This is a genomic window from Pseudomonas sp. Pso3 (genome assembly GCF_055393275.1).
Map to the genome: position 1 here is coordinate 3,912,501 of NZ_AP043687.1, position 112,967 is coordinate 4,025,467.

The 112,967-nt window shown below is 66.8% G+C and carries 102 protein-coding genes and 1 tRNA gene (2 of these 103 cut by a window edge); 37 read left to right on the forward strand and 66 right to left on the reverse strand.

The annotated features are described in order from the left end of the window. The 10 genes from pdxJ to rpoE all read right to left on the reverse strand — a co-directional run. A protein-coding gene (pdxJ, locus tag ACZ5R1_RS18415; RefSeq protein ID WP_115946800.1) for a pyridoxine 5'-phosphate synthase crosses the window boundary here: on the reverse strand, positions 1-699 show its 5' portion. The gene continues 42 nt to the left of window position 1, outside the view; 699 of the gene's 741 nt are visible here — the first part of the coding sequence; the start codon lies at positions 697-699; the stop codon falls past the left edge of the window. 3 nt (positions 700-702) lie between these two features. Then, complete coding sequence (gene recO / locus ACZ5R1_RS18420; protein ID WP_115946799.1) at positions 703-1,386, reverse strand: DNA repair protein RecO; 684 nt, start codon at positions 1,384-1,386, stop codon at positions 703-705. A 2-nt stretch (positions 1,387-1,388) separates the two neighbouring features. Next, positions 1,389-2,294 (reverse strand): GTPase Era, encoded by a 906-nt coding sequence (era, locus tag ACZ5R1_RS18425; RefSeq protein WP_027598581.1) that lies wholly within the window; start codon positions 2,292-2,294, stop codon positions 1,389-1,391. Then, complete coding sequence (rnc, locus tag ACZ5R1_RS18430) at positions 2,287-2,976, reverse strand: ribonuclease III (RefSeq protein ID WP_007161997.1); 690 nt, start codon at positions 2,974-2,976, stop codon at positions 2,287-2,289. The genes era and rnc overlap by 8 nt, the downstream gene beginning before the upstream one ends. After that, positions 2,973-3,368 (reverse strand): DUF4845 domain-containing protein, encoded by a 396-nt coding sequence (locus tag ACZ5R1_RS18435; protein ID WP_007161996.1) that lies wholly within the window; start codon positions 3,366-3,368, stop codon positions 2,973-2,975. Before ACZ5R1_RS18435 ends, rnc begins: the two co-directional genes overlap by 4 nt. Then, positions 3,365-4,219 (reverse strand): signal peptidase I, encoded by an 855-nt coding sequence (gene lepB, locus ACZ5R1_RS18440; protein ID WP_027603058.1) that lies wholly within the window; start codon positions 4,217-4,219, stop codon positions 3,365-3,367. The genes ACZ5R1_RS18435 and lepB overlap by 4 nt, the downstream gene beginning before the upstream one ends. Positions 4,220-4,224: 5 nt before the next feature. Then, positions 4,225-6,024, reverse strand: a complete 1,800-nt coding sequence (lepA, locus tag ACZ5R1_RS18445; RefSeq protein ID WP_027598578.1) for a translation elongation factor 4 — start codon at positions 6,022-6,024, stop codon at positions 4,225-4,227. 147 nt (positions 6,025-6,171) lie between these two features. After that, positions 6,172-7,596 (reverse strand): DegQ family serine endoprotease, encoded by a 1,425-nt coding sequence (locus ACZ5R1_RS18450; RefSeq protein ID WP_115946798.1) that lies wholly within the window; start codon positions 7,594-7,596, stop codon positions 6,172-6,174. 220 nt (positions 7,597-7,816) lie between these two features. Next, entirely contained in the window at positions 7,817-8,344 is a 528-nt protein-coding gene (locus tag ACZ5R1_RS18455; protein WP_115946797.1) for a sigma-E factor negative regulatory protein, read from the reverse strand. Positions 8,345-8,377: 33 nt separating this feature from the next. Continuing rightward, entirely contained in the window at positions 8,378-8,959 is a 582-nt protein-coding gene (gene rpoE, locus ACZ5R1_RS18460; protein WP_026083736.1) for an RNA polymerase sigma factor RpoE/AlgU, read from the reverse strand. Between the two features lie 329 nt (positions 8,960-9,288). Here rpoE and nadB point away from each other — a divergent pair, with 329 nt between their 5' ends. Further along, positions 9,289-10,911, forward strand: a complete 1,623-nt coding sequence (gene nadB, locus ACZ5R1_RS18465; RefSeq protein ID WP_267399541.1) for an L-aspartate oxidase — start codon at positions 9,289-9,291, stop codon at positions 10,909-10,911. Here nadB and ACZ5R1_RS18470 read toward each other — a convergent pair. Beyond that, positions 10,868-11,320 (reverse strand): protein YgfX, encoded by a 453-nt coding sequence (locus tag ACZ5R1_RS18470; RefSeq protein WP_115946795.1) that lies wholly within the window; start codon positions 11,318-11,320, stop codon positions 10,868-10,870. The genes nadB and ACZ5R1_RS18470 overlap by 44 nt on opposite strands. Then, positions 11,304-11,561, reverse strand: a complete 258-nt coding sequence (locus tag ACZ5R1_RS18475) for an FAD assembly factor SdhE (protein ID WP_027603054.1) — start codon at positions 11,559-11,561, stop codon at positions 11,304-11,306. The genes ACZ5R1_RS18470 and ACZ5R1_RS18475 overlap by 17 nt, the downstream gene beginning before the upstream one ends. Positions 11,562-11,683: 122 nt before the next feature. Here ACZ5R1_RS18475 and ygfZ point away from each other — a divergent pair, with 122 nt between their 5' ends. Next, positions 11,684-12,601 carry a CAF17-like 4Fe-4S cluster assembly/insertion protein YgfZ gene (gene ygfZ / locus ACZ5R1_RS18480; RefSeq protein ID WP_115946794.1) on the forward strand — a complete coding sequence of 306 codons (918 nt, stop codon included), beginning with the start codon at positions 11,684-11,686 and terminating at the stop codon, positions 12,599-12,601. A gap of 41 nt (positions 12,602-12,642) precedes the next feature. Beyond that, positions 12,643-13,473 (forward strand): HDOD domain-containing protein, encoded by an 831-nt coding sequence (locus tag ACZ5R1_RS18485; RefSeq protein WP_027598573.1) that lies wholly within the window; start codon positions 12,643-12,645, stop codon positions 13,471-13,473. Between the two features lie 2 nt (positions 13,474-13,475). Here ACZ5R1_RS18485 and ACZ5R1_RS18490 read toward each other — a convergent pair whose 3' ends face one another. Together ACZ5R1_RS18490 and ACZ5R1_RS18495 are read right to left on the reverse strand one after the other, a co-directional pair. Continuing rightward, positions 13,476-14,879 (reverse strand): sensor histidine kinase, encoded by a 1,404-nt coding sequence (locus tag ACZ5R1_RS18490; RefSeq protein ID WP_007161985.1) that lies wholly within the window; start codon positions 14,877-14,879, stop codon positions 13,476-13,478. Further along, positions 14,872-15,543, reverse strand: coding sequence for a response regulator (locus ACZ5R1_RS18495; protein WP_007161984.1), 672 nt, complete (start codon positions 15,541-15,543; stop codon positions 14,872-14,874). Before ACZ5R1_RS18495 ends, ACZ5R1_RS18490 begins: the two co-directional genes overlap by 8 nt. Before the next feature lie 330 nt (positions 15,544-15,873). Between ACZ5R1_RS18495 and ACZ5R1_RS18500 the strand changes: the two genes are divergently transcribed. From ACZ5R1_RS18500 to ACZ5R1_RS18510, 3 genes are read left to right on the forward strand one after another with little or no spacing between them, the layout of a single operon-like run. After that, positions 15,874-16,854 (forward strand): Bug family tripartite tricarboxylate transporter substrate binding protein, encoded by a 981-nt coding sequence (locus ACZ5R1_RS18500; RefSeq protein ID WP_007161983.1) that lies wholly within the window; start codon positions 15,874-15,876, stop codon positions 16,852-16,854. A gap of 48 nt (positions 16,855-16,902) precedes the next feature. Beyond that, positions 16,903-17,361 (forward strand): tripartite tricarboxylate transporter TctB family protein, encoded by a 459-nt coding sequence (locus tag ACZ5R1_RS18505; RefSeq protein WP_007161982.1) that lies wholly within the window; start codon positions 16,903-16,905, stop codon positions 17,359-17,361. Between the two features lies 1 nt (position 17,362). Further along, positions 17,363-18,871 carry a tripartite tricarboxylate transporter permease gene (locus ACZ5R1_RS18510; RefSeq protein WP_027598571.1) on the forward strand — a complete coding sequence of 503 codons (1,509 nt, stop codon included), beginning with the start codon at positions 17,363-17,365 and terminating at the stop codon, positions 18,869-18,871. Between the two features lie 55 nt (positions 18,872-18,926). Here the strand turns inward: ACZ5R1_RS18510 and ACZ5R1_RS18515 are convergent, their stop codons facing one another. The 7 genes from ACZ5R1_RS18515 to ppc form a co-directional block, all read right to left on the reverse strand. Beyond that, positions 18,927-19,709 (reverse strand): class I SAM-dependent methyltransferase, encoded by a 783-nt coding sequence (locus ACZ5R1_RS18515; RefSeq protein ID WP_007161980.1) that lies wholly within the window; start codon positions 19,707-19,709, stop codon positions 18,927-18,929. Between the two features lie 31 nt (positions 19,710-19,740). After that, the gene (locus ACZ5R1_RS18520; protein ID WP_007161979.1) at positions 19,741-20,442 is read right to left on the reverse strand and encodes an extensin-like domain-containing protein; all 702 of its coding nucleotides are present in this window, start codon (positions 20,440-20,442) and stop codon (positions 19,741-19,743) included. Between the two features lie 108 nt (positions 20,443-20,550). After that, entirely contained in the window at positions 20,551-21,408 is an 858-nt protein-coding gene (locus ACZ5R1_RS18525) for a DUF72 domain-containing protein (RefSeq protein ID WP_007161978.1), read from the reverse strand. Beyond that, the gene (locus ACZ5R1_RS18530) at positions 21,408-21,767 is read right to left on the reverse strand and encodes a hypothetical protein (RefSeq protein WP_007161977.1); all 360 of its coding nucleotides are present in this window, start codon (positions 21,765-21,767) and stop codon (positions 21,408-21,410) included. Before ACZ5R1_RS18530 ends, ACZ5R1_RS18525 begins: the two co-directional genes overlap by 1 nt. A gap of 137 nt (positions 21,768-21,904) precedes the next feature. Next, positions 21,905-22,588 (reverse strand): tRNA (adenosine(37)-N6)-threonylcarbamoyltransferase complex dimerization subunit type 1 TsaB, encoded by a 684-nt coding sequence (gene tsaB / locus ACZ5R1_RS18535; protein ID WP_115946793.1) that lies wholly within the window; start codon positions 22,586-22,588, stop codon positions 21,905-21,907. Between the two features lie 137 nt (positions 22,589-22,725). Continuing rightward, positions 22,726-23,373 carry an adenylate kinase gene (gene adk, locus ACZ5R1_RS18540; RefSeq protein WP_007161975.1) on the reverse strand — a complete coding sequence of 216 codons (648 nt, stop codon included), beginning with the start codon at positions 23,371-23,373 and terminating at the stop codon, positions 22,726-22,728. A gap of 190 nt (positions 23,374-23,563) precedes the next feature. After that, entirely contained in the window at positions 23,564-26,200 is a 2,637-nt protein-coding gene (ppc, locus tag ACZ5R1_RS18545; protein ID WP_115946792.1) for a phosphoenolpyruvate carboxylase, read from the reverse strand. A 163-nt stretch (positions 26,201-26,363) separates the two neighbouring features. On the opposite strand from ppc, the gene ACZ5R1_RS18550 reads away from it, so the two are divergent. The 3 genes from ACZ5R1_RS18550 (at position 26,364) to lptF (ending at position 28,217) form a co-directional block, all read left to right on the forward strand. Beyond that, complete coding sequence (locus tag ACZ5R1_RS18550; protein ID WP_007161973.1) at positions 26,364-26,699, forward strand: hypothetical protein; 336 nt, start codon at positions 26,364-26,366, stop codon at positions 26,697-26,699. 267 nt (positions 26,700-26,966) lie between these two features. Further along, the gene (locus tag ACZ5R1_RS18555; RefSeq protein ID WP_007161972.1) at positions 26,967-27,398 is read left to right on the forward strand and encodes a DUF4398 domain-containing protein; all 432 of its coding nucleotides are present in this window, start codon (positions 26,967-26,969) and stop codon (positions 27,396-27,398) included. A 45-nt stretch (positions 27,399-27,443) separates the two neighbouring features. Then, positions 27,444-28,217, forward strand: a complete 774-nt coding sequence (lptF, locus tag ACZ5R1_RS18560; RefSeq protein WP_007161971.1) for a lipotoxin F family OmpA-related lipoprotein LptF — start codon at positions 27,444-27,446, stop codon at positions 28,215-28,217. A 59-nt stretch (positions 28,218-28,276) separates the two neighbouring features. On the opposite strand, the gene ACZ5R1_RS18565 is transcribed toward lptF, so the two are convergent. The 5 genes from ACZ5R1_RS18565 to msbA form a co-directional block, all read right to left on the reverse strand. After that, a complete protein-coding gene (locus ACZ5R1_RS18565; RefSeq protein WP_115946791.1) occupies positions 28,277-29,767 on the reverse strand; it encodes a helicase HerA-like domain-containing protein in 1,491 nt (496 codons plus the stop codon). A gap of 49 nt (positions 29,768-29,816) precedes the next feature. Next, complete coding sequence (hldE, locus tag ACZ5R1_RS18570) at positions 29,817-31,244, reverse strand: bifunctional D-glycero-beta-D-manno-heptose-7-phosphate kinase/D-glycero-beta-D-manno-heptose 1-phosphate adenylyltransferase HldE (RefSeq protein ID WP_027598567.1); 1,428 nt, start codon at positions 31,242-31,244, stop codon at positions 29,817-29,819. 90 nt (positions 31,245-31,334) lie between these two features. Continuing rightward, a complete protein-coding gene (locus ACZ5R1_RS18575; RefSeq protein WP_464712640.1) occupies positions 31,335-32,750 on the reverse strand; it encodes a PIG-L deacetylase family protein in 1,416 nt (471 codons plus the stop codon). A gap of 1 nt (position 32,751) precedes the next feature. Further along, entirely contained in the window at positions 32,752-33,648 is an 897-nt protein-coding gene (locus ACZ5R1_RS18580; RefSeq protein WP_115946789.1) for a GNAT family N-acetyltransferase, read from the reverse strand. Continuing rightward, a complete protein-coding gene (gene msbA, locus ACZ5R1_RS18585) occupies positions 33,642-35,453 on the reverse strand; it encodes a lipid A export permease/ATP-binding protein MsbA (protein ID WP_042136879.1) in 1,812 nt (603 codons plus the stop codon). The genes ACZ5R1_RS18580 and msbA overlap by 7 nt, the downstream gene beginning before the upstream one ends. 103 nt (positions 35,454-35,556) lie before the next feature. Between msbA and ACZ5R1_RS18590 the strand changes: the two genes are divergently transcribed. Further along, a complete protein-coding gene (locus ACZ5R1_RS18590; RefSeq protein WP_115946788.1) occupies positions 35,557-36,153 on the forward strand; it encodes a serine acetyltransferase in 597 nt (198 codons plus the stop codon). Here ACZ5R1_RS18590 and ACZ5R1_RS18595 read toward each other — a convergent pair. Next, positions 36,128-36,967, reverse strand: coding sequence for a glycosyltransferase family protein (locus tag ACZ5R1_RS18595; protein ID WP_464712641.1), 840 nt, complete (start codon positions 36,965-36,967; stop codon positions 36,128-36,130). The two genes, ACZ5R1_RS18590 and ACZ5R1_RS18595, sit on opposite strands and share 26 nt — an antisense overlap. A 22-nt stretch (positions 36,968-36,989) precedes the next feature. Beyond that, the gene (locus ACZ5R1_RS18600) at positions 36,990-38,039 is read right to left on the reverse strand and encodes a hypothetical protein (protein WP_027598561.1); all 1,050 of its coding nucleotides are present in this window, start codon (positions 38,037-38,039) and stop codon (positions 36,990-36,992) included. A 117-nt stretch (positions 38,040-38,156) separates the two neighbouring features. Here ACZ5R1_RS18600 and ACZ5R1_RS18605 point away from each other — a divergent pair, with 117 nt between their 5' ends. Next, on the forward strand, positions 38,157-38,798 hold the full coding sequence (locus ACZ5R1_RS18605; RefSeq protein WP_027603044.1) for a lipopolysaccharide kinase InaA family protein: 642 nt from the start codon (positions 38,157-38,159) through the stop codon (positions 38,796-38,798). Positions 38,799-38,958: 160 nt separating this feature from the next. Here ACZ5R1_RS18605 and ACZ5R1_RS18610 read toward each other — a convergent pair whose 3' ends face one another. The 13 genes from ACZ5R1_RS18610 to glnE all read right to left on the reverse strand — a co-directional run bounded on the left by ACZ5R1_RS18610 (position 38,959) and on the right by glnE (position 54,893). After that, entirely contained in the window at positions 38,959-40,137 is a 1,179-nt protein-coding gene (locus ACZ5R1_RS18610) for an O-antigen ligase family protein (RefSeq protein ID WP_464712642.1), read from the reverse strand. Then, entirely contained in the window at positions 40,131-40,892 is a 762-nt protein-coding gene (locus ACZ5R1_RS18615; RefSeq protein ID WP_115946785.1) for a glycosyltransferase family 2 protein, read from the reverse strand. Before ACZ5R1_RS18615 ends, ACZ5R1_RS18610 begins: the two co-directional genes overlap by 7 nt. A 50-nt stretch (positions 40,893-40,942) precedes the next feature. Beyond that, entirely contained in the window at positions 40,943-41,902 is a 960-nt protein-coding gene (locus tag ACZ5R1_RS18620; protein ID WP_115946784.1) for a glycosyltransferase family protein, read from the reverse strand. Beyond that, entirely contained in the window at positions 41,899-43,032 is a 1,134-nt protein-coding gene (locus tag ACZ5R1_RS18625; protein ID WP_027598556.1) for a glycosyltransferase, read from the reverse strand. The genes ACZ5R1_RS18620 and ACZ5R1_RS18625 overlap by 4 nt, the downstream gene beginning before the upstream one ends. Beyond that, positions 43,029-44,771: a carbamoyltransferase family protein gene (locus ACZ5R1_RS18630; protein WP_027598555.1), complete on the reverse strand. Its 1,743-nt coding sequence runs from the start codon at positions 44,769-44,771 to the stop codon at positions 43,029-43,031. The genes ACZ5R1_RS18625 and ACZ5R1_RS18630 overlap by 4 nt, the downstream gene beginning before the upstream one ends. Before the next feature lie 186 nt (positions 44,772-44,957). Then, positions 44,958-46,379: a lipopolysaccharide kinase InaA family protein gene (locus tag ACZ5R1_RS18635; RefSeq protein WP_115946783.1), complete on the reverse strand. Its 1,422-nt coding sequence runs from the start codon at positions 46,377-46,379 to the stop codon at positions 44,958-44,960. Then, positions 46,376-47,131, reverse strand: a complete 756-nt coding sequence (locus ACZ5R1_RS18640; RefSeq protein ID WP_115946782.1) for a lipopolysaccharide kinase InaA family protein — start codon at positions 47,129-47,131, stop codon at positions 46,376-46,378. Before ACZ5R1_RS18640 ends, ACZ5R1_RS18635 begins: the two co-directional genes overlap by 4 nt. Next, entirely contained in the window at positions 47,128-47,859 is a 732-nt protein-coding gene (locus tag ACZ5R1_RS18645; protein ID WP_027598552.1) for a lipopolysaccharide kinase InaA family protein, read from the reverse strand. Before ACZ5R1_RS18645 ends, ACZ5R1_RS18640 begins: the two co-directional genes overlap by 4 nt. After that, positions 47,859-48,665, reverse strand: a complete 807-nt coding sequence (gene rfaP / locus ACZ5R1_RS18650) for a lipopolysaccharide core heptose(I) kinase RfaP (RefSeq protein WP_115946781.1) — start codon at positions 48,663-48,665, stop codon at positions 47,859-47,861. The genes ACZ5R1_RS18645 and rfaP overlap by 1 nt, the downstream gene beginning before the upstream one ends. Beyond that, positions 48,662-49,780: a glycosyltransferase family 4 protein gene (locus tag ACZ5R1_RS18655; RefSeq protein WP_044342183.1), complete on the reverse strand. Its 1,119-nt coding sequence runs from the start codon at positions 49,778-49,780 to the stop codon at positions 48,662-48,664. The genes rfaP and ACZ5R1_RS18655 overlap by 4 nt, the downstream gene beginning before the upstream one ends. Next, positions 49,777-50,784: a lipopolysaccharide heptosyltransferase I gene (gene waaC / locus ACZ5R1_RS18660; RefSeq protein ID WP_007161951.1), complete on the reverse strand. Its 1,008-nt coding sequence runs from the start codon at positions 50,782-50,784 to the stop codon at positions 49,777-49,779. Before waaC ends, ACZ5R1_RS18655 begins: the two co-directional genes overlap by 4 nt. Next, a complete protein-coding gene (gene waaF / locus ACZ5R1_RS18665; RefSeq protein WP_027598549.1) occupies positions 50,785-51,819 on the reverse strand; it encodes a lipopolysaccharide heptosyltransferase II in 1,035 nt (344 codons plus the stop codon). 113 nt (positions 51,820-51,932) lie between these two features. Then, positions 51,933-54,893 (reverse strand): bifunctional [glutamate--ammonia ligase]-adenylyl-L-tyrosine phosphorylase/[glutamate--ammonia-ligase] adenylyltransferase, encoded by a 2,961-nt coding sequence (gene glnE, locus ACZ5R1_RS18670; protein WP_115946780.1) that lies wholly within the window; start codon positions 54,891-54,893, stop codon positions 51,933-51,935. Positions 54,894-55,222: 329 nt separating this feature from the next. Between glnE and aceE the strand changes: the two genes are divergently transcribed. The 4 genes from aceE (at position 55,223) to msrA (ending at position 63,507) form a co-directional block, all read left to right on the forward strand. Next, a complete protein-coding gene (gene aceE, locus ACZ5R1_RS18675) occupies positions 55,223-57,865 on the forward strand; it encodes a pyruvate dehydrogenase (acetyl-transferring), homodimeric type (RefSeq protein WP_027598547.1) in 2,643 nt (880 codons plus the stop codon). A 28-nt stretch (positions 57,866-57,893) separates the two neighbouring features. After that, positions 57,894-59,879: a dihydrolipoyllysine-residue acetyltransferase gene (gene aceF / locus ACZ5R1_RS18680; protein WP_115946779.1), complete on the forward strand. Its 1,986-nt coding sequence runs from the start codon at positions 57,894-57,896 to the stop codon at positions 59,877-59,879. 281 nt (positions 59,880-60,160) lie between these two features. After that, positions 60,161-62,767 (forward strand): putative bifunctional diguanylate cyclase/phosphodiesterase, encoded by a 2,607-nt coding sequence (locus ACZ5R1_RS18685; protein ID WP_115946778.1) that lies wholly within the window; start codon positions 60,161-60,163, stop codon positions 62,765-62,767. A gap of 80 nt (positions 62,768-62,847) precedes the next feature. After that, positions 62,848-63,507 (forward strand): peptide-methionine (S)-S-oxide reductase MsrA, encoded by a 660-nt coding sequence (msrA, locus tag ACZ5R1_RS18690; RefSeq protein WP_007161945.1) that lies wholly within the window; start codon positions 62,848-62,850, stop codon positions 63,505-63,507. A gap of 124 nt (positions 63,508-63,631) precedes the next feature. On the opposite strand, the gene ACZ5R1_RS18695 is transcribed toward msrA, so the two are convergent. After that, positions 63,632-64,468 (reverse strand): 23S rRNA (adenine(2030)-N(6))-methyltransferase RlmJ, encoded by an 837-nt coding sequence (locus tag ACZ5R1_RS18695; RefSeq protein ID WP_074585022.1) that lies wholly within the window; start codon positions 64,466-64,468, stop codon positions 63,632-63,634. Between the two features lie 129 nt (positions 64,469-64,597). Between ACZ5R1_RS18695 and ACZ5R1_RS18700 the strand changes: the two genes are divergently transcribed. The 3 genes from ACZ5R1_RS18700 (at position 64,598) to selO (ending at position 71,271) form a co-directional block, all read left to right on the forward strand. Next, positions 64,598-66,337: a potassium/proton antiporter gene (locus tag ACZ5R1_RS18700; RefSeq protein WP_027598543.1), complete on the forward strand. Its 1,740-nt coding sequence runs from the start codon at positions 64,598-64,600 to the stop codon at positions 66,335-66,337. Positions 66,338-66,435: 98 nt separating this feature from the next. Then, positions 66,436-69,780: a mechanosensitive channel MscK gene (mscK, locus tag ACZ5R1_RS18705; RefSeq protein ID WP_115946777.1), complete on the forward strand. Its 3,345-nt coding sequence runs from the start codon at positions 66,436-66,438 to the stop codon at positions 69,778-69,780. Positions 69,781-69,810: 30 nt separating this feature from the next. Next, complete coding sequence (selO, locus tag ACZ5R1_RS18710) at positions 69,811-71,271, forward strand: protein adenylyltransferase SelO (RefSeq protein WP_115946776.1); 1,461 nt, start codon at positions 69,811-69,813, stop codon at positions 71,269-71,271. A 202-nt stretch (positions 71,272-71,473) separates the two neighbouring features. On the opposite strand, the gene pncB is transcribed toward selO, so the two are convergent. The 10 genes from pncB to ACZ5R1_RS18760 form a co-directional block, all read right to left on the reverse strand. Next, the gene (gene pncB / locus ACZ5R1_RS18715; RefSeq protein ID WP_115946775.1) at positions 71,474-72,676 is read right to left on the reverse strand and encodes a nicotinate phosphoribosyltransferase; all 1,203 of its coding nucleotides are present in this window, start codon (positions 72,674-72,676) and stop codon (positions 71,474-71,476) included. Positions 72,677-72,759: 83 nt separating this feature from the next. Further along, positions 72,760-72,978: a hypothetical protein gene (locus ACZ5R1_RS18720; RefSeq protein WP_027598539.1), complete on the reverse strand. Its 219-nt coding sequence runs from the start codon at positions 72,976-72,978 to the stop codon at positions 72,760-72,762. Next, positions 72,975-73,673, reverse strand: a complete 699-nt coding sequence (locus ACZ5R1_RS18725) for a lipopolysaccharide kinase InaA family protein (RefSeq protein ID WP_027598538.1) — start codon at positions 73,671-73,673, stop codon at positions 72,975-72,977. Before ACZ5R1_RS18725 ends, ACZ5R1_RS18720 begins: the two co-directional genes overlap by 4 nt. Before the next feature lie 28 nt (positions 73,674-73,701). After that, on the reverse strand, positions 73,702-74,388 hold the full coding sequence (locus ACZ5R1_RS18730; RefSeq protein ID WP_007161937.1) for a class I SAM-dependent methyltransferase: 687 nt from the start codon (positions 74,386-74,388) through the stop codon (positions 73,702-73,704). Between the two features lie 91 nt (positions 74,389-74,479). Further along, a complete protein-coding gene (locus ACZ5R1_RS18735; protein ID WP_027598536.1) occupies positions 74,480-75,769 on the reverse strand; it encodes a sensor histidine kinase in 1,290 nt (429 codons plus the stop codon). A 2-nt stretch (positions 75,770-75,771) separates the two neighbouring features. Next, entirely contained in the window at positions 75,772-76,446 is a 675-nt protein-coding gene (locus tag ACZ5R1_RS18740) for a response regulator transcription factor (RefSeq protein WP_007161935.1), read from the reverse strand. A gap of 197 nt (positions 76,447-76,643) precedes the next feature. Further along, a complete protein-coding gene (gene groL, locus ACZ5R1_RS18745) occupies positions 76,644-78,284 on the reverse strand; it encodes a chaperonin GroEL (RefSeq protein ID WP_027598535.1) in 1,641 nt (546 codons plus the stop codon). 39 nt (positions 78,285-78,323) lie between these two features. Then, positions 78,324-78,617 carry a co-chaperone GroES gene (locus tag ACZ5R1_RS18750; RefSeq protein ID WP_007161933.1) on the reverse strand — a complete coding sequence of 98 codons (294 nt, stop codon included), beginning with the start codon at positions 78,615-78,617 and terminating at the stop codon, positions 78,324-78,326. 189 nt (positions 78,618-78,806) lie between these two features. Next, entirely contained in the window at positions 78,807-79,274 is a 468-nt protein-coding gene (locus tag ACZ5R1_RS18755) for an FxsA family protein (RefSeq protein WP_027598534.1), read from the reverse strand. Between the two features lie 151 nt (positions 79,275-79,425). Then, positions 79,426-80,433: a DUF481 domain-containing protein gene (locus ACZ5R1_RS18760; RefSeq protein WP_115946774.1), complete on the reverse strand. Its 1,008-nt coding sequence runs from the start codon at positions 80,431-80,433 to the stop codon at positions 79,426-79,428. A gap of 240 nt (positions 80,434-80,673) precedes the next feature. Here ACZ5R1_RS18760 and ACZ5R1_RS18765 point away from each other — a divergent pair, with 240 nt between their 5' ends. Beyond that, complete coding sequence (locus ACZ5R1_RS18765; protein ID WP_007161930.1) at positions 80,674-81,012, forward strand: MGMT family protein; 339 nt, start codon at positions 80,674-80,676, stop codon at positions 81,010-81,012. 28 nt (positions 81,013-81,040) lie between these two features. Then, the gene (locus tag ACZ5R1_RS18770; protein WP_042136920.1) at positions 81,041-82,762 is read left to right on the forward strand and encodes an AmpG family muropeptide MFS transporter; all 1,722 of its coding nucleotides are present in this window, start codon (positions 81,041-81,043) and stop codon (positions 82,760-82,762) included. Between the two features lie 33 nt (positions 82,763-82,795). Here ACZ5R1_RS18770 and ACZ5R1_RS18775 read toward each other — a convergent pair whose 3' ends face one another. Both ACZ5R1_RS18775 and ACZ5R1_RS18780 read right to left on the reverse strand, forming a co-directional pair. After that, on the reverse strand, positions 82,796-83,668 hold the full coding sequence (locus ACZ5R1_RS18775; RefSeq protein WP_027598531.1) for a mechanosensitive ion channel family protein: 873 nt from the start codon (positions 83,666-83,668) through the stop codon (positions 82,796-82,798). A 98-nt stretch (positions 83,669-83,766) separates the two neighbouring features. Next, entirely contained in the window at positions 83,767-84,246 is a 480-nt protein-coding gene (locus tag ACZ5R1_RS18780) for a YajQ family cyclic di-GMP-binding protein (RefSeq protein WP_017640080.1), read from the reverse strand. Positions 84,247-84,369: 123 nt separating this feature from the next. Between ACZ5R1_RS18780 and ACZ5R1_RS18785 the strand changes: the two genes are divergently transcribed. Genes ACZ5R1_RS18785 through ACZ5R1_RS18800 form a run of 4 tightly spaced genes read left to right on the forward strand, consistent with a single transcriptional unit; the run spans position 84,370 to position 88,992 of the window. Then, complete coding sequence (locus ACZ5R1_RS18785; protein ID WP_108582542.1) at positions 84,370-85,284, forward strand: putative 2-dehydropantoate 2-reductase; 915 nt, start codon at positions 84,370-84,372, stop codon at positions 85,282-85,284. Positions 85,285-85,327: 43 nt separating this feature from the next. Then, positions 85,328-87,349 (forward strand): sensor histidine kinase, encoded by a 2,022-nt coding sequence (locus tag ACZ5R1_RS18790; RefSeq protein ID WP_027598529.1) that lies wholly within the window; start codon positions 85,328-85,330, stop codon positions 87,347-87,349. Positions 87,350-87,370: 21 nt separating this feature from the next. Continuing rightward, positions 87,371-87,931: a cob(I)yrinic acid a,c-diamide adenosyltransferase gene (locus tag ACZ5R1_RS18795; RefSeq protein ID WP_115946773.1), complete on the forward strand. Its 561-nt coding sequence runs from the start codon at positions 87,371-87,373 to the stop codon at positions 87,929-87,931. Then, on the forward strand, positions 87,928-88,992 hold the full coding sequence (locus ACZ5R1_RS18800; RefSeq protein WP_044342167.1) for a hypothetical protein: 1,065 nt from the start codon (positions 87,928-87,930) through the stop codon (positions 88,990-88,992). The genes ACZ5R1_RS18795 and ACZ5R1_RS18800 overlap by 4 nt, the downstream gene beginning before the upstream one ends. Here ACZ5R1_RS18800 and ACZ5R1_RS18805 read toward each other — a convergent pair. From ACZ5R1_RS18805 to ACZ5R1_RS18815, 3 genes are all read right to left on the reverse strand, one after another. Next, positions 88,973-89,827 (reverse strand): ATPase, encoded by an 855-nt coding sequence (locus ACZ5R1_RS18805; RefSeq protein ID WP_044342166.1) that lies wholly within the window; start codon positions 89,825-89,827, stop codon positions 88,973-88,975. The two genes, ACZ5R1_RS18800 and ACZ5R1_RS18805, sit on opposite strands and share 20 nt — an antisense overlap. Positions 89,828-89,999: 172 nt before the next feature. Next, positions 90,000-90,944 carry an NAD-dependent epimerase/dehydratase family protein gene (locus ACZ5R1_RS18810; RefSeq protein ID WP_115946772.1) on the reverse strand — a complete coding sequence of 315 codons (945 nt, stop codon included), beginning with the start codon at positions 90,942-90,944 and terminating at the stop codon, positions 90,000-90,002. 81 nt (positions 90,945-91,025) lie between these two features. Next, complete coding sequence (locus ACZ5R1_RS18815; protein WP_027603021.1) at positions 91,026-91,913, reverse strand: LysR family transcriptional regulator ArgP; 888 nt, start codon at positions 91,911-91,913, stop codon at positions 91,026-91,028. A 99-nt stretch (positions 91,914-92,012) separates the two neighbouring features. On the opposite strand from ACZ5R1_RS18815, the gene ACZ5R1_RS18820 reads away from it, so the two are divergent. Both ACZ5R1_RS18820 and ACZ5R1_RS18825 read left to right on the forward strand, forming a co-directional pair. Next, entirely contained in the window at positions 92,013-92,612 is a 600-nt protein-coding gene (locus ACZ5R1_RS18820; RefSeq protein ID WP_464712643.1) for a LysE/ArgO family amino acid transporter, read from the forward strand. A 62-nt stretch (positions 92,613-92,674) separates the two neighbouring features. Then, positions 92,675-93,640 carry a methyl-accepting chemotaxis protein gene (locus ACZ5R1_RS18825; protein ID WP_115946771.1) on the forward strand — a complete coding sequence of 322 codons (966 nt, stop codon included), beginning with the start codon at positions 92,675-92,677 and terminating at the stop codon, positions 93,638-93,640. Between the two features lie 9 nt (positions 93,641-93,649). Here the strand turns inward: ACZ5R1_RS18825 and ACZ5R1_RS18830 are convergent, their stop codons facing one another. Then, entirely contained in the window at positions 93,650-94,264 is a 615-nt protein-coding gene (locus ACZ5R1_RS18830) for a pseudouridine synthase (RefSeq protein ID WP_027598522.1), read from the reverse strand. Between the two features lie 63 nt (positions 94,265-94,327). Between ACZ5R1_RS18830 and ACZ5R1_RS18835 the strand changes: the two genes are divergently transcribed. Continuing rightward, on the forward strand, positions 94,328-95,359 hold the full coding sequence (locus tag ACZ5R1_RS18835) for an MBL fold metallo-hydrolase (protein ID WP_144956046.1): 1,032 nt from the start codon (positions 94,328-94,330) through the stop codon (positions 95,357-95,359). Between the two features lie 2 nt (positions 95,360-95,361). On the opposite strand, the gene ACZ5R1_RS18840 is transcribed toward ACZ5R1_RS18835, so the two are convergent. The 4 genes from ACZ5R1_RS18840 to ACZ5R1_RS18855 all read right to left on the reverse strand — a co-directional run bounded on the left by ACZ5R1_RS18840 (position 95,362) and on the right by ACZ5R1_RS18855 (position 98,070). Then, on the reverse strand, positions 95,362-95,823 hold the full coding sequence (locus tag ACZ5R1_RS18840) for a hypothetical protein (protein WP_027598520.1): 462 nt from the start codon (positions 95,821-95,823) through the stop codon (positions 95,362-95,364). Further along, positions 95,820-96,449: a SatD family protein gene (locus ACZ5R1_RS18845; RefSeq protein ID WP_037007319.1), complete on the reverse strand. Its 630-nt coding sequence runs from the start codon at positions 96,447-96,449 to the stop codon at positions 95,820-95,822. Before ACZ5R1_RS18845 ends, ACZ5R1_RS18840 begins: the two co-directional genes overlap by 4 nt. Positions 96,450-96,660: 211 nt before the next feature. Next, positions 96,661-96,996, reverse strand: coding sequence for a protealysin inhibitor emfourin (locus ACZ5R1_RS18850; protein WP_007161915.1), 336 nt, complete (start codon positions 96,994-96,996; stop codon positions 96,661-96,663). Positions 96,997-97,008: 12 nt separating this feature from the next. Then, positions 97,009-98,070 (reverse strand): M4 family metallopeptidase, encoded by a 1,062-nt coding sequence (locus ACZ5R1_RS18855; RefSeq protein ID WP_115946769.1) that lies wholly within the window; start codon positions 98,068-98,070, stop codon positions 97,009-97,011. Between the two features lie 134 nt (positions 98,071-98,204). Between ACZ5R1_RS18855 and ACZ5R1_RS18860 the strand changes: the two genes are divergently transcribed. Beyond that, positions 98,205-98,278: transfer RNA gene (locus tag ACZ5R1_RS18860), tRNA-Gly, on the forward strand. A 92-nt stretch (positions 98,279-98,370) separates the two neighbouring features. On the opposite strand, the gene ACZ5R1_RS18865 is transcribed toward ACZ5R1_RS18860, so the two are convergent. Next, entirely contained in the window at positions 98,371-100,548 is a 2,178-nt protein-coding gene (locus tag ACZ5R1_RS18865; RefSeq protein WP_115946725.1) for a hybrid sensor histidine kinase/response regulator, read from the reverse strand. A 248-nt stretch (positions 100,549-100,796) separates the two neighbouring features. Here ACZ5R1_RS18865 and cycA point away from each other — a divergent pair, with 248 nt between their 5' ends. Further along, positions 100,797-102,179 (forward strand): D-serine/D-alanine/glycine transporter, encoded by a 1,383-nt coding sequence (gene cycA / locus ACZ5R1_RS18870; RefSeq protein ID WP_027598516.1) that lies wholly within the window; start codon positions 100,797-100,799, stop codon positions 102,177-102,179. A gap of 15 nt (positions 102,180-102,194) precedes the next feature. On the opposite strand, the gene ACZ5R1_RS18875 is transcribed toward cycA, so the two are convergent. From ACZ5R1_RS18875 to ACZ5R1_RS18885, 3 genes are all read right to left on the reverse strand, one after another. Then, positions 102,195-103,466, reverse strand: a complete 1,272-nt coding sequence (locus tag ACZ5R1_RS18875) for a Y-family DNA polymerase (protein WP_042136810.1) — start codon at positions 103,464-103,466, stop codon at positions 102,195-102,197. After that, entirely contained in the window at positions 103,459-103,890 is a 432-nt protein-coding gene (locus ACZ5R1_RS18880; protein WP_027598514.1) for a LexA family protein, read from the reverse strand. Before ACZ5R1_RS18880 ends, ACZ5R1_RS18875 begins: the two co-directional genes overlap by 8 nt. A gap of 96 nt (positions 103,891-103,986) precedes the next feature. Further along, positions 103,987-106,005 (reverse strand): methyl-accepting chemotaxis protein, encoded by a 2,019-nt coding sequence (locus ACZ5R1_RS18885; protein ID WP_115946724.1) that lies wholly within the window; start codon positions 106,003-106,005, stop codon positions 103,987-103,989. Between the two features lie 175 nt (positions 106,006-106,180). Here ACZ5R1_RS18885 and ACZ5R1_RS18890 point away from each other — a divergent pair, with 175 nt between their 5' ends. The 8 genes from ACZ5R1_RS18890 to ACZ5R1_RS18925 form a co-directional block, all read left to right on the forward strand. Beyond that, positions 106,181-107,644 (forward strand): N-acyl-D-amino-acid deacylase family protein, encoded by a 1,464-nt coding sequence (locus tag ACZ5R1_RS18890; protein WP_115946723.1) that lies wholly within the window; start codon positions 106,181-106,183, stop codon positions 107,642-107,644. 265 nt (positions 107,645-107,909) lie between these two features. Next, positions 107,910-108,689, forward strand: coding sequence for a transporter substrate-binding domain-containing protein (locus tag ACZ5R1_RS18895; protein ID WP_223855486.1), 780 nt, complete (start codon positions 107,910-107,912; stop codon positions 108,687-108,689). Between the two features lie 48 nt (positions 108,690-108,737). Next, positions 108,738-109,400, forward strand: a complete 663-nt coding sequence (locus ACZ5R1_RS18900) for an amino acid ABC transporter permease (RefSeq protein WP_027598510.1) — start codon at positions 108,738-108,740, stop codon at positions 109,398-109,400. A 10-nt stretch (positions 109,401-109,410) separates the two neighbouring features. Next, complete coding sequence (locus ACZ5R1_RS18905; RefSeq protein ID WP_027598509.1) at positions 109,411-110,073, forward strand: amino acid ABC transporter permease; 663 nt, start codon at positions 109,411-109,413, stop codon at positions 110,071-110,073. After that, entirely contained in the window at positions 110,070-110,846 is a 777-nt protein-coding gene (locus ACZ5R1_RS18910) for an amino acid ABC transporter ATP-binding protein (protein ID WP_115946722.1), read from the forward strand. The genes ACZ5R1_RS18905 and ACZ5R1_RS18910 overlap by 4 nt, the downstream gene beginning before the upstream one ends. A 28-nt stretch (positions 110,847-110,874) precedes the next feature. After that, positions 110,875-111,261, forward strand: coding sequence for a RidA family protein (locus ACZ5R1_RS18915; protein WP_027603007.1), 387 nt, complete (start codon positions 110,875-110,877; stop codon positions 111,259-111,261). A 14-nt stretch (positions 111,262-111,275) separates the two neighbouring features. Continuing rightward, a complete protein-coding gene (locus ACZ5R1_RS18920; protein ID WP_044342118.1) occupies positions 111,276-112,049 on the forward strand; it encodes an IclR family transcriptional regulator in 774 nt (257 codons plus the stop codon). After that, on the forward strand, positions 112,046-112,967 hold the 5' portion of the coding sequence (locus ACZ5R1_RS18925; protein ID WP_115946721.1) for an amino acid deaminase. It continues 287 nt past the right edge of the window; 922 of the gene's 1,209 nt are visible here — the first part of the coding sequence; it begins with the start codon at positions 112,046-112,048; its stop codon lies off the right edge, out of view. Before ACZ5R1_RS18920 ends, ACZ5R1_RS18925 begins: the two co-directional genes overlap by 4 nt.

The window sequence follows — 112,967 nt, forward strand, 5'->3', positions numbered from 1 at the left end:
TTTGACCGCCTGCTTGAAGCCGACGAAGACCGCATGGGCCACGATGGCATGGCCGATGTTCAGCTCGTTGATACCCGGCAGCGCCGCGATGGGCTGGACATTATGGTAGTGCAGGCCATGACCGGCATTGACCACCAGCCCGAGGCCGGTGGCGAATTCCACCGCCCTGGCCAGGCGCTGCAGCTCATGGGCCTGCGCTTCCTGGGTCTCGGCTTCGGCATAGCGACCGGTGTGCAACTCGATCACCGGAGCACCGCTGTCCTTGGCCGCCTGAATCTGCTGCAGATCGGGATCTATAAAGAGGGACACTTCCGAAGCGGGCAGTGCGGCGATGGCGTCACGGATGCGCTGCACCTGACCCAGCACATCCAGGCCACCTTCGGTGGTCAGCTCTTCCCGGCGCTCGGGCACCAGGCAGACGTGCTCGGGCCGGATCTCCTGGGCAAAGGCCAGCATCTCGGGGGTCAGGGCGACTTCGAGATTCATGCGGGTCTGCAGGAGGTCGCGCAGCAGGCGGACATCCCGCTCCTGGATATGGCGACGGTCCTCGCGCAGGTGCAGAGTGATGCCATCCGCCCCTGCCTCCTCGGCATCCAGCGCCGCCTTGACCGGATCGGGATAGCGGGTACCCCGGGCCTGGCGCAGGGTGGCGACATGATCGATGTTGACGCCCAACAGAACACGACTGAACTCTTTCATGGCTTATTCACTTGGCTTGGCGAACAATTCGCGACTCATCAGGGGTTTGCTGCCCAGGTGCGGCGCCAGGGCCTGGCGCATCAGGCGCTTGGCAGCGCGGACTACGGTGGGATCGTCCCACTCGCCACGCTCCAGTGCCAGGATTTCCGCGCCGGCCAGACAGCCCGGGCGAACTTCGTCGACGGCTTCGAAGCCTTGGTCCGGAATGAAGCGATAGAGGCACTGGGCGTCGATGGCCTGGCCATCCAGCGCCAGCGACAGCGAGAAGCCGTAGCCCAGCAGGTCGAGCAGGCGCCATTCGAAGGTACGCAGCAGGGGCTCGACCGGTCGCCCCTGGGCGAGGGCCGCCAGGGTCAGACCATAGAGTTCGAAAAGCGCGGGATAGGGATCTTCGGCGGGCAGTAGCCGGACCAGCAGCTCATTCAGATAAAAGCCGCTGAACAGCGCCTGCCCCTGGAGCAGATAGGGTGGCGCCAGGGCCGCCACCTTTTGCAGATTCTTCAGCTCCCCTCGCCCACTGAGCTGAGCCTCGAGGGGAATGAAGGGCCTGGCCAGACTTCCGGAGCGGGAGCGGGCCGCGCGCAACACCGTACGGACCCGGCCGAAGGCGCCGAACACATCCACCAGCGCACTGCTTTCCCGATAGGGACGCGCATGCAGGACGAACAGCGGCTCGGACGCCTGCATCGCTAGAGGTCGGAATAACCCAGAGAGCGCAGGGCGCGCTCGTCATCGGACCAGCCGCCTTTGACCTTGACCCAGAGATTGAGCATGACCTTGGCGTCGAACAGGGTTTCCATGTCCTGGCGGGCTTCCTGGCCGATGCGCTTGATGCGCTCGCCGGCCTGGCCGATGAGAATCTTCTTCTGGCCATCGCGCTCGACCAGGATCAGGCCGTGGATGTGCAGCACCCCGTTGTCGTACTTGAATTCCTCGATCTCGACAGCGACCTGGTAGGGCAATTCCGCCCCCAGCTGACGCATGATCTTTTCGCGGATCAGCTCGGCCGCGAGGAAACGACTGGATCGGTCGGTGATCTGGTCTTCGGGGAAGAAGTGCTCGCCCTCAGGCAGGCGCTCGGCCACCAGCTCTTCGAGGGCGTCGAGATTGTGGCCGTGCTGGGCGGAGATCGGAATGAGCGTGGCTTCCGGCAATTGCTCCTGCAGCCATTGCAGGTGCGGCAGCATGTCGGCCTTGTCTTCCAGACGATCCAGCTTGTTGACGGCGAGCAGCACCGGGCACTTCACGAAGCGGACCCGCTCCAGCACCATCTGGTCTTCGTCGGTCCAGCGGGTACGATCGACCACGAACACCACGACGTCCACATCGCGCAGGGCGGTGACGGCCGTCTTGTTCATGAAGCGGTTGAGCGCCTTCTGGTTTTCCTTGTGCAGACCGGGGGTATCCACATAGATGGTCTGCACCTCACCCTCGGTCTTGATGCCGAGCATGTTGTGCCGGGTGGTCTGCGGCTTGCGCGAGGTAATGGCCAGCTTCTGCCCGAGGATATGGTTGAGTAGCGTGGACTTGCCGACGTTGGGACGGCCGACGATGGCGACGTAGCCGCACCGCGATGCCTTCAGCTCATCATTCATGACCATTCTCCACGCCCAGGGCGATCAAGGCCGCCGAGGCGGCTATCTGTTCGGCGATACGGCGACTGGCGCCCTGCCCCGTCGTCTTTTCGTTGAGCATGGCGATCTCGCATTCGACAAAGAAGACCCGGCAATGGGGCTCTCCCTCGATGGCGACCACCTCGTAGCGCGGCAGGTCGCACGCCCGCGCCTGGAGAAACTCCTGCAGGCGGGTTTTGGGATCCTTGTTGGTATCCACCGGCGTCAGCTCGCGCAGTTGCGGGCCGAGCCAGGCCATGACCCGATCCTTGGCCGCATCCATGCCGGCATCCAGATAGATGCCGCCGATCAGGGCTTCCATGGCATCGGCAAGAATGGATTCGCGACGGAAGCCGCCGCTCTTCAGCTCACCGGACCCCAGGCGCAGGTAGTCACCCAGCTCGAAGCTGCGCGCCAGCAAGGCCAGGGTCTCGCCTTTCACCAGCTTGGCGCGCAGGCGGGACAGCTGGCCTTCGCGGGCCTGGGGGAAATGATCGTAGAGGGCTTCGCCGATGATGAAGTTGAGGATGGCGTCGCCGAGGAATTCGAGGCGTTCGTTGTTGCGACCGGCAAAGCTGCGGTGCGTGAGGGCGAGCAGCATCAGGTCCGGGTCCTTGAAGGTATAACCCAGCCGACGCTCGAGGCGATCTAGAGATAATGTCACGGGAGATTTATACGGAAATCACGATTGAAACGAACGACCAGATCGATGTTGCGGATCAGGTGTTCACGTTTTTCATAGTCGAGGTGGATCTGCAGGTGGTTGCCGTCGGCTTCGACGCGCATGGCCTTTTGCAGATCGAGATCACGGATGTCGTTCACCTGCATACCCTTCCCCACGTAGCTGTAGACGTCGGACACGCTGCGAATCTGGTTATCGGGGTTGTCGCCGATGGATTCGATGACCTTGGTCAGAGCATTGTAGTCCAGGTAATGCGGCACGAGCTTCATGGCCGTACTGGCCAGGAAGGCGATGACGCAGAGTGCGAGCAGACCACCGAGAAACGACAGCCCCTGCTGACGCGACGGACGACCGGACACTCTGCGTTCATTCATCTGATGATACCTACGCGAGACAGGGTGGGCATGCTCTGCAGCTTGGGCTCCGGCCAGCTCAGCCAGACGGCGAAGGCCTTGCCGACGATGTTGCGGTCGGGAACCATGCCGAGCAGGTCACGGGGAATGTTGGGATCGTCCCAGTAGCGACTGTCGTTGGAGTTGTCGCGGTTGTCACCCATCATGAAGTAGTGACCGGCCGGCACCTTCCATTCGTGGTCGGGCTCCATGCGGTAGCGGGTCATCTCTTCGCGGATCAGGTGCTCGGCCTTGCCGAGCTGCTCCTTGAACAGCTTGACGCTGCCCAGCGAACCCGGCTCGTCACCCACCAGTTCCTCGCTGACGCGCTGGCCGTTGATGTACAGCTGCTTGTCGCTGGTATAGCGGATGGTATCGCCCGGCACCCCGATGACGCGCTTGATGTAGTTGACGCTGGGATCGCTGGGATAGCGGAACACCATGACGTCGCCACGCTGCGGATCACCGATCGGGATGACCTTGAGGTCGATCACCGGCAGGCGGATGCCGTAGGCGAATTTGTTCACCAGGATGAAGTCGCCCACTTCCAGGGTCGGCTTCATGGAGCCCGAAGGAATCTGGAACGGCTCCACCAGGAAGGATCTCAGGATCAGCACGATGGCCAGGACGGGAAAGAACGACTTCCCGTACTCGACCAGGGCCGGTTCCTTGTTCAACTGCTCCAGTACCGCGGGATCAGGCTCGCTGACCTGCTGCCCGTAGGTCTGGATCGCCTTGCGACGACGCGGTGCGAGCACCAGCAGATCGATGAGTGCCAGGGCGCCGCAGACGGCGACCGCGAGAACCAGCAACAGAGGGAAGTTCCAGGACATGGGCTTCAGCTATCCACCTTGAGCACGGCCAGGAAGGCCTCTTGAGGAATCTCTACGCTACCAACCTGCTTCATGCGCTTCTTGCCCGCCTTCTGCTTTTCCAGCAGCTTGCGCTTACGGGACACGTCACCGCCGTAGCACTTGGCCAGAACGTTCTTGCGCAGCGCCTTGACCGTGGTCCGGGCCACGATCTGACCGCCGATGGCCGCCTGGATCGCCACGTCGAACATCTGCCGCGGGATCAGCTCCTTCATCTTCTCGGTCAGGGCGCGACCCTTGTAGTGCGCCTTGTCGCGATGGACGATCAGCGCCAGGGCATCGACCTTCTCGCCGTTGATGAGGACGTCGAGCTTGACCAGGCTGGCGGCTTCGAAGCGATCGAAGCTGTAGTCCAGCGACGCATAGCCACGGCTCACCGACTTGAGGCGGTCGAAGAAGTCCAGGACCACCTCGTTCATCGGCAGGTCGTAGCTGACCTGTACCTGGCTGCTGAGGAACTGCATGTCGCGCTGGACGCCACGCTTCTCGATGCACAGGGTGATGACGTTGCCCAGGTGCTCCTGGGGTACCAGGATGTTGGCGCGCACGATGGGCTCGCGCATCTCGGCGACGGAGGCCAAGTCCGGCAGCTTGGACGGGTTGTCGACATAGATGATGCTGCCATCCTTGAGCACCACCTCGAACACCACGGTCGGCGCGGTGGTGATGAGGTCGAGATCGTATTCGCGCTCCAGGCGCTCCTGGATGATCTCCATGTGCAGCATGCCGAGGAAGCCGATGCGGAAGCCGAAGCCGAGGGCCTCGGAGCTTTCCGGCTCGTATTGCAGGGCCGCATCGTTGAGGGTCAGCTTCTGCAGGGCTTCACGGAAGTCCTCGAAGTCGTCGGAACTGACCGGGAAGAGACCGGCGTAGACCTGCGGCTTGACCCGCTGGAAGCCCGGCAGCACGGCCACGTCCGGGGTGGCGCTGAGGGTCAGGGTGTCGCCGACCGGGGCGCCGAGGATTTCCTTGATGCCGGCGATGATGAAGCCCACTTCGCCCGCCTTGAGATCGACCGTCTCGGTGTGCTTGGGCGAGAAGACGCCGACGCTGTCGACCTGGTGCACCTTGCCGGTGGACTTGACCAGGATCTTGTCGCCCTTCTTGACCCGCCCGTGCTTGACGCGCACCAGCGAGACGACGCCCAGGTAGTTGTCGAACCAGGAATCGATGATCAGCGCCTGCAGAGGCGCGTCGATCTCGCCCTCGGGCGGCGGAATGACCTTGACCAGTTGCTCGAGGACATCGGGTACGCCCATGCCGCTCTTGGCACTGCAGGGCACGGCGTCGGTGGCGTCGATGCCGATGATGTGCTCGATCTCGGCCTTGACCTTGTCCGGCTCGGCCTGGGGCAGGTCCATCTTGTTCAGCACCGGCATGACCTCGAGGCCCTGCTCGATGGCGGTGTAGCAGTTGGCGACCGACTGGGCTTCCACGCCCTGCCCCGCATCCACCACCAGCAGCGCGCCTTCGCAGGCGGCCAGCGAACGGCTGACTTCATAGGTGAAGTCGACGTGGCCGGGGGTGTCGATGAAGTTGAGCTGGTAGGTCTTGCCGTCCTGGGCCTTGTAGTACAGCGTGACGCTGTGGGCCTTGATGGTGATGCCGCGCTCGCGCTCGAGATCCATGGAATCCAGGACCTGGGCCTCCATTTCTCGGTCGCTCAAACCACCACAGATCTGGATGAACCGATCCGCAAGCGTCGACTTGCCGTGATCGATGTGGGCGATGATGGAGAAATTGCGGATATGGCTCAGATCACTCACGAATCAGCACTCGAATAGCCAGCAGCGGAACATCCGCCGGGAAAATAGCGGGGGAGTTTACCTGAATGCGGCAAACAAGGGGACTCGCGCCGTTCGAGCGGACAAAAAGAAGGGGCAGTCGCCTGCCCCTCGCTTCGTCCCCTGCCTTTACTTGCCCGGCAGTTTGAAGGTGATGAAGCTGGCGCGACCCTCACGCACCACGCGCATCGAAATGGAGCGCCCTGCCGGCAGTGCCGAGGTGATTTTCTCGAAGGCGGCGGCGGATTCGATGGGCTGATTGTTGAGGTGGGTGATGACGTCGCCCGGACGCAGGCCGATGGCCGCGGCAGGACCGTCGCCACTGAGCTTGTTGATGACCACGCCGCCCTGGATGTCCAGGGTCTTCTTCTGCTCGGCGGTCAGGTTGGCCACGGCGATGCCCAGGCGATTGCTGGCCCGATCGGACCCGCGCTCGCCGCCGGAAGCGGCCTGGTCGTCCTTGGGCATGTCGCCCACGGTAACGCTCAGGTTTTGCCGCTTGCCTTCACGGATGATCTCCATGTCGGCCTTGGCACCCGGCTTGAGATTGCCGATCAGGTGCGGCAGGTCGGCGGATTCCTCGATCTTCTGGCCATTGACCGAGAGGATGACGTCGCCGACCTTGATGCCGCTCTTGGCTGCAGGACCGTCGTCCAGGGTCTGGGCGACCAGGGCACCGGCCGGACGATCCAGGCCGAAGGATTCGGCGAGATCCTTGTCCACTTCCTGGATGACCACGCCCAGCCAGCCGCGGCTCACCTTGCCATCGGTCTTCAGCTGATTGGCCACGTTCATGGCGACGTCGATCGGAATGGCGAAGGACAGTCCCATGAAGCCACCGGAGCGGGTGAATATCTGCGAGTTGATCCCGACCACCTCACCCTTGAGGTTGAACAGCGGACCGCCGGAGTTGCCCGGGTTGATGGCCACGTCGGTCTGGATGAAGGGCACATAGCTTTCGTTGGGCAGGCTGCGACCCTTGGCGCTGACGATACCGGCGGTGACCGAGTGATCGAAGCCGAAGGGCGAACCGATGGCCAGGACCCATTCACCGACCTTGAGCTGATCGGAATTGCCCAGCTTGAGGGTGGGCAGGTCCTTGGCGTCGATTTTCAACAGGGCGACGTCGGTACGGGGATCCGCGCCGATCAGCTTGGCGGTGTAATCACTGCGGTCGGACAGCCGTACCAGGATCTCGTCGGCATCGGCGACCACATGGTTGTTGGTCAGAATGTAGCCATCGGGCGAGATGATGAAGCCCGAGCCCAGGGACTGGGCCTGCTCCTGCTTGCCACGGGGACCGCGCGGCATCTGCGGGATGCTGCGCTCGAAGAATTCACGGATGCCCGGCGGCAGGCCTTCCAGATCGGGCATGTTCATGGCGCCGGCGCCACGACCTTCGGGAATTTTCTGGCGGGTGCTGATGTTGACGACCGCTGGAGATGCCGCCTCGACCAGGCCGGTGAAATCCGGCAGATCGGCCCGAGCCATGGCCGTCAGTCCCATCAGCCAGAGCCCCATCAGGGCGGCCGTGTAATGCTTTAGATTGCGCATGCGCGTGCAGCTCCACTCTATCCAATGACTTGAACACATCGCTGGCGACCTGCCTGCTCCGCAACGGCGGCACAGTCAGAGACGACTGGCAGCAGAAATAGCACGGCCTTGCTGAACGATAGCTTTCGAAGCATTTTGCGCCCCATCCGGACATCCGGCAGGCAAAAAAAACGGCGCCCGGAACAGAGTCCGGACGCCGTTTCGAGGTGAAGCCAGCGAATCAACGCTGGGCAGGGGCTTCCTGCTTTTCACCTGCCATCGGCTTGTCAGCCTTGGCTTCGGCATTCGCCTTGCTGCTTTCTTCGCTGAAGCTGGCCAGCACGGCCGGGCTACGCGCGGGTTGCGGCACGGTCAGCTGGCTCGGCGCCTGCTGGGCCAGACCCTGGGTGGAGACGTCGGACTGGTTGTACATCCGCACGCCTGCCAGTACGGCGAAGGTCACGGACGCGGCGACCGCGACACGACCCAGGCTCGACCAGCCACTCTTGCGCGCCTGGGCAACGACGGGCGCTGCCGGGGCTGCGACGGCCTCATCACGCTCCAGCGTGGTGGTGACGCCTTTGGCGATATCCAGATTCGGCAGCATGGGCTCACCGCGAATCACGGCGCTGACCATGGCGTAGCGCGACCAGGTGGCGCGCAATTCCGGGTCCTTGCTGACCTCGGCGATGACACGCCGGGTTTCGAATTCGTCCGCTTCGTTATCCATAACAGCGGACAGGGATTCCAGCAGGGCTTCACGACTCATACGTATTACCTCTCTAAAAGCTGTCGCCGCTGTCTATGCATCACGCAGCAGGGGCTGCAATGCTTTGTCTATCGCTTCCCGAGCTCGGAAAATCCGAGACCGGACCGTTCCCACCGGACATTGCATGACGTTCGCAATGTCCTCGTAGCTGAGGCCTTCGAACTCACGAAGGGTCAGCGCGGTGCGCAGATCTTCCGGGAGCTGCTGGATGGTCCGATGCACGGTGGCCTCGATCTCATCCCGCAAAAGGGACCGCTCTGGGGACTCGATATCCTTTAGAGCATGGTCGCCTTCATAAAATTCCGCATCTTCGGCACTGACGTCGCTGTCCGGTGGACGACGACCCCGGGCAACCAGATGGTTCTTTGCCGTGTTGATGGCGATGCGATAGAGCCAGGTGTAGAAAGCACTATCGCCACGGAAGTTCCCGAGCGCACGATAGGCTTTGATGAAAGCCTCCTGAGCGACGTCCTGGGCTTCCTGGGTATCGTGGACGAAACGCACGATCAGACCGAGAATCTTGTGCTGATACTTGAGCACCAGCAGATCGAAGGCACGCTTGTCGCCGCGCTGTACGCGCTCGACCAGTTGTTGATCCTGCTCCTGGGTGGGCAGGGCTTGCTTGCTGTCCTTGGCTTGCAGCTCGGTATCGTCCTTGCTTTCACTATCGACGCGCGCTGCTAGACTGGGCTGTTGCACGAAAGTTCTCCCCTCCACAGCAGTTGATGAGCGAGCACTAAGATGGCTGCTGATCGCTCCTGGGTGTCACTGAATTAGCTTTGGCAGATGGCCCATTCTCGTCTTGGCATTCCGGCCGCACGGATGAGCAATTATCTGTACATAGACCCCGCCTGACGCCCGCGAGTTCCCTGCCGATCCATCCGATGGCTATGCCGTCAGCCGCCTTGTTCCTATACTCGCCGTCCCGGTGAGAAGGAAACGTCATGGCGCGTCATCTGGAATTCGATGTCCTGGTAATCGGCAGTGGCGCCGCGGGCCTGACGCTCGCGCTTAATCTACCGGCGACGCTGTCCATCGCGGTCTTGAGCAAGGGCGAACTGGCGCATGGTTCGACCTACTGGGCCCAGGGCGGCGTCGCCGCGGTGCTGGACGAAGGCGACACCGTCGAGGCGCACGTGCAGGATACCCTAATCGCGGGCGCCGGGCTGTGTGACGAAGGCGCCGTGCGCTTCACCGTCGAACACAGTCGCGAGGCCATGCAGTGGCTGATCGACCAGGGCGTGCCCTTCACCCGCGAGCAGGACGCCGGCAAGGGCGGCCTGGGCTTTCACCTGACCCGCGAAGGCGGCCACAGCCACCGGCGCATCATCCACGCGGCCGATGCCACCGGCATGGCCATCTTCGACACCCTGCTGCGCACCGCCGAAGGCCGGCCCAACATCCAGTTGCTCAGTCAGCGGGTGGCGGTGGATCTGATCACCACGGAAAAGCTCGGCCGGCCGGGCGCGCGCTGCCTGGGCGCCTATGTGCTCGACCGGACCAGCGGCCAGGTCGATACCCTGCACGCGCGCTTCACGGTGCTGGCCACCGGCGGCGCCAGCAAGGCCTACCTCTATAGCACCAATCAGGACAGCGCCAGCGGCGACGGCATCGCCATGGCCTGGCGCGCCGGCTGTTCGGTCGCCAACCTGGAATTCAACCAGTTCCACCCCACCTGCCTCTATCATCCCCATGCGCGCAGCTTTCTGATCACCGAAGCCCTGCGTGGCGAAGGCGCCGTCCTGCGCCTGCCGGATGGCGAACGCTTCATGCCGCGCTTCGACCCCCGCGCCGATCTCGCCCCACGCGACGTGGTGGCGCGCGCCATCGACCACGAGATGAAGCGCCTGGGCATCGATTGCGTCTTTCTCGACATCAGCCACAAGCCGGCGGACTTCGTGCAGGAGCACTTTCCCACGGTCTATCGCCGCTGCCTGGAACTGGGCATCGACATCACCCGGGATCCGATCCCGGTGGTGCCGGCCGCGCACTACACCTGCGGCGGGGTGCGCGTCGACCAGCACGGGCGCGCGGACCTCGGCGGCCTCTATGCCATTGGCGAAACCAGCTGCACCGGTCTGCACGGCGCCAATCGCATGGCCAGCAATTCGCTGCTGGAGTGCTTCGTCTATGCCCGCTCGGCGGCGCTGGACATCCAGGCGCAAGCAGCCGAGATCGGCATGCCGCGGGACCTGCCCGACTGGGACGCCAGCCAGGTGACGGACTCGGACGAAGACGTGGTGATCGCCCACAACTGGGACGAGTTGCGGCGCTTCATGTGGGACTATGTGGGCATCGTGCGCACCACCAAGCGGCTGGTGCGCGCCCGCCATCGCATTCGCCTGCTGATGGACGAGATCGACGAGTTCTACAGCAACTACAAGGTCAGTCGCGACCTGATCGAATTGCGCAACCTGGCGCAGGTGGCGGAGCTGATCATCGAAAGCGCCCTCGCCCGCCAGGAGAGTCGCGGTCTGCACTTCACCCTGGACTATCCACAACTGGCCAGCAGCGCCCGGGACACTATTCTGGCGCCGCGAACCGGCGCGGAGCGAAGCGAAGTCTGACTCTCAGGCGGCGGTGGGCGTCCGCGGCGAGGCTGTCGCGGGCGATGCAGAGACTGCGGGTACGTCTCGCCGCTGGCAGTCGATAGCGCAGGACCACCAGCCGCGGCAGGGCCAGGCTGTCCGGGCGCAGCTGGATGGCCTGCCAGCCGGTCGCCGGCGACCACAGCTGCCAGCCTTCTGCGCCATGGCGCAAACCGCGCGGCACCTCTGGACAGCGCTGCTGGAGCTGGCGCTGGCGCACCCGGTGCCAGGACCAGAGCGCCAGCAGCGTCAGGAGTGGCTTGAGCGTCCAGGGAATGGCCGCAAGCCAGGGACAGATCCCCGCGGCGAACGCGGCCAGGGCATGCAGTCGCAGGAGGCCGGCGGAGGCGCTCCAGCGACATTCGAAGGGCTCAAGCCGGCTGGACACGGTCCAGGATCATGCGCACGATGATCTGCAGATCGGCGTCTTCCGGCTCACCGCGCTGCATGAACCAGTGGAACATGTCCTGATCCTCGCACTCGAGCAGCTTGCGGTAGCGTGCCTGGTCTTCCGCGCCCAGGGAGGAATAGACCTCCTTGACGAAGGGCACCAGCAATACATCCAGTTCCAGCATGCCGCGGCGGCTGTGCCAGTACAATCTGTTGAGTTCGGTAGCTTCGGTACTCATGAGGACTCCTGCGACAATCGGCGCAGTATAAGCCCGAAGCGCCCCGCCGCGCAGTGCGCCTGACATTCCCCCCGGGCGAGCCTATGATGAGCGGCTTCACTCGACAGGGAGCTGCAGCCGCAATGGCCGACTTGCCGTATTTCTGCCGCTTGACCCACGAAGGCGTCCTGGCCATCCACGGGGTCGATGCGACCAAGTTTCTCCAGGGGCAGGTCACCTGCAACCTCAATTATCTCGCTGACGACCAGGCCGGCCTGGGAGGGCGCTGCACGCCCAAGGGACGGCTGGTCTCCAGCTTCCGCATCATCAAGCAGGCCGACGGCTATCTGCTGGCGATGGCCGCGGAGCTGGTCGAGCCGCTGCTGACCGATCTGAAGAAATATGCGGTCTTCTCCAAGTCGGTGCTGACCGACGAAAGCGCGCAATGGCAACGGCTGGGACTTTCGGCCGCCGGCTTCGCCAGCGCCTATCCCGACGTGGCGCTGGGCGAGCAGGCCAATGCCGTGGCGCCGCTCGAAGGCGGCTTCGCCCTGCGGTTGGAGGATAGTCGGGTAGAGACCTGGCGCGCGGCCGACGCAGCGGCGCCGGCGCTGCCGGAGGTGGCACTCGACGAATGGCTGCTGGCCCAGGTGCGGGCTGGCGTGGGCCAGGTGTTCGGCGCGACCCGCGAGCTGTTCGTCCCGCAGATGATCAATCTGCAGGCGCTGGATGGCGTGAGCTTTCGCAAGGGTTGCTACACCGGCCAGGAGATCGTCGCGCGCATGCAGTACCTGGGCAAGCTCAAGCGGCGCCTCTATCGCCTCGCCAGCAGCGAGCAGCCCCCTGCCGTGGGTACCGAGCTGTTCTCGCCGGTGCATGGCAGCAGCGTGGGCGAGGTGGTGCTGGCCGCGGCCAGCCCGGAGGGTTGCGAATTCCTGGCGGTGCTGCAGGGCGATGCTGCCGAGGACGGACGTGTCTCGGTGGGCAGCTCGGACGGGCCAAACTGCCGTTTACTCGATTTGCCCTACTCACTCGATAGCGATCGTGAAATAAAGCGCTGAAGGTTGGGATCGCCTTTATCCGCTCCTCACACAGGTACGTCATGACTCCTCTTGCCGAAAAAGTTGTCCAGGATCTTCTCCACGCGATAGACACCGATCGCGTGGTGCTGCCCACCCTCCCCGAGGTGGCACTGAAGGTCAGAGAAGCGGCCGAAGACCCCAACGTGGGTGTCGCCGAGCTGAGCCGGGTGATCGCCATGGACGCCGCCCTGACGGCGCGCCTGATCAAGGTGGTCAACAGCCCGCTCCTGCGCACCAGCAAGGAGATCACCGACCTGCAGATGGCGGTCGGGCGCCTGGGTATCAACTACACGGCGAATCTGGCCACGGGCCTGGCCATGCAGCAGATGTTCCAGGCCACCAGCGACGCCGTGGATCGCAAGATGCGCGAGGTCTGGAGCCAGGGTACCGAGATCGCCGCCATCAGCCATGCGCTGTGCAAGAAGTACACGCGGCTGATGGCCGACCGCGCCCTGCTCGCCGGCCTGGTGCACCAGATCGGCGTGCTGCCGATCCTCACCTATGCCGAAGAACAGGAAGACCTGCTGGCCAACGCCATCACCCTCGACCAGGTGACGGCGCGCATTCATCCGCAGATCGGCGAACGCATTCTCAAGGTTTGGGATTTCCCGGCCGACATCGCCTGCGTACCGCGGGAATATCTGGCGCTGGAGCGGCAGCCCGCGGCGGCCGACTATGCCGATATCGTGCAGGTCGCGACCCAGCTGCACGCGCAGCGCCAGGGTCAGCAGGAGATCGCGGTCCAGACGCTGCCCGCCGGTATCCGCCTGGGGCTGAACAACCAGCCGGATCCGGCCCAGGATCAGTCCTTCTGGGACGCGGTGGAACAGTCGCGCACCCTGCTCGGCTGAGCCTAGGCTTCCTCGGCGGGAAATTCGACCCGCACCCGCAGTCCGCCGAGCGCGCCGTCCAGCAACTGGATGCGCGCCCGGTGGGCGGCGCAGATCTCACCGACGATGGCCAGTCCCAGACCGGCACCCCCGGATTGCGGATCCAGACGCTGAAAGCGCTCGAAGACCTTGGCCCGCGCATTGGCCGGAATGCCGGGACCGTCATCCTCGACTTCCAGAACCGCCGGGGCTAGCACCCGCACCACGATGTTGCCACCTGACTGGCTATGGGCCAGGGCGTTTTCCACCAGATTGCAGAGCAGCTCGTTGAGCAGTGTCGGCTCGCCGATCACCGGCGCCTTGGCGAAGGGCTCAAAGGCCAGGGCGACGCCCTTGGCATGGGCCAGGGGTGCCAGCGCCATGGCCAGTTCCCTGGCCAGGTCGCTGAGCTCCAGGCGTTCGGCGCCGCCTTCGGCGATGGCCTGGGCGCCGCTCTCGATCCGCGCCAGGGACAGCAGCTGATTGGCCAGGCGCGCCAGGCGATCGGTGCTGGCGCGGGTCTCCTCCAGGGTGGCGTACCAGGCCTGGGGCTCGCGTTCGCGCAGGCCCAGTTCGACCCGCGCCTTGATCGCCGCCAGCGGGGTGCGCAATTCGTGGGCGGCATTGGCGATGAAGTCCGCCTGACGCTCGAACAGCCGCCGCAGGCGCAGGGTGAAGCCCTCCAGGGCATGCACCAGCGGCAGCAGCTCCTGGGGCGCCCGCACCTCGGGCAGCGGCCGCAAGTCGTCCACGCCCCGCTCTTCCACCGCCTGGCGCAGGCGCTCCAGGGGGCGCAGGGCGGCGCCGACCGCCATCCACACCAGCAGGATGGCGCCCAGCCCCATCAGTCCGAGGCGGATCAGGGTGTCGGTGAGCAGGCTGCGGGCCACCTCCTCGCGGGCTTCGGCGGTCTCGGCGACGCGGATCTCGGCCATGCCGGTGAGATCCGGCTGGCTGACCGGCTGGGCCAGGCTGACCACCCGTACGTCCTTGCCGCGATAGGTGCTGTTGTAGAAGCGCGCCAGGGCCGGATAGTCGCGGGTCAGCGGAGCGTCCGCTGGCGGTGGTGGAATCTCTTCGTAGCCGGAGATCAGCCGGCCGCGGGTATCCAGCACCTGGTAGAAGATGCGCCCGACGTTGTCGTAGGCGAAATTGTCCAGGGCGATGTAGGGCACGTCGGCGCGCAGGGTGCCATTGGTGGCCGACAGGCCGGCGGCGATGGTGCGGGCCGAGGCCAGCAGCGTCCGGTCATAGGCCACGTCGGCCAGCCGCCGGCCATTGAGATAGGCGGCCAGGCTGCTGACTGCCAGGATCACCGCCAAGAGCACGACCAGTCGCAGCAGCAGTCGCCCACGCAGACTGCCAGCCGCCTTCGCCACTTCAGCCATGCTGCTCTTCCAGCAGATAGCCCAGGCCGCGGAAGGTGACGATGCGCACGGCGCCGGCTTCCAGCTTCTTGCGCAGGCGGTGGACGTAGATCTCGATGGCCTCGGGACTGGCTTCCTCGTCCAGGCCGAAGACCTGGGCGGCCAGTTGCTCCTTGCTCATGACCCGTCCGGGGCGGGCGATGAGCGCGGCCAGCACGGCGTGCTCGCGCGAGGTGAGCGACAGCGCCTCCTCGCCCAGGGTGAAGCGCGAGGTGTTGAGGTCATAGATCAGCGGGCCGCAGCGCTGCTGGCGATCGCCGCCCAGCACGCTGCGGCGCAGCAGGGCCTTGACCCGGGCTTCCAGTTCGGTGAGTTCGAAGGGCTTGGCCAGGTAGTCGTCGGCACCGAGGTTGAGCCCCTGCACCCGATCCTTGACCTCGCCGCGGGCGGTGAGCATCAGCACCGGCAGGCGATCGCCGCGCTCGCGCAGGCGCGCCAGCACCTCGAAGCCATCCATGCGCGGCAGGCCGACGTCGAGGATGGCCAGGGCATAGCTTTCGCTCTGCAGGGCCAGGTCGGCGGCCACGCCATCGTTTAGCAGATCGACGTTGAGTCCGGCATTCTTGAGCGCCTGAGCGACGCTTTCGGCCAGTGGCGGATGATCTTCGACCAATAGGATGCGCACGCTGACAGCTCCCGCTCAAAAAATCCGAGTTTACCGGATACCGGCCGGCTGGCCTGCAGCCGGAACCCCACTATCGCCGCCTTTCACATCTGAAAGGCTGTTGAAAGCTTGGCGGTCTAGAGTGAAAGGTAGCGGTCCCAGAACCGCATGATGCTTGCCCAAGCGCCACCCCTGGTTGGCCAACAACAATAACAAGCGGAACGACATCCATGCTCGCCCTCGCGCAGCTCCACGTGCTCCCGTATCTCTTCTCCGAACGATCGCCGCCCTGGCGAGCCTGAGCCGTGTCCGCCTGTCAGCTTCTGAAATAACAACAAAAGGAAGACGTCGATGAGCACCACCTTGCGCACCCTCACCCTGACCCTGGCCGCCTCCGTGCTGCTGTCCGCCCAGGCCATGGCCGAACCCAAGCGTCCCGAATGCATCGCCCCGGCCTCCCCGGGTGGCGGCTTCGACCTGACCTGCAAGCTGGCCCAGAGCGGCCTGGTGGAAGCCAAGCTGCTGGACAAGCCCATGCGCGTGACCTACATGCCCGGCGGCGTGGGCGCGGTGGCCTACAACACCGTGGTGGCCCAGCGGCCGGCGGACGGCGACACCATCGTCGCCTTCTCCAGCGGTTCGCTGCTGAACCTGGCGCAAGGCAAGTTCGGTCGCTTCGACGAAAAGGCCGTGCGCTGGCTGGCGGCGGTGGGGGCCAGCTATGGCGCCATCGCGGTCAAGGCCGATTCGCCCTACAAGACCCTGGGTGACCTGGTCGAGGCGCTGAAGAAGGACCCGAGCAAGGTGGTGATCGGCTCCGGCGGTACCGTGGGCAGCCAGGACTGGATGCAGACCGCGCTGATCGCCAAGGCCGCCGGCATCAATCCCAAGGACCTGCGCTACGTGGCCCTGGAAGGCGGCGGCGAGATCGCCACCGCGCTGCTGGGTGGCCACATCCAGGTCGGCAGCACCGACATCTCCGACTCCATGCCCCATGTCGAGGCCGGCAACATGCGCCTGCTGGCGGTCTTCGCCGAGCAGCGCTTCGACGAACCGGCGATGAAGGACATCCCCACCGCGCGCGAGCAGGGCTACGACATCGTCTGGCCGGTGGTCCGCGGCTTCTATGTGGGCCCGAAGGTCACCGACGAGCAGTACAACTGGTGGAAGACCAGCTTCGACAAGCTGCTGGCCTCCGACGACTTCGCCAAGCTGCGTGATCAGCGCGAACTCTTCCCCTTCGCCATGACCGGCTCCGAGCTGGACGCCTATGTGCAGAAGGAAGTCGCGCGCTACCGCGGCATGGCCAAGGAATTCGGCCTGATCCAGTAACGAGCCCCCGCCCCTGGCGCCCTTCCGGGCGCCTTCGAGGATGTCGACATGATCTTCCAACGCGCCTTCATGGCGGTCTGGCTGGTGGCCGGACTCGTCATGCTGTTCATCGCCCGGGATTACCAGGCGCCCTTTTCCTACGAGCCGGTCGGTCCGCGGGCCTATCCGATGCTGATGTTCGGGCTGATGAGCCTGGGCCTGGCCTATCTGATCATCCGCCCCACGCCGATCGGCGATGGCGAAGACCAGAAACCGCTGGACGCCTCCTCGCTGCGCAAGGTAGTGGCCTGCTGCGCCATCCTGCTGGGCTATGCCCTGACCTTCCAGCCGCTGGGCTTTCCGCTGAGCGCCTTCATCACCGCCACCCTCTGCGGTCTGCTCTATGGCGGTCGCCTGATGCCCTGCGCCCTGGTCAGCCTGCTGCTCGCCATCGGCCTCTATGTGCTGTTCGATCGGGTGATGGAAGTCCCCCTACCCCTTGGCGTGCTGGAATTCCTGGAGGGCTGACATGGATACCTTGAATTTTCTGATGCAGGGCTTCGGCGTCGCCATGACGCCGACCAACCTGATCGTGGCCCTCATCGGCACCCTGATCGGCACCGTGGTCGGCCTGCTGCCGGGTCTCGGGCCGATCAACGGCATCGCTCTGCTGATCCCGGTGGCCTTCGCCCTGGGTCTGCCGCCGGAGACTTCGCTGATCCTGCTGGCAGCGGTCTATCTGGGCTGCGAATACGGCGGGCGGATCTCCTCGATCCTGCTAAACATCCCCGGCGAAGCCGCGACCATGATGACCTGCCTGGACGGCTATCCGCTGGCCCGCCAGGGCATGGCGGGCGTGGCCCTGTCGCTGTCGGCCTGGAGCTCCTTCATCGGCGCCTTCATCGCCACCTGCGGCATGGTGCTGTTCTCGCCGCTGCTGGCGAAATGGGCAATCGCCTTCGGTCCGGCGGAATACTTCGCGCTGATGGCCCTGGCCATCCTCAGCCTCTCCGGCATGGCCGCCGAGAAGCCGGTCAAGACCCTGGTCGCCGCCCTCTTCGGCCTGGCCATCGCCTCCGTGGGCATCGATGCCAACAGCGGCGTCTACCGCTTCACCTTCGACAACGTGCACCTGGCCGACGGCATCGACTTCGTGATCCTGGTGCTGGGTCTGTTCTCGGTGAGCGAACTGCTCCTGCTGCTGGAGCAGACCCATCATGGCCAGGTCGCGGTCAAGGCCACCGGGCGCATGCTGTTCAACGTGCGCGAAGCGCGCAGCGTGTTCATGGTCAACCTGCGCAGCTCGGTGAGCGGCTTCATCATCGGCGTGCTGCCGGGTGCCGGCGCGACCCTGGCCAGTGCCCTGGCCTACACCACCGAGAAGCGCATGGCCGGTGCCGATGGCAAGTTCGGCAAGGGTGACCTGCGCGGCCTGGCAGCGCCGGAAACCGCCATCGGCGCGGCGGTGTGCGGCAACATGATTCCCATGCTGACCCTGGGCATCCCCGGCTCGGGCACCACCGCGGTGATGATCGGCGCCCTGACCCTCTACAACATCACCCCCGGCCCGCTGCTGTTCCAGAACGAGCCGAATCTGGTGTGGGGTCTGATCGCCTCGCTGTTCATCGCCAACGTGATGCTGCTGATCCTCAACGTGCCCATGGTGAAGATGTTCACCAAGATCCTCGAGGTGCCTAACTGGTCGCTGGCCCCGGCCATCGCCATCATCACCGGCATCGGCGTCTATGCGGTGCACGCCACCACCTTCGACCTGGTGCTGATGGTCTGCGTGGGCATCTTCGGCTACATCATGCGCAAGCTGGACTTCCCGCTGTCGCCGCTGCTGCTGGGCTTCATCCTCGGCGAGCTGATGGAAACCAGCCTGAGACGCGCACTGTCGATCTCCAACGGCGACATGGGCATCCTCTGGCAGAGCGGCATCAGCCAGGCCATCTGGATCGTCTGCATCCTGATGGTGGCCCTGCCCTTCTACCGTGCCTGGCGCAAGCGTCGCGCGCCCAAGCCCGCGACCGTCTGAGGTCGGCGACACCCGCGCCCGCGGCCGGAGTCCTTCCGCCCGCGGGCTTTTTCATTCAAGAAGTTTTGAAGCTCTTCTTCGGATAGATATCGTAGCGGCTGGACTTGCCCTCCAGCACATAGCCGGGCTTGGCGCCTTCGATGGCCGGCGCCTTGCGCGGGCGCTTGACCACCACCCGGTGACTGGCGCGGGCCAGGGCCGCGGCCAGCAGCGCCGGGGCGTCCAGGTCGTCGCCCACCAGCGGCCGGAACAGGCGCATCTCCTTCTTCACCAAGGCGCTCTTGTCGCGGTGCGGGAACATGGGATCCAGGTAGATTACTTCGGGCGCCTCGCCCTCTCCGCGCTGCAGGTAGGCGGTGGAGTCGGCCTGCACCAGGGTCATCAGGGCGACTATGCCAGCCGCCTCGTGATCCCGTGCGGCGCGGGCAAGGCCGTCTTCGAGCAGGGCAGCGATCAGCGGCTGGCGCTCGACCAGCGTCACCGCACAGCCCAGTGTGGCCAGCACGAAGGCGTCACGCCCCAGACCCGCGGTGGCATCGAGGATGCGCGGACGCACGCCCGGGCCGATCCCCACCGCCTTGGCGATCATCTGGCCCGCGCCGCCGCCGAACTTGCGCCGGTGCGCCGCCGCGCCCTCGACGAAATCCACCCGCACCGGACCCGGCGCCTCCGGGCCGCGCTGCACCAGTTGCAGGCCCTGGGCGCCCACCTGCACGGCGAATTCCTCAGTGGTGGCGCTGCCCAGGGGCAGGCCCAGGCGCGCGGCCCAGGCCGCGGCGGCCTCGGTGAAGGCGGGTTCCAGGGCTTCGACGATAAGCGCGGGGTGGGCGGTGGACATGAGCGACTCGCAGGCGAAAAGACCCGTCATTCTACCGGCAGACGCGAAAGCCACCCATGTCGACATGGAAATGATCGCGGTGCGCCGCGTTGTAGTCCGGTCCCAGGGTGGTATTGAAGGACCGGCAGGCCCCGTCGCGCACCAGCCGCAGGAAGCGCTGGGCCTGGGGATCGCCGGTCCAGTCCCGCGCCACGCTGATGCGCCGCCCATCGGCCAGGCGCAACCCGGCGATGTCCAGGGCATTGGCGGTGGCGTGCTGACTGCGCCGGCCACTGGCGCGGCCATAGATATTGCGGCAGGCGAAGCTGCCATAGTGCTCCACCTCGGCCACCCGCTGGCCATAGACGGCTTCGGCCGCCGGCTGCAGCGCCTGTCGCTCGAACAGCGCGAAGCTCACCGCCAGGGGACAGCTGGCGACAAAGCTGCCGCTGAGTCTCACCCCTTCACCGCGCTGGATGCGCACGGCCCGCTCCAGCGGACAGTCGGCCGACCCCGCATTGCCGCGCAATTCCCGATAGTTGAGCGCCGAGGTGGCCAGGGACGCCGCGCAATAGTCGGCATCAGCCTGCAGACGCCAGAGCTTGAGGCGAGTGACGGCATTGGTGGGGGCCTGGATATCCAGCGGCGCCCAGGGATTGTAGGCCGGCGGGATACGCAGCCAGCCCTGGTCGAAGGCGGTATGCAGACCGCCATAGAGCAGGATGACGAGACCGAGCAGGTGTCTGGCTTTCATGCGGCGCGCCGAAGGAGATTCGCGAGGCGGTAGACCTCATCTGACCGGAGCGAGCCGCGGGAATGCCGGCGAAAACGTCGCCAAACGTATCGCGACAACCGGCGTGGGCTAGAGCAGACCGAGTTGTTCGGTGTCGGCGGTGCTCAGCTCGGGCAATGCCGGCAGACCGGGCAGGCGTTCGCGCAGCTGGGCATGGAATCTCAGGGCCAGCTCGGGCGCCTGGCGGTTGTCCGGGGTGTGCAGGAAGACATAGGGCACCTTGCCCGCCTCGATCCAGTCGGCCACCCGCGTGACCCACTTGGCCAGGTAGTAGTCGTTGGCGGCCAACTCCAGGCGGCCGATGAAGCGCACCTGGGGATGCTCGCTGAACGCCAGGGCGCGAGCCGGAACCCGCGGTTTCTTGGCTTGGGCCAGGCGCACGGCCGGCTCACTCGGATCGGCGCTGAACAGCGCGGCCGAATCCAGGCCGACGCGCTCCACGCCCAGGTCCATGAGCAGCCGGTTCAGGGCCCGCTCGGACTCGCCCTTGTCGAAAAAGGCCAGGTGCCGGACCTCCACCGCCAGGGCGCAACGCGGCGCCATGGCCGAGAGAAAGACCTGCAGTTCCTTGAGCCGATCGGGCCCGAAGCCCGCTGGCAGTTGCAGCCACAGGGGGCTGGCCCGTTCACCCAGGGGCGCCAGCAATTCGAGAAAGGTACGGGCGCTGGCGAGTTGCACCCGCAGATCCTCGGCATGGCTGATGTCGCGGGGAAACTTGGCGCAGAAGCGAAAGCCGGTCGGCATCAATTCGGCCCAGCGGCGGATGGTGTCCGCCGCGGGCCAGGCGTAGAAGGTGGTGTTGCCTTCCACGGCGTTGAACACCTGGGCGTAACGCGGCAGGAAATCACCCGGACGCAAGCCGTGGTAGAGGCTCTCGCGCCAGGCGTTGTCGTTCCAGGAGGGGCAACCGAGAAAGTACGGCAGCATCAGGCGTAGAGGTCGAGGCCCACGACGCTGGAGGAGCCGTCCGGCTCGGCGCCGAAGGCGGCGGTGCTGCCATAGCTGGCCAGGGCCTGCTGGGCACGGGCAGTGAGCTGACTGGCGAAGCGCCCTTCGCGCTCGCTGAGCACCAGGCCGTTACCGTTACCATTGTCGGCATCGGTCGCCGCAGCCGCTTCCACACGGCGGAGGGGTGCGACGTCGGGCCGGGGATTGCCTGCGGCCTCCCGGGCGATGGCATTCTGGCGGGCGTCCTCATCCTTCGCCACCTCGCGTACGGGCGTGACCGCGCGCGAGGAACGATTCAGGGGATAAGCAGAGGAGGCATAGCCGCTGTCAATGCGCATGGCAGGTCCCGAACGGATGGCACTACTCTAAGTAGGGTCGAAAGCTATGACAATCAAGGGCCGGACGCCCGTCGCGACCGGCGGACGAGCGGCATCTACAGCTTGGACGTCAGACTATTACGCGTGGTTTCCTGCCGTCAGACCGACTGCTTGGGAGTGGCGACCCGATCACGCAGATAAACGGGTTGCGCCGCTTCGGACTCGGCCGACACGGCTTCGCCGCGCTGCCAGGCGGTGGCCGCCAGAACCGCCAGGTCCCGGGCATGGGGCAACAGAGTGGCATCCTGCTCGATCAGCGGCACGGCCATGCGGCAGACATAGCCCCAGCCGGTGCCGGCACCGAACCAGTCGCCGGTGGCGGCGGCCGGCAGGGCAATGGCCTCGGGCGCCAGCACGGCTTCCGCCCCCGCGAGCACCATGGCCGCGCCGTCGAGGCGATAGCAGCCCCAGTAGACCTCGTCCATGCGCGCGTCGATGGCCGCAGCCACCTGGGTCACGCCGCGCTCGCGCCAGGCGCGCTGGGCGATGATCGCCAGATTCGACACCGGCAGTACCGGTCGGTCCAGGCCGAAGGCCAGGCCCTGCACCACGCCGATAGCGATGCGCACGCCGGTGAAGGCGCCCGGACCACGCCCGAAGGCGATGGCGTCCACCTGCGCCAGACTCAGACCGGTCTCGGCCAGCAGCTCCTGCACCATGGGCAGGACCCGCTGGGCATGCAGGCGCGGCGCGATCTCGTAGCGATGGATGATCTCGTCGCCCAGGTGCAAGGCGACCGAGCAGGCTTCGGTGGCGGTGTCGAGGGCGAGCAGGATGGACATGGGGCAGATCCGCAACTGGGAAAAGGGCTGCGCATTCTAGAGGAAGACGGGTCGCGAGGGGACCCGCCCATCGGTCGTGACGCCAGGACGGCGCCTTGACCGGACCGCCTGCAGGCACAGGCGGCCGTGACCGGCGCTTAGTTCAGCGCCTGCAGCACCTTGGCGGTGATGGCATCCACCGAACCCACGCCCTCGATGCGGCTGCACTTCGGCGTGCCCTGGGCGGCGCCCAGCTTCTGGTAGAAGTCCACCAGCGGCTTGGTCTGGGAATGATAGAGGTCCAGACGCTTGCGAATGGTAGCTTCGCGGTCGTCTTCGCGCTGTACCAGCGGCTCGCCGGTCAGGTCGTCGGTGTCGGCGACCTTCGGCGGATTGTGTTCGATGTGATAGACGCGACCCGAACCCGGGTGCACGCGGCGACCGGACAGGCGCTGGACGATTTCTTCGTCATCCACGGCGATTTCCAGCACGTGGTCGATCTTAACGCCGGCGGCTTCGAGGGCCTCGGCCTGGGGAATGGTGCGCGGGAAGCCGTCGAACAGGAAACCCTTGGCGCAATCGGCGTCGAGGATACGCTCGCTGATCAGGGCGATGATGATCTCGTCGGAGACCAGGCCACCGTTGTCCATGATGTCCTTGACCTGCAGGCCCAGGGGCGTGCCGGCCTTGACCGCGGCCCGCAGCATGTCGCCGGTGGAAACCTGCGGAATGCCGAATTTCTCAGTGATGAACCGGGCCTGAGTACCTTTGCCGGCACCGGGCGCTCCCAGCAGGATTACGCGCATCTGTAGCTCCTTAGAATGGTCTCGGACTGGCAGCCCGCGCAGGGCGCTGTCGCGATGATTGTTGTCGACGACACGAGACGGCCAAAGGGACCAACCATACACAGCGCCCCCTGGCCGCACAAGTTACCAAGCGTCGCAGGTGCCGGGCCCGTCCAGACGACCCCGGGCGCCGGCAAAAGCGACAGTCTGTTCAACCGGTATTGCGCAGTCCTGCGGCGATCCCGGCCACGCTTACCAGCAGGGCCTGATCGAGCGCCGCCGGCTGGCTTTCGCCGGCCGCCCGCGCCCGGGCCAGCAGCTCGATCTGCAGGAGGTGCAGCGGATCGAGATAGGTGTTGCGCACGGCGATGAACACCAGGGTTTCCGGATGGTGTTCGAGCAACTCGCCCTGCCCGGTCAGGCGCAACACCGCCACGCCCGCCTGGCGCAGCCGCTCGCGCAGCTGGCTGCCGAGCACCTGCAGGTCGGCTTCCACCAGGCGCTGGTCGTAGAGCCGCGCCAGTTCGGCCTCCGCCTTGGCCAGCACCATCTCCAGCATGTCGATGCGGGTCTGGAAGAACGGCCAGCGCTCGCGCATCTCGCGCAGCAGCGGCGACTCGCCCCGGCGCTCGGCTTCTTCCAGAGCCCTTTCCCAGCCGAGCCAGGCCGGCAGCATCAGCCGCGTCTGGGTCCAGGCGAAGATCCAGGGGATGGCCCTGAGGCTTTCCACGCCGCCTTCGCGGCGCTTGGCCGGGCGACTGCCCAGGGGCAGCCGGCCCAGCTCCTGCTCGGGGGTGGCCTGGCGGAAATAGCTGACGAAGTGCGGGTCTTCGCGCACCACGCCGCGATAGGCCTGCAAGCTGTCCTGGGCCAGGCGATCCATCTGCTCGCGCCAGGCCGGCTCCGGCGCGGGCGGCGGCAACAGGGTGGCTTCCAGCACGGCGCCCAGGTAGAGCGCCAGATTCTGCTCGGCGATGGCCGGCTGGCCGAACTTGAAGCGGATCATCTCGCCCTGTTCGGTGGTGCGGAAGCGCCCGGCCACCGAGCCCGGGGGTTGCGAGAGGATGGCCGCGTGGGCCGGGCCACCGCCCCGCCCCACGGTGCCACCGCGGCCATGGAACAGCAGCAGCTCCACGCCCCGACTGGCGCAGATGTCCACCAGGGCTTCCTGGGCACGGTACTGGGCCCAGGCCGCCGCCAGGGTGCCGGCGTCCTTGGCCGAATCGGAATAGCCGATCATGACCTCCTGGGGACCGGCCAGGCGCGCGCGGTAGTCGGGCAGATCGAGCAGGCTGGCGATGGCGCTGCCGGCATGATCCAGGTCGTCGAGGGTCTCGAACAGCGGCACCACCCGCATCGGCTGGCGTACCCCGCACTCGCGCAGCAGCAGCTGCACGGCGAGGACATCTGACGCCGCGCCGGCCATGGAGATGACATAGGAGCCCAGGGCATCGGGCGGCGAGGCGGCAATCACGCGGCAGGTGGCGAGCACCTCCTGGGTATCGGCCTCCAGCTGGGCGTCCAGCGGCAGCAGGGGACGCCGGCTGCCGAGCTCGCCACGCAGGAATTCCAGGCGCTGCGCCTCGCTCCAGGCGGCGTAGTCGCCCAGGTCGAGATAGCGGCAGATATCGGCCAGGGCCGCGGCATGGCGCGCGGCGTCCTGGCGGATGTCCAGGCGCACCAGATAGAGACCGAAGGTACGGGCCCGGCGCAGGGTATCGAGCAGGGAGCCATCGGCGATGACCCCCAGGCCGCAGTGCTGCAGGGAGTCGTAGCACAGCTGCAGCGGGGCGATCAGCTCGGCGTTGTCGCTGAGGATATGACGGGCGCCGGCATGGGGATCGGTGATGGCATGGGCCGCCCAGCTGCGGGTGATCTGCAACCGCTCGCGCAGCACCTTGAGCACCTTGCGATAGGGTTCCGGGTGATCGCCGGCCTGTTCGCGCAGGGCCGGACTCGCCGCCTGCATGGACAGCTCCGCGGCCAGCCGGTCGACATCGCGCAGGTAGAGATCGGCGGCCATCCAGCGCGCCAGCAGCAGCACCTCGCGGGTGATGGCGGCGGTGACGTTGGGATTGCCATCGCGATCGCCGCCCATCCAGGAGGAAAAGCGTACCGGCGCCGCGGTCAGCGGCAGGCGCTGGCCGGTGCGTTCCTGCAGGCAGTCGTCCAACTTGCGCAGCAGGCTGGGGATCGCCTGCCACAGCGAATTCTCGATCACCGCGAAGCCCCACTTGGCTTCGTCCACCGGCGTCGGCCGCTGGCGGCGGATCTCCTCGGTGTGCCAGGCCTCGGCGATCAGCCGACGCAGCCGTGCCTCGATGGCGGCCACCTCGGCGGAGGTCAGGTCGCGATGATCGAGGGCCGCCAGCTGCGCGCTGATCTCGTCGTATTTCTGGATCAGGGTCCGCCGCGAGACCTCGGTGGGGTGGGCGGTCAGCACCAGATCGATGTCCAGCGCCGCCACCCGCTCGGCCAGCTCGCTACCCGCGTGACCGGCCGCGCCCAGGCGCTCCAGCAATTCCGGCAGTACCTGCTGCTCGAAGGGCGGCGGCTCGTCTTCGGTGCGGCGTCTGACCCGGTGATATTCCTCGGCGATGTTGGCGAGGTTGAGAAAGTGACTGAAGGCCCGCGCCACCGGCAGCAGTTCGTCTTCGGCCAGGGTATCCAGGGTGTCGCCCAGTTGGCGGGCACCCTCCGCGGAGCCGCCACGGGCGGCCTTGGCGCCCTTGCGGATCCGCTCGATCTTGTCGAGAAAGGCCGCGCCATGCTGGTCGGCAATGGTCTGCCCCAGGAGCTCACCCAGCAAACGCACCTGCTCGCGCAGGCGAACATCGATTTCCACCATCTCGTGCTCCTCGAAAGTACCGGTTCGGACCTCACGGCAACCGCTGCGGTCTAGCGCAGAGGACAGCACCCCGCTGTCACGGTTGCAAGCCCCGGCTGTTGCAGGGTGCCCAGCCGCGCTCGACCTGAATATCCGACCTTTGCCTAAGCCACGGGAGATGCCCATGAAGATTCGCGAACTCGCTCACCAATGGGAGCAGCAGGCCACCACCTCCAGCACCACCCGCCGCTACCACCTCGACCTGGAGCTGGAGACCGCGGCCCGTCTCGAGGCCCTCTGCGAACTCTATCCCCAGCGCACGCCCGAGGCCCTGCTCGGCGAATTGCTGGCGGCCGCCTTCGAAGAGCTGGAGGCCAGCTTTCCCTATGTGCAGGGCGAGGACGTGGTGGCCACCGACGAGCTTGGCGATCCCCTCTACGCCGATGCCGGCACCACCCCGCGCTTTCTCGAATTGGCGCGAAAGCACCTGCATCGCCTGCAGTCCGAAACGCCCGACTAGCCGCCGACCTGCACCTTTACCTACAGCGCTACCGCTCTGCCAAGGGCCTCCGCGCCCTGGCGAAATTCGATAGCCAGTGAACATTTTTGTCGGATGAGCGGTCACACAGTCAGACCGCAGCGCTGGACGAGGGCTGGTTGTCAGCACCCGCCTCGGGCCTCTCAGGGCCGCGCCGGGCTTGTTTCCACATGCGGCTTTACATGACCAGGCGCCCGCCCTGCCCGTGCCGGCGGCGCGCTTTTCGGATCAACAACGGAGCTTGAATCCATGAAGAGTGCCACTGCCCAAAAGTCCCTTTCCAAAGCCTGCACCCTGAAACTGGCAGCCCTTGCCCTGGGCAGCTCGCTGTTGCTGGCCGGTTGCGCCGGCAATCCGCCGACCGCGCAGATGGCCGTGACCCAGTCCGCCGTCAACGAGGCCGTGAGCTCCGGTGGCAACCAGTTCGCGCCCATCGAGACCAAGTCGGCCCAGGACAAGTGGACCCAGGCCCAGACCGCTCTCTCCAACGAGAAGTACGACGAAGCCAAGCAACTGGCCGAGCAGGCCGAGTGGGATGCCCGCCTGGCCACCCGCAAGACCCAGGCCGCCAAGGCCGATGCCGCGCTCAAGGATGCCCAGAACAGCATCCAGCAGATCCGTGAGGAAGGTCAGATCAACCTGCAGCTCCAGCAGAACCTGCAGAAGAAGGTCCAGCAGTAAGCGACCGCCCCTTTCCTCCCTTCACGAATTAAAAGGACGACCATCATGCGTAAACACATTCTGATCCCTGCCGTGTCGCTGCTCAGCCTGGCCCTGGCCGCGTGCTCCACGCCGCCCAACCCCAACCTGGAAAAGGCCAAGTCCGACTACTCCGCCCTGGAATCCCAGCCGCAGGCCGCCCAGCTGGCCGCCCTGGAGACCAAGGACGCCGGTACCTGGCTGCAGAAGACCGAGAAGGCCTACAAGGACGGTGAAAACGAGAAGACCGTCGACCAGCTGGCCTACCTGACCAACCAGCGCATCCAGACGGCCATGCAGACCATCAAGCTGCGCATGACCGAAGCCCAGATGCAGGGCGTCGATGCCGAGCGCACCCAGGCTCGCCTGGACGCCCGTACCGCCCAGCTCAAGCAACTGCAGGATGCCCTGCAGGCCAAGCAGACCGAGCGCGGCACCGTGGTGACCTTCGGCAACGTGCTGTTCGACTTCAACAAGGCCGAACTCAAGCCCCAGGGCTATGCCAACGCCCAGAAGCTGGCCGATTACCTGAAGCAGAATCCCGAGCGCAAGGTGATCGTCGAGGGCTACACCGACAGCGTCGGCAGCGACTCCTACAACCAGCAGCTGTCCGAGCGTCGCGCCCAGGCCATCCAGACCGCCCTGGTCAGCGCTGGCGTCGAGCCGAGCCGCATCCAGGCCCGTGGCTATGGCAAGAACTTCCCGGTGGCCAGCAACAGCAACGCCTCCGACCGCGCCCTGAACCGTCGCGTGGAAGTGACCATCTCCAACGACGCCAACCCCGTCGCCCCGCGCATGTAACGACTGCGTGAAGCTAGAAGACCCCGCCCAGGCGGGGTCTTTTTTTGCCGGCGGATCGGCTAGCGGCGCTTGCCACCCAGCAGGGAGCCGAGCAGTCCCCGTACCAGCTGCCGCCCGAGCTGATTGGCCGCCTGGCGCGCCGCGCTTCTGAGCGCATTGCCCGCGAGCTCGCCCACCAGATCGCCGAGGGCACCACCCTGCCCGCTCTGGGTCTTTTCCGCTACCGGCGCCTGCGCCGGGACCCGCTCGGCCTGACGATCCCGCAGGATCTCGTAGGCCGATTCGCGATCCACCGCCCGGTCATAGCGACCCGCCTGGGGCGACTGACGGATCAGCGTCTGGCGCTCGGCTTCGCTGAGCGGGCCGACCCGGGATTGCGGCGGGGCGATGGCCACGCGCTGGACCATCGCCGGCGTACCCTTGTCTTCCAGGCTGCCCACCAGGGCCTCGCCAATGCCCAGCTCGGTCAGCACCTCCAGGCTGTCGAAGGCCGGATTGGGGCGGAAGCCGTCGGCCACCGCGCGCAGCGCCTTCTGCTCCCGGGCGGTAAAGGCGCGCAGGCCGTGCTGGATGCGCAAGCCGAGCTGGGCCAGGATGGTATCCGGCAGATCGGCGGGGGACTGGGTGACGAAATAGACGCCGACGCCCTTGGAACGGATCAGCCGCACCACCTGCTCCAGGCGCTCGCGCAGGGCCTTGGGGGTGTCGCCAAACAGCAGGTGGGCCTCGTCGAAGAACAGCGCCAGCACCGGCTTATCGGCATCGCCGCGCTCGGGCAACTGCTCGAACAGCTCGGCCAGCAGCCAGATCAGAAAGGTGGCGTAGACCTTGGGCGCTTCGTGCACCAGGCGGCTGGCGTCGAGCAGGTGGATGCGTCCACGGCCGTCGGGCTCGGGGCGCAGCACGTCTTCCAGTTGCAGGGCCGGCTCGCCGAAGAAGGCCTCGGCGCCCTGCTGCTCCAGGGTCGCCAGCCTGCGCAGCAGCGCCTGGGCCGAGGCGCCAGTGAACAGGGCACGGTCCTCGCCCAGGGCGTCGGGCTGTTCGCGCAGGTGATTGAGGACCGCCTTGAGGTCCTTGAGGTCGAGCAGCAGCAGGCCTTCGCGATCGGCCACCTTGAAGGCGGCGTGCAAGGCGGCCTGCTGGCTGTCGGTCAGCTCCAACAGATTGCCCAGCAGCAGCGGGCCCATCTCGCTCAGGGTGGTGCGCAGCGGATGACCGCTCCGGCCATCGACGTCCCAGAGGGTGACCGGATAGGCCTGGGACTGGTGCGGCAGACCCTGGGCGGCGATGCGCTCGGCCAGCTTGCCCTGGGGTGCGCCGGCCGCGCCGAGGCCGCAGAGATCGCCCTTGATGTCGGCGGCGAAGACCGAGACGCCGGCATCGCTGAAGGCTTCGGCGAGGCGCTGCAGGGTCACGGTCTTGCCGGTGCCCGTGGCGCCGGCGATCAGGCCGTGGCGGTTGGCCAGCTTGAGTGGATGGCCGAGCGGTTGACCAGCGCTCTGGTCATTGGAAACGGCAGTACCCAGGATCAGCAGGGGCGTCGAGGACATGGCGCAGCTCCGTAGCAGTTCTGCGCCAGCTTAACCCGAGCGTCCGGGCTCAGGTACGGTTGCGAATGCGCTCGACGATGGCGGTGGTGGAGCTGTTCTCCACCAGACCGAGGATGCGCACCTCGCCGCCGTAGCCCTGCACGATCTGGGCGCCGACCACCTCGTCCACGCTCTTGTAGTCGCCGCCCTTGACCAGCACGTCCGGGCGCACCTGTTCCAGCAGGCGCTCCGGGGTGTTCTCGCTGAAGGGGATGACCCAGTCCACCGCGCCGAGGCCGGCCAGCACCGCCATGCGCCGGTCGACGCTGTTGATCGGTCGACCGGGGCCTTTCAGCCGGGTCACCGAGGCATCGTCGTTGACCGCCACGATCAGGCGATCACCCTGGGCGCGCGCCTGCTCCAGATAGGTCACGTGGCCGGCGTGGAGGATGTCGAAGCAGCCGTTGGTGAAGACGATCTTCTCGCCATGGGCGCGAGCGTCCTCGATGGCCAGCTGCAATTGTTCGAGGGACAGGACGCCGCGCTCGGAGCCTTCCGAACGCTGCACCGCGCGACGCAGCTCGGGGGCGCTGATGGCGGCGGTGCCCAGCTTGCCGACCACGATACCGGCAGCCAGATTGGCCAGCCCCACGGCCTGCGGCAGGTCTTCACCGGCGGCCAGGGCGGCGGCCAGGGTGGAGATCACGGTGTCGCCGGCGCCGGTGACGTCGAACACCTCGCGGGCCCGGGCCGGCAGGTGCAGGGCCGGCTGGGCGGGACGCAGCAGGGTCATGCCGTGCTCGCCACGGGTCACCAGCAGGGCGCCCAGCTCCAGGCGCGCCATCAGCTCGTTGCCCTTGGCGACCAGCTCGGCATCGTCGGCGCAGACACCGACGATGGCTTCGAATTCGGACAGATTCGGCGTGATCAGGCTGGCGCCACGATAGATGGAGAAATCCTTGCCCTTGGGATCGGCCAGCACCGGGATGTTGCGGGCCTTGGCCAGCTGGATCAGCGCCTGGTGGTTCTTCAGCGCGCCCTTGCCGTAGTCGGACAGCACCAGCACCTTGACCCCGGCCAGCATGGCGGCGGTGTCCGAGGCCAGCGCCTGGGGATCGGTGTCGAAGGGCTCTTCGAAGTCGACGCGGATCAGCTGCTGGTGGCGACTCATGATGCGCAGCTTGACGATGGTCGGCTGCTGGGCGATGCGCTGGAAGCGCACCTGCACATGGGCGGCTCTCAGGCTGTCGGTGAGGGCATCGGCGGCTTCGTCCTGACCGGTGACGCCGACCAGATAGGCCGGCGCGCCCAGGGCGGCGATGTTGAGGGCGACGTTGGCCGCGCCACCGGGACGATCCTCGTGCTGGTCGACGCGGACCACGGGCACCGGCGCCTCGGGGGAGATCCGCGAGGTGGTGCCGTGCCAGTAGCGGTCGAGCATCACGTCGCCAACCACCAGGACCGGCGCGAGATCGAAGCGAGGCATGGTCAGCTTCATAGGGACAGGCTCCAAAGCGCGAAAATGGCGGCGATCATAGCATAGGGGCCAAGGCGCCCCGGAAGCGCCTGCCGGCGGGAGAGGCCGGGGTCAGAGCTCGTCGCGGCGGCTTAGCCAGAACAGCTCGTGACGCCGCACGGCCTTGCGGAAGAATTCGTCTTCCCCGGTGCGCGGCCAGCGGCGACCGGCCAGCAGCCACTGGATGGCCCGGCGCAGGCGCTTCTTGGCCGGCAGCGGCACCAGCAGGTCGTGCTGCATCCCCAGGGCCATGGCCTTGTCCAGCCGCCGTTCGGGGGTCAGCAGCGGACTCCAGGGCACCAGGGGGGCCGGCGTCTCGATGGCGGGTGGCAGGGCGATGCCGCCCTCGGCCGGCCCCATGGGCCAGCGGTCGTTGTCGTGCAGGTGATTGGCGTAGAGCAATTCGAGCTCGGGCTGCCACTGGCTGAGGGTCAGGGCCTCGCGCAGGGCCTGGGTGCTGGCCACGTGATCGGCATGGGGATCGATCTGCGGATGCGGCAGCACCACCACCTCGGGGCGGAAGTGCTCCAGCAGGGCCACCAGATCGGCCACCAGGTTGCGCCAGGTGGGGGCGCCGTCGACATCGCCGGGCAGTTGCAGGGGGTTGTGGCGACGGGCACTGCGCACATCGCCTTCGCCGGATTCGCGGGAGCCGAAGGCGTCTTCCGGCGCCTGGCGCATGGCCGGCAGCTGCAGGCAGTAGTAGCCCAGCTGCACGCAACGCTCTGTTGGTACCCCACCCCACAGCGGGGTGACCAGGCTGTCCCAGGTGCGCAGGCGCCCCTTGAGCCGGGCCGCCGCCTGGCGATCGAGGCCCAGGCGCTGGTAGTGCGCGGCCTCGATTTCGCCCTGGGTCAGGGTGACGATGCTGGCTTCCCGCGCCTGGCTGTAGAGGCCGAAGGCGGCCAGCTCGGCGTCGTCGGCGTGGGGCGCGATGACCATCACTCTCTTGCTGCGGAGGTCCGGCTGGGCGAAGACGTGCAGGCGCAACTCGCCCTGCAGCCGACAGAAGCGCGTCCAGAGGTGCAATTCGCCGCGCCGCAGGGCCTCGGCATAGCCGCTGAGATTGACATAGCGCCGCCCGGCCACGCCGCGCTCGAAGTCCTGGCGATCCGCGTCGTCACCTGCGCGCAGACGTACTTGGGGATCCAGTAATCGGCCCAGCCAACCGGCCTTGAGGCGGCATTCCAGGAACAGCGTCAGCTCGCCCGGCGGCAATTCCACCGCGGCCAGGCGACCGTGCCGCAGATGCAGGCCCAGCACCAGGGTGTCGGCAGGGAACTGGTAGCTGTAGTTGTCGCGCGGCGAATAGAAGAGGTGATCGGCGAACCAGGCCTCGTGGCCGAGCCACACCAGCAGCGCCAGCAGCGGCGCGCTCCACCAGGGCCCCAGCGCCAGGCAGCCGAGCAGCACGACGGCGATGATGGCCAGGACCAGCCGCTTGTGGCGGCGGTGACGTTTGAGCAGGGCTTGTTTGCGGGCGGTCATCTCAGCTCTCGAAGACGGTGACGCGGTGGCACCAGCGGTCCTTGTAGTCGCGATCGGCGCGGCCGAAGGAATAACGCAACGTCTTGCCCAGGGCGCGGGCGTCCTGCCAGGCGGCCTGGGTGTTCAGATAGGTGAGGACGCTGCCCGGACTCAGGTCGCTGGCCGCGGGATCGACGCCGCCGTTGACGTACTCGACGCTGATCCAGTCGGGCGCTTCCACCCGATAGAGCACCTGGATCGCCACCGGGCGCTCGCCGAGCATGAGCAGCGAACCGGTCATGAATTCCCGCAGCAGGGCGAACACCTCGGCCAGCCGGGTCTTGCCCGGTACCTCGAAGCCCCAGCGCGCCTCGAACAGCTCGGCATAGATCCGTGCCTGCTCGGCGCTGTCCAGCTCGGCCATGGGGACCGCGCGGCCACCGGCGTCTTCGAACAGCCGCTGCTCGCGTCTCTGGTTGTAGCGGAATTTCTTCGACCAGGCTTCCGGCTCGCGGAGCATGGCCAGCTCTTCGCTCTGCCGGCGCAGACCGGCGAAACGCTCGTCGCACAGCGGCGACAGATAGCGGGCGCGCTGGCGCAGGGGCGCCAGCGCGCCAGGGGCGGCCGGCAGGATGATCTCGGCGTTGCCCAGGTCGAACAGGGCACGCTGGCGGCGCTTCTTCAGCACCGCGCGCGACAGCGCCAGCTCGCGCCCCCAGCAGGGTACCGCCGCCTGCAGGCCATCAGCGCCGGGCCAGCCCAGGTAGCGCACCGGGATGCCGGCCAGCTCGGCCAGGCGGGCGATGACCTCGGGGTGGGTGGCGACGCTGCCGCCATGACGCTGCCAGGCAGCGGCGTAGTCGGCGGCGGAAATCGTGGTCCAGCCGCGCTCGCGCCAGAAGCGGAATCTGTTCAGCATTCGATCGTCGGCGCCGGCGGCGCGACCTCCTCGAACTGCTTGGCATGCAGCCGCGCATAGTAGCCGTTCAGCGCCAGGAGCTCGCCATGGCTGCCACGCTCGACGATGCGGCCATTATCCATCACCAGGATCAGGTCGGCCTTCTCGATGGTGGAGAGGCGGTGGGCGATCACCAGGGTGGTACGGCCCTGCATGACGCGATCCAGTGCGGCCTGGATGTGACGCTCGGACTCGGTGTCCAGCGCCGAGGTGGCTTCGTCGAGGATCAGCAGCGGCGCGTTCTTCAGCAGGGCCCGGGCGATGGCCAGGCGCTGGCGCTGGCCGCCGGAGAGCAGCACGCCGTTCTCGCCGACCTGGGTGTCGTATTTCTGCGGCAGACGCTCGATGAATTCGTCGGCATAGGCCGCCTCGGCCGCCGCCCTGACCTGCTCCATGGGCGCCCCGGCCAGATCGCCATAGGCGATGTTGTTGGTGACGCTGTCGTTGAACAGGGTGACGTGCTGGGTGACCAGGGCGATGTGCCGGCGCAGGTTGGTCAGGCGATAGTCCTGGATCTCCAGGCCATCGAGGAGGATCTCGCCCTCTTCGTGCTGGTAGAAGCGCGGGATGAGATTGGCCAGGGTCGACTTGCCGCTGCCCGAGCGACCCACCAGGGCCACCATCTGGCCGGGCTCGGCGACGAAGTCGATGCCTTCCAGCACCGCCTTCTCGGTACCCGGATAGCGGAAGGTCAGGTTGCGCACCTCCAGGCGACCCTGGACGCGCTCGCGCTCTTCGCGGCCTTCGTCGCGCTCGGCGGGTTCGTCGAGTTGCTCGAAGATGCTTTCCGCGCCGGCCACGCCGCGCTGGATGGTGGAGCTGACCTCGGAGAGCTGGCGGATCGGCTTGGGCAAGAGGCCGGCCATGGTGATGTAGGCTACCAGGTCACCGGCGGAAGCTTCGCCGCGCAGCCAGAGCACCAGGAACATCAGCACCGCCATGGCCGAGTAGATGACCAGCTGCAGCATGGGCGTATAGACCGCGCCGGTCTTGGTCATGGTCAGCTGCTTGTCGGTGTTGGCCGTGCTGGAATCGAGGAAGCGCTGCTGCTCGTAGCGCTCGCCACCGAAGCTGCGCACCACCCGATAGCCCTGGATGGCTTCGGAGGTGATGTGGGTGACGTCGCCCATGGCCGACTGGATCTTGCTGCTCTGCTTGCGGAACTTGCGACTGGCGCTGGTCACCATCAGGGCGATCAGCGGCAGGATGGCCACCATCACCAGGGTCAGTTTCCAGTTCATCCACAGCAGGGAAGCGAACAGGAAGACCACGGTCATGCCTTCGCGGATCACCACCTTGATCGCCTCGGTAGCGGCGCCGGTCACCATGGTGACGTTGAAGGTGATGCGCGAGATCAGATGACCCGAGTTGTTGGCGTCGAAGTAGCGATTGGGCAGCCGCAGCATGTGGTTGAACAGCGCCACCCGCAGGTCGTGCACCAGGCCGAGGGAGACCCGCGCCAGGAAGTAGTTGCCGAGAAAGGAACCGACGCCCTGCCAGGCGGCGATCAGGATGATCATCAGCGGCACCGCCTGCACCAGGTGCAGGCCACCGACGATGGGCCAGCCCGGAAACATGGAGGCATTGGGGTTGTTCAGGCCATCGACGAAGTACTTGAGGATGCCCGCCAGCATCGGCTGGGTGGAGGCGAAAATCAGGAAGCCGACGATACTCAGGGCGAACATGCCGATGTAGGGCCGCACGTAGCCGAGCAGGCGGAAATAGATCTTCAGACTGGAGGTCTGCGCAGGGGAGTCTTGGCTCATGGTCTCGTCGTGACGCAAAAGCGCCATGTTAACACGCACCCGCCGCCGACCCAGCGGCGGGATTTTCCGCTAGGCTTGCCCTCCCCTGCTGCGGAACCCTGACATGCAACCGCTGATCGCCACCTATGCCGAACTCAAGGACTACTGGCGCCTGGAGGTGCTGGATGCGCCGGGCAAGCCCTTGCGCCTCAAGCGCCTGTTCCGGCGCGTAGCGGCCGGAGAGAGTGCGAGCTTTCTGTTCTGGTATCGCCTGGCGCAATTTCTCTACTGCCGCCCGCGCGGCCTGCTCAACTATCGCAAGCTGGCCGAGCGCATCAATCGCCGGCTGATCCGTCGGCACAATATCGAGATCCTGCTGGGCGCGCGCATCGGCCCCGGGTTGCGCCTGCCCCATCGCATGGGCATCTGCGTGTCGAATCTGGCGGTGATCGGGCGCAACGTGATGATCCGCCAGCACACCACCATCGGCATCAAGAGCGACGATCCGGCGCGACTGGTCGGCATCTTCATCGGCGACAACGTCAGCCTCGGTGCCCACGTCTGCATCGTCGGCGACCACCTGACCATCGGCGACAACGTGGTGGTCGGCGCCGGCGCCCTGGTGATGCGCGACATCCCCGCCGACAGCCTCTACTACAGCCGCCACGAGGCGGTGATCCGCCCGCTGCCGGGCGCTACGCCCGGGGATGCCGCCCGCTGAGGACGGTCCGCAGCATCTGCGGCAGGACGCCATACAGATACAGCCGGTTGCCCAAGAGCTGCCGCCCCAGATAGCGCAGCACCTTGCCGCGCGAGGCGCCCTTGTAGTGCAGGCGCAGCAGCAGGGCGACATAGAATTTCTCGATGTCGCGAAAGCGCCGCTGGGCCGGGGTCTCGGCTTCCAGTTCGGACAGCGAATGGTCGAGGATGCCCGCGCAAAGCAATTCGACCGGCTCTTCCCGCGCCAGCGCCTGCACCCGCAGGAAAAAGGAGACATCGACGCCATAGAGGGCGAAGCGCTCGTCGAAGACATCGCCGTGGCGGGCCGCGATACGCGCGGCCAGGCCCTGCGTCAGGCACAGCCCCGAACTGATGGTCACGGTGGCCTGGGGATCCAGGGGGCCCTCCGCGGTCACCACCGCCTTGTATTGATGGGGATAGCGGATGGCGCCCGCCCCCAGCACCAGGGGCACCAGCAACTCGGCCTGCTGCCCGAGCGCCTGCAGAAAGCGTGCGTCCACCACGGTGTCCTGGTCGAAGATCACCAGGCGCTCGGCGCCCAGCCGCAAGGCCTGGTTGTAGACCCGGCTCAGCGGCGGATTGCCGAGGTCCTCGCTGATGAGCACCTCCGTCCAGCCCGGCGCGGCGAGCAGCGTCTGGCGATCCGCCTGAGCCAGGGGCTGGGGCCCGTTGTTCCAGACCAGCAGGACGCTGTCGGCCGGCAGGCTGGCGGAGGGCTGGGCCAGCAGGCTGTCGAGGGTGGCCGACTCCCCAGGGCGCAAGCCATAGAGGACGACGAGAAAGAGCGTTTGCATGGGCTTTCCTGAGGATGGCGGCCTAGCCGCGCACCCGCTTGCGCAGGTAGTCGAGGGCCGCGCTGGCTTCGTCGGCCAGGTGCGGACGCGGCAGGTCGTTGGGCCAGATGCCTTCGGCGAAGGCCTGGCGATCCCCGCCGCCGAGGCGCTCGCTCAGCGCCCGCTCCCACCAGACGTGGCGGCAGGCGCGGGCATAGCTGTCCTGGGGCGCCAGGCAGCCGTAGAGCAGCTTGCGCCCCAGACTCGCGCGCTGCTTGTCCAGTCCGGCCAGTTGCCACTTCACCCGCAGGCGGGTCCAGACATCGGGCAGCGGCTTGGTCAGGGGCACCTCCTGCCAGTGCCGCTGCAGCTCCGGGGAATAGTCTTCGCCGTAGCGCTCGAAGAAGTGCGCCAGCATGAAGTGCAGAAAGCGCTTTTCCGCGTAGTAGTGGCGCACGGGACCGCGCGCCGCGCTGATGGCCAGATCCGCCAGGCTGAACGACAGGGCGATCTGCTCCAGGGTATGGACCTCCTCGTCGTGGCCATGCCAGTCGTCGATCAGGGCGATGGCCCGCTCGACCCGCGGCAGATGGCTGCGTGCCAGACCGCAGACGCCGCTGTTATAGAGCCGGGTCTCTTCCGCCGGCTCCTGGCCACGCGCGGCCAGGGCGGCGGCGAACCGGGCGAATTCCGGACGGGTACGGGCCTTGCGCCACGGCCACTCCTCGATGTCCATCAGCCCGCGCTGCTCATCGATGCCGTCGAACAGCGCGGCCAGCGGCGTCTGGACCACGGTGTCGCTGTCGAGGAACAGGGTCTTGTCGGCGGCGGGCAGCGCCCAGGCGATGGCGCAGGCCTTGCTGCGGTGCAGATAGCCGTGCTGCCCCTGCCAGGCCTTGAGCGTCGCCCCCTCGATGGCCAGCACTTCCACCGGCCAGCCGCGATAGTCCTGCGGCCGATCGGTCAGGATACGGAGGGCGATGTCCTGGCCCTGGCGCCAGTGCAGGGCGCTGAGCAGGCTGAATTTCAGCTCCTGCCGATAGGCCTGAGCACCGCCGTAGACGAAATACAGGAGTTGGCGTGTTGGGCGCATGTAAAGCTGCCGGCAAAAATCTGATTCTAGCAGCAAGCGGCCGGATAGGTCGTAAGGGTCACTTCACAGCCTGCCACCTTCGGGTAACATGCACGCCCTGACGTTGACGGGTCCTGCATGAAGCCTCTCGAACATTCGCGCTATCTCGAACTGCGCGACGCCGCCCAGGTAGTGGAAGCCGACCACCATGGCGACAAGGTCCTGCGCCTCACCGATGGCAGCTATCTCAAGCTGTTTCGCCGCAAGCGGCTGTTGACCTCGGCGGCGCTGTTTCCCTACGCCCAGCGTTTTGCCGACAACGCCCGCCAACTGGCCGAGCGCGGCATCCCCTGCCCGCAGGTTCTGGAGGTCTATCGCGCCGCCTCGCTGCAGCGCGACCTGGTGCACTACAGTCCGCTGCCGGGCGCCACCCTGCGTCAACTGCGTACCTCGAGCGAGGCCGCGACCCTGCGGCCGGCGCTGGGTCGCTTCATCGCCGAATTGCACGACAGTGGTGTCTATTTCCGTTCGCTGCACCTGGGCAACGTGGTGCTGACGCCGGAAGGCGAACTGGGGCTGATCGATATCGCCGACCTGCGCTGCCATGCGCGGCGTCTGCCGCTGCGCCTGCGGGTGCGCAACTTCCACCACCTGCTGCGCTATACCGAGGATCGCGACTGGCTGTTCGAACCCGGTCGCGAACCCTTCCTCAGGGCCTATGCCGAAGCCTGCCGCCAGCCCCTGGACTGGCGCGAGCTCGACCGGCAACTCCAGGACTAGTGCGGTGTTTCAGAAATTACCTGCACAATTTCGGCGGCGCTTTTTTGGCCTTGGCGGCGTTGCCGCTCCTCGCCATAGCCCTGCTATGACTCGTCGCGGCGCCTAGCCCATACCAAAAAAATCACTCGCCGATTCTTGCGCGAACTTCTGAAACACCACACTAGACCGGCACCGCCTGTCCCAGCGCCAGCTTGCGCCGGCGCTGCACCTCGGCGCCGGCGATCATCGCCGCGGGCAACAGCACCAGCGGCCACAACTCGTCCGGATTGCCGATCAGCTTGGCGCCATCGAAATTGAGCATCAGCAGGGCCACGGCCAGATAGAGTCCCCAGGGATCGCGCTGGCGCAGGGCCGCGCCCAGGCTGGCCAGCATCAGCACGCCAAAGATCAGCAGCGACACCAGGCCGGTGTAGATGCCGAAGGACACGAAGATGTTGTGCGGGTGCTGGATGGCCTCGGTGCCGTGCAGCAGGTCGTGACTCTGATAGCCCAGACCGCAGCCCAGCCACCAGCCGCAGGACTCCCAGTCCTTGATCATGAAGTGGAACAGCTCGATGCGCCCGGAGTCCGCGCGGCCCCAAAAGGCGACGAACCAGGCTTCGGTGTGCACCACCTGGATCACCCCGGCGATCAGGGCACTGACCAGGACCACCAGCGCCAGGGTGCGCAGCGGAAAGCGCGGAAAGGCGAAGAGCACGCCGAGGGCGGCGAGGAAGCCGATGCCGACCAGGCCGGTGCGGGTCTGCAGGGCGAAGGAGATGCCGACGATGGTGACCACCACGGCCGCCAGCAACTCGATCCAGCGCCGCTCGCGGATCCAGGTGGGCGCCGCCAGGCCGCCCAGGCAGACCATCCAGATGCTCACATAGATGGGATTGGAGATGCGTCCCGGCAGGTGGATGACCCGCTGGCCGACGGCATAGTGGCCGGTGAGCCAGAACACCAGGCTGGAGCCCACGGCATAGGCGCAGACCACCCAGAAGGCCAGGCGCACGAAGCCGGGCCGGCGAAAGAAGTCGCCATCCACCAGGCAGGCCACGCTCAGCACGAACAGCAGCACATAGAGGATGTGCTTGAAGAACTGCCCCTCCTCGGCCCGCACCCCCGGCACGATGAACCAGGCGAGAAACACCAGCCAGAGCAGCAGCAGCGGCGAGCGCCAGTCGATCAGCCGCGGGCGCAGCACGAAGAGGATCAGTGCCGGCAGGGCGATCGCCGCATAGTAGTAGCTGTTGATCCACTTCGCCGTGGGGATGCACAGGTAGGCGGCCATGAACACCAGCACCGCCAGGGTGAAATAGCGACTCTGCTGCAGGCGATTGAGCAAGGGTGTCACCACAACAGGGCTCCCAGGAGTGCACCGACCAGGAAGGCCAGTGCCAGTTTGATGCGTTCCATCCGCCGGCGCTTCCGCTTGTCGTTGCGGTCCTTGTCGCTGACCACGTGCTGGCCGAAGCCGGTGTGCAGCACGGCATCGTTTTCCAGGATCAGCGCGTGGCGCTGGGCGTCGGCATAGCGCCGGGACAGTTCCTTCTCGCCGCTCAGGTCGCCATAGGGCGCGTGCAGCAGGTAGTCGGCGCGCCGGCGCAGACCGGGATTGAAGGAAAAGCCCTGCCATTCGGGCTTGTGCGAGCCGACCTCATGAAAGGCGATGCCGGCATGCACCTGGCGCGGCTTGAGATAGACGTAGGGGCTGTGGATCGCCAGGTCATGGGCATGGCTGCGCAGCCAGACCTGCAGCGCCTGGGGATCGGCCTCCAGCAGCGCCTGGGAATCCTCGATGAAGCCCGGGCGATAGAAGGCCCAGTCGTCTTCGCAGTGAAAGATCCAGCTTGTCTCGACCCGGGCATAGGCGGCGTCGACGCTGCGCATCTGGCCGAGCTTGGGGTTGTTGACGATGAACTCGGTGTGCTCGCGCCAGTGCGCCGGGATGCAGTCGCGTACCGCTTCGTCGCCGGAGTCCTCGGTGATGAAGACCTGGCGGATGGGCGCGGTGTTGAATTCGTCGAAGGTCGCCAGCGTCTGCCTGAGCAGGTCGAAGCGCCCGCAGCTGGTGACGACCACAGAGATGTCGCTGTCGGCGGAAAACTGCACGTTCTACCCTTTCTGCCAGTTGAGTCGAAAGCCGGACCTTGCGCGGCGCATCAGCGTCCCAGCCAGCCCAGCAGGCGGCGCAGGAACCCCGGTGCGACGGCCGGTCGCAGCGCTGGGGTTATAGCCGAAACGATGCGCTCACCCAAGTGGCCGAAGGCGAAAGAGTGACGCGCCAGGGCCTCTCCCGCCCTGGCGATGGCCGCGGCGTGCGCCGGATCGCTTCGCAGCCGGGCGAGTTTCTCGCGCAATTCCTCCAGCGAGCGATAGAGCACCACGTTGACGCCATCCTCGAAGCCCAGCGCCCGGTTCTCTTCTTCGCCCTGGTCATAGGTGAAGAGCACGCAGCCGCAGGCCATGGCCTCGAAGTTCTTGATCATGTATTCGCCCATCCCGACATCGGCGCCGACAAAGAAGCGGATGCGGTTGAGCGTCTGCAGGTATTCGTCGCCCGAGCGGGTCTTGGTGATCAGCAGCGGCTCGACCCTGGCCAGGTCTTCCAGCAGCTGCTTGCGGCCGCTGTAGGCCACGCTGCCCAGGCTGCCGACGAAGCCCAGTTCGATATCGCGCTCGACACCCAGGTCGCGCAGGCGACTGTCGTCGTAGCCCTTGGGCACGAAGTGGGCGTCGATCCCCTCCTCCTGCAGCCGCCGCGCCACCCCGGCGCCGGAGACCAGCACCCGGACGTGGGGCATGGCCCGGTAGTAGCGGCTGAATTTGCCGGTGTACTTGCAGGGGATGAAATTCTGGTAGGCGTCGTGTTCCAGCTCCACCAGATTGGGCAGGCTGCGAATGAAGGAGATCTGCTTGAGCTGCTTCTTGAACCTCAGAAACAGCAGGATGCGGTCGTATTGCTCGGGCTGGGGCACGGCGCGGCGGAAATAGCCGCGCAGATCGGCCTGTTCCTCGTCGCTCAGCCAGCGCAGGTCGCAGTCGCAATGGGCGGCGATGCTGGCATAGAAGTGGTCCAGCAGGATGCGTTGCTCCTTCTGGACCAGGAACAGGACTTTCACGGCGCCGGGGCCTTGAAGGCGGCGACCATCGGCAGCCGCCAGAAGTCGCGGCGCACGGCCTCGTCGGAGAAGCGTTCGGCCAGGCGCTCGCGCATGTGCTGCACGCAGGCGCGTCTCTGGCTCGGCGCCAGGCGGCCCAGATGCTGCAGACCCTGGCCCAGGGCCTCGGCGTCGCCCAGGGGAAAGAGAAAGCCCACGCCTTCGACGATCTCCCGGGCGCCGCCGCAGGAGGTGGCGATCAGGGGCACGCCGGCGGCCATGGCTTCCAGCAGGACCATGCCGAAGGGCTCGTGGTCGGAACTCAGGGCGAAGACGTCGAAGGCCTTGAAATAGCGCCGGGCGCCTTCCACCTGGCCAAGGAACAGCACCCGGTCGGCGATGGCCAGTTCGCGGGCCAGATCCTTGAGGTCTTCTTCCAGGCGACCCTTGCCGAGAATCGCCAGCAGGGCGTTGGCCGGCAGATTCGGCAGGGCGGCGGCGAAGCCGCGCAGCAGCGTGGCCTGATCCTTGTCCGGATGCAGGCGACCGACGTTGCCGACGATCCAGGCGTCATGGGGCAGCTTGAGCTCGGCGCGGGCCTGGTCGGCCGGCAGGAGTTCGCGCTCCACCGCCTCGACGTCCAGGCGGTTGTAGAGGGTCTCGATGCGCTCGGCGGGCCAGTCCTTGAGGCGCAGGCGCAATTCGTCGCGCACCGCGTCGGAGACGCCCAGCAGGGTCAGCCGCTTGCTCATCAGCTTGGCGAACAGCCGCCGGCCGAGCCGGTCGTAGTCGCCAAAGGCATGGTGCACGCCGATCACCGGCAGATTGGTGGCGAGGCAGGCGATCCAGATCGGCTTGAAGCGATGGGCGATGACGAAGCGGATGCCCCGCGAACGGACGATCTCACGCAGCGCCTGGATGGCGCCGAGCTTGAGTCCGCGCACGTCCCGGGAAGAGTACTCCAGGAACAGCACCTCGTCGCTGCCGCAGCCGGCCGCCACCTCGGCGTCGGCGGTGCCGGTGAGAAAGACCGTGGTGACGCGATAGCCGCTGCCCGCGAAGAGGCTGGCGGTCTGGCGGGCGCAGTCGAGGAAGGGACCGTCGTAGCCGTGACAGAACTGCAGCACCCGCGGTTCGGCGGAACGCGTCATACGCCAGCCCCCTCCTTGACCACCAGGATGTCTTCCATGATCAGATACTGCAGATCCGAGCCGAAAAACATGTTCAGGGCGTCGGTGGGCGAGCAGACCATGGGTTCACCGCGGCGGTTGAGCGAGGTGTTGAGGGACACGCCGTTGCCGGTGAGCTTTTCCAGCTCGACCATGAGGTCGTACCAGCGCGGATTGTGCCGGCGCTCCAGTACTTGGGCGCGGGAGGTGCCGTCTTCGTGGACCACCTCGGGTACCCGGCTCTTCCACTCTTCGTTGACCTCGAAGGTAAAGGTCATGAAGGGCGAGGGATGGTCGACCTTGAGCATCTGCGGTGCCACGGTGTCGAGCATGGACGGGCAGAATGGCCGCCAGCGCTCGCGGAACTTGATCTGGGCATTGATGCGATCGGCCACGCCCGGCACGCTGGGGCAGCCGATGATGGAGCGACCGCCCAGGGCGCGCGGACCGAATTCCAGGCGACCCTGGAACCAGGCCACCGGATTGCCGGCCACCATGATCTCGGCGATGCGCCGGGGCATGTCGTCGATCCGCTCCCACTTGGGTGCGTTGGGATGGCGGGCGCAGGCGGCGATGACGTCTTCGTTGCTGTAGCCGGGGCCGAGATAGACGTGCTCCATCTTCTCCACCGGCACGCCGCGGGCATGGGAGACGTAGGCGGCAGCGCCGACGGCGGTGCCGGCATCGCCCGAGGCCGGCTGGACGAACAGCTCCTTGACCTCGGGACGGGCGATGATCTTCTGGTTTAGCTTGACGTTGAGCGCGCAGCCGCCGGCAAAGGCAATCTTGCCGGTCTGGCGGATGATGTCGCCCAGGTAGTAGTCCATCATCTCCAGCGCCAGCTTCTCGAACAGCGCCTGCATGCTGGCGGCATAGTGGATGTAGGGATCGTCGGCGATATCGCCTTCGCGCTTGGGCCCCAGCCACTCGATCAGCTTGGGCGAGAAGTAGTAGCCCTTGCCCTTTTCCTTGTAGCGGCGGAAACCGATGACGTTGGCGTAGTCGGTGTTGATGATCAGCTCGCCGTTCTCGAATTTCGCCAGGCGCGAGAAATCGTACTTGCTGGCATCGCCATAGGGCGCCATGCCCATGACCTTGAATTCGCCGTCGAGCATCTCGAAGCCGAGGAATTCGGTGAGGGCGCCATAGAGGCCACCCAGGGAGTCCGGATCGTAGAACTCCTTGATCTTGTGGATCTTGCCGTTCTCGCCGTAGCCGAAGAAGGTGGTGGCGTATTCGCCCTTGCCATCGATGCCGAGGATCGCGGTCTTTTCGCTGAAGCCCGAGCAGTGATAGGCACTGGAGGCGTGGGCCAGGTGGTGCTCGACGGCTTCCAGCTTGACCTTCTTGAGGTCGAAGCCGAGCTGCACCAGGCACCACTCGATGCGCTTCTGGTAGCGGTGATAGCGGCGATTGCCGAACAGGATGGCGTCCAGGGCGCGATCCGGCGCGTAGGCATAGCGCTTGGCGTAGTGCCAGCGGGCTTCGCCGAAGAGGCTGATGGGCGCATAGGGAATGGCCACCACGTCGACGTCGGCGGGGGTGATCCCGGCCTGTTCCAGGCAGAACTTGGCCGACTCGTAGGGCATGCGATTCTTGGCATGCTTGTCGCGTACGAAGCGTTCTTCTTCCACCGCGGCGATCAGCTTGCCGTCGATATAGAGCGCGGCGGAGGGATCGTGGCTGAGGGCGCCGGACAGGCCAAGGACGGTCAGGGACACAGGTAAAGCCTCTGTACAGGGCGAAGCCAGGGGAGTTCGCCGGGGTTTCGCGAGGCCGCTGCAGGCCCGCCTCGCCTCAAAAACGGCGAATTATAGCCGTTCAGGCAGGCCACGGGTAATGGCCGCACGCCGGAGCGGGGCTTAGCGCACGGCGATTCAGCCCCGGTACAGATGGCGGCGCTTCGCTCAAGCCGGCGGCAGGCGCTCGTCGAGCAACCGGTGCAGGGCGCTGTCGGTCGGCCAGTTGCGCAGCAAGCGGGCACGGTCGCGGGCATAGGCACTGGCATAGGCGCTGTCGCTGCCGTGGGCCTGCAGGGCGTCGAGGTCGATCACCAGCCAGCGGCTGTCGTGCCAGATCAGGTTGGTGCCCTTGAAGTCGCCATGACCGAGGCGCTCGCGGCGCAGGGCCTCGACCAGCGCCAGCAGGGCGTCCAGCTCGGCCGCGGGCGGGGCGGAATCCACATAGGGGGCAAAACGCTCCAGCAGATTGGGCCCGTCGACGAAGGGCGTGACCAGATAGGCGCGACCGCGCAGGCCGAGGAAGCGCCGCTCGCGCACGGCCAGGGGCTCGGGGGTGGGAATGCCGAGGAACCGCAGGCGATGGCCTTCGCGCCAGCTGTGCCAGGCCCGGCTCGGTCGCCAGAAGCGCGTTAGCCAGTGGCCGAAGCCCTTGATGTTGTATCTCTTGAGCACCAGGTCCTGGCCCTGCCACTGCAGCCGGGCCACGGTGGCGGCGCCGCCGTCCTTGAAGGTCGGCAGGCCGGCCAGGGCGGCATCGGGATCGGCCAGCAGGCCTTCCAGACGACTCAGCCAGGTACGGCGCACGGCGATCAGGCCGAAGGCGCTGCGGGTGACGGCGAACAGGGTGCACTCCCGACCGCTCTTCTTCAGGTAGTCGGCCAGGCGCCAGCGGCGGATCTCGGCGGTGCGCGCCAGCAGGGCGTCGAGGCGCAGGGCGTGCTCGGCATTGACCAGCAGGTAGTGGATCAGCAGTTCTTCCAGCTGGGCATCCAGGGCGGCCGGCAACTGGGCGAAGAACACCGCCAGATTCTCCTGCACCCGCGCCTGGGACAGCGGCTGGCCGACGCTCTCGGCCTGGATGTCCGCCGCGTCTATGACCAGGGCGGCGCCGTCCTTGACCAGCAGATTGTCCAGGTGCAGATCGGCTTGCCAGAGGCCCTGGGCATGCAGCCGCGCCAGGGTGGCGAGGGCGGCGCCAAGCAAGTCGTTCTGCGCCGGCGACAGGGGTGGCTCGGCGGCCACCTGCTGCCAGAGCTGCTCGACGCTGGGCGCCGCCTCGATGAAGTCGAACAGCAGCCAGGCGCCCTGCCCGCCTGCCTCGCCGCTGTCCAGCAGCGCGGGAGTCGGCGCCGCGGCGGCCGCCAGCAGGCGACAGCCCTCGCACTCGCGGGCGAATTGCCGGCTCGCGCGCTCGCCGACCAGCAGCTTGGCCAGCACCCGCCGGCCCTGCCAGCGGGCTTCGCCGACATAGCGCTGACCGGGCAGCACCCTGAGCAGCGACAGCACTTCCAGTTCGCCACCGGGCAGTTCGATGCGCAGCGGCAGGGCTGGCGCGCGGCCGGCCCTGGCCAATTGCTCCAGGGTCATGCCTTGCGCTCCTTGTGGCGGCGACGCCCGGCCAGACGCTGGCTCCAGTCCCGCACGGCGGCGCTGTCCAGCGGCTGGTCCAGATAGCTCGCCAGCAGGCGGGCGATGTCCGGTTCACTCCATTGCGGCGCGCGGCGCAGCAGGGGTTCGAGATCGCGCAGGCGATCGCGCCGGCCGAACAGCAGCGGCCGGGTCTTTTCCAGATCGATCAGCCGCGCGACCAGGCCTTCGCCCTGGCGCTGCAGGAACAGATGCTTGGGATAGAAGCAGCCGTGCACCTGGCCGGCGCCGTGCAGCTGCCGGGCCAGTTCACCGACGGCGACCAGCACCGCCTGGCGCTCGTCCGGCGCCAGGTGCGGCCAGACCCGCAGCCAGCTGTCCAGATCGCGCCAGTCATCCAGCGCCCGGGTCAGCAGGATGGCGCGCCAGCCCTGGTCGTCGCGGCGCTCGCCGTAGTACGCCAGCTCCAGCGCCGGGATGCCGAGCTCGGCGTAGTGGCGGATGTTGCGACTCTCGCGGGCAAAGGTCGGCTCGCCCAGCGGGCGGGCCAGGGTCCGGGTCAGGTAGTCGCGCTGGCGCTTGAGGTAGTAGCCATGACCGGCGACGTCCAGGCGAAACACCTGGCTGAAGCCGCCGCGCCCCTGGTTGGGTTCATCCACCGCGGGCAGCTCCAGCGCCCACAGCGCCGCGAAGCTGTCCAGACCCTGGCCGGCCAGCACGGCCCGATCCTCGGCCGCCCATACCTCGTTCATTCCCGCCCCTTGAAATAGTCCAGCACCTCGCGGATGCGCCCCTTGTCGTTGTCGCTGAGGCGCGCGCGACCGCGGTATTGCAGATAGAACCTGAGGCGCTGGGTGCGCGACAGCTGGTACTTGGCCACCTTGTCCAGGCAGGCCAGGTCCTTGACGATGCGCCAGCGCAGCCAGTGGCCGACCCAGAAGGCGCCGGCCGGGCAATCGATGAAATAGAGCACGCCCTGGCCATCCACCAGCAGGTTGCGCCACTTGAGATCGTTGTGGACGAAATGGTGGTCGTGCAGGGTACGGGTGGCCGCGGCCAGCTGGCGGCTGACGTTGTCGACCCAGACCCGGTCGCGCAGGCGTGGATCCTCGCGCCGGGCCAGTTCGGCGAGATCCAGGGTGTCGGGAATCTCGCGGGTGATCATGGCGCCGCGGGTGAACCCCCGGGGCGAACGCTCCATCCCCCAGGCCACCACCGGCGCGGTGGCGATGCCCCACTTGGCGAAGCGCTTGAGATTCTGCCACTCGGCCTTGACCCGCGGCCGCCCGACATAGCGCCGTAGCCCCTTGCCGGCGCCGTGGTAGCGCTTGACGTAGTAGCGGATGCCGTCGCGCTCGATGCGCACCACTTCCGACAGCGGATCGCTGGTCAGGCGTTCGCCGGTCAGGGCGAACACCGCGTCCAGCGTCGCGAACTCGGGCAGGTGGGCGACGCTGGAATCGATGCGCCAGTCAGCCATCAGAGCCGGTCCCCGTAGCGTTCCTTGCGCTCCAGCAAGGCGGCGGCCTTGCGTTCCAGCCGCGCCAGCAGCGGGGCCTCGTCGCGCAGGATCTCGCGCAGCGGGCGCTGGAAGTAGCCGCGCAGGAAGCGCAGGAAGTCGCGCCGCGTCAGGCCGATGCCCAGGGCGGAGAAATACAGTCCGGCCAGGTCCTTGTCGCGCCAGCGCCGGGGCACCTGGGCGCGGCACTGGGCGCGGTGCAGGTCGATCAGCCAGAGTCGCAGATTGGCCACGGTGACCGGCTGGGCGGTGTCGAGCAGGAAATGGCAGATGTAGCAGTCGCGATGATTGACGCCGGCCCGGTGCATGGTGCCGGTCATGCGCGCCACCTCGGCGATCAGCGCCCGCTTGAGCGCCGGCTCGGGGGGCTGGCGGACCCAGTCGAGACTGAAGTCTTCGAGACTGACAGTGGGCGCCAGCTCCTCGGTGATGATGAAGGAGTGCTGGGTCGCCGGATTGACGCCGCGCTCGCCAAAGGCCACGGCGGTCATGGTCGGCACGCCGACCTGGTGCAGCCGCTCGATGGCCTGCCATTCCTGGCGCGCGCCCAGCACCGGCTGCTTGGCCTGCAGCAGATTCTTGGCGATCTCGCCCCAGCCGATGCCGCGGTGGATCTTGACGAAGTAGCCGCGCCCGGCCACCTCGGTGCGCAGGGTGCGGCGGCCGTCCAGTTCGCGATAGACCTGGCCCTGCAGGGCCTCCACGGCGACGAAGGGATCCTGGCCGGCCCAGAAGCTGGCGAAGGGCTCACGCAATTCCAGGGTCATGCCACCCCCAGGATGACATCGGCGGCGCGCTCGGGCAGTGAATAGAGGTCGGCGCTGTCGGCGAAGGCCAGGCCGTTGCGACCCTGCACCGCGCGGCGCTCGGGATCGGCCAGCAATTCGGCCAGCATCCGGTCCAGGATCTCCTGGGCGAAGGGCGACGGCACCACCTCGCCGGCGCGGGCCTCGTCGATGTAGTGGGCATAGCCGCAGACGTCGGTGACCAGCACCGGCAGCCCGGCGACCAGCGCCTCCAGGAGCACGGTACCGGTGTTCTCGTTATAGGCCGGATGGATCAGCAGATCGGCGCCGAGCAGGAAGCGCGGGATGTCGCTACGCCCCTTGAGGATCTGGACGCGATCGCTCACGCCCAGGGCCTTGGCCTGCAGCAGGAAGGGCTTGGGATCGTCCTGGCCGATGGCGAACAGCCGGGTGCGCTTGCGCAACTCCCTGGGCAGGGAGGCCAGGGCGCGCAGACTGCGATCCAGACCCTTGGTCTTGAAGCCGGAACCGATCTGCACCAGCAGCAGCTCGCCCTCCTCCAGCCCGAATTCGCGCCGGAAGTCGGCGCGGATCTCGGCGGCATTGGCCGGCGCGCGACGGTCGGCGGCGATGCCCGGCGGCAAGAGGTGGAAGCGCGGCGCCGGCGTGCCGTAGTGCTTGACGAACAGCGGCTGCTGCACCTCGGAGATCATCAGGATCTCGGTGGAGGACTCGGGCGCGAACACCGCCCGCTCGTATTCGGCGAAGTGGCGATAGCGACCCCACTGGCGATAGAGCGGGTTGCGCAGGGTCTGGGCCTTGTCCTCGAAACAGGGATCGGCGGCGTAATAGACGTCCAGTCCCGGCATCTTGTTGAAGCCGATCACCCGGTCGACCGGATCGCGGGCGAGGTCGGCCTGCAGCCAGGCGTGGAATTTCTCGTTGCGTCGGTGATTGAACAGGGCGCTGACCCGGGCCACCCGCACATCGAAGCCCTCCGGTACCGGGCCTTCCCAGATCAGGGTGTAGACGCGAATGGCATGGCCGCGGCGCTGGCACTCCTGGGCGATGCGCAGGAAGTCCCGCTGCAGGCCGCCAAAGGGAAAGTACTTGTAGAGCACGAAAGCCAGGGTCATGCGGGGAGGTCTTCCAACAGCAGGGTTTCCAGTTCCAGTTCGACCCGCTCCGGGGTCAGGGCGGCCAGACTCGCGGCCGGCTGATCGCGCGGCTCGTCGGTGCCATCCAGGCCCACGGCGCTCAGGTGCACCTGGGAGCGGCCATAGGCGCCGACCTTCTTCGGACTGGTCGGGCCATAGAGCGAAACGGTGGGCACGTCCAGGGCGGCCGCCAGGTGGCCAAGACCGGTATCCACCGCCACGCAGGCCCGGGCGCCGGCCAGCACCTTGGCCACCCCGGCGAGATTCAGGCGCGGCAGCACCTGGACGCCATCCAGGCCGTCGGCGATGCGTTCGGCCCGGGCGTGCTCCGCCTCGTTGCCCCACAGCAGCCGCACCGGCCAGTCCAGCCGGCTCATGCGTTCGGCCAGTTCGCGCCAGTGGGCCTCGGGCCAGTGCTTGCTGACCCAGGTGGTGCCATGCAGGAAGACCACATAGGGCGTCTCGTTGGGCCCGGCCAGGCGTTGCCGATCCAGGCCGTAGTCACCCACGCCGGCCGGCAGCGGATAGTCCAGCGCCTGGGCGAACAGCTGGCGGATCCGCTCCAGGGCATGCTGCCCCTTGGCCACGTGATAGCGTTCGTCATAGAAGCGGCTGGCCAGGGGCTCGCGCGCGGAATTTCGGTCGAGACCGGCCACCGGCGCCTCGGCATAGCGGGTCAGCCAGGCGCTCTTGAGCAGGCCCTGGGCATCGATCACCCGGTCATAGCGCTGCTCGCGCACCCGACTCTTGAATTCGCCCCATTCGCCACTGGCCCAGGCGGAAAAGGGCTGCTTGCGCCAGCGCCGCAGGGCCACCGGGATCACCTGGCTCACCGCCGGGTGCCAGGCAGGGATCTCGGCGAAGCCTTCCTCCACCACCCAGTCGAAGCAGATGCCGGGGATGGCCCGGGCCGCATCGGTCAGCGCCGGCAGGGTATGGATGACATCGCCGAGCGACGAGGTCTTGACCAGCAGCACGCGCATCTAGCCCACCTCGACCGGATCGGCGACCAGACGGCCGAGGGCGTCCTGCACCAGGCTCGGCTGCAAGAGGCGCAGGCAGTCGTAGTGACCGAAGCGACAGGTGCGGTCGAAGCAGGGACTGCACTCCAGCCCCAGGCGCACCACCTCGACCTGACTGGCCAGCGGCGGCGTGAAGCCCGGCGAGGTGGAGCCATAGACGGCCACCAGCGGGCGATCCAGGGCGGCGGCCACATGCATCAGCCCGGAATCATTGCTGACCACAGCGCTCGCACAGGAGAGCAGGTCGATGGCCTCGGCCAGGGAGGTGCGCCCGGCGAGGTTGCAGACATCTTCTTCGAAGCCGGGAGTGACCCATTCGCGGATCTCTTCACCGCCCGGGGCATCCTTCTGCGAGCCGAACAGCCAGACCTGCCAGCCCTGGCGCAGCCGGGCATCGGCCACGGCGGCATAGTGCTCGGCCGGCCAGCGCTTGGCCTCGCCGAACTCGGCGCCCGGACAGAGCGCCAGCACCGGCCGGTCCAGACTCAGGCCGAAGCGTTCCAGGGCGGCGTCGCGGCTGGCCGGGTCGATGGCCAGGCGCGGTTCGGGATAGGGTTTGGGCAACTCGGCACCGGGCGCATGGGCCAGCGCCATGAAGCGCTCGATCATCAGCGGATAGCGGGCCTTGTCCAGGGTGCGGATGTCGTTGAGCAGGCCGAATCTCATCTCGCCGCGCCAACCGGTGCGCTTTGGGATGCCGGCGAAATAGGGTACCAGCGCCGACTTTAGCGAGTTGGGCAGGAGGATCGCCTGGTCATAGCGACCGCGCAGCTGCTGGCCGATGCGCCGGCGGGTGGCCAACTCGAAGGCGCCATGGCCGAGGGGAAAGCTCAGGGCTTCGCGCACCTCGGGCATGCGCTCGAGCAGCGGGCGACTCCACTCAGGGGCGAGTACGTCGATCTGGCAGTCGGGGTGCTGGCGCTTGAGGCAGACGAAGAGGGTCTGCGCCATCACCATGTCGCCGACCCAACTGGGTCCGATGATCAGAATATTCATGCTGGAAGGCGATCGGCACCTAGCGGGTGGCCGACTCCCACTCCCTCAGGCCCGGCCTGATCGAAAGCTCGCGCACGGACATCGACATCTTGCCTCTCCTTACTGATGACGGCCTAAAAGGTGGCCGGATTGCCGGACGGCGTGTCCAGCCCCAGGCCGTGCCAGATACGGCGTACTTCGTCGCGCTCAGCGAGAAAGCCGTCGGCCGGCACCTTGCCCGGCTGCTTCTGCAGCACCAGGCGGTGCAGCGCGGCGCGGTAGGCCTTGTAGGCTTCGCGCAGGGCAATGGCGTCCGTGGCCGGTACCAGACCAGCCGCTTCGAGGGATTCCAGGATGCGGATGTTGTCGGGAAAACGCAGCAATTCGGGATGCTGCCACGACCAGGCCAGAACGGCATATTGGACCATAAATTCGATATCGACGATACCGCCGGCATCCTGCTTGAGGTCGAACAGCTGCTCCGGCCGGCGTGCGTTCGGCCCCAGTCCGCCGGCGGTCAGCGCGGTGCCGAGGTTGTCGAGCATCTTGTCGCGCATGCCGGCCACGTCGGCCTGCAGGGTCGCCAGCTCCCGTTGCCGACCGAGGATGCGCGCCCGCACCGCGTCGAAGCGCTCGCCCAGCCGCGGGCAACCCGCCACCACCCGCGCCCGCACCAGGGCCTGGTGTTCCCAGGTCCAGGCCTCGCTCTGCTGGTAGCGCTCGAAGGCCTCCAGCGAACTCACCAGCAGCCCCGCCGCGCCGGACGGCCGCAGGCGCATGTCGACCTCGTAGAGGGTGCCCACCGGGGTGGTGGTGGTGAGCAGGTGGATGATCCGCTGACCTAGGCGATTGAAGAACTGGGCGCCATCCATGGGCTTGGCGCCATCGGTCTCGGCCAGGGGATCGGCGTCGTGGATGAACACCAGGTCGAGATCCGAACCGTGGCCGAGTTCGATGCCCCCGACCTTGCCATAGCCGACGATGACGAAATCCGGCTGGCAGGGCGAGCCGTCGCGCCGCTGCGGCGTGCCATGGCGCTGCACCAGCTGGCGCCAGGCCAGGCCGAACACCTCTTCGAGGATCACCTCGGCCAGCCAGGTGAGATAGTCGCTGACCTTCATCAGCGGCAGGCTGCCGGCGATCTCCGCCGCCGCCACCCGCAGGCTGTGGGCGCGCTTGAAGTGGCGCAGCACGTCCATCTGCTGCTCCAGGTCCTCTTCGGGCAGGCGCATCAGGCGCTCGCGCAACTCGGCGGCCAGTTCCGGCTTCTGCGGCGGATGATAGAGCCGCCCCTCGTTGAGCAATTCGTCGAGCAGCGCCGGATAGCGGGCGATCTGCTCGGCCACCCAGGCACTGGCGCCGCAGAGTTCCAGCAGCCGCGCCAGGGCCGGCGGATTCTCGCTGAGCAGGACCAGGTAGGCCGAGCGGCGCGCCACCGCCTCCACCAGCGGCAGCACCCGCTCCAACGCCCGATCGGGTTGCTCGTCGGCGCTGACCGCATCCAGCAGCCGCGGCATGAAGGCATCCAGGCGTTCGCGACCGGCGCGCTGCATGGCGCGCACCTGACCACTGGCGCGCAGACTGGCCAGCAATTCCAGCGCCTGCTCCGGCGCCTGGAAGCCCGCCTCGCGCAGTCGCGCCTGGGACTCCTCGGGGTCGAGCAGGTCCTCCCACAGCGGCAGCCAGCTGTCTTCCAGTTCGGCGCTCTGGGTCTCCTCCTCGGGATCGGCGATGGTCTGCTGGAAGTGCCAGTCGATGCGGCTGCGCCAGGCGTCGAGCGCGGCGCTGAATTCATCCCAGTCGGCATGGCCCATGAGAAAGGCCACCCGCGCCCGGCCCTGGGGATCCACCGGCAGGGTCTGGGTCTGCTGGTCGGCGATGGCCTGCAGCCCGTGCTCCACATAGCGCAGGAAGCAATAGCCCTCGCGCAACTCGGCTTCGGCCGCGGCCGGCAGATAGTCGCGCTCGCGCAGACTGGTCAGCACCCTGAGCAGCGGTCGCTGCTGCAGCGCCGGATCGCGTCCGCCGTGGATCAGCTGATAGGCCTGCGCGATGAATTCCACTTCGCGGATGCCACCCGCGCCCAGCTTGACGTTGTCGGTCATGCCGCGCCGGCGCACCTCCTGGCGGATCAGCTGCTTCATGCTGCGCAGGGCTTCGATGGCGGAGAAATCCAGATAGCGCCGATAGACGAAGGGCCGCAGCAGGGTCAGCAGTTCGGCGCCGCTGGCCTGGTCGCCACCGACCACCCGCGCCTTGATCATGGCGTAGCGTTCCCAGTCGCGCCCCTGGTCCTGATAATAGAGCTCCATGGCGGCAAAGCTCAGCACCAGGGCACCGGCGCTGCCATAGGGCCGCAGGCGCATGTCGACGCGAAAGACGAAGCCGTCCACGGTGACGGCGTCCAGCGCCTTGATCAGGCGCTGCCCGAGGCGGGTGAAGAATTCCTGGTTGTCCTGTTCACGTCGCGCGCCGCGGGTCTCCCCGGCTTCGCCATAGGCGAAGATCAGGTCGATATCGGACGACAGGTTCAACTCGCCCGCGCCCAGCTTGCCCATGCCCAGCACCACCAGCTGCTGCGGCTGGCCGCTGTGGCGTCCGGTCGGCACGCCGAACTGGCTGCACTGCTGGGCGTACAGCCAGGCGCAGGCCTGGTCGATGCAGGCATCGGCCAGGTCGCTGAGGTCGCGACAGGTCTCCACCAGATCGGCGCGGCGGGTCAGGTCGCGCCAGACGATGCGCACCTGCTGCAGCATGCGGAAGCGCCGCAGCCGCCGTCCCAGTTCGGCTTCGTCCGGGCAGTCGGCCAGGGCGTCGCGCAGGCGCTGCGCCATGGCCCCCGGCGCCAGCGACAGCGCAAGGTCGCCGCTGTCGACCAGCGCCAGGCAAGGCTCGGGCAACCGGCAGAATTGCTCGACGACGAAGTCACTGAGGGCAGCCACCCGTCGCCAGTCGGCGCGTTGCGCCGCGGACCAGTTCGCCTGGCGGGCCGCCGCCGCGGGCAGCGTGGCAAGGGCATCGGCCAGACGCCGGTCGGCGAGCTCGGCACATGCGACGAGAGTCGGAGGCAGATCGGGACGAAGGAGGGGTATCATGGGCAGTCCTGCGCAGGGACGGTCGAATCCCGCCACCCTGCCGCGAACCCCCTGCCAGGGACATTCCGACGGACCACCTGGTCCGAGCGGGAACCGTTTTCACGTCCGCGGTTCGGAGTTCGCGAGCCCTTGAGCAGCGCGTTCGACAAACGTCGAATTGTTTTTTATCGCATTACAGCTCGGAGCTGAAACGGATTTGAATTTGTAGTAAAACTACACGCCGATCGGAACCGTCCGGTCATAAATCCAAGAATTTTCGCTGCCCCCAAGAGGCCGGCGGCGACCCTGAGGCGACCGATTTTGGAAGCCTTTCCGCCCTGGAGCAAGCCATGCAAGATCTCGATCCCGTCGAAACCCAGGAATGGCTGGACGCCCTGGAGTCCGTCCTCGACCACGAAGGCGAGGAGCGCGTTCATTATCTGATGACCCGCATGGGCGAACTGGCTACCCGCAGTGGTACCCAGCTGCCCTACTCCATCAATACCCCCTATCGCAACACCATTCCAGTGACCAAGGAAGCCCATATGCCGGGCGACCTGTTCATGGAGCGACGCATCCGCTCGCTGGTTCGCTGGAACGCCCTGGCGATGGTCATGCGCGCCAACCTCAAGGATCCGGATCTGGGTGGCCACATCTCCACCTTCGCCTCCAGCGCCACCCTCTATGACATCGGCTTCAACTATTTCTGGAAGGCGCCCAACGAAGAGCACGGCGGCGACCTGATCTACTATCAGGGCCATGCCTCCCCCGGCGTCTACGCCCGTGCCTTCCTGGAAGGCCGCCTGTCCGAAGACCAGATGAACAACTTCCGCCAGGAAGTGGACGGCAAGGGGCTGTCGAGCTACCCGCACCCGCACCTGATGCCCGACTTCTGGCAGTTCCCGACCGTCTCCATGGGTCTGGGTCCGATCACCGCCATCTACCAGGCCCGCTTCATGAAGTACCTGGAGAACCGCGGCTACATCCCCGCCGGCAAGCAGAAGGTCTGGTGCTTCATCGGCGACGGCGAGTGCGACGAGCCGGAAACCCTGGGCGCCATCTCCCTGGCCGGCCGCGAGAACCTCGACAACCTGATCTTCGTCATCAACTGCAACCTGCAGCGCCTCGACGGCCCGGTCCGCGGCAACGGCAAGATCGTCCAGGAACTGGAAGGCATCTTCCGCGGCGCCGACTGGAACGTCACCAAGGTCCTCTGGGGCCGCATGTGGGATCCGCTGTTCGCCCGCGACACCGAAGGCCGCATGCAGCAGCGCATGGACGCCGTGGTCGATGGCGAATACCAGAACTACAAGGCGAAAGACGGTGCCTATGTGCGCAAGCACTTCTTCGGCGCCAATCCCGAGCTGCTGAAGATGGTCGAGGACCTATCCGACGACGAGATCTGGAAGCTCAACCGTGGCGGTCACGACCCCTACAAGGTCTATGCGGCCTACCACCAGGCGGTCAACCACAAGGGCCAGCCCACCGTCATCCTGGCCAAGACCATCAAGGGCTACGGCACCGGTGCGGGCGAAGCCAAGAACACCGCGCACAACACCAAGAAGGTCGATGTGGAGTCGCTGAAGAAATTCCGCGATCGCTTCGACATCCCGCTGAACGACTCCCAGCTCAGCGAGCTGCCCTTCTATCGTCCGGCCGACGACAGCGCCGAGATGAAGTACCTGATGAGTCGTCGCGAATCCCTGGGCGGTCACCTGCCTCAGCGTCGCGCCCGCAGCATCAGCATCCCCACGCCGCCCCTGGACACCCTGAAGGCGGTACTGGACGGCTCCGGCGATCGCGAGATCTCCACCACCATGGCCTTCGGCCGCATCCTGTCGCAACTGGTCAAGGACAAGGATCTGGGCAAGCGCATCGTGCCCATCCTCGCCGACGAGGCCCGTACCTTCGGCATGGAAGGCATGTTCCGCCAGCTGGGCATCTACTCGCCCCACGGCCAGCTCTATGAGCCGGTCGACCGCGACCAGGTGATGTACTACCGCGAGGAGAAGGACGGCCAGATCCTCCAGGAAGGCCTCAACGAGGCCGGCGCCATGTCCTCCTTCATCGCTGCCGGTACCGCCTACAGCAACTACAACCAGCCCATGCTGCCGGTCTACATCTTCTATTCGATGTTCGGCTTCCAGCGCATCGGCGACCTGGCCTGGGCGGCGGGCGATGCCCAGACCCGCGGCTTCCTGCTGGGCGGCACCTCCGGCCGCACCACCCTGAACGGTGAAGGCCTGCAGCACGAGGACGGTCACAGCCACATCCTGGCCGGCACCATCCCCAACTGCCGCAGCTACGATCCCACCTATGCCTACGAGCTGGCGGTGATCATGCGCGAAGGCATCCATCAGATGATGGAACTGCAGCAGAGCGTCTTCTACTACATCACCGTGATGAACGAGAACTACCAGCAGCCGGCCATGCCCGCAGGTGTCGAGGACGGCATCATCAAGGGCATGTACCTGCTGGAAGAAGAGAAGGGCGACTTCAAGCACCGCGTCCAGCTGCTCGGCTCGGGCACCATCCTCAACGAGGTCCGCGCTGCCGCGAGCCTGCTGCGCGAGATGGGCGTCGGCGCCGACATCTGGAGCGTCACCAGCTTCAACGAACTGCGCCGTGAAGGCCTGGCCGTGGATCGCTGGAACCGCCTGCACCCGCTGGAAGAGCGCCGCCTGACCTATGTCGAGCAGTGCCTGGGCGAGCGCCAGGGTCCGGTCATCGCCTCCACCGACTACATGAAGCTGTTCGCCGACCAGATTCGCCAGTGGGTCCCCACCGAATTCCAGGTGCTGGGTACCGACGGCTTCGGTCGCAGCGACAGCCGCAAGAAGCTGCGTGATCACTTCGAGGTCGACCGCCGCTGGGTCGCCGTCGCCGCTCTGCAGGCGCTGGCCAACCAAGGCAAGCTGGAACGCAAGGTCGTGGCCGATGCCATCACCAAGTTCGGCATCGACACCGAGAAGCGCAATCCCCTGGATTGCTGATGCGGCACACGGATAAGAGGAAACAACTGTGAGCGAGACCATCCGCGTACCCGACATCGGCAGTGGCGACGGCGAAGTCATCGAGCTGCTGGTAAAGGTCGGCGATACCGTCGAGGCCGAACAGAGCCTGGTGGTGCTGGAGTCCGACAAGGCCAGCATGGAGATCCCGGCCCCCAAGGCCGGCAAGATCGCCGCCCTGCACATCAAGGTCGGCGACACCCTCAAGACCGGTGACCTGCTGATCGACCTGGAAGGCGAGGACGCCGCCACCGGCAGCGAACCCGCCGCCGAACCCAAGGCCGAGTCCAAGCAGACCCAGGTCGAGGAAAGCGAAACCCCGACGCCGGCCGGCGACGAGGACGCCTCGGCGTCCGCCGGCGAAGGCGAAGCCCAGGAGATCCATGTCCCGGACATCGGCTCCAGCGGCAAGGCCAGCATCATCGAGGTGGCGGTCAAGCCCGGCGACACCATCGCCGCCGAGCAGACGCTGATCACCCTGGAGTCCGACAAGGCCAGCATGGAAATCCCCTCCCCCGCCGCCGGCGTGGTGGAGAGCGTTTCCGTCAAGGTCGGCGACGAAGTGGGCACCGGCGATCTGATCCTGGTGCTCAAGGGCGCCGCCAATGCCAAGCCGAGCAAGAGCGTCGAGTCCAAGGCCGGCGACAAGCCCGCCAAGGAAGCCGCCGAGCCCGAGCTGCACGAGGAAGCCGCCGCCGAGCCGGCCGGTGAATCGGTCGAGGAGATCAAGGTCCCCGACATCGGCTCCACCGGCAGTGCCAACGTCATCGAGGTGCTGGTCAAGGCCGGTGACCAGGTCAAGGCCGAGCAGTCGCTGATCGTGCTGGAGTCCGACAAGGCCAGCATGGAAATCCCGGCGCCCAAGGCGGGCGTGGTGGAAAGCGTTGCCATCAAGGTCAACGACCAGGCCAAGACCGGCGATCTGATCCTGACCCTGAAGGTGGCCGGTGCCGCGCCCAAGCAGGCGGCCAAGCCGGCTGCCGGCAACACCGCCAGCGCGCCGGCTGCCGAGAAGAAGGCCGAGGCGCCGGCCAAGGCCGCCGCTCCCGCCAGCGCCCCTGCCGCCGGCAAGGGCAAGAAGGTCCATGCCGGCCCGGCCGTGCGCATGGTCGCCCGCGAGTTCGGTGTCGATCTGGGCGAGGTCACCCCGACCGGCCCCAAGGGTCGCATCCTCAAGGAAGACGTCCAGGCCTACGTCAAGGATCAGCTGCAGAAGAGCAAGGCGGCTCCGGCCGCGGCTTCCGGCGCCACCGGTGGTGCCGGCATCCCGCCGATCCCCACCGTGGACTTCAGCAAGTTCGGCGAGATCGAAGAGGTGCCGATGACGCGCCTCATGCAGGTCGGTGCCAACAACCTGCATCGCAGCTGGCTGAACGTGCCCCACGTGACCCAGTTCGACCAGTCCGACGTGACCGATCTGGAGGCCTTCCGGGTCAGCCAGAAAGCCGTGGCGGAAAAGGCCGGCGTCAAGCTGACCATCCTGCCGTTCCTGCTCAAGGCCTGCGCCCATGTGCTTAAGGAACTGCCGGACTTCAATGCCTCCCTGGCCCCCAGCGGCAAGGCGGTGATCCGCAAGAAGTACGTGCACATCGGCTTCGCCGTGGACACCCCGGACGGCCTGCTAGTCCCGGTCATCCGCAACGTCGACCAGAAGAGCCTGCTGCAACTCGCCGCCGAAGCCGCCCAGCTGGCGGAAAAGGCGCGGACCAAGAAGCTCAGCGGCGACGACATGCAGGGCGCCTGCTTCACCATCTCCAGCCTGGGTCACATCGGCGGTACCGGCTTCACGCCGATCGTCAATGCCCCGGAAGTGGCGATCCTCGGCGTGTCCAAGGCCAGCATGCAGCCGGTCTGGGACGGCAAGGCCTTCCAGCCGCGCCTGATGCTGCCGCTGTCGCTGTCCTACGATCACCGCGTGATCAACGGGGCGGCCGCCGCGCGCTTCACCAAGCGTCTGGGCGATCTGCTGGCGGAAATCCGCGGTCTGCTGCTGTAAACCGCCACAGGACGGTAACGGAAGGCCGTTACCGTCCCCTGGTGTAGTTCAGAAACCCCGCTCACGCGGGGTTTTTGCTGTCAGATCAACCGAAAGATCCAGGAAAAAGGTAGGATGAGCGCCCCGAGCGCCGCCCCTTGCATGCGCCGGGCCCTATCGGGCAACCTGACAGCCATCCCAGCGTGCTGGCGAGGCGGAAAGGAAAAAGGATTAATGATTTGTCTGTCCTTTCCGATAAACCTAGGACATCTTTCCGTCTTCACAAGGACGCGGACCCTCGCATGAGTATTCACTCCGATGCTGCCGATGCCGCGGTAGCCGATCAGGCGGGCGCGCTCAGCGCTCCTGCCCGATTGGGCTTGCTGCGTTTCGAGCGTCTGAATGAAGCCTCCTGGGCGATGCTCTATCTCGATTCCCGCTGCGAAGCCAGCCTCGGCCTGCCCGCCCAGGCGCTGTGCTCGCTCATCGATGCCCCCTATGCCAGCCTGATGGAGCCCAGCGTCCGTCATCGGCTGCACGAAGACATCCAGCTGCAACTGGCCGAACACGGCAGCTATCAGGTGCGCTACCTGTTCCACTCCCCCACGGCGCCCTGCCAGGTCGTCGAGGTCGGCGAGAGTCTGCAGCGCCATGGTCGCCCGCTGCTGCGCGGCTATCTGCTGCGGGTGATGAACGACGACGCCCTGGCCGGCGAATGGGAAGCCCATAATGTGGCCCTGCGCTCGACCCTGGCCCTCCTGCAGGACAGCCAGGATCACAGCCAGCAACGCCTGGCGATGGCCCAGGCGCGGCAGACCCTGTTGCTCGAATTGTCCCGCCTAGCCCTGCGCCAGGCGCCGGTGGACGACGACCTGGTGCAGCTGCTGCGCGCCCAGGGCCCGGCCGCCTTTGCCGTGGACGAACTCAGCCTGTGGCGCTACGAGGGCAATGGCCTCGTCACCCTGTGCAAGGAAGAACGCCTGCCGACCCTGTGCAGCGACCACCGGCGCCGGTTGCGCGAGCAGGGCGTGATCGAAGACGCCAGCCAGGTGCTGCACCCGTCCCACAGCGGAGGCGGAACGGCGCTGGACGTGGCACTGCTGCACGACGGTCAACTGACCGGTTTGCTCTGCCTGCGACGGGACCGAGTGGCCACCTGGGAAGCCGAGGACGTCACCTTCGCTCGCAGCCTGGCGGAATGCCTGGCCGCCCTGCTCCAGCAACCGCAGCGCCCGTCCAAGCTCGCCCACCCCCTGACCCGGGTGATGGAAGCCAGCAACGATGCCTTCCTGCTGCTGGATGCCAGCGGTTGCCTGGAGCACGCCACCGACAGCTTCGCGCGGATCACCGGCTATCCCATCGGCAAGCTCCAGGGGCTTCACGTCGAATCCCTGCCCGCCCTGGAAAACTGGGGCGAGCTGCTCTACGAAGCCTGGCAACGCCTGGCGCACCAGGACAGCTGGCAGGGCGAACTGCGCTGCTATCGCCGGGACGGCGAGAGCTACTGGGGCCAGCTGTCGCTCTCCAAGATCAAGCAGCCCAATGGCGACCTGCAGGGCTATCTGGGCATCTTCCAGGACACCAGCAAGACCCGCTTCGCCCAGCAGCACAACGACGAATTGGTGTTTCGCGACAGCCTCACCGGGCTGGCCAATCGCAGCCACTTCATCGCCCGCCTGGAAGCCCGCCTGGAGCAGTCCAATCCCAACCGCGAACACTCGCTGCTGCTGGTGGACGTCGACAACTTCAAGAGGGTCAACGACAGCCTGGGGCATCGTATCGGCGACCAGCTGCTGGTGGGTCTGGCCCGGCGCCTGCGCAGCGCCCTGGGCACGGGCGCGCTGATCGCCCGCATCGCCAGCAACGAATTCGCCGTGCTACTCGAAGGCATGGACGCGGTCGCCGCCGACAGCCTGGCCCGCGACACCCTGGTGGCCCTGGATCCGCCGCTCTATGTGGAAGGCCACCCGACTCTGATCAGCTGCTCGATCGGCCTGACCACCGCGCGACCGCACGAGACCGATCCGCAGACCCTGATCAAGCACGCCGGCCTCGCCCTGCACCGAGCCAAGGCCACTGGCGGCCATCAGGTCCAGGTGTTCACCGAGGCGCTGATCGCCGAGGCCAGCAACAAGCTGTTCGTGCAGAACAACCTGCGCCGGGCCCTGGAGCAGAACGAACTGCTGGTGCACTACCAGCCCAAGGTCTGCCTGAAACGCGCCAAGTTGCTGGGACTGGAGGCCCTGATCCGCTGGCAGCACCCGGAAAAGGGCATGATCCGCCCGGATCAGTTCATCAGCATCGCCGAGGAAACCGGGCTCATCGTGCCCATCGGCAAATGGATCATCCGCGAGGTTTGCCGCCAGCTGCACCGCCTCGACGCCGCCGGCTTCGACGATCTGCAGATCGCCATCAACCTGTCGCCCAAGCAGTTCACCGATCCCGACCTGGTGCAGTCCTTCGTCACCATCCTCGACGAGGAGGGCATCGCGCCCAAGCGGCTGGAGCTGGAACTGACCGAAAGCCTCCTGCTGGATGCCACCGACGCCACCCGCAACACCCTCGAAGCCCTCAAGCACCTGGGCATGAGCCTGGCGATGGACGACTTCGGCACCGGTTATTCGTCGCTCAGCTACTTGAAAAAATTCCCCATCGACGTCATCAAGATCGACAGGAGTTTCATCAAGGACATCCCGGACAACCAGGACGACATGGAAATCACCTCCGCGGTGATCGCCATGGCCCACAACCTGCGGCTGCAGGTGGTTGCCGAGGGCATCGAGACGACCGAACAGCTGGCTTTCCTGCGCCACCATCGCTGCGATATCGGCCAGGGCTATCTGTTCGACAAGCCCATCCCGGCCGACCAGCTCGACGCCGCCCTGGCGCGTTACCTGCCGACGCGCTGACCCGCCGCGCGGACTGACCCCGCTGCCGCGATTTTGCGTACACTGAGCCTTTCGCCTGGCCCTTTCCCACGAGGTATCCCATGGTCCTGCGTTCCGAAATCCTGACCAAGAAGACCCATCTGCCCGCCGCCGAGCAGGCACTGCCCGGCCGCGAGACGGCCATGGCCGTACCCGCGGCCCACTATGTCAACGGCAATCCGTTGCAAGGCCCCTTCCCCGCCGGCCTGCAGAGTCTGGTGGTGGGCATGGGCTGCTTCTGGGGCGTCGAGCGGCGCTTTTGGCAACAACCCGGCGTCTGGACCACCGCGGCCGGCTATGCCGGCGGCCATACCCCCAACCCCACCTACGAAGAGGTCTGCTCCGGCCTGACCGGTCATACCGAGGTGGTGCTGGTGGTGTTCGATCCGGCCCAGACCTCGCTGGAGGCGCTGCTGAAGATCTTCTGGGAAGCCCACGATCCGACCCAGGGCATGCGCCAGGGCAACGACGTCGGCACCCAGTATCGCTCGGCCCTGTATTACGCCGACGACAGCCAGCGGGAAGCCTTCGAAGCCAGCCAGGCCGCCTTCCAGGCGCAACTGGCCGAAGCCGGCTATGGCGAGATCACCACCGAGATCGCTCCGCTGCCGCCCTTCTACTACGCCGAAGCCTATCACCAGCAATACCTGGCGAAGAATCCCAACGGCTACTGCGGCCTGGCCGGTACCGGTGTCTGCCTGCCGCCCAGCCTCGCGGTCTGATCCCGAGCCGCTGCGGCGGCTTTCTTTGTTGGGCTGCGGCGGTAGCGCCGCCTCAACCCAACCTGCGCCAGGCTCTTCCCGTAGGTTGGGTTGAGCCCAGCGAAGCCTAACGGTCCCGGCCTCGCTATTCCGCGATCAGCCAGTCCAGTCGCCAGCTGCCTTCACCCTGGGCCAGGTGCTCGGCCAGCCAGGGCAGCAACTCGCGCAATTCTTCCTCCAGCCCCCACGGCGGATTGACGATGGCCAACCCCGAGCCGTTGAGCCGGGAGGGATCGTCCGCCGCGCGGATCAGCAACTCGACATTGAGCAACTTGGGCGCGCCGCTGGCCTGCAGCCCGGCATGGAAGCGCCTCAACTGGCGGCGATCCTTGATCGGATACCAGAGCGCGATCACCGTCTGGCGCATGCGGCCGACGGCCTCAGCGACCGCCTTGGCGCAGCGCTCCAGCTCGTCGGTCTTCTCGAAGGGCGGATCGATCAGCAGCAGGGCCCGGCGTTCCGGCACCGGCAGCAGCGCCCTGGGCAGCAGCCAGCCATCCTTCTGGTGCACCGCCACCCGGCGATCTCCAGCCATGTTTTCCTTGAGCAGACGACCGTCCTCGGGGTGGAGCTCATTGAGCAGCAGTCGATCCTGAGGGCGCAGCGCCTGGCGCATCAATTCGGGCGAACCCGGGTAGTAGCGCAGCGCGCCATCGGGATTGAGCGCCGCCACCGCTTCGCGATAGCCGACAAAGGCCGCCGGCGCGGATTCCAGGGCCCACAGACGTCCGATGCCTTCGCGCCATTCGTCGGTACGGCTGGCCTGGTCGCCGGCCAGGTCATAGCGACCCACGCCGGAATGGCTGTCCAGATAGACGAAGGGCGTCTCCTTGCGCGCCAGCAGCGCGGCCAGGCGCAACAGGGTGGCGTGCTTGAAGACATCGGCGTGATTGCCGGCGTGGAAGGCGTGTCGGTAATTCATGGGATACTCCAGCGTCAGCCCTACAGTGTACCGCCTTCCTCGGGCACCCGCGGCGTCGCGCTTTGACACCCCGGCCACCCAGCGGGTTAAATCCCCTGGTTCTTCAATTCTTTACCCCAGGAGTCACGCTTGGACGCTGTCACCATCAACAGCTTGTTCTTGATCGGTGCGGTGCTGATCGGCCTGTCGATTCTGGTCAGCTCGATTTCCTCGCGGGTCGGCATCCCGATCCTGGTGATCTTCCTGGTGGTCGGCATGTTCGCCGGCGTCGACGGCCCCGGTCACATCGCCTTCGACAACTATCCGATGGCCTACCTGGTGGGCAACCTGGCGCTGGCAGTGATCCTGCTCGACGGCGGCATGCGCACCCGGGTGTCGAGCTTCCGCGTGGCGCTCTGGCCGGCACTGTCGCTGGCCACCGTGGGGGTGATGATCACCACCGGCCTGACCGGGGTCGCCGCCGCCTGGCTGTTCGACCTCAGCCTGCTGCAGGGCCTACTGATCGGCGCCATCGTCGGCTCCACCGATGCCGCCGCGGTGTTTTCCCTGCTCGGTGGCCGCGGTCTCAACGAACGGGTCACCGCGACCCTGGAAATCGAATCCGGCAGCAACGACCCCATGGCGGTGTTTCTCACCGTCACCCTGATCGAGATGCTCGCCAGCGGCCAGAGCGGCTTCAGCTGGAGTCTGCTGGGCCATTTCGTCAGCGAATTCGCCATCGGCGGGGTGATCGGCCTCGGCGGTGGCTGGCTGCTGCTGCAACTGATCAACCGCATCCACCTCGCCGACGGCCTCTACCCGCTGCTGGCCATCAGCGGTGGCCTGCTGATCTTCGCCCTGACCAACGCCGCCCATGGCAGCGGCATTCTCGCCGTCTACCTGGCCGGTCTGCTGATGGGTAATCTGCCGATCCGCAGCCGCCACGGCATGCTGCACATGCTCGATGGCATGGCCTGGCTGGCGCAGATCGGCATGTTCCTGGTGCTGGGCCTGCTGGTGGAGCCACACAACCTGCTGCCCATCGCCCTGCCCGCCCTGGGCCTGGCGCTGTGGATGATCCTGGTCGCCCGCCCGCTGTCGGTGGCCATCGGCCTGCTGCCCTTCCGCGCCTTCCATGACCGCGAAAAGGCCTTTATCGCCTGGGTCGGGCTGCGCGGCGCAGTCCCCATCATCCTGGCGGTGTTCCCGATGATGGCCGGGCTGCCCCAGGCCCAGCTGTTCTTCAACGTGGCCTTCTTCATCGTGCTGGTGTCGCTGCTGGTGCAGGGCTCCAGTCTGCCGCTGGCGGCCAAGCTGCTCAAGGTGACGGTGCCGCCGGAACCGGCGCCCTTCTCCCGCGCCGGGCTGCAGGTCCATCCGACCAGCGAGTGGGAGCTGTTCATCTATCGTCTGGGCGCCGAGAAGTGGTGCATCGGCGCCGCCCTGCGCGAGCTGAAGATGCCCGAGGGCACCCGTATCGCCGCGCTGTTCCGCGGCGAGACCCTGCTCCACCCCTCCGGCAGTACCACCCTGGAAGCCGGTGACATCCTCTGCGTGGTCGGCCACGAACACGACCTGCCGGCCCTGGGTCGGCTGTTCAGCCAGGCCCCGCAGCAGACCCAGAGATTCTTCGGCGACTTCGTCCTCGAAGCCGACGCCGAACTCAGCGCCGTGGCTGCGCTCTACGGCCTGCAACTGGGCGAGGTGGACGGCAACCAGCGCCTCGGCAGCTTCATCACCCACGAGATCGGCGGGGAACCCATCGTTGGCGACCTGGTGGAATGGAACGGCCTGGTGTGGATCGTCGCGGCCATCGAGAACAAGCGCGTGCGCAAGGTCGGCGTGAAGTTTCCCGAAGGGCGCAACAGCGGGCCGGCGCTCTTTCTTTAACGATGGATGAACAGGGTTCGCGGCTTGAGGGGTGCTGCCTTGCACCCCAGGCAGCCTGGCTTTAACCTCGCGCCTTTCCACTGCCCGACGCCTGCCGCATGCACCGCCTGTCCGCTCTGCTTCGCGCCGCCACACTCTGCGGCTGCCTGTTCACCCTTCCCGCCGTCGCTCAGGATTCCGGGCCGCCGGATGCCCAGCAGGTGCAGCAGAATCTGAACGGCCTGGCCGATCGCAAGCTGCCCGCCCCCGAGCAGAGCGCCGCCCAGGACAGCCTGCAGCAGACCCTCAAGCTGCTCGACCAGCGCGACCAGTACGTCAAGCAGCTGGCCGATCTGCGCCAGCAACTGGCCCAGGCGCCGCAGCAGACCAAGGACGCCCAGCGGCAACTGGCGCGGCTGCGCGCCGAACCGATCAAGCCGGCCGAACAGCGCTATGCCGGCGCCACACCCCAGGCCCTGGAGCAGCGCCTGAGCGAGACCAGCCTGGCGCTCAACAGCGTGCAGGACGACCTCAATGCGGCCAACAGTCTGGTGATCAACGCCCAGACCCGCCCCGAGCGCGCCCAGGTGGACATCGCCAATCTGCAGACGCGCCTGCAGCAGATCGCCGATCTGCTCAAGGCCGGACGCGAGAACGCCAAGCCCCTCACCGCCGAGCGGCGCGGGCAGTTGCTGGCGGAACAGGCGGCCGCCAATGCGCAGATCCAGCTGCTGCGCCAGGAACTGGCCGGCAACAGTGTGCTGCAGGATCTGGGCGCCATCCGCCGCGAACTCTTCACCGAGCAGGTCAAGCGCTACGAGCAGGAGACCCTGGACCTGCAGACGCTGATCAGCGGCAAGCGCCGCCAGCAATCGGAAAAGACCCTGGCCGAAGCCTCGCGCGAATCGGAAAAGACCGCCGGGGACGATGTGCTGTCCCAGGAGACCGGGCTCAATCTGCAACTGTCCGACTACCTGCTGCGCGCCACCGATCGCCTCAACGACCTCAATCGCCGCAATCTCGAGTCGCGCCAGCAGCTGGATCAGCTCAAGCAGACCACCGAGAACATGGAACAGCAGATCGGCGTGCTCAAGGGCAGCGTGCTGCTGTCCAAGCTGCTCTATCAGCAGCGGGCGGCGCTGCCCTCCGTCAAGGTCAACAAGGACCTCACCGACGACATCGCCGATCTGCGCCTCTATCAGTTCGAACTCAATCAGCAGCGCGCCCAGATCGCCAATCCGGAAGGCTATGTCGACAATCTGCTGGCCCAGCAGCCGCCGGAAAAGGCCACCCCGCAGCTGCGTCAGCAACTGCTCGACCTGCTCAAGACCCGCAGCGAATTGCAGGAGCGTCTCAACACCGAGCTCAATGCCCTGCTCAGCGAATCCATCGATCTGCAGCTCAACCAGAACCAGCTGCGCAGCACCATCACCAGCCTGCGCGGCACCCTCGACGAGCAGATGTTCTGGATTCCCAGCAACAAGCCGCTGGACTGGAACTGGGTCAAGACCGCGCCCCGCAAGCTGCTGCAGCAACTGCGCGACGTGCCCTGGGGCTCAAGCCTGCACGAACTCTATGTCGGTCTGGCCGAGCGGCCGCTGCTGCTGCTGCCGCTGGTACTGGCTTTCGCCACCCTGATCTGGCAACGCCCGCGCATCCATGGGCGGGTCAACAAGCTCAACCAGGACATCGGCCACTATCAGCGCGACAGCCAGCTGCACACGCCCCAGGCCATCCTGCTCACCATCCTGCTGGGCCTGCCGGCGAGTCTGGTGCTCTGGCTGGGCGGCGTGGCCCTGGAGGGTGACGAACGCGGGGTCAACGCCGCCATCGGCGCGGCGCTGCTGGAGATCGCCGCCGGCTGGCTGGTGTTCTACACGGTGTATCGCCTGCTGGCCTCCGGCGGCGTGGCCGAGACCCACTTCCGCTGGGCGCGGCCCCAGGCGCAGTCGCTGCGCCGGCTGGTCAGACGGGTGGGTCTGCTGGCCCTGGCGCTGATGGCGGTGGTGGCCATCGCCGAGCGCCAGCTCGCCGGCCTGGCCGACGACGTCCTCGGCATCCTCATCGTCCTGGTCGCCTATGCCAGCCTGGCCTGGATGCTCGGTCGCTCCCTGCTCAATGCCACCGCCCGCGAGCGCCTGCCGTTCTTCCGCCTGCTGCTCGGCCTGATGATCACCGCCATTCCGGCCGTGCTGTTCTTCGCCGTGCTCTTTGGCTACTACTACACCGCGCTCAAGCTCACCGATCGCCTGGTGGACACCCTCTATGTGCTGATGGCCTGGATCATCCTCGAAGCCACCCTGGCCCGCGGCCTGAGCGTGGCTGCGCGGCGCCTGGCCTACCAGCGCGCCATCCAGAAGCGCCAGGCGCAGCAGGAAGACGCCGAGGGCGTCGAGGTGGTGCAGGAGCCGACCCTGGACATGGAACAGGTCAACCAGCAGTCCTCGCGCCTGCTGCGCCTGACCCTGCTGCTGGCCTTCCTCGGCGTGCTCTACCTGGTCTGGGCCGATGTGGTGGCGGTGTTCTCCTACCTGGACAACGTCACCCTCTACCAGTACACCAGCGGTACCGGCGCCGCCGCCACCCAGGTACCCCTGACGCTGCGGGTGTTCATCATCGCCCTGGTGATCGCCGGTCTCACCGTCGCCCTGGCGCGCAACCTGCCGGGCCTGCTGGAGGTGCTGGTGCTGTCGCGGCTGAATCTGGCCCAGGGCAGCGCCTACGCCACCACCACCCTGCTCTCCTACGTCATCGTCGGCTTCGGCACCGTGACCACCCTGGCGACCCTGGGGGTGAGCTGGGACAAGCTGCAGTGGCTGGCCACCGCCCTCTCGGTCGGTCTGGGTTTCGGCTTGCAGGAGATCTTCGGTAACTTCATCTCCGGCCTGATCATCCTCTTCGAGCGCCCGGTGCGCGTCGGTGACCTCATCACCATCGGCAACGTGACCGGTACGGTGAACAAGATCCGCATCCGCGCCACCCATATCACCGACGCCGACCGCAAGTCGGTGGTGGTGCCGAACAAGACCTTCGTCACCAGCCAGCTGATCAACTGGACGCTGACCGACACCGTCACCCGTATCGTGCTGACCTTCGGCGTCAATCGCGGCAGCGACCTGGCCCAGGCGCAGCAGCTGATCATGCAGGCGGTCAAGGAGAATGCGCGGGTGCTCCACGACCCCGAACCCTCGCTGTTCGTCACCCACTACGGCGCCACCACCCTGGATCACGAACTGCGCATCTATGTCCGGGAACTGGGCGATCGCAGCGCCGCCACCGATGAGCTGATCCGCCGGGTCGACCAGCTGCTGCGCGACGCCGGCATCAACCTGCTGTCCACGCCGCAGATGGAGATCACCCTGAAGAATCGACACGGAGCGGAGAAACAACTGGGCAAAAAGCCTCTCCTACCTGAAGGGGATGCCCAGCAGGAGGCCGAGGATCCCAAGCCACCCAAGGCCTGACGGCCCCTGCGCGGATAGTTCGGGAGACCCATGAAACAGCTGCTCGACCTGACCTTCGACAACAGATTCGCCCGCCTGGGCGATGACTTCTCCACCCGTATCGACCCCCGGCCGCTGGACGATCCGCGGCTGGTGGTCGCTTCGTCCGCCGCCCTGGCCCTGCTGGACCTGGATCCGGCGGTGGCCGAGACGCCCGAGTTCACCCAGGTGTTCGCCGGGGCCCAGCTCTGGGACAGCGCCGAGCCCCGGGCAATGGTCTATTCCGGCCATCAGTTCGGTTCCTACAACCCCCGCCTCGGCGATGGCCGCGGCCTGCTGCTGGGCGAGGTGGTCAACGACCGCGGCGAGCACTGGGATCTGCACCTCAAGGGTGCCGGCCTCACGCCCTTCTCGCGCATGGGCGACGGCCGCGCCGTGCTGCGCTCCTCGATCCGCGAATTCCTCGCCTCCGAGGCCCTGCACGCCCTGGGCATCCCGACCACCCGCGCCCTGTGCGTGATCGGCTCCAGCACCCAGGTGGTGCGCGAGCGGCTGGAAACCGGCGCCACCCTGTTGCGCATGGCCCCCAGCCATGTGCGCTTCGGCCACTTCGAATACTTCTACTACACCCGCCAGCACTCGCTGCTGGAGCAACTGGGCGAACACGTCCTGGCCGCGCACTTCCCCGACCTGCTTGGCACCGCGGAACCCTGGGCGGCGCTGTTTCGCGAGGTGGTCGAACGCAACGCCCGGCTGATCGCCTACTGGCAGGCCTATGGCTTCTGCCACGGGGTGATGAACACCGACAACTTCTCGATCCTGGGTCTCACCTTCGACTTCGGCCCCTTCGCCTTTCTCGACGACTTCGACGCCCAGTTCATCTGCAACCACTCCGATCACACGGGGCGCTACTCCTACAGCAACCAGGTGACCATCGCCCACTGGAACCTGGCGGCCCTGGCCCAGGCCCTGACGCCCAAGGTGGCGGTCGAGACGCTGCAGGAGAGCATCGCGCTCTTCCTGCCGCTGTATCAGGCGCACTACCTCGACCTGATGCGCCGGCGTCTGGGTCTGCAGGAAGCGCACGACGAAGACCAGGAACTGGTCGAACGCCTGCTGGCCCTGATGCAGCAGGGCGGTGTGGACTATCACCTGTTCTTCCGCCAGCTGGGCGAAGACGAACCCGCCGCGGCGCTGGCCCGGGTGCGCGAGGACTTCATCGACCTGCGCGGCTTCGACGACTGGAGCCAGGCCTATCGCGCCCGCCTGGACGCCGAAGGCGGCGCGGCGGCCGAGCGCACCACCCGCATGAACGCGGTCAATCCGCTGTATGTGCTGCGCAACTACCTGGCCCAGCAGGCGATCGAGCAGGCCGAAGCGGGCGACTACAGCGAGGTGCGCCTGCTACACGAGGTGCTGTCACGCCCCTTCGAAGCCCAGCCGGGACGCGAACGCTTTGCCCAGCGGCCGCCGGACTGGGGCAAGCACCTGGAGATCAGCTGCTCGTCCTGAGAGCCTGCTTATAACCTGCTGCGCGTCGGCCAAACTGCGTTGAAAAGGCTCTGGAAGGCCAGCCCCGTCGGAATGCTCATTTACCACTCGTAAGCTCGCGCGCGAGCCCGGTCCGCTTCCTCAAGCCTTTTTGCGGGGCCGCCCAGGCCTTGTTTGTCTCTAGCTCGCGAGATTATAAAAAGGCTCTGAGAGCTAACCGTATCTAGGCGCCGTTGACCTGGAAGACGTGCCTTAGATAGTGCAGGAAGTCCGGCTCGCCGCCCTGGGCCTTGCCCGGGGCGTCGGAGATCTTCGCCACCGGCTGGCCGTTGCAGCGACTCATCTTGAGCACCATGTTCATCGGCTGCACTCCCGGGATGTCGCAGGTGAAATGGGTGCCGATGCCAAAGCTCACGTTGATCCGCTCGCGCAGGGCCCGGAACAGGGCGAGGGCCTTTTCCAGATTGAGCGAATCGGAAAACACCAGGGTCTTGGTCAGGGGGTCGATGCCCAGCTGCTGATAGTGGGCGATGGCCTTTTCCGCCCACTGCAGGGGATCGCCGCTGTCATGGCGCAGGCCGTCGAACAGCTTGGCGAAGTAGAGATCGAAATCGCGCAGGAAGGCCTCCATGGTGATGGTGTCGGTCAGGGCGATGCCGAGTTGTCCGCGATACTCCCGTACCCAGCAGTCGAGGGCGGCGATCTGGCTGTCGATCAGCCGCGGACCCAGTTGCTGGTGCGCCATCAGCCACTCGTGGGCCATGGTACCCAGGGGCGCGACGCCCAGCTTCCAGGCCAGGTGGACGTTACTGGTGCCGACGAAGCGACCGGGGAAGTCGTCCCTGAGGCTGCGCACCACCATCTCCTGCACGCCATAGGAGAAGCGCCGCCGGGTGCCGAAGTCGGCCATCTTGAATTCGGCCAGCTCGTCGGCGCCCGCCTCCCGGGCCAGCCAGTCGAACTTGCGATAGAGCTGATCCCGGGCCACCTGCAGCGGCAGGTCGGCATGGCGCTGGCGATTGCGCACCTCGCTGATCAGCGCCAGGATCGGCACCTCGAACAGGATCAGGTGCAGCCAGGGGCCTTTCAGGGTCAGGGTGAAGCGCCCCTCCTCCTCACCGAGGAACACATAGGAGGGATTGAAACGGAACAGTCGCAGGAAGCGGATAAAGTCGGGGGTAATGAAGGGGATGCGCTCGAGAAAGGCCAGCTGGTTGTCGCTGATGGCGACATCGGCCAGGGCATCGATCTCGGCCTGGATGGCCGCGTGGTAGGGACGCAGGTCTTCGTCGTTGCGACAGCGAAAGGCCCACTCGACTTCCGCATTGGGATAGTTGTGCAGGACGGCCTGCATCATGGTGAGCTTGTAGAAGTCGGTGTCCAGCAGGCTCTGCACGGCCTGCTCGGAAAAACTATCGGCCATCATTGGCGGGGGCTCGGCAGCTAGAAGTCAGACGACAGGATGCCCAACTTGCCGAGGAAGCGAAAGGCGCTTGACCGCCCGGGGGCCTAGCGGTTGTGGGTCTGGGTCATGCCGAAGAGAAACAGCAGCAGGTCCTGGCTACCGGTGCTGGAGGTGGTCAGGCTGCGGGCGACCGGTGTCTGGCAGTAGTCCAGACCCTCGCTGCCCACCACTGCAGCTGCCGGCCGTAGCCAGCTCGCATAGGCCAGGGTGGTGACCCCGCAGAAAGCCGCGATCAGCAAACCTCGAGTAATTTGTGAAGTCATGGCTCCAACCCTCTGATCTTCCGTCCCAACGCCTGTTGGTAAACGTAGAGGAGAGTTCGCCATTGCGCAGCATTCCACGACGAATGGCGGCGCAATTGCAGCATATCCCGACGAGCGGCCGTGTCTATGCCGAGGCGCTGGCGACATTTCTCCAGATCGAGCAGGGCCACCGAGAATTCCTTGCCCTGGGGACCGGCTCGTTCGGCGACGAAGATGTGCTTGGGATAGAGGCAACCGTGCTGCCAGCGATGCCGGTGCATGCGCGCCAGCACCTCACCGAGGGTGGCCAGGAACCGCTCGTGCTCGGCCTCGCTGAGCGCCTTGCCACCGCCTTCGGCATACCAGTGATCGAGGTCCTGGTAGCCTTCCAGGGCCGCGCTCACCAGCAGGGCGCGCCAGCCGCCCTGGGCATGCTGGGCAGCGCAGAACAGCAATTCGGGAACCTGGATGCCCAGATCGCGAAAGGCGATCAGCGCATCGCGCTCGCGCAGGGCGGTGGGACGCCCCAGGGGGTGACGCAGGCTGCGATAGAGGTGGCCGACCTGGCGCTTGACGTAGGCCAGGGTACCGTCAGGGAGTTGCAGGCGCTGGACACCGCTTTCGCCACCACGGCGGACGTTGGGCGCTTCCACCCAGTCGCCCGCGGTATTCCACCAGCGATCGAAACGCTCTTCGCCTTGCGTCACGGCTCCCATCGGCTGCCTCTCTTATTCTGAAATAGCTTCAATTGGCCTTGCGCAGGACGTAGACCCGCCACATGGCATAGCCCGGCAGGAAGTCCAGGGCCCGGTCGACGACGAAGCCGGCCTGGGCGACTTCCGCCTCGAACTGGCTGCGCTCGACGATGAATCTGTTCTGATAACCGCCGCGGTCGCGGCCCTGAGCCTTGCGACGACGTTCCAGTGCCTGACGCCGCCAGGCCTTGAAGTTGCCGTCCACCCACAGCGACAGGATGACGCTGTCGCGGGTCACCCGGTGGAACTCCTGCAGCAGGGCCAGACGGTCCGCCGATTCGCCCACGTGGTGAAACAAACGCATACAGAAGATGCAATCTACAGAATTGTCGGACAGGTCGATAGCGAAAGCCGACGTCTGTAGCGTCTTCACCCGGGCCACGACGTCCGCGGGCTGCTGTTCACGGGCGGTGGCCAGCATGTTTTCCGAGTAGTCGGCACCGATGATCAGGCGATTGCGCTTCTCCGCCAGCAGCGGCCAGAAACGGCCGGCGCCACTGGGCAGATCCAGCACCAGATTGGGTTGGCCGGCGATGCTCAGGGCCTGCCGGGCGAGCTGCTGGTCGCGCCAGTTGGACAGGCGCCGGGCCAGGCCGTCCTGATGCTTCAGAAAATACTGGCGGGCGTGGTCGGCGTCGTACTTTTGCGAAAAGGGCAGGTCGATGGGCGCTTTCACGGAGGCGGCTCCTGAGGGAGTGGAGAAGTGCCGCCACCCTACCCAGGCCGCTGTCAAACCGCGGTCAAGGCGTTGTGAAAATTCTGTAACCTCAGTCCGCTAGGCTGTCGCTGCCCAGCGCTATCTCGAAGCGACAGCCACCCGCCGCGCTGTCACCCAGGGTCACGGTCCAGCCTTGCAGCTGGCAGATCCTGCGGACCAGCGACAGCCCCAGCCCGAGGCCTTCGCCACGCCCCTCGGCGCCCCGCACGAAGGGCTGGAACATCGCCTCGCGCTGCTCCTCGGGAATGCCAACGCCGCTGTCTTCCACCACGAAGCCGTCCGCTCCGACCTGCAGGCCGATATAGCCCCGCTCGGTATAGTGCAGCGCATTGCGCAGCAGATTGCTCATCACCGAGCGCAGGAAGGGCTCGTGCCAGAGCGCCTGGTCGGCCTCCGGCGCCACGCTCAGCCGCCACTGCAGGCCCTTGGCTTCCACCGCCGCCTGCCATTCCTGCGTCTGGCGCCGCGCCACCTGGGCCAGGGTGGCACGCGGCGCCTGGGTGTCGTTGTCGCCCTGGTTGCGCGCCAGGGCGAGAAAGGTCTGCACCAGCTCCTGCATCTCCCGCGCCGCGCGGGTCATGCGCTCCAGCGGCCCCTTCGCCCGGGCTGGCAGGTCCGGCGTGGCCTCGAGCAATTCGCAGGAGGAATTGATCACCATCAGCGGGGTGCGCAACTCGTGGCTGACATCGCTGGTGAACAGGCGCTCCCGCGCCAGGGCGGCGCGCAGGCGATTCAGGGCGTCGTCGAAGGCGCCGGCCAACTCGCCGACCTCGTCCTTGGCATAGTCCGGCGCCAGGGGCGGCGTCACATCGAGCAATTGATCACGCCGGCGCACCTGACGCGCCAGCCGCACCACCGGGGCGATCACCCGCCGCGACAGCGCCCAGCCCAGCAGCCAGGCCAGGGCCACGCTGATCAGGAAGCCGACCAGCACCACCTTGTAGAGCAGCCGTTCGCGCGCCTCGAAGTCGCTCTGGTTCTGCAGCAGGACGAAGTGATTGCCTTCCAGCTCGGCCACATAGGCATAGAAGTACTGCTGGTCCTCCTCCACCTCGCTGAAGCCGGCCGGCAACTCGCGCAGGTGGGCAGGCAACTGCGCCACCTCGGCGAGGGGCACGAAATACAGGCGCATGTCGGGATCCAGCACCGGCTGACCACCGCGTTTCATGTCGCGCTGCACCATGCGCTCCAGTTCGTTGCGCAGGTCGGTGGAGATCAGCCGCTCTTCCACGGTGTGCACCACCGCGACGATGCCCAGGGAAAACACCCCGCCGACCAGGAAGGTCATCAGCACGAAGGCGATGACGATCCGCCGTGACAGGCTCAGGTGGTATTCCATGGCTACTCCTGCTCGACCAGTTTGTAGCCCACTCCGTGAATGGTGCGCAGCAGCGGCTGCTCGAAGGGCTTGTCGATCACCTGGCGCAACTGGTGGACGTGGCTGCGCAGGCTGTCGCTGTCGGGGTAGTCCTCGCCCCATACCGCCTCTTCCAGCACCTCGCGCCGCACCACGTGGGGCGACTTCTGCATCAGCAGGGCGAGGATCTTGAGGCCGATGGGATTGAGCTTGAGCGGCTTGCCGGCGCGACTGACCTCCAGGGTGTCCAGGTCATAGCTGAGATCGGCGACCTGCAGCTGGCGGCGTCCGCCGCCCTTGGCCCGGCGCATCACCGCCTCGACGCGAGCGGCCAGTTCGGACAGGGCGAAGGGCTTGACCAGATAGTCGTCGGCGCCGGAGCGAAAGCCTTCCAGGCGATCATCGAGCTGATCGCGAGCGGTGAGCATGATCACCGGGGTGTCGCGGCGGGCATCCTGGCGCAACCGCTGGCAGAGGGTGTAGCCATCGATGCCGGGCAGCATGATGTCGAGGATCAGCAGATCATAGTGCTCGGTCGCGGCCAGGTGCAGGCCGGACAAGCCATCCTGGGCGCAATCCACGCTGTAGCCCTTGAGGCTGAGGTAATCCAGCAGGTTGCTGAGGATGTCCTTGTTGTCTTCTACCACCAGGATACGCATGTCGCTGACCTCATTGCCCGAGTCCGCTGCGGGCCTCGTTGTCGTCTGTTCGGCACAGAGCCTAACCGGCCCCGGCGACCGCGACCAGCGCGGCGGCGGCGCGCTGGGTGGGAGCATCGAGGATCACCGGCCATAAAAAACCCCGGTGTCCGCGAGGAGCACCGGGGTTCGGCTCGGCCCTAGGGCCGGAGCGGTTCTTACATCATGCCGCCCATGCCACCCATGCCGCCCATGTCGGGCATGGCCGGGGCTGCGTCGTCTTTCGGCAGCTCAGCCACGATGGCTTCGGTGGTGATCAGCAGACCGGCGATGGAGGAAGCGGCCTGCAGCGCGCTGCGGGTCACCTTGGCCGGGTCGATGATGCCGAATTCCAGCATGTCGCCGTATTCGCCGGTAGCGGCGTTGTAGCCATAGTTGCCGCTGCCCTGCTTGACCTTGTCCAGCACGACGGAGGCTTCGTCACCGGCGTTGGTCACGATCTGGCGCAGGGGCGCTTCGACGGCGCGACGCAGGATGTTGATACCGGCGTTCTGCTCTTCGTTGATGCCTTTCAGGTCTTTCAGAGCTTCCAGGGCACGCACCAGGGCGACACCGCCGCCAGGCACCACGCCTTCTTCCACCGCAGCACGGGTCGCGTGCAGGGCGTCTTCAACGCGGGCCTTCTTCTCTTTCATCTCGACTTCGGTGGCAGCGCCAACCTTGATCACGGCAACACCGCCGGCCAGCTTGGCCAGACGCTCTTGCAGCTTCTCCTTGTCGTAGTCGGAAGAGGTTTCTTCGACCTGGGCACGGATCTGCTTGATACGGGCCTGGATGTCGGCTTCGACGCCAGCGCCGTCGATGACGGTGGTGTTTTCCTTGTTCAGGACCACACGCTTGGCTTGACCCAGGTGCTCCAGGGTGGTGCTTTCCAGGCTCAGGCCGACTTCTTCGGAGATGACGGTACCGCCGGTCAGGATGGCGATGTCCTGCAGCATGGCCTTGCGACGATCACCGAAGCCGGGCGCCTTGACGGCAGCGACCTTGACGATACCGCGCATGTTGTTGACCACCAGGGTGGCCAGGGCTTCGCCTTCGACGTCTTCGGCGACGATCAGCAGCGGGCGACCGGCCTTGGCGACGGATTCCAGCACCGGCAGCAGTTCGCGGATGTTGGAGATCTTCTTGTCGACCAGCAGCAGCAGCGGGCTGTCCAGCTCGGCGGACATGGTGTCGGGCTTGTTGATGAAGTAGGGCGACAGGTAGCCACGGTCGAACTGCATGCCTTCGACGACGGACAGTTCGTTTTCCAGGCCCGAGCCTTCTTCGACGGTGATGACGCCTTCTTTACCGACCTTCTCCATGGCTTCGGCGATGATGTTGCCGATGCTGTCGTCGGAGTTGGCGGAGATGGTGCCTACCTGGGCGATGGCCTTGCTGTCGGCGCAGGGCTTGGACAGGTTCTTCAGCTCGGCGACGACGGCCGCGGTGGCCTTGTCGATGCCGCGCTTCAGATCCATCGGGTTCAGGCCGGCGGCCACGGACTTCAGGCCTTCGGTGACGATGGCCTGAGCCAGCACGGTGGCGGTGGTGGTGCCGTCACCGGCAGCGTCGTTGGCCTTGGAGGCCACGTCTTTCACCAGCTGGGCGCCGATGTTCTCGATCTTGTCCTTGAGCTCGATTTCCTTGGCGACGGAAACGCCGTCCTTGGTGATCAGAGGAGCACCGAAGCTACGCTCCAGCACCACGTTGCGGCCTTTCGGGCCGAGGGTGGCCTTGACGGCGTCGGCCAGGGTGTTGACACCGGTCAGCAGCTTCTTGCGCGCGGAGTCACCGAATTTGACGTCTTTTGCAGCCATGTTCTGTTTCCTCTAAGAAATTCGAAAAGTGAGCGGGGATCAGCCTTCGATGACGGCCAGAATTTCGGACTCAGCCATCACCAGCAGTTCTTCGCCATCGACCTTGATGGCGTTGCTGCCGGAATAGGGACCGAAAACCACCTTGTCACCCACTTTCACCGCCGGAGCACGGACATCACCGTTGTCCAGCACGCGTCCAGTGCCTACGGCAACCACTTCACCGCGGTTCGGCTTTTCGGCAGCCGAGCCCGGCAGCACGATGCCGCCAGCGGATTTGGTCTCTTCTTCGCTGCGACGAATCACAACGCGATCATGCAGAGGACGAAGCGCCATTGTCGTATCTCCCAAAGTTCTAAGTGTTTCCAGCGCCGATGACTGCATCGGCAGTTTGTTTTTACCGGCTGCGCCGGGTGCGCCCCGTGCATGACAGGACGCGAAACCTGCTCGCCTTGCGGCGACAACCTTGCGGTGTCCGCTACATGAGGTTGTCGCCAGGCATTTCAAGGGTGGGGGGCAAAATTTTTAGTGCTTTTGCTCGTCGCGGTGCACCACTTCACCTTCGATGACCTCGGGGCGATGGGGCGCGGCCTGACCGGAGCCCGGCTGATGGCCCTGGTAGCCCTGGGCACCGGGGTTGCGCCGGGTCACCCGGCCGATCACCGCGCCCAGCAAGGCCTTGCGGGTCACCGGCAGGAGGCAGACGAGCGCCAGGACATCGCTGATGAAGCCCGGAAAGATCAGCAGGGCGCCGGCGATCGCCAGGGTCAGACCCTGGATGACCTCCTGCTCCGGCATCTGCCCCTGGGCCAGGCGCATGCGGATGCGCCAGAGGGTGGTGAAGCCGGCGACGCGCAGCAGGGCGACGCCGACCAGAAAGCTCAGCAACAGCAGGGCGAAGGTGGCGAGCACGCCGATTTCGCTGCCGATCTTGATGAGTACGGCCAGTTCCACAAAGGGGAACAGCAAGAAGAGTAAGGCGGTCACGCGCATCTCGGGTCCTTCACGGTGGAAGCCGGTTGAAAGTCAGGAGATGGAGGCGGCCGAGCCGATTTCAAGGTGGCCGCCCGACGCCGCCCGGAAACGCAAAGGCCGCGAAAATCGCGGCCTTGACGGATTGGCGCCTGCCTAGGGAAACATGACGTTACCAGGACACGCCGACACCGGCGGTGTACTCGGTCTGGTTGACGTTGCCCTCGGCACCGCTGGTCAGTTCCTTGGACGCCTTGAGGTTCAGCGACGCCCAGTTGGTCACCTTGTATCTCAGGCCGACATCGCCGTCGAAGGTGAAGTTGGCGGTGTTGTCCAGCGGCCGGCCCAGTTCACCATTGGTGAAGAACTGGATGGTCTGGCCGTACAGGTAGCGGTTGTAGTCCCACTTCACGCTCGCCGAGAGGAACTGGTCGGAGCCGCCGTCCGAGTACTCGTAACGGTTGTGGTTGAGCAGGCCGGTAAGGGAGAAGGCACCCAGCTCGTTGTCCCAGAACTGGTAACCGGGACCGGTACCCAGGGTGCGCTGCTTGGCCAGGTCCTGGATCCAGTCGCGCTTGTATTCGGCGCGGCCCTGCCAGAAGAATTTCTCGTCGAAGAAACGATCCAGGGCGTACTGCAGACCGTACTTGCTGGTCGAGACCACGTCGTCGGTCTTGTAGCGGTCATAGCTGCCGTTGGCGTTGTGCCGCCACATACCGTGCCGGGCCTGGGTCTTGAAGTCGATGTCGTACTTTTCGCTGTCCTGGGACGAGCTGATGTAGTCCAGACCGGCGTCGATGTTGCCCTTCCAGGCGAAGTCGCGCAGGAAGGGACGCGGCGGCACGATCTGGGTGATGCTGGCCAGGGGCACGGTCTGCTGGCCGTCGGCGGTACTGACCACCACCTGACCGTCGTCGGCCGGCTTGAGGCTTTCCACCGGGAAATCGGGTTCGTACTTGCCGCGCTGGACGATGACGGGCTTGTCACGCTGCAGGGTCTTGATCTTGTCCCAGGACAGGGGAATGTTGCCGCCGTATTCGGTCTGCAGGAGCAGCTTCTTGCTGTCGAGCAGCTTGATGGTTCCGGTCAGGCGGTCGCCGTTCTTCAGCCAGACGGTATCGGCATGGGCGAAGGAGGCGAGTGACAACATCGCGAGCGAGGAGAGCAATCGAAAACGCATGGGCACCAGGACACCTTTGGGTGGACTTGGGTGGAAAGGTAACGAAACGAGAGGGGCGCGATTATCCGGGTGCCGGAGACCCGCGCAACCGTTCCTGGGTAAAAGTTAGGCAAGTTTCCGCAAATACTGCCCAAAGGTCGGACGTCTTGGGAGAATGTGGCAGCTCGACACGTTTCAGCACCACCGTAACCAAACTTTTCGGCACACTGGCACTCTTCTCCCCCGGAGCAGCAGGGCGTCATGAGCGCATCCCCTCCCCTCGAACCCCGGCGTCAGGCCGTCTTCCTGGCGCTGGCCGCCATTCCCGCGGGACGGGTGGTCAGCTATGGCCAGCTGGCGGAGCTCGCCGGCCTCGGTCGCGGCGCGCGCTGGGTGGGCTGGGTGCTGGGACGCCTGCCCGAGGGCAGTGCCCTGCCCTGGCACCGGGTGATCGCCGCGGACGGCCGCCCGAGCCTGACCCGCGACAGCCCCTCCGGCCGGGAGCAACGCGAGCGTTTGCGGGCCGAGGGCGTGCTGCTGCACGAGGACCGGGTGGACATGCGTCGGTACCGGTGGAATCCAGCTGAGAGTGTCGAGTAGAGTGCGCGTTTTTTCCGAGCCCAAGGGCATGTTTGCACGTTTCTGGCGTGAAGCCGTCACCACCTACAAATCCAGGGCCTGCCTGGCCCTGCTGCTGCTGGGCTTCGCCGCGGGCCTGCCGGCCATGCTGGTGTTTTCCACCCTGTCGGTCTGGCTGCGCGAAGCGGGCGTGAGTCGCGAGACCATCGGCTACGCCAGCTGGATCGGCCTGGCCTATGCCTTCAAGTGGGTCTGGTCGCCCATGCTCGACCTCTGGAAGCTGCCGCTGATCGGCAAGCTCGGCCGTCGCCGCTCCTGGCTGGTGCTGTCGCAGATCCTGGTGGGTCTGGGGCTGATCGGCATGGCGCTGTGCAATCCGCAGCAGCACCTGGAGCAGTTGATCGCCCTGGCGGTGCTGGTGGCCTTCGCCTCGGCCACCCAGGACATCGCCGTGGACGCCTATCGCCTGGAGATCGCCGACGACGACCGCCAGGCCGCCCTCGCCGCCTGCTACATGACCGGCTATCGAATCGCCGCCCTGCTGGCCAGCGCCGGGGCGCTGTTTCTTGCCGAGGAGCTGGGCTCGTCCCGCCTGGGCTACAGCCAGAACGCCTGGGCCACCACCTATATGCTGTTCGCCCTGCTGGTCCTGCCCGGCCTGGTCACCAGCCTGTTGATCCGCGAGCCCGAGCCGGTGGCGCCCATGGCCATGGCGGAATCGCGCTTCGGCTTCAATCACCAGCTGGTGGCGGTCGCCCTGCTGCTGGTGATGCTGGTCTCCATCCCCGCCGCCATCAATGCCGCCATCGCCCAGGCCTGGCCGCGCGCCCTGCTCTACAGCCTGTTCATCGTCGGCTGCCTGTCGCCCTGGGGGCGCTATTGCTCCAAGCCGCTGAGCGATCTCATGCGGCGCATGCGCGAACCGCTGCGACTGCGCGATGCGGCCAATGCCGAAGAGCTGCCGCGCTTCGACTTCGTCCACCAGATGGTCTCGGTGATCCTGCTGATCGTGCTCATCGTCGCCGTCACCGGTGGCCTGTCGGCGCTGGCCGGCGGCTACTGGCCGCGCGGCCTGATGTACGGCCTGATCGCCTGGCTCTGCCTCACCGCGCCAGGACGCCGGCTGATGGCACCGGTGCTGACGCCCATCACCGAATTCATCCAGCGTTACCAGTGGCAGGCGCTGCTGCTGCTCGGCCTAATCTCCACCTATCGGCTGTCGGACACGGTCATGGGCGTGATGGCCAGCGTCTTCTATATCGACGTGGGCTACAGCAAGGAAACCATCGCCGGGGTCAGCAAGATCTTCGGGGTGTTCATGACCCTGTTCGGCGCGGGCCTGGGCGGCGTGCTGATCACCCGGGTGGGGATCCTGCCGATCCTCTTTCTCGGCGGCGCCGCCTCGGCGCTGACCAACCTGCTGTTCGTGGTGATCGCCTCCACCGGCGCCAACGTGCCGCTGCTGATCGCCACCATCTGCGCCGACAACGTCAGTGGCGGCATGGCCACCTCGGCCTTTGTCGCCTACCTGTCGAGTCTGACCAACCTCAGATTCTCGGCCACCCAGTACGCCATGCTCAGCTCGCTGATGCTGCTGTTGCCGCGGCTCTTGGGCGGCTACTCGGGGGCCATGGTCGAGCACGTCGGCTACAGCTCGTTCTTCTCGCTGACCGCCCTGATGGGGGTGCCGACGCTGCTGCTGATCGCGGTGCTCTGGCTGCGCCAGCGGCGGACCGCGATACCCAGCGGTCCTTCCGGCAGCGGCCACTGAGACCGGGGCGGCCTACGGCCGCCCCGACCTGCCCTAGGCTTCGCCGCGCGCGGCCGCGGCGGCGCGCTCGTCGCCCTTGTCGTCGATCACCTTGACCACCCGGCTGGGCAGCGCGATGTCGATGCCTTCGGCCCGCAGGCGATCGCGGATCTGCTCGTTGAAGGTGAACTGGGTGCCCCAGAAATCGCTGTTGGCGGTCCAGCAGCGCAGCGACACGGTGATGAAGGTGTCGCCCAGGCCAGCCACCACGATGGCGGGTGGCGGCGTCTCCAGCACCCGCGGATCCTTGGCCATGTCGGCCAGCACCTGCTTGGCCTTCTGCAGATCGGCGTCGTAGCCGACCTTGACGTCGAAGACGATCTGCCGCGTCGCCTGGCGCGACTGGTTGGTGATGATGCCGTTGGACAGGTTGCCGTTGGGCACGGTGACGGTGCGGTTGTCGCCGGTGCGCAGCACGGTGTGGAAGATCTGGATCGAATCCACGGTGCCCTGCACGCCCTGGGCCTCGATGTAGTCGCCGATCTTGAACGGCCGGAACAGCAGGATCAGCACCCCGCCGGCGAAGTTGGCCAGGCTGCCCTGCAGCGACAGGCCGATGGCCAGGCTGGCGGCGCCGAGGGCGGCGACGAAGGAGGTGGTGGCGATGCCGATCATGGAGGCGACGCTGATCACCAGCATGACCTTGAGACCGATGTTGACCAGGGTCACCACGAAGGTTTCCAGGGCCTGGTCCATGTGCCGCGCGGTGAACAGCGCGGCCAGTCGCCCGGTCAGGCGATTGATGATCCACCAGCCGATCCACAGGGTGATCAGGGCCAGTACCACCTTGCCGCAATATTGCAGGATCACCGGTAGCCAGGCCATGAAGGCCGTCAGCAGGTGATCGGTCTGGGCACTCAAATCCATCGTCTACCTCTCCACGCACAAGAAAAAAGTCGGGCGCGGCCTGAATGGCGGCGCCCTATGTGCGACGGACGGTAGCCCGAGAGGTTCCGAAACGCGGCTCAGTCGCGGAAGTTGTCGAACTGCAGCGGCATGCCCAGGGACTGGCCGCGCAGCAGGGCGATGACCTCCTGCAATTCGTCGCGTTTCTTGCCGGTGACGCGCACCTGTTCGCCCTGGATGGCGGCCTGGACCTTGATCTTGCTGTCCTTGATCAGGGCGACGATCTTCTTCGCCAGCTCCTTGTCGATGCCCTCGCGCAGGGTGGTCTCCTGCTTCACGGTCTTGCCGGAGGCATAGGCGTCCTTGACCTCCAGGCACTGGACGTCGATCTTGCGCTTGGCCAGGTTGACTTTGAGGATCTCCAGCATCTGCTCGAGCTGGAAATCGGCGTCGGCGGTCAGAGTGACGGTAAGGTCCTTGGCCTCGAAGCTGCCCTTGCCGCGCAGGTCGTACCGGCGCTCGAGCTCCTTCATGGCGTTGTCCACGGCGTTGGTGACTTCGTGCTTGTCCAGCTCCGATACGACGTCGAAGGAAGGCATGGATTTTCTCCTCGGTTGGGGTGGGGCAGCCTTGACGCTGCAGCCTGACCGACCATTATAACGACTGGCCCTCTTCCTCAGGAATCCGACCATGCGCAAGGAATCGACACTGGAGTCACAGCTGTGAGTTGGCACGTGCTGGGCGCCGGCAGTCTCGGCGGACTCTGGGCCGCGCGGCTATTTCGCGGTGGCGAGCCGGTCCGGCTGATCCTGCGCGATCGCACGCGCCTGGCGCAGTATCGCGCCCGCGGCGGCCTGCAACTCAGCGAAGGCGACACCACCAGCCTCTATCCGCTGCCTGCCGAGACGCCCGAGGCCGGCAATCCGATCCGCCGGCTCATCCTCGCCTGCAAGAGCTACGACGCCGAAGAGGCCATCGCCAGCGTCGCCGCGCGCCTGGAACCGGAAGCCGAGATCCTGCTGCTGCAGAACGGCCTGGGCAGCCAGGACGCCGTCGCCGCCCGGGTACCGCGGGCGCGCTGCCTGAGAGCCAGCACCACCGAGGGAGCCTATCGCGAGACCGATTTCCATGTGGTCGCGGCCGGTGCCGGGCAGATCTGGATCGGCGACCAGCTCGGCAGCCATACCCCGCCGCCCTGGCTGGATACCCTCGCCGAGCTGGGTTTCCCGGTGCGCTGGACCGACGACATCGACGCCCGCCTGTGGCGCAAGCTGGCGATCAACTGCGCCATCAATCCGCTGACCGTGCTCTATCGCTGCCGCAACGGCGAATTGCGCCAGCATCTGCCGGAGGTCACGGCGCTCTGCGACGAACTCGCGGCGCTGCTGGAAGCCATGGGCCTCGCCCCGGCGGCCCAGGGGCTGCAGCAGGAGGTCGAGGCGGTGATCGCCGCCACCGCCCACAACAGATCCTCCATGCTGCAGGACGTGGAGCGCGGCCAGCGCACCGAGGTGAGCTACCTGCTCGGCCACGCCCTGCCGATCGCCGGACGGCTGCGCCTGCCGGTGCCGCACCTGACCGAGCTGCAGCAGCGCCTGCAGGTCCGGCTCGCGGAGCGTGGATTGCCCGTCGATTAGCAGCGGGCTACCCTGCCCGCTTCCCTGTTGCCACGGCTGCGCCATGATCCTTGCCAAACGCCTGAAGAATCTCCCGGTCGGCCGCAAGTTGCTGGCTGCCCTGCTGGTGATGATGATCGCGGTGCTGGTGGTGGCCAATGTGACCTTTATCAGCGCCGCCTACTGGATCTCCCAGGAGAGCGTGGCGCCCCAGGCGCTGCAGACCCTGGGCCGGCTGTTCGCCAGCCCGGTGCTCAGCCGCGAGGTGCTGGCCTCGCCGGCGGCGGCCGAGGTGCAGCTGCGCCAGCTGGACGGCTATGCGCCGCTGCGCCTGGCCGCGGTCTACGACAGCCAGGGCCAGCGCCTGGCCGAGTTGCACAATGGCGATCGCCTGCAGGTGCCGGCGCGCTTCGAAGAGCTGCAGACCTGGCGCCTGCGCGAATTCCGCACCAATCTGCTGGTGGAGCTGCCGCGTCCCGAGGGCGCTCCCGGGCATCTGCTGCTGGTGGCCAGCAGCGAACTGCCGGGGGCCTTCTACCGCGGCACCCTGACCGCCAGTCTGGCGATCCTGACCTTCAGTATCCTGCTCTGGCTGGTGGTGGCGCGGCAGATCAAGAGACTCATCACCCTGCCGATCCGCGAACTGGAAGAACTCTCGCGCCAGGTGACCCGCGAGGAAAACTATTCCTTACGCGCCAGCAAGGGCAGCGAAGACGAACTGGGCCGCCTGGCGGAATCCTTCAACACCATGCTCGGCCGCATCCAGGGCCGCGAGCAGCAACTCAAGCGCGCCCGCGACGACGCCCAGTACGCGGTGCTTCAGGCCCAGAGCCTGGCCGAGGAGACTCGCCGCTCCAACCGCAAGCTGGAGCTGGAGGTGCAGGTCCGCGGCAAGATCGAGAAGAAGCTCACCGGCTTCCAGAACTACCTCAACAGTATCATCGACTCCATGCCCTCGGCACTGATCGCCGTGGACGAGCAGTTCTACGTCACCCAGTGGAACCAGGAGGCCACCCACCTCTCCGGCACCCAGCTGGACGAGGCCCTGAACCAGCCGGTGTTCCTGGCCTTTCCTTCGCTCAAGCCGTTCCTGCCGCAACTGAGTCGCACCGCCGAATTGCTGCGGGTGGAAAAGGTGGAGCGGGTGACCTGGGCGCTGACCGATACCCCGCGGCACTACACCCTGACCTTCTACCCGCTGATGGGCGGCGCCGGGCGTGGCGTGGTGATCCGCATCGACGACATCACCCAGCGCCTGAACATGGAAGAGATGATGGTGCAGTCGGAAAAGATGCTCTCGGTGGGCGGCCTCGCCGCCGGCATGGCCCACGAGATCAACAATCCGCTCGGCGCCATCCTGCACAACGTGCAGAACATCCGCCGGCGGCTGTCGCCGGAGTTGCCGAAGAACGTCGAGCAGGCCGCCGAATCCGGTGTCGAGCTCAATGCGGTGAACTGCTACCTAGAGAGCCGGCAGATCCCGCGGCTGCTCGACGGCATCCACCAGGCCGGCAGCCGCGCGGCCAAGATCGTCAGCCACATGCTGGCCTTCAGCCGGCGCAGCAATCGCAAGATGGAAGCCAGCGAATTGCCGCCGCTGATCGACCAGGCCATCGAGATCGCCGGCAACGACTTCGACCTGGCCGAGGGCTTCGACTTCCGCACCCTGTCGATCATCCGCGAATTCGATCCGGCGCTGGGACCGGTGCCGGTGATCGGCAACGAACTGGAGCAGGTGCTGCTCAACCTGCTGAAGAACGCCGCCCAGGCCATCCACCTGCGCGACGACGAGGAAGAAGGCGAATACGGCCGCATCACCTTGCGCACCAAGCTGCGCGGCGGCTGGGCCGAGATCCAGGTGGAAGACAACGGCATCGGCATCCCCGAGGACATCTGCAAGCGCATCTTCGAGCCCTTCTTCACCACCAAGGAGGTGGGCCAGGGCACCGGTCTGGGCCTGTCGGTGTCGTATTTCATCATCACCAACAACCACAAGGGGCAGATGGAGGTGCACTCCACGCCTGGCGTAGGGACCTGCTTCACCCTGCGCCTGCCCCTCGTCCAGGCCGACTTCGACGCGGCCTAGGACCTCATCAGGAGCTGCGCCATGGGTTTTCGCCTCACCGAGATCTACACCCGCCAGGGCGACGCCGGCGACACCGGCCTGGCCGACGGCAGCCGGGTACCCAAGGACCATCCGCGCATCGAGGCCATCGGCGCGGTGGATGAGCTCAACAGTGCCCTGGGTCTGCTGCTCGCCGAGCTGGCCGAGGATGCCCGCCTGGCCGAGGTGAGCGAGCTTCTGGCGCCCTGTCAGCACCGCCTGTTCGACCTCGGTGGCGAACTGGCCATGCCCAGCTATCGCGCCCTGCAACCGATGGAGATCGAACGCCTGGAGGGCGCCATCGATCGCTGGAACGCCGAGCTGGGGCCGCTGGAGAACTTCATCCTGCCCGGCGGCTCGCGCGCCGTGGCCCAGGCCCATGTCTGCCGCACCCTGGCGCGCAGCGTCGAGCGCCGCTGCCGCAGCCTGCATGCGGTGGAGCCGCTGGAGGGCCAGGGCCTGCCCTATCTCAATCGCCTGTCCGACCTGCTGTTCGTCGCCGCCCGCATCGTCGCCCGGCGCCAGGGGGTGAGCGAGGTGCTCTGGCAGGCCGCGCGGCCATGAGCGCGCCGGCCGCGCCCGCCGCGCCACCGCCGCGCCGCCACGAGGGGCTGCTGGCGCTCTGGGACGGCCTGATCCTGATCCTGGTCTGCGTGAACCTGGCGCTGATCCTGTTCGACAGCCTCTATGCCCTGGGACCGCTCAACCAGGCCCTGGCTGCGGTGCTGCCCGGCTTCCACGCCTTCTATGGCGAACGCATCCACGCCCACTTCACCCGCATCGACCTGGTGTTCGTCGCCTTCTTCATCGCCGACGTGCTGCTCGGCTGGCTGGTGGCGGTGATCGAACGCCGCCATGCGCGCTGGTACCACTACCCCTTCATCCACTGGTACGACGTGCTCGGCTGCATCCCCCTGGGCGGCTTCCGCCTGCTGCGGGCGCTGCGCATCGTCTCGCTGCTGCTGCGCCTGCAACGCCTGGGGCTGATCGACATGCGCGGCTGGCGGCCCTATCGGCTGTTCAACCACTACTACCAGCTGCTCATGGAAGACCTGTCCGACCGGGTGATGATCAAGATCTGCGGCGAACTGCAGGACGAACTCAACACCCGCGACGACTTCTCCCAAAGCGTGATCGACCGGGTGATCCGCCCGCGCAAGCAGCGACTGATCGACGGCATGGCGCTGCGCATCCAGACCATGGTGGAACAGGGCTATAGCCAGAATCGCGCCACCCTAGAGCGCCTGGTTGGCGCCGTGGTGCAACGCGCCCTGGACGAGAATCCCGACCTGGCCCGGCTCAAGCGCCTACCCATGGGCGAGCGACTGGCCGACACCCTGGACGGGGTGCTCACCGACATCGTCAACGGCCTGGTCAGGGAAGCGGCGGCCAGCCTGCGCACCCGCGACTTCCGTGCCCTGGCCAGTCGCCTGGCCGATCACGGCTTCGATCAGAGTCTGCCCAGCGGCGCCCAGGACAATGCCCTGGACGAGGTACTGGTGGAGATTCTCGAGGTGTTCAAGCAGAAGGTCCTGCAGCGCCGGCTCGATCAACTCGATGGCGAGCTCTGGCCGCAGGAATGGCAGCGCAGCGAAATCGATCCGATCAACGCGCCCCGGCGCTGATCTGCTGCTGCAGATTCTGCACCTGGGTCTGCAGGGTGGTGATGTTGCGGGTGGTCTGCAGGCGGAAGGCGTCGAATTCCTTGCTGTCCGGGCCCACCGGGCGCGCATCCAGCTCGCTGCGCAGCACCAGCAGGTCCTGTTGCATCTCACCCAGGGCCTGATTCTGGGCACTGGGCTTCTTCAGCGCGGCGATGTCGGCCTGCAGCGCCTTGTTCTGCGCGGTGAGGCTGGCGACCTGCTCGGTCAGGCTGGCGGTCTGCGCCAGGCCGTTCTTCAGCGCGGCCTGCTCATCGGCCAGGGCCTTGAGGCGGGTATCCACCTCGCCACTGCCGGTCTGCACCGTCTGGACCGCGGTGGAGAGATTCTGCAGACGGTTGTCCTGGGCCTGCTGGTTGTCCGTCACCCCCTGCTGCTGGCGGGTGAGTTCGGCGACCTTGGTCTGCAAGGTCTTGACCTGCAGCAGCAGCGCCTCGCGACTGGTGGTACCGGAGGATTCGCTTTCCACCAGCTTGCCGGAGATGTCCCTCAGGCGACCCTGGGCGTCTTCGCTGATGCGCGCGAAGTTTTCCTGGGTGGCCACCACCTGCTCCTGCATCAGCACCAGTTGCTGATGACTCCACCAGGCGACCCCGGCCAGGGCCAGAGTCAGGGCCGCGACCAGCACCCACAGCGGCGCGGTGGACGGGCCACGGCGTACCGCGCGCGCATGACCGGCCGTGGGCTCGCGATAGACCTCCTCGGCTTCGACCGACCGGCGACCCGCGGGACGGCGATCGTCACGCTCCGGCGTCAGACTCGGGACGTTATCCATTTCATCGAGAAGATCGTTGCGCATGGCAGACCTGTGAGCAAAGGCAGGAAGACGAAATCGCGGCCAGTATAACGGCCGTCGGCGCCGACGCGAGGCCGTGCGCGGACGGATTCACCCCGGGAGCGTGCGCGGAAACGCAGTCTGCGCCGATAGCAAAGCGCCAGCATGCCATATCCCGAGTGCCTTTGGTGCGGCGCTAGACCGGGCCGCTGCGGGCCTGGGGCGCCCGCGGGCGATATTCTTCCAGGGCGTCCCAGGAGCTGGCCTCGGGCAGGTAGCCGAAGGCCGCCTGGGCGGCGCGGATGTCCAGGGTGAAGGGGCTGTCGAGCAGCTCGGGCCAGCGCGACTCGTGACCCGGGGTGCGCAGGCGGGCATAGAGACGCCGGGGATCGAAGGCCTTGCGCTCGACCACCGGCGGCAACTCGAAGCGCCGCAGCAGGAAGTTGATCGCATCCCAGCACACCAGCGGCTGGCCATCGCTGAGGTTGAAGACCTTGCCCTGGGTGGCGGCCGGTTGCCTGAGCAACAAGGTCACCAGGGCCTTGCGCAGATTGCCGGCGCTGGTGAAGTCCCAGCGATTGAGGCCGTTGCCGCTGCGGCCCAGCTGCCTGGCCTTGGCCCTTTCCAGCAACCAGCGCGCCCAGTCGCGATCGGCCAGGCCGAGCACCTGGGCCGGCCGCAACACCGTGACCTGGGGGCCGAATTCGCCGGCGGCCAGGGCCAGGCGCTCCAGTTGCAGCCGGCGCTGGGCCTCGCGGCTGGCGGGCTTGGCCGGCACCTGGTCTTCCTTGAGCGCTTCGCCGCCCCGCTCGTAGACGCGGGCGGACGAGACATAGACGAATTGCGCGACCTGCTGCTGCAGGGCGGCTTCGATCAGCACCTGGCCGTGGTCGAGATCGGCCGCGCTCGGCACGCCGGCCACATCGGTACAGTGGGCGATGGCGTCGATGTCGTCGCACAGCGCCACCACCTGCGCGGGCTGGTCGAGCAAGGCCGGGTGATAGTCGGCGCCGCGCTCGACCAGGGCGTCCAGGGTCGCGCCGGGGCGGCCGTGCACCCGCACCAGTTGGCCGCGGTCGAGCAGGTCGCAGGCCAGGCCCGCACCGAGCGGCTCGCTGGCGCCCGTGATCAAGATACGCATGTCGCTGGGATTCCCGAAGCTGTCCGCGGTCGCCCGGGGCGACCAATCCGCCAGTGTAACCAAAGCCTTCGACAGGCGCCGCTAGTCACGCACCAGCCACTGGCCGGCGACCTGCTCGAGATGCCGGGTCAGGGCCTGCAAGGCGGCGCCGCCATTGCGCCAGTGATGCCAGAACAGCGGCACGTCCACCCAGTGACCGGGCGCCAGATCCACCAGCGCGCCGCGCGCCCGGGCGGCCGCGCTCTGGATATCCGGCAGGAGGCCCCAGCCGATGCCGCCCAGGGTCATCTGCAGAAAGCCCTCGGCGGAAGGACAGAGGTGGTAGTCGAAGGTCTGGGTGACGCCGAGCTGCTCCAGATAGCGATGCTGCAGGCGATCATCCGGGCCGAAGACGATGGCCGGCGCCCGTGCCAGGGCCTGGGGATCCGGCAATGCGGCCAGTTGCCGAGCGCGGAATTCCGGACTGGCCAGGGCCCGGTAGCGCATGGCGCCCAGGGCGCTGACCCGTGCGCCGGCCAGCGGCTGGCCGTTGGCGCAGAGGCAGGCCGCCACCTCGCCGGCGCGCATCCGTCGGAGCACCACGTCCTGGTCTTCCACCACCAGATCCAGCAACACCCGCTGTGCCCGGACCCAGGGGCCGACCGCCAGCGGCCACCAGTTGGCCAGGCTGTCGGCGTTAAGGGCGATGCGCAGGCGCTGCGGCGCCTCTTCGGCCAGACCCGGCACCTCGCTGCCCAGATCGGCTTCCAGTAGCCGCACCTGCTGGATATGGCGCAACAGCCGCAGACCCGGCGCCGTCGGCTGCGGGGGTGTCTCCCGCACCAGCACCGCCTGGCCGACCCGGGCTTCGAGCAGCTTGATGCGCTGGGACACCGCCGATTGCGACAGCCCCAGGCGCCGCGCCGCCCGCTCGAAACCGCCCTCTTCCACCACCACTGCCAGGGCTTCCAGCAACTTGTAGTCGATCATCGATTCAGCTAATGCTGCATAAGGAATATTGGTTTTTCTTATACACCTGGACGCGGCAAGGTGGCAGCCAATCCAGCACGACAGGGCACCACTTCCGCAATGAACAGCTACGTCACCGGCCTCCTGACCATGGCCAGTCTCATCATGGCGCTGGGCGCGCAGAACACCTATCTGCTGGCCCAGGGGCTGCGCCGCGAGCACCATCTGGCCATCGCCGCCTTCTGCCTCACCTGCGACGTGATTCTGGTGGCCGCCGGGGTACTGGGCCTGGCCGCGCTGATCCAGCACAGTCCGTTGCTGGTGGATATCCTGCGCTGGGGCGGCGCGGCCTTTCTGCTCTGGTATGGCGCCCAGGCATTGCGTCGGGCCTGGCGGCCGGCAGCCATGGGCACCCTGGCCGCGGCGGAGCCACGCAGCAGGCGGCAGGCGCTGCTCGCCGCCGCGGCGGTCTCGCTGCTCAATCCCCATGTCTATCTGGACACGGTGCTGCTGGTGGGCTCCCTGGGCAGCCAGCAGGCCGCGCCCCTGGCCTATGTGTTCGGCGCGGCCACGGCCTCCATGCTGTGGTTCTTCGGCCTCGCCCTGGTCGCCGCCTGGGCCGCGCCCTACCTGGCCCGCCCAGGGGTGTGGCGGTTGATCGATCTGCTGGTGGCCGGGGTGATGTTCGCCGTCGCCGCCCAGTTGCTGGTCTCGACCTGAGGCTGGCCTTCCCCGGGCGAGCGCCCTAAGCTGCGGCTCTGCGTTTCCTGTCGAGAGTCCTCATGCCCTTCGCCCGCTCGCTCCGCAGTCAGAGCCTGCTCCTGTTCGGCGGCAGTCTGCTGCTGATGCTGCTGATCGCCCTGGCCGGCTTCGGCCTGCTCTCCCGCGAGTTGCATCGCTACCAGCACCTGATCGAAGGCCCGCTGGAGCGCCTGGTGGAGATCGACGACACCCACCTGATCTTCAAGATCCAGGTCCAGGAGTGGAAGAATTTTCTTCTGCGCGGCGGCGATGCCACGACGGCCGAGCGCTACTGGCAGGCCTTCCTGACCCGCGAGGCGGAGGTCGACCGGCGTCTGCAGCAACTGACCGGCAGCGTCGATCCCGATCTGCAACCGCGGCTCCAGGCGCTGCGGGCCCAGCACCAACGCCTGGGCGAGCGCTATCGCGCCGGCCAGGCCGCCTATCTCGCCCATGATCGCGATCCGCGTCGCGGCGATGCCGAGGTCCGTGGTATCGACCGCGAGACCGCCGAGGGCTTCGCCGCCCTGGTCGACGACCTGCACGGACGCACCGCCGCGCAGATCGCCGCCATCCGCGCCGAGGCGCAGCGCGACATCCTGCTCGCCGGCCTCGCCCTGCTGCTCTGTGGCGGCGGCCTGCTGTTCCTCGGGATACGGCTGGTGGAGCGGCGGCTGGTGGATCCGCTGGTGGCCTGCGCCCGGCAACTGGGGCTGCTGGCGCGCGGGCGTTTCGGCGAGCGCCTGCCCGGCGGCCGCGATGACGAAATGGGGCGCCTGGTCCTCAGCACCAATCTCCTGCGCGACGCCGCCGTGCAGCACACCCACGACCTGCGCCACCAGGCCGGCGAGGTGGGCGCCCTGAGCGCGCTGCTGGCCAGTCAGCTGGTGACCGAGCCGGGACAGCCGCCGCGAGAGGTCGATCCGCAGGTGCTCAAGGACGTCAGCCGCCGTCTCGCCGACATCGCCGGCGATTTAAAGGAGGCCGCCACCCAGCGGCAGGACTGAGCTCCGCCGCTAGAGCTGCGCCGGCACCTCGCGCCACGCGCCCGGCGCCAGATCGTCCAGCGTCCAGGGGCCGATGCGGACGCGCACCAGGCGCAGGGTCGGCAGGCCCACCGCGGCGGTCATGCGCCGCACCTGGCGATTGCGCCCTTCGCGAATGGTCAGCTCGATCCAGGCGGTCGGCACGCTCTTGCGAAAGCGTACCGGCGGATCGCGCTCCCAGAGCGCTGGCGGCTCCGCCAGCAGGCGCGCCTCGGCCGGCAGCGTGGGGCCGTCATTGAGGTCGACGCCCTGGCGCAGGCGCTGCAGCTGCTCTTCTCCAGGTGTGCCCTCCACCTGGGCCCAGTAGGTCTTGGGCAGCTTGTGCCGGGGATCGGCGATACGCGCCTGCAACTGGCCATCGTTGGTCAGCAGGAGCAGGCCTTCGCTGTCGCGATCCAGGCGGCCAGCGGGATAGACGCCCGGCACCTCGACATAGGCCTTGAGGGTCGCGCGGCCGTCGGCGTCGGCGAACTGGGTGAGCACGTCGAAGGGCTTGTTGAGCAGCAGCAACCGCGGCGTGACCGGCGGTGCCTTGGCCTGGCGCCGCGGACGCTGGCCGGGGGTGGAACGGGTATTTCGCGACATGGGGATCGACGGCGGCTAGCCAAAGGGTAATCTGGACCGCCCAGTCTATTCGTCCGAGGTCCCATGCGCATCTTTCGTCCGCTGTGGCTGATCCACCTGCTGACCCTGGCCGGTTGCGCCTCCTCCGCCTACGAGGGTCCGCGCTCCGATCACTTCGACGGCGAGCGCTTTCACAACCTGGCGCCGCGCGAAGACAAGAGCCTCTGGACCCTGCTGAAATGGCAGTTCACCCGCACCCGTCCCGAGTGGACCTGGCAGGACGGGCCGGCCGTACCGACGCGGCCAGTGGCCCGGGTCGAGGGTGGCGAATTGCGGGTGACCTTCGTCAACCATGCCACCCTGCTGATCCAGCATCAGGGTCTCAACATCCTCGCCGATCCGGTGTGGTCGGAGCGGGTCAGTCCCTTCAGCTTCATCGGTCCGCGACGCTATCACGCGCCGGGCGTGGCCCTGGACGACCTGCCGCCGCTGGACCTGATCTTCGTCAGCCACAGTCACTACGACCACATGGACCTGGCGACGCTGCGGCGCCTGGCCGAGCGCGCGCCCCTGACGCCGGTGGTGACGCCCCTCGGCAATGCCGAGCTGATCCGCCGCGAGACCGGTTTCGTCACCGTCAGCGAGCTGGACTGGTGGCAGAGCCTGCCGCTCAAGGACGGCGTGCGCCTGCACCTGGTGCCGGGCCAGCACTGGTCGGCGCGCAGTCGCTTCGACACCAACCGCCGGTTGTGGGGCGGCTTCGTACTGGAAGCGCCGACCGGACCGGTCTATTTCGCCGGTGATACCGGCTGGGGCCCGCACTTCGCGCAGATCCGCGAACGCCTGGGCGCGCCACGCTTCGCCGCCCTGCCCATCGGCGCCTATGAACCGCGCTGGTTCATGCGGGACAGCCATCTGAATCCCGACGATGCGGTACGTGCTCATCAGGCGCTGGGCGCCGTCAGCAGCCTGGGCATCCACTTCGGCACCTTTTCCCTGAGCGACGAAGAACAGTTCGCCCCGCCCCGCGACCTGGCCCACGCCCGCGCCCTGCATGGCCTGGCGGACGAGGCGTTCCGGACACTGGCACCGGGCGAGATCTGGTCGGTGCCCTGAGGTCAGCCGCCGACCTTTGCTGCTTCGATCAAAGGTGGCAAGGAGGAGGCGCTGAGCCAATCCATCAGGGTGGCTCTCATACCGACTCCCCAATGCTGGTCATAAAGCATCCAGGCCCCGGTAATCACGATGGCCCAGAGAATGCTGAACAGCGAGCCGACCAGAAAGTATTCGGCAAAGTCCCGCTGATCCAGCTCCTTGAAGCGAGCGACGGTCTTGAGCGCTATCACCGCCGCGAGGATTTCCCAGCTGTTGCTTAGCAGTCCCGCAGCCAACACCAGACGTTCGAGCCAGCCGATGAGGCGTCCCGCGGAAAAGGCGCCATCGCTGGACGCGCCTGGCATTCTTGGCCGTGTCATGCGGATGAGCATCCTGCGACACAAGACATTGCCAAGCTCGGTCAACAGGGCCAAGGCGAAGAGCGTATAGGCCAGTGCATGCAATCCTTGCAGCAACCCGTTCATTGCTCAGCCTCCCTGCGATCCAGATCCGCCAGCACTTCCAGCACGGCATTCCACTGTTGGCTATAGGCGTCGAAGTGACCGGAGGTGCGTACCTTGTAGATGCTATGGACCGACACCTGACGCTGCTCTGCCAGCTCCGCGGGTAACTGTCCGTTCAACAGTGCCGCGATGTCGCTCAATTGACGTTGCGTCCAACCCTTCTCGATAACCGTCAAGCCAACCCCTAGTGCATCGAGAGTGGTCTCCAACAGCGGCTCCTGAGGCAGCGAGAAACCATAGCGGCAGAGCGCGCGCTTTTCGTTTAGCTTGTGCCGACTGCGGCTAAGACCCGGCCCCATCATGTTCCAGGCCTGCTGCGGATTCACAGCCGTTTCTATCCGGGCCAGCCCCAGCACGAAACGGCAATCGATACCACGCTGCAGGAGATCCAGCCTGATGTCACGCAACAGCCGAGCGCCGGCATTCAGGGACGTCACCAAGCCCTGAAATTCGTCTCCAAGGGTGATGGTCAACGGTGATGCCAGGACGTCGGCATAACGCCTGTTGCACTGCACGACCGCTTCATTGAAAGCCTTGTGTAACTGCGCGATATCGGCAGCGTGCTCGCTATGCACCAGGTCGCCCATTACTACCGCGAGTGTCCTGGCAGTTATTTCCTGTTTTGGGGTCATTTTTCGCGATGTAACCATAAAAGGGTCAATCGCTTCTTTTTACCCAAAAACGGTGCGACTCGCCTAGCGCTAAATGTCATCAGTAATCAGCAGGGCAAGAGACAAAAGCAGCCAGGACGCTTGAGGATGCCCTCAACACCTCGCTGCTCCCGCCCATTAATTCAGGTTATTCCACCAGCCCCTTGTCCCAGAGTCGTACCAGCTCGCTGGGCGCGCGGTCCTCGGGAATCAGCAGGGTCAGTTCGTCCTGCTGCTCGGCGGGCTGGGGACGGAAGCGCAATTCCACCTTGAAGTAGCGCTGATCGCCCCGCCCGACCTGGGTCGGTTCGCCGGATTCCGGCAGGCAGCGTTCCAGCACCGAGCAGATGCGCCCGCGCTGGGCGCTGTCGTACTGGCCGAATTCGATCTCCCGCGGCTTGCTCAGCGCGTGCAGGGGCGCGAAGCCGCCCTGTCGCGAGAGTCGCACCACGGTGTCCTTGCCCAGCGGGGGAAGTTCGCGCATTGCCCTGCTCCTCTAGATGAGAGTGACGCCCACGCCGGCCCAGGCCTCTTCGACCGCACGGACCTCCGCCGACTCGGCACCGAAGCGGCGACCGGCATTGGAGACGGTCAAACGGGCGAAGGCGGCGAAATCCGCATCGTTGGCCAGGCGACTGTCGCACAGGGTGTCGTACCAGATCGGCCCGGCCTTTTCCCAGGCGTAGCCACCCAGGGCCATCGCCGCCAGGTAGAAGGCCCGGTTGGGAATGCCCGAGTTGAGGTGGACACCGCCGTTGTCTTCGCGGGTCTCGATGTAGTCGCGCATATGCCCGGGCTGGGGGTCCTTGCCCAGGGTCGGATCGTCGTAGGCGGTACCCGGCTCGGCCATGGACCTCAGGCCCTTGCCGTTGATCTTCTTGGTCAGCAGCCCGGCGCCGATGATCCAGTCCGCCTCGGCGGCGGTCTGCTTGAGTTCGTACTGCTTGACCAGGATGCCGAAGACGTCGGAGACCGATTCGTTGAGCGCGCCGGACTGATTGAAGTACACCAGGCCCGCCTCGCTCTCGGTGACGCCATGCACCAGTTCGTGGGCGATGACGTCCAGGGCGATGGTGAAGCGGTTGAAGATCTCGCCGTCGCCATCGCCGAACACCATCTGCTCGCCGTTCCAGAAGGCGTTCTGGTAGTCCTGGCCATAGTGGACGGTGCCGGCCAGTGGCAGGCCCTGGCCATCGATGGAATTGCGCCCGAACACCTCGTTGAAGAATTTGAAGGTGGCACCCAGGTAGTCGTAGGCCTCGTCCACCGCCACATCGCTCAGTGCCGGCTGCCCCTCCTGGCGCACCAGACGCCCGGGCAGCTGCATGGCGTTGCCGGCATCGAAGATGCTGCGCTGCGGACTGGCGTCATCGGTACGCGGCAGCGGCCCGACCGGTGCCTGGCGCACGCCGGGGCGCCCGGGATTGTGCAGCAGACTCTGGACATGACTCAGGGTGGTCAGGGCGCAGGAACGCTGGTGTTCGTCGCCATGATCGATGATGCGGCCAAGAATGTAGGGGGGAATCACCCCCTGGTAGGTGCCCGGGTTACAAGACATGCGCGCCCTCCTCCTCTGGGGGACAGAGTCCCCGATCACCGCAGCGTGCGGTCCGTGTTTCTTGGACCACGAAACGACCAGACGGCTCCCGCCTCTTCACCCGGAGGCAGGCTTCTGGTACAAAGGCACCCCACGCGGGCGTCGTATAATGGCATTACCTGAGCTTCCCAAGCTCATGACGAGGGTTCGATTCCCTTCGCCCGCTCCAGATCCAGACGGCCTCCAATCAGTCCTTGCGGACACGCTGATTGGGGGCCGTTGCGTTTCCGGGCCCTGCCAAAGGGGTTTCGCGCGCGAAACCTACCCCGCCACCAATCCCTTCACCCGCTGCGCCAAGGCCTCCACCGCGAAGGGCTTGGTCAGGATCGCCATGCCCGGCTCCAGGTGGCCGTCGCTGAGCAGCGAGGTTTCGGCGAAGCCGGTGATGAACAGCACCTTGAGCGCCGGGCGGCGGACGCGGGCGGCGTCGGCCAGCTGGCGGCCGTTCATGCCGCCGGGCAGGCCGACGTCGGTGACCAGCAGGTCGATGCGCGCATCGGAGTGCAGCACCTCCAGGCCGCCGGCGCCATCGGCGGCCTCGATGATGACGTAGCCCAGTTCGCGCAGCAGATCGGTCACCAGCATGCGCACCGTGGGTTCGTCGTCGACCACCAGCACCGTGGCATTGGCGCCCTCCAGCAGACAGGGCTGACCGTCTGCCAGAGGCGAGCCGCACGGCCGCTCCACCGGTCGCAGGGGCAGATACAGGCAGACGGTGGTGCCTTCGCCGGGTGTCGAGCGCAGCCGCAGCTGGCCGCCAGACTGGCGGGCGAAGCCATAGATCATCGACAGCCCCAGGCCTGTGCCCTGCCCCATGGGCTTGGTGGTGAAGAAGGGCTCGAAGGCCTTGGCGGCGACTTCCGGCGTCATGCCGCTGCCGCTGTCGGTCACGCTCAGATGCAGATAACGCCCGGGGGCCAGTTCGAAGTCGCGGGTATCCGCTTCGCCAAGGGTGCGATGACTGGCGGCGATGAGGATGCGCCCGCCCTTGGGCATGGCGTCGCGGGCGTTGATGCACAGGTTGAGCAGGGCGTTCTCCAGCTGGGACTGGTCCACCAGCAGGGGCTGGTCGTCCGGCAGGCTGCTGAATTGCACCTGGATGGCCGGTCCCACGGTGCGCTGCACCAGGTCGAGCAGGCCGCCTACCAGCTGGTTGACCTCGGTGGCTTCCGGGGCCAGGGTCTGGCGGCGGGCGAAGGCCAGCAGCCGGTGGGTCAGGGCCGCGGCGCGCTTGGCGCTGCTCTGGGCAGCCGTCAGGTATTTTTCCAGCTCGGTGAAGCGCCCCTGGCCAATTCTCAGGCTCATGAGGTCGAGGCTGCCCGAGATCCCGGCGAGCAGGTTGTTGAAATCGTGGGCCAGGCCGCCGGTGAGTTGCCCCACGGCTTCCATCTTCTGCGACTGGCGCAGGGCCTCTTCCGAGCGGCGCAATTCTTCGGTGCGCTCTTCGACCCGCTGCTCGAGGGTAGCGGTCAGGTCCCGCAGGTCCGCCAGGGCACGGTCACGCTCGTCGGCCAGGGCCCGGCGGGCGTCCACGTCCAGCAGCACGCCGGGAAAGCGCAGCGGGGTGCCATCCGACGCCAGTTCGACGTGGCCGTTGGCCTCCAGCCAGTAGTAGCGGCCGTCACTGCGGCGGACCCGGTACTGGTGGGCATAGCGGCCACCACGGCCGATGACGTCGGCGATGGCCGCGGCCAGGCCGGCCTGGTCGTCCGGATGGACGGTGGCCACCACCTGCGCCAGGCTCAGGCCATCGCGCCCCAGGGCCGGGTCGAGGCCGAAGTTGATGGCGAAGGCCTCGTCGACGGTGAACCTGTCGGTGGGCAGATCCCAGTACCAGGTGCCGATGATGGCGCCGGCGGCGAGGGCCAGCTGCACGCGCTCGGCGGCGGCCAGCACGCTGCTCTCCGCGGCGCGGGCGCTATCGAGCTCGTCGATGCGTGCGGAAAGCTCCTGTTCGAGGGTCAGGTTGTGCCGCCGCAGGGCGGCCTCGGCCACATCGCGCTGACGGTGGGCCTGAACACTGGCGGTGGTCTCGGTGGTGATGTTGAGCATGCCGACGATGCGCTCGCCATCGCGCAGCGGGCTGTAGGAAAAGCTCCAGTAGGTGTCCTCGGGATAGCCGTTGCGGGTCATCACGAAGTGCTTGTCGACGAAGTGCAGCGCCTCGCCGGCCAGCGTCCGCGCGATCAGCGGCGCGATCTCGTCCCACAATTCCGCCCAGACCTCATTGATCGGCTGCCCCAGGGCGGCCGGATGGCGGGCGCCGAGAAAGGGGGCGTAGGCCTGGTTGTAGATCAGCGTCTGCTCGGCGCCCCAGGTGGCGCACATGGCGAAGGGAGACGCCATCAGCAGGTCGTAGGTGGTCCGAAGGGCCACGGGCCAGCTGGCGCGCGCGCCCAGTGGCGTGGTTTCCCAGGCGAAACTTTCGAGATAGGACAAGGGACGACTCACTGGCAGAGGCACGGAGGGATCTCGTGGCCGTCCGGGCCTGCCGCAAGGCGCCCGGATGCCCATGATAGGCAGGTACGCAAGCCCCCTGCCAGTACCGCGATCCATCGCTGGCGCCGCCCTGCCCATCCGAGGCGGGACCGGGCCTGCGGCATGCTGTCCCGGTGAAACGACTGGCACCGGCGCCGTGCATCTCTTACCGTGTGGCCCCCGCTGTCGCTGTCAGGTATCCGCTCGTCATGTCCGCGTCTCCCACCCCGCCCGAGGGGCTGCAACGCAGCCTGTCCAATCGCCATCTGCAACTGATCGCCATCGGCGGCGCCATAGGCACCGGCCTGTTCATGGGTTCGGGCAAGACCATCGCCCTGGCCGGCCCCTCGATCCTGCTGGTCTACCTGATCATCGGCAGCGCCCTGTTCTTCGTCATGCGCGCCCTGGGCGAATTGCTGCTGTCGGATCTGGAGTACAAGTCCTTCATCGACTTCTGCACCGATCTGCTCGGGCCCTGGGCCGGCTTCTTCTGTGGCTGGACCTACTGGTTCTGCTGGATCGTCACCGCCATCGCCGATGTCATCGCCATCGCCGCCTATGCCCAGTTCTGGTTTCCCAGCCTCGCGCCCTGGATCCCGGCGCTGCTCTGCGTGCTGCTCCTGCTGGGTCTGAATCTGGTCACGGTGCGACTGTTCGGCGAACTGGAATTCTGGTTCGCACTGATCAAGATCGTCGCCATCTGCGCCCTGATCGTCACCGGCTTCGGCCTGGTGCTCTGGGGCTTCCAGTCGCCCTCGGGCAACGTCGCGAGCCTCGCCAACCTGTGGAACGACGGCGGCGTCTTTCCCATGGGGCTGGGCGGTTTCTTCGCCGGTTTCCAGATCGCCGTCTTCGCCTTCGTCGGTATCGAGCTGGTGGGCACCACCGCCGCCGAGACCGCCGATCCGCGGCGCAACCTGCCGCGGGCGATCAACTCCATTCCGGTGCGCATCCTGGTGTTCTATGTGCTGGCGCTGGTGGTGATCATGGCGGTGACGCCCTGGCGCCAGGTGGTGCCGGACAAGAGTCCCTTCGTCGAACTCTTCGTGCTGGCCGGCGTGCCCATGGCCGCCAGCCTGATCAATTTCGTGGTGCTGACCTCCGCTACCTCCTCGGCCAACAGCGGCATCTTCTCCACCAGCCGGATGCTCTATGGCCTGGCCCGCGAAGGCCATGCGCCACGCGGCCTCACCCGCCTCTCGCGGGCGGCGGTGCCGGCGCGTGGCCTGGTGCTGTCCTGCCTGTGCCTGCTGCTGGGTACGGTGCTGATCTACCTGATCCCCAACCTGGTCACCGCCTTCACCCTGGTCACCACCCTGGCCGCGGTGCTGTTCATGTTCGTCTGGTCGCTGATCCTGCTGGCCTGGCTGGCCTACCGCCGCAACCGTCCGGAGCGCCATGCCGCCTCGGTCTTCCGCCTGCCCGGCGGGCGCTGGGTGTGCTACGGGGTGCTGGCCTTCTTCGCCGCGGTGCTGGTGCTGCTGACCCTGCAGGACGACACCCGCCAGGCGCTGCTGGCCAGTCCGCTGTGGTTCCTGCTGCTGGGGGTGGGCTACTGGTGGCGCGGGCGGCGGGTGGTACGCGCCGGCTAGCCGGACGCTGACCGCTCAGCCCAGCGTCCAGAGTTCATCGAGCCGGGTGGTGTAGCGCGGGCTGAGCAGGTCGCGGCGCATCTGCCAGGCGGGATCGCGCGGGATCCGCGCCGGTCTCAGGGTCTCGCGACCGAACCGGCCGTTGATGGCGTCCAGGGTCGCCATCAGCCGGGCCGCGGCCGGATCCGGGGCGGCGGCGAAGAGATCCGCCGCCACCTCGCTACGGCCGCAGAGATCGAGCAGCAGCACCTCGGCCTTGGCGTAGCCGAAGCCGTCGCGAAAGATCTCGCGCAGGCCCGCCTGGGCCTGGTCGTTGAGCACCCGGGTGTCGTCGCTGGGCACCGGCAGGTTGAGCAGGGCGGCATTGGCGTAGCGGCCTTCGTCGGCGCCGTGCATGCCGGTCTGGATGCTGACCCTCAGGGTGCGACAGAGCGAACCCTGGGCGCGCAGCTTTTCCGCAGCCCGCGCGGTGTAGCTGGCCACCGCCTCGGCCAGGGCGCCGAACTGATACTGGCGGCGACCGAACATGCGACTGCAGCAGATGGTCTGCCGGGGCGCTTCCAGTTCCTCCAGGCTCAGGCAGGCCAGACCGCGCAATTCCCGCGCGGTCTTTTCCAGCACCACGCTGTAGCGCTGGCGCAATGACCAGGCGTCCTGCCCGGCCAAGTCCCAGGCCGTGCTGACCCCCTCCCCGCGCAGCCGCGCGGCCAGGCGCCGGCCGACGCCCCAGACGTCTTCGATGGGCGAATGCCTGAGCACCCAGTCATGCACCGCCGGATCGCGCAGATCCAGCACCCCGCCGGTGCGCTCCGGCCAGCGCTTGGCGGCTGCATTGGCCAGCTTGGCCAGGGTCTTGGTGCCAGCGATGCCGACGCTGACCGGGATGCCCGTCCACTTCTGCACCCGGGCCTGCAGGCGATGGCCGAGGGCGTCCAGGGGTTCGGGCAGGCCGGCCAGATCGGCGAACACCTCGTCGATGCTGTAGCGCTCCAGGCGCGGCACCAGGGTCGCCAGGGTGCGCATCACCCGGTCGCTGAGATCGCCATAGAGGGCATAGTTGGAACTGAAGGCCGTCACTTCGCCGCGCCGGGCCAGTTCGCGCACCTGGAACCAGGGCGCCGCCATGGCGATGCCCAGGCGCTTGGCCTCGGGCGAACGGGCGATCACGCAGCCGTCGTTGTTGGACAGCACCACCACCGGGCGCCCGGCGAGATCGGGGCGGAAGACCCGCTCGCAACTGCAATAGAAGGCGTTGCAGTCGATCAGCGCCAGCACCGATTCAGCCATGGCCGAAACGCCTCAGGCTGTGGGTGGCCACGCCCCAGACCTCGAAGTCGTCGCGCTCGCCGATGACCAGGGGGGCATAGGCGGGATTTTCCGCCAGCAGGACGAAATTGGCGCCGCGCCGACCGAGGCGCTTGAGGGTGGGTTCGCGATCGCGCACCGCCACCACGATGTCGCCGACCCGTGCCGGCCGGGCGCGATCGACGATCACCAGGTCGCCGGCAAAGATGCCGGCGCCGGTCATGCTGTCGCCACTGACCTGGATGACATAGGTGTGGGGCGCGCGCAGGTCGACCAGCTCGTCCAGCGAGACCTGGCGCTCCAGATGATCCTGGGCCGGCGACGGGAAGCCGCACGGCAGGCGAAAATCATAGAGCGGCAGCCGGGTGTCGGACGATTCCAGGCAACCCAGGACGGTAACGGACATGACAAGGCGCTCCTGCGGATAACTGTCTATTTATACAGTTATCCGCAGCTGCCGTGTTGTAAAGTCCGACCTAATCTGCGCCGATGAGCGGCGCCGTCAGGCGCTGAGGCGGAAGCGCGAGACGATGCCGCGCAGGTCCTGGGAGAGGCCGGCGAGGCGTTCGGCGGTACCGGCATCGGACTCGATACCGGTCAGGACCTGCAGGGTGCTGGCGCGGATGCCGGTGGTGTTGCGGTTGATGTCTTCGGAGACCGCAGCCTGCTGTTCCGCGGCGCTGGCGATCTGCACATTGACGTCGACGATGCGCTCCACCGCGGCGCCAATGCTGGTCAGGCTGACGCTGGCCTGCTCGGCCGCCGCGACGCCGGTCAGGGCATGGCCGCGGCTGGCCTGCATCTGCCCGACGGCCTCGCCGGTGGCGGCCTGCAACTGCTCGATGATGCGGCGGATTTCCTCGGTGGAGGTCTGGGTGCGCGAGGCCAGGGTGCGGACCTCGTCGGCCACCACGGCGAAGCCGCGGCCCTGCTCGCCGGCCCGAGCGGCCTCGATGGCGGCGTTGAGCGCCAGCAGGTTGGTCTGCTCGGCGATGGTGCGGATCACCGCGATGACCCCGCCGATGGCCTGGCTGTGGGTTTCCAGGGCCGCGACCTTGGTGGCGCTGAGGTCCACCTCGGCGGCCAGGGCCTCGATGGCCTGTTGCGTCTGCTGCATCACCCGGGTGCCTTCCCGGGTGGCCTGATCGGCCTGCTGGGCCGCGGCCACGGCGCCTTCGGTGTTGTTGGCGACGTCCGCCACGCTGGCGGTCATCTCGGTGATGGCGGTGGCCACCTGATCGGTCTCGCCCTGTTGCGTCTGCATGGTCGAACGGGCCTGGCCGATGGAGCCGGCCAGGGACCCCGAGGCCTCGGCCACCGCGCTGGAGGCCTGATCCACCTCGCGCAGCGAGCGACCGAAGGCCTCCAGCATCGCGTTCAGGCTACGGCCGATGTCGGCGATCTCGTCACGCCCGAGCAGGGCGGCGCGGCGACTCAGATCGCCCTGGGCGGCGGCGGCGGTCACCCCGACCAGTTCGGCGATCCCCAGGCGCAGGGCCTGGTAGATGCCGGCGAAGGTATAGGCCAGCAGCAGCAGGGCGCCCAGGATCATGCCCACGACCAGATTACGCAGCGTGGTCGCATGCGCCAGACGCTCGGCCAGCAGCTGGGAGAGCTGACCCTGCGCTTCCTCCTGCACCTTGTAGTAGCGGGCGACCACGGCATTGCCCTGGGCACCCAGGGCGCGACCGGAAACCGTACCCTCATTGGTCATGGCCGCCTGCATGCCCTGACGGAAGTTGGCATAGTCGTCCGCCGCCTGGGCCAGGGAGCCCTTGAGGCGCTGGGCCAGCTCCGGCGCCTGCCGCGCCAGGAGTCTGAGGCCCTGCTCCAGTTCGTCGGCGCTCTGCCGTTCCTGGTTCACCACGCTGCGCGCCAGATTCAGACTGGCCGGATCGAAGCGGTTGGTGGCACTCAGGCCGAAGGCCAGGCCGCGCAGCTGGCCGATGAGGTTGATTTCCCGCGGCAGGCGCACGGAGGTGATGTCGATGAGAAAGAGGCTGGTGTAATCCGAATCCAGCGCCAGGCCGGAGGTGGCCGACACGTAATAGAAGAGATTGAGGGTCTGGGTCAGCTGCTCGTTCCAGGCCTCGAATCCCTCCAGCGGGGTGCCGGTGGCTCCCTGCATCAGGCGCTCGGCGCCTCGCCGCAGCTGGCTCAGGCGATCGCCGGTTTCCAGCTGGGTGCCGAGTTCGCGATCCAGCCGGCCGAGGTCGTCATAGGCCTTGAGCAGGTTGTCACGGTTGTTCTGCCAATCCTGCTGGGCCGAGGCATCGCCATCCTGGAGTCGCTTGGTCAGGGCGCGCTGCAACATGCTCAGGCGGGCGACCGGCGTCAGTTGCGTCAGATAGCGCTGACCGTCGATTTCCTGGGCCAGACCGACCCGCTGTTCCTGGATATCCTGATAGAGATAGACGCTGAGAAACACCAGGGGCACCAGGATGATGGCCGCCAGGCAGGCGAATTTGGCGGGGAATCTCAGGCGATTCATTAGGCTTACGACAGGGGTCAACAGATTCATGGCGGGCTCACGGGCGGCAGAGGGGGTCACTTGGGCTGTACCGCCCAATTTGTGACGTAATAGACAGAGTTTTCTGTAACAGTTCTATCGCTATCGGCCTGCCGTCTCGCTTATATGGCCCTTTGCCACTCGACGGTCGAAAGGCGTCTCCCAACGGTCGCAGGATGGCTCTAGCATGCATGATGTAGTGATTCTCAATGCCCTTGTGCTGGATGGTCGCGACCGTCCGGGCCGGGTTCTCGACGTGGCGATTGCCGGCGAGCGTATCCAGGCACTCGGTCAGTTGGCCGGGCAACCGGCACGGGAGGTCCGCGATGGCCGCGGCCTGGCGCTGGCGCCCGGCTTCATCGATGTCCATACCCATGACGACACCATGGTCATCCGCCGCCCCGAGCAACTGCCCAAGCTCAGTCAGGGGGTCACCACCGTGGTGGTCGGCAACTGCGGCATCAGCGCCGCCTCGGTGCGGTTGCGTGGCGAGCCGCCGGATCCGCTGAATCTGCTGGGCCCGGCCGCGGCCTTCAGCTATCCCACCTTTGCCGCCTACCGGGCGGCGGTGGAGCAGGCCCGTCCCGGCGTCAACGTCGCCGCCCTGGTCGGGCACACGGCGCTGCGCAGCAATCACCTGGACGATCTCCAGCGCGCCGCCACCCCTGCCGAGATCGCTGCCATGCGCGCCGAATTGCGCGACAGCCTGGCCGCTGGCGCTCTGGGGCTCTCCACCGGCCTGGCCTACGCCTCCGCCATGGCGGCGCCAACCGCCGAGGTTGCCGCGCTGGCCGCCGAGCTGGACGCCGTGGGCGGACTCTATGCCACCCACTTGCGCAGCGAATTCGCCGCGGTGCACGAGGCCCTGGACGAAGCCCTGGACATCGGTCGCCAGGCCCGGGCGCCGGTGGTGGTGTCCCACTTCAAGTGCGCCGGGGTGGACAACTGGGGCCGCGCGCCGGAGTTGCTCGGCGCCCTGGCGCGGGCCGCCCACGGACAGCCGGTCGGCTGCGACTGCTATCCCTATGCCGCCAGCTCCTCCACCCTGGATCTCAAGCAGGTCACCGACCGCCACCGCATCACCATCACCTGGTCCACCCCGCATCCCGAGTGCGGCGGCCGCGACCTGGCCGCCATCGCTGCCGACTGGGGCCTGGACCTAGAGACCACCGCGCGCCGCCTGCAACCGGCCGGTGCCGTCTACTACGGCATGAGCGAGGCCGACGTGCGCCTCATCCTCGCCCATCCGCTGAGCATGATCGGTTCCGATGGCCTGCCCGAGGACCCCTTCCCCCATCCGCGGCTCTGGGGCGCCTTCCCGCGGGTGCTCGGTCACTTCAGTCGCGACCTCGGCCTCTTTCCCTTGCACACCGCCGTGCACAAGATGACCGGCCTCTCCGCCGCCCGCTTCGGCTTGGCGGGTCGCGGCCTGATCGAGCCCGGCGCCCAGGCGGACCTGGTGCTGTTCGACCCCGCCCGCATCCGCGACGTGGCCGACTTCAGCGAGCCGCAACGGCCTGCCGAAGGCATCGAAGCGGTCTGGGTGAATGGGCAACTGGCCTATGCACCGGGGCAGGCCATTGGCGAGCGTCATGGTCGCTTCCTGCCGCGCGCCGGGGATCTGCGGTCGACCTTCCCACGTTCCGCTTGAGCGCTACCAGGTAACGCCTCCAGCTGGTGCATCCCCGTTACCTTCCGCCACCTCCCGGTGCCCCCTGGCGCACCGGGAACCCCTTCGGCTGCCTGTCCCCCGTGCCAAGCCCTTGATTTGCAACGTCATGCGAATAGCTGGCACAGTCGCTGCAATCTATTCCGTTGTTACGAACACACTTCCGCTATAACGGAAAAGGAGATACGCGATGACAGGCAAGACGAAGGGGTGGAAAACGCTGGCGCTGCTGGTCGGCCTGGTCGCCATGACCGGCGCCCAGGCGGCCAAGCTGGATGACGTGCTCAAGCGCGGCCATCTGGTCGTGGGCACCGGCAGCACCAATGCGCCCTGGCACTTCCAGGGCGCCGACGGCAAGTTGCAAGGCTTCGATATCGATATCTCCAAGGTCATCGCCAAGGGCCTGTTCAACGATCCGGAAAAGGTCGAGTTCGTCGTCCAGGGCTCGGATGCGCGCATCCCCAACCTGCTCACCGACAAGGTCGACATCAGCTGCCAGTTCATCACCGTGACCGCCAGCCGCGCCCAGCAGGTGGCCTTCACCCTGCCCTACTACCGCGAAGGCGTGGCCCTGCTCCTGCCGGCCAACAGCCGCTACCAGCAGATCGACGACCTCAAGGCGGCCAAGGGCGACCTGACCGTGGCCGTGCTGCAGAACGTCTATGCCGAGGAACTGGTGCACCAGGCGCTGCCCGGCGCCAAGGTCGACCAGTACGACAGCGTCGACCTGCTCTACCAGGCCCTGGGCACCGGCCGCGCCGACGCCGTGGCCACCGACCAGTCCTCGGTCAAGTACCTGATGACCCAGAATCCCGGCCGCTACCGCTCGCCCGACTATGCCTGGAGTCCCCAGACCTACGCCTGCGCGGTCAAGCGCGGCGACCAGGACTGGCTGAACTTCGTCAACACCGCCCTGCACGAGGCCATGACCGGTGTGGAATTCCCCACCTATCAGGCGTCCTTCAAGAAGTGGTTCGGCGTCGAGCTGCCCTCTCCGGCGATCGGCTTCCCCGTCGAGTTCAAGTGATCCTGGCCCCGGCGCGGTCCGTCCGCGCCCTCTAGGTAGACGTCGAGCATGAACTACACCCTCAACTTCGCGCCCGTGTGGCAGAACCTGGACCATTTGCTGGCCGGGCTCGCCCTCGGCCTGCAGCTGGCGCTGGTGGGCATCGCCATCGGCTGCCTGATCGGCCTGGCCACCGCCTTCGCCCTGCTCTCGCCGGTGCGGGCGCTGCGCTGGCTGGCGGGGGGCTATGTCACCCTGGTGCGCAACACCCCGATCCTGGTGCTGATCCTGCTGCTGTACTTCGCCCTGCCCAGCGTCGGCATCCGCCTGGACAAGCTCAGCTCCTTTCTCATCACCCTGGCGCTCTATGCCGGGGCCTACCTGGCCGAGGTGTTTCGCGGCGGGCTCATGGCCATTCCCAAGGGCCAGCGCGAGGCGGGCCTGGCCATCGGCCTGCGCGAGTGGCAGATCAAGGCCTACGTCATCATTCCGGTGATGCTGCGCAACGTGCTGCCGTCGCTTTCCAACAGCTTCATCTCGCTGTTCAAGGACACCTCCCTGGCGGCGGCCATCGCCGTGCCGGAGCTGACCTACCAGGCGCGCAAGATCAACCTGGAAAGCTACCGGGTCATCGAGACCTGGCTGGTGACCAGCGCCCTCTACATCCTCACCTGCTACGTCATCGCCCTGCTGCTGCGCCAGCTGGAGCGACGCCTGAGCCTGACCCGCTAGGAGCCCGATCGTGTACGAAGCCCCCTCCTGGTTCCTGGAATTGTGGAACGCGCGCCAGACCCTGGCCGCCGGGTTCGCCACCACCCTGGCCTGCTCGGTGCTGGCGGTGCTCGGCGGCACCCTGTTCGGGACCCTCGGCGGTCTGGCGCTGACCTATGGCCGCTGGCCGCTGCGCCTGCCCTTTCGCGTCTATGCCGACCTGATCCGCGGCACCCCGGTGTTCGTGCTGGTGCTGGCCTGCTACTACATGGCGCCGGCGCTGGGTCTGCGGCCCACGCCCTTCCAGGCCGGCACCGCGGCGCTGCTGCTGTTCTGCGGTTCCCACGTGGCGGAGATCGTCCGCGGCGCCCTGCAGGCCATCCCCCGTGGCCAGCACGAGGCGGCCAAGGCCATCGGCCTGACCTTCGCCCAGAGTCTTAAGGAGGTGCTGCTGCCCCAGGCGCTGCGCCAGATCCTGCCGACCTGGGTCAATGCCTCCACCGAGATCGTCAAGGCCTCCACCCTGCTCTCGGTGATCGGCGTGGCCGAGTTGCTGCTGAGCAGCCAGCAGGTCATCGCCCGCACCTTCATGACCCTGCAGTTCTATCTGTTCGCCGGGCTGCTGTTCTTTCTCATCAACTTCGCCATCGAGCGGCTCGGCCGCTATCTGGAAAAACGGGTGACCCTGCCATGACCGACGCCAACGCCCCGCTGTTGAGCATCAACGGCCTGCACAAGAGTTTCGGCGCCACCGAGGTGCTCAAGGGCATCGACCTGACCCTCGACCGCGGTGACGTGGTCACCCTGATCGGCTCCAGCGGCTCGGGCAAGACCACCCTGCTGCGCTGCGTCAACCTGCTGGAAGACTTCCAGGGCGGCAGCATCCAGCTGGCCGGCGAGGCCATCGGCTACCGCGAGGAAGGCGGTCGCCGCCAGCGCCTGCCGGAGCGCGAGATCGCCCGCCAGCGCTCGCTCACCGGCATGGCCTTCCAGCAGTTCAATCTGTTTCCCCACCTCACCGCCCTGGAAAACGTCACCCTCGGCCTGCGCAAGGTCAAGAAGATGGGCAAGGACGAAGCCATCGCCCTGGGTGAGCGATGGCTGCGGCGGGTCGGCCTGATCGAAAGACGCGACCATCATCCCGGCCAACTCTCCGGCGGTCAGCAGCAGCGGGTGGCCATCGCCCGCGCCATCGCCATGAATCCCAGCCTGATGCTGTTCGACGAACCCACCTCGGCGCTGGACCCGGAGCTGGTCGGCGAGGTGCTGGCGGTGATCAAGGACCTGGCCCAGGACGGCATGACCATGCTGCTGGTGACCCACGAGATGAAATTCGCCTACGAGGTGTCCGATCGCATCGTCTTCATGAGCCAGGGCCGCATCGAGGAGCAGGGCCCGCCCCGCGAACTCTTCGAGCGCCCCCGTTCCACCCGTCTCGCCGAATTTCTCGGCCGGACCTCCTTCTGAATCCTTCCCCCGCTACAGGAGCACCCTTATGAGCATCACCCGATACGGCGCCGGCGAACGCGGCGCAGGCGGCCAACCCCTGCCCTTCGCCCGAGCGGTGGAAGCCGATGGCTGGCTGCACGTCTCCGGCCAGGTGGCCATGGAGAATGGCGAGATCATCGACGGCGGCATCGTCGCCCAGACCCACAAGACCATGCAGAATCTGATCGCCATCCTGCACGAAGCCGGCTACGGTCTGGAGCACGTGGTGCGTGCCGGCGTCTGGCTGGACGATCCGCGTGATTTCTGGAGCTTCAACAAGGTGTTCGCCGAGTACTTCGCCGGCAATGCCCCGGCGCGCGCCTGCGTGCAGTCCTCCATGATGGTGGACTGCAAGGTCGAGATCGACTGCATCGCCTACAAACCCAAGGCCTGAGACAAACCGCACAGATGACCGAACCTACCCGCCAACGAGCCCGCGGCCTGGACCGCGCCTTCGACATCCTCGATCACCTCAAGCGGGTGGGTCGGCCGCTGCGCCCCAACGAGATCGCCGCGGGCCTGGGCATTCCCAAGTCCACCGTCTACGACCTGGTCGGGCTGCTGCTGGAGCGGCACATGCTCGATGCCGTGGGCCGCGACGGTCAGGTCTACCTGGGCCGCGAGCTGTACTTTCTCGGCCAGGCGCACCTGCGCCACTTCGACCTGGCCCGCGAGGCCGGACTGCTGCTGGACGACATCGTCGCCCAGACCCGCGAGACCGCCCAGCTGTGCCAGCTCAACGGCCGCAAGTACACCGTCTCGCTGATGAAGGAAGGCGCCCGCGCCTTTCGCATCTCGTCCAATGTCGGCGAAGACGCGCCCATTCCCTGGACCGCGTCCGGGCGACTGCTGCTCGGTCATCTGAGCGATGCCGAGATCCTCGCCCTGATCGATCCGGACGACTTCATCCTGCCCGACGGCAGCCGCCTGCCCCCGGCGACCTTTATCGCCGAGATCCGCAGCGCCTGCGCCGAAGGCTTCTTTTCCTTCGACAGCATCGCCGACACCTACACCCACTGCTTCGCCGCCCCGGTGCAGGACGCCAGCGGCCTGAGCATCGCCACCCTGTGCATAGTAGCGCCCCGCGCCGACGCCCAGGCCCACCATGCCGAGTACCGCCAGGTGCTGGTCGACAGCGCCCGCCGCCTGTCCCAGCGCCTGGGCGGCCAGGAGAATCCATGACCATCCTCATCGCCCCCGAGAAAGGCGCCGCCAGTCCTGGCGCCAACCTGCTCAGCGACATCGCCCTGCCCGCCCTGGTCATCCACCAGGACGCACTCGATCACAACATCGGCTGGATGCAGGCCTTCGCCAGCGACCGCGGCGCCGAACTCGCGCCCCATGGCAAGACCAGCATGGCGCCGGCGCTGTTCCAGCGGCAGCTGGCCGCGGGTGCCTGGGGCATGACCCTGGCCACCGCGGTGCAGACCCGCGCCGCCCAGGCCCACGGCGTGCGCCGGGTGCTGATGGCCAACCAGCTGGTGGGCGCACCGAACATGGCGCTGATCGACGAGTTGCTCGCCGCCGATCCGGACTTCGACTTCCATTGCCTGGTGGATCATCCCGACCAGGTGACCGCCCTGGGCGCCTTCTTTGGCGCACGGGGGCTGGCGCTGCAGGTGATGATCGAATACGGCGTACCCGGCGGCCGTTGTGGTTGCCGCAGCGAAGCCGAGGTACGAGAACTGGCCCGGGCCATCGCCGGGCAACCGGCGCTGCGCCTGACCGGCATCGAAGGTTACGAGGGGGTGATCCACGGCGCCGAGGCGGCCACCGACATCCGCGCCTTCGCCGATTCCCTGGTGCGCCTGGCCGAAGAATTGCGCGGCCAGGGCGCCTTCGCCCTCGACCGACCCATCGTCACCGCCTCGGGTTCGGCCTGGTACGACCTGATCGCCGCCGCCTTCGACCAGCTGGAAGTGCGCGAGCGCTTTCTCGCCGTCATGCGGCCCGGCAGCTATGTGGTCCATGACCACGGGATCTATCGCGAGGCCCAGCGTGGCGTCCTGGCCCGCACCGGTCTGAACGAGGGTCTGCAACCGGCGCTGGAGGTCTGGGCTCACGTGCAATCCCTGCCCGAACCCGGTTTCGCCATCCTGG

Excerpts from the sequence above, each read along its gene's own strand:
- ppc (WP_115946792.1), bottom strand. The coding sequence starts at position 26,200 with ATGGTGGAAATCGATGTTCGCCTGCGCGAGCAGGTGCGTTTGCTGGGT.
- ACZ5R1_RS18605 (WP_027603044.1), top strand. The coding sequence starts at position 38,157 with ATGAAGCCTCTCGAACATTCGCGCTATCTCGAACTGCGCGACGCCGCC.
- ACZ5R1_RS18855 (WP_115946769.1), bottom strand. The coding sequence starts at position 98,070 with ATGTCTTGTAACCCGGGCACCTACCAGGGGGTGATTCCCCCCTACATT.
- ACZ5R1_RS18845 (WP_037007319.1), bottom strand. The coding sequence starts at position 96,449 with ATGGGCGACCTGGTGCATAGCGAGCACGCTGCCGATATCGCGCAGTTA.
- rfaP (WP_115946781.1), bottom strand. The coding sequence starts at position 48,665 with ATGACCCTGGAATTGCGTGAGCCCTTCGCCAGCTTCTGGGCCGGCCAG.
- ACZ5R1_RS18915 (WP_027603007.1), top strand. The coding sequence starts at position 110,875 with ATGAGCATCACCCGATACGGCGCCGGCGAACGCGGCGCAGGCGGCCAA.
- msbA (WP_042136879.1), bottom strand. The coding sequence starts at position 35,453 with ATGAGCCAAGACTCCCCTGCGCAGACCTCCAGTCTGAAGATCTATTTC.
- ACZ5R1_RS18765 (WP_007161930.1), top strand. The coding sequence starts at position 80,674 with ATGAGCGCATCCCCTCCCCTCGAACCCCGGCGTCAGGCCGTCTTCCTG.
- ACZ5R1_RS18635 (WP_115946783.1), bottom strand. The coding sequence starts at position 46,379 with ATGACCCTGGAGCAATTGGCCAGGGCCGGCCGCGCGCCAGCCCTGCCG.
- ACZ5R1_RS18820 (WP_464712643.1), top strand. The coding sequence starts at position 92,013 with ATGAACAGCTACGTCACCGGCCTCCTGACCATGGCCAGTCTCATCATG.
- ACZ5R1_RS18780 (WP_017640080.1), bottom strand. The coding sequence starts at position 84,246 with ATGCCTTCCTTCGACGTCGTATCGGAGCTGGACAAGCACGAAGTCACC.
- ACZ5R1_RS18590 (WP_115946788.1), top strand. The coding sequence starts at position 35,557 with ATGCAACCGCTGATCGCCACCTATGCCGAACTCAAGGACTACTGGCGC.
- ACZ5R1_RS18815 (WP_027603021.1), bottom strand. The coding sequence starts at position 91,913 with ATGATCGACTACAAGTTGCTGGAAGCCCTGGCAGTGGTGGTGGAAGAG.
- ACZ5R1_RS18805 (WP_044342166.1), bottom strand. The coding sequence starts at position 89,827 with ATGCGCAACGATCTTCTCGATGAAATGGATAACGTCCCGAGTCTGACG.
- pncB (WP_115946775.1), bottom strand. The coding sequence starts at position 72,676 with ATGATGGCCGATAGTTTTTCCGAGCAGGCCGTGCAGAGCCTGCTGGAC.
- aceE (WP_027598547.1), top strand. The coding sequence starts at position 55,223 with ATGCAAGATCTCGATCCCGTCGAAACCCAGGAATGGCTGGACGCCCTG.
- ACZ5R1_RS18645 (WP_027598552.1), bottom strand. The coding sequence starts at position 47,859 with ATGGCTGACTGGCGCATCGATTCCAGCGTCGCCCACCTGCCCGAGTTC.
- ACZ5R1_RS18520 (WP_007161979.1), bottom strand. The coding sequence starts at position 20,442 with ATGAAAGCCAGACACCTGCTCGGTCTCGTCATCCTGCTCTATGGCGGT.
- ACZ5R1_RS18475 (WP_027603054.1), bottom strand. The coding sequence starts at position 11,561 with ATGAGTACCGAAGCTACCGAACTCAACAGATTGTACTGGCACAGCCGC.
- ACZ5R1_RS18450 (WP_115946798.1), bottom strand. The coding sequence starts at position 7,596 with ATGCGCAATCTAAAGCATTACACGGCCGCCCTGATGGGGCTCTGGCTG.
- ACZ5R1_RS18825 (WP_115946771.1), top strand. The coding sequence starts at position 92,675 with ATGCCCTTCGCCCGCTCGCTCCGCAGTCAGAGCCTGCTCCTGTTCGGC.
- waaF (WP_027598549.1), bottom strand. The coding sequence starts at position 51,819 with ATGAATATTCTGATCATCGGACCCAGTTGGGTCGGCGACATGGTGATG.
- ACZ5R1_RS18720 (WP_027598539.1), bottom strand. The coding sequence starts at position 72,978 with ATGACTTCACAAATTACTCGAGGTTTGCTGATCGCGGCTTTCTGCGGG.
- waaC (WP_007161951.1), bottom strand. The coding sequence starts at position 50,784 with ATGCGCGTGCTGCTGGTCAAGACCTCGTCGCTCGGCGATGTCATCCAT.
- ACZ5R1_RS18810 (WP_115946772.1), bottom strand. The coding sequence starts at position 90,944 with ATGCGTATCTTGATCACGGGCGCCAGCGAGCCGCTCGGTGCGGGCCTG.
- ACZ5R1_RS18505 (WP_007161982.1), top strand. The coding sequence starts at position 16,903 with ATGATCTTCCAACGCGCCTTCATGGCGGTCTGGCTGGTGGCCGGACTC.
- ACZ5R1_RS18795 (WP_115946773.1), top strand. The coding sequence starts at position 87,371 with ATGGGTTTTCGCCTCACCGAGATCTACACCCGCCAGGGCGACGCCGGC.
- ACZ5R1_RS18435 (WP_007161996.1), bottom strand. The coding sequence starts at position 3,368 with ATGAATGAACGCAGAGTGTCCGGTCGTCCGTCGCGTCAGCAGGGGCTG.
- recO (WP_115946799.1), bottom strand. The coding sequence starts at position 1,386 with ATGCAGGCGTCCGAGCCGCTGTTCGTCCTGCATGCGCGTCCCTATCGG.
- ygfZ (WP_115946794.1), top strand. The coding sequence starts at position 11,684 with ATGGCCGACTTGCCGTATTTCTGCCGCTTGACCCACGAAGGCGTCCTG.
- ACZ5R1_RS18740 (WP_007161935.1), bottom strand. The coding sequence starts at position 76,446 with ATGCGTATCCTGGTGGTAGAAGACAACAAGGACATCCTCAGCAACCTG.
- ACZ5R1_RS18490 (WP_007161985.1), bottom strand. The coding sequence starts at position 14,879 with ATGGCTGAAGTGGCGAAGGCGGCTGGCAGTCTGCGTGGGCGACTGCTG.
- ACZ5R1_RS18760 (WP_115946774.1), bottom strand. The coding sequence starts at position 80,433 with ATGCGTTTTCGATTGCTCTCCTCGCTCGCGATGTTGTCACTCGCCTCC.
- ACZ5R1_RS18920 (WP_044342118.1), top strand. The coding sequence starts at position 111,276 with ATGACCGAACCTACCCGCCAACGAGCCCGCGGCCTGGACCGCGCCTTC.
- nadB (WP_267399541.1), top strand. The coding sequence starts at position 9,289 with ATGGCGCGTCATCTGGAATTCGATGTCCTGGTAATCGGCAGTGGCGCC.
- glnE (WP_115946780.1), bottom strand. The coding sequence starts at position 54,893 with ATGATACCCCTCCTTCGTCCCGATCTGCCTCCGACTCTCGTCGCATGT.
- ACZ5R1_RS18655 (WP_044342183.1), bottom strand. The coding sequence starts at position 49,780 with ATGACCCTGGCTTTCGTGCTCTACAAGTACTTTCCCTTTGGCGGCCTG.
- ACZ5R1_RS18625 (WP_027598556.1), bottom strand. The coding sequence starts at position 43,032 with ATGACGCGTTCCGCCGAACCGCGGGTGCTGCAGTTCTGTCACGGCTAC.
- ACZ5R1_RS18840 (WP_027598520.1), bottom strand. The coding sequence starts at position 95,823 with ATGAACGGGTTGCTGCAAGGATTGCATGCACTGGCCTATACGCTCTTC.
- ACZ5R1_RS18890 (WP_115946723.1), top strand. The coding sequence starts at position 106,181 with ATGCATGATGTAGTGATTCTCAATGCCCTTGTGCTGGATGGTCGCGAC.
- lepB (WP_027603058.1), bottom strand. The coding sequence starts at position 4,219 with ATGTCCTGGAACTTCCCTCTGTTGCTGGTTCTCGCGGTCGCCGTCTGC.
- ACZ5R1_RS18750 (WP_007161933.1), bottom strand. The coding sequence starts at position 78,617 with ATGGCGCTTCGTCCTCTGCATGATCGCGTTGTGATTCGTCGCAGCGAA.
- lptF (WP_007161971.1), top strand. The coding sequence starts at position 27,444 with ATGCGTAAACACATTCTGATCCCTGCCGTGTCGCTGCTCAGCCTGGCC.
- ACZ5R1_RS18800 (WP_044342167.1), top strand. The coding sequence starts at position 87,928 with ATGAGCGCGCCGGCCGCGCCCGCCGCGCCACCGCCGCGCCGCCACGAG.
- msrA (WP_007161945.1), top strand. The coding sequence starts at position 62,848 with ATGGTCCTGCGTTCCGAAATCCTGACCAAGAAGACCCATCTGCCCGCC.
- hldE (WP_027598567.1), bottom strand. The coding sequence starts at position 31,244 with ATGAAGCTGACCATGCCTCGCTTCGATCTCGCGCCGGTCCTGGTGGTT.
- ACZ5R1_RS18695 (WP_074585022.1), bottom strand. The coding sequence starts at position 64,468 with ATGAATTACCGACACGCCTTCCACGCCGGCAATCACGCCGATGTCTTC.
- ACZ5R1_RS18725 (WP_027598538.1), bottom strand. The coding sequence starts at position 73,673 with ATGGGAGCCGTGACGCAAGGCGAAGAGCGTTTCGATCGCTGGTGGAAT.
- ACZ5R1_RS18910 (WP_115946722.1), top strand. The coding sequence starts at position 110,070 with ATGACCGACGCCAACGCCCCGCTGTTGAGCATCAACGGCCTGCACAAG.
- ACZ5R1_RS18515 (WP_007161980.1), bottom strand. The coding sequence starts at position 19,709 with ATGTCCACCGCCCACCCCGCGCTTATCGTCGAAGCCCTGGAACCCGCC.
- groL (WP_027598535.1), bottom strand. The coding sequence starts at position 78,284 with ATGGCTGCAAAAGACGTCAAATTCGGTGACTCCGCGCGCAAGAAGCTG.
- ACZ5R1_RS18850 (WP_007161915.1), bottom strand. The coding sequence starts at position 96,996 with ATGCGCGAACTTCCCCCGCTGGGCAAGGACACCGTGGTGCGACTCTCG.
- ACZ5R1_RS18770 (WP_042136920.1), top strand. The coding sequence starts at position 81,041 with ATGTTTGCACGTTTCTGGCGTGAAGCCGTCACCACCTACAAATCCAGG.
- ACZ5R1_RS18735 (WP_027598536.1), bottom strand. The coding sequence starts at position 75,769 with ATGGAATACCACCTGAGCCTGTCACGGCGGATCGTCATCGCCTTCGTG.
- ACZ5R1_RS18580 (WP_115946789.1), bottom strand. The coding sequence starts at position 33,648 with ATGCTGAACAGATTCCGCTTCTGGCGCGAGCGCGGCTGGACCACGATT.
- ACZ5R1_RS18640 (WP_115946782.1), bottom strand. The coding sequence starts at position 47,131 with ATGAACGAGGTATGGGCGGCCGAGGATCGGGCCGTGCTGGCCGGCCAG.
- ACZ5R1_RS18500 (WP_007161983.1), top strand. The coding sequence starts at position 15,874 with ATGAGCACCACCTTGCGCACCCTCACCCTGACCCTGGCCGCCTCCGTG.
- ACZ5R1_RS18510 (WP_027598571.1), top strand. The coding sequence starts at position 17,363 with ATGGATACCTTGAATTTTCTGATGCAGGGCTTCGGCGTCGCCATGACG.
- ACZ5R1_RS18895 (WP_223855486.1), top strand. The coding sequence starts at position 107,910 with ATGACCGGCGCCCAGGCGGCCAAGCTGGATGACGTGCTCAAGCGCGGC.
- adk (WP_007161975.1), bottom strand. The coding sequence starts at position 23,373 with ATGCGCGTAATCCTGCTGGGAGCGCCCGGTGCCGGCAAAGGTACTCAG.
- ACZ5R1_RS18875 (WP_042136810.1), bottom strand. The coding sequence starts at position 103,466 with ATGGCTGAATCGGTGCTGGCGCTGATCGACTGCAACGCCTTCTATTGC.
- ACZ5R1_RS18755 (WP_027598534.1), bottom strand. The coding sequence starts at position 79,274 with ATGCGCGTGACCGCCTTACTCTTCTTGCTGTTCCCCTTTGTGGAACTG.
- ACZ5R1_RS18600 (WP_027598561.1), bottom strand. The coding sequence starts at position 38,039 with ATGCGCCCAACACGCCAACTCCTGTATTTCGTCTACGGCGGTGCTCAG.
- ACZ5R1_RS18550 (WP_007161973.1), top strand. The coding sequence starts at position 26,364 with ATGAAGATTCGCGAACTCGCTCACCAATGGGAGCAGCAGGCCACCACC.
- ACZ5R1_RS18565 (WP_115946791.1), bottom strand. The coding sequence starts at position 29,767 with ATGTCCTCGACGCCCCTGCTGATCCTGGGTACTGCCGTTTCCAATGAC.
- ACZ5R1_RS18885 (WP_115946724.1), bottom strand. The coding sequence starts at position 106,005 with ATGAATCTGTTGACCCCTGTCGTAAGCCTAATGAATCGCCTGAGATTC.
- ACZ5R1_RS18685 (WP_115946778.1), top strand. The coding sequence starts at position 60,161 with ATGAGTATTCACTCCGATGCTGCCGATGCCGCGGTAGCCGATCAGGCG.
- cycA (WP_027598516.1), top strand. The coding sequence starts at position 100,797 with ATGTCCGCGTCTCCCACCCCGCCCGAGGGGCTGCAACGCAGCCTGTCC.
- tsaB (WP_115946793.1), bottom strand. The coding sequence starts at position 22,588 with ATGTCCATCCTGCTCGCCCTCGACACCGCCACCGAAGCCTGCTCGGTC.
- ACZ5R1_RS18555 (WP_007161972.1), top strand. The coding sequence starts at position 26,967 with ATGAAGAGTGCCACTGCCCAAAAGTCCCTTTCCAAAGCCTGCACCCTG.
- ACZ5R1_RS18595 (WP_464712641.1), bottom strand. The coding sequence starts at position 36,967 with ATGCAAACGCTCTTTCTCGTCGTCCTCTATGGCTTGCGCCCTGGGGAG.
- ACZ5R1_RS18900 (WP_027598510.1), top strand. The coding sequence starts at position 108,738 with ATGAACTACACCCTCAACTTCGCGCCCGTGTGGCAGAACCTGGACCAT.
- ACZ5R1_RS18880 (WP_027598514.1), bottom strand. The coding sequence starts at position 103,890 with ATGTCCGTTACCGTCCTGGGTTGCCTGGAATCGTCCGACACCCGGCTG.
- ACZ5R1_RS18455 (WP_115946797.1), bottom strand. The coding sequence starts at position 8,344 with ATGAGTCGTGAAGCCCTGCTGGAATCCCTGTCCGCTGTTATGGATAAC.
- era (WP_027598581.1), bottom strand. The coding sequence starts at position 2,294 with ATGAATGATGAGCTGAAGGCATCGCGGTGCGGCTACGTCGCCATCGTC.
- ACZ5R1_RS18790 (WP_027598529.1), top strand. The coding sequence starts at position 85,328 with ATGATCCTTGCCAAACGCCTGAAGAATCTCCCGGTCGGCCGCAAGTTG.
- ACZ5R1_RS18575 (WP_464712640.1), bottom strand. The coding sequence starts at position 32,750 with ATGACCGCCCGCAAACAAGCCCTGCTCAAACGTCACCGCCGCCACAAG.
- ACZ5R1_RS18525 (WP_007161978.1), bottom strand. The coding sequence starts at position 21,408 with ATGCTGCCGTACTTTCTCGGTTGCCCCTCCTGGAACGACAACGCCTGG.
- ACZ5R1_RS18530 (WP_007161977.1), bottom strand. The coding sequence starts at position 21,767 with ATGCGCATTGACAGCGGCTATGCCTCCTCTGCTTATCCCCTGAATCGT.
- ACZ5R1_RS18485 (WP_027598573.1), top strand. The coding sequence starts at position 12,643 with ATGACTCCTCTTGCCGAAAAAGTTGTCCAGGATCTTCTCCACGCGATA.
- ACZ5R1_RS18830 (WP_027598522.1), bottom strand. The coding sequence starts at position 94,264 with ATGTCGCGAAATACCCGTTCCACCCCCGGCCAGCGTCCGCGGCGCCAG.
- selO (WP_115946776.1), top strand. The coding sequence starts at position 69,811 with ATGAAACAGCTGCTCGACCTGACCTTCGACAACAGATTCGCCCGCCTG.
- ACZ5R1_RS18835 (WP_144956046.1), top strand. The coding sequence starts at position 94,328 with ATGCGCATCTTTCGTCCGCTGTGGCTGATCCACCTGCTGACCCTGGCC.
- mscK (WP_115946777.1), top strand. The coding sequence starts at position 66,436 with ATGCACCGCCTGTCCGCTCTGCTTCGCGCCGCCACACTCTGCGGCTGC.
- ACZ5R1_RS18775 (WP_027598531.1), bottom strand. The coding sequence starts at position 83,668 with ATGGATTTGAGTGCCCAGACCGATCACCTGCTGACGGCCTTCATGGCC.